This is a genomic window from Clostridiales bacterium FE2011 (assembly GCA_017569305.1).
Classification (GTDB): domain Bacteria; phylum Bacillota; class Clostridia; order Christensenellales; family Aristaeellaceae; genus Aristaeella.
The window spans coordinates 2763173-2878515 of record CP069418.1 but is presented as its reverse complement, the minus strand read 5'-3'; the positions used below and the strand labels follow the sequence as shown (position 1 = coordinate 2878515).

The following is a 115343-nucleotide window of genomic DNA, read 5'->3' as shown; positions in this document are numbered from 1 at the left end:
TCCCATCATGTAGGATGTCTGCAGGTACGCGGAAGCTGTCAGTATGACAAACTTTTCCGTCAGGAACTGATTTCCATGGGGGAACTGTCCGCTTCCGTCGCTTTCCCCGGCTCCACTCAGCGTATCCCCGTCTGTCTCATAAACCGTCAGCCCCGGATCCGCTGCGGCAAAAGCGCTGATAAACAGATCGGACAGATCCGGTGCGTCGCCTTCTTCGTCAGCAGTCCCTTCATCCTCGAAGGACGCTGTGCTCAATGTCTCATTGTCCCATTCCTTGATTGCCGCGCCGGGTCCGCAGGATTCAAGGATCACAATGACCTTTCCCTTTGTGGCGGCAAGCGTTTTTGCCAGTTCCGGCAGTTCCAGCCACGTTTCCTTGTTTTTGCACCACAGGCGTCCGGCCAGCTGTTTGGATGTGGATTTGTAATCCCCGTGGGAGGCGAAGAAGAACATGGACACGTCCCCGTCCCGGGAAGGAGCAACGATGAGCTGATTGATTTTTTGATATACCTCACTGGCGACAAAGTCGTCAAAGGAATACAGCTTGTAGTTTTCGCCATCCGGTCCGGTCACGGATGAAAGCATATTCTTCATCAGCCGGACGTCTCCGCGGTTCCGGCGGATTACGCCGCCGGCAAAGGTGGATTCAGAAAACAGAATCGCGCGGTAGTTGGCTTTGACCATAACATCTGTTTCCTCGAGGATCTTTCCGTCCGGCAGGTATACCTTCAGTCTGGCTTTTCCGGGATAGCAGCCTGTCAGTTCGCCGTCCTGGCTGACCGTGAAGATCTTCGTGTCACTGCTCAGCCATTTCAGTGCGGTTCCCGTCTTTACCAGCTGCGGGCTGACCTGGATCTGCACCTTTGCGCCGTTGTTGACAACAATGCCTGTATCGTCCGGCACGAGGATGTAGCTGTATTCTGGTTCCGCGCCGGCCTCGGAATCAAAGCCCGCAACGATCCCCGCGAACTCCCGGGAATTGGCAAACCCTTCGTTCACCTGTTCCCGTGTCATTTCGCCCTTCAGCTGGCTCTTCCAGAAGCTCAGCCCGGCCGCTTCTGCTTCCCGGCCCAGATACAGCCGGTACAGCATTTTGACAAACGCCTCGTCGCTCAGCTGCTTCCTGTTCATTTCATCAGAGAAAACGAAACCGGCTGCCACTTCCGAGAACGTTTTAGCCTTCTGGGTCAGCTGGTTGCACCAGAATGCCAGGCCGTTTTCATCCGGTTCCCGGTTCAGCGCTTCCTTGTAGCACCTCGTAACAAAAGCGATCAGCCTCTCGCTGTATGCGACAGGCGCGGCCGCCGCTCCATCCGGAAGGGAGCCTCCTTCAATGCCGTAGCTCTCACAGATCTTCGTGAATTCCACGGACTGGCAGAATCCGTTGATCAGTTTGTTCAGGGACTCGCCGCTTGCAATCATCTTACTCCAGCTGTTTCGTCCCGATTCGTCCGACGGCCTGTTCAGCATCGTCCTGTACAGGATTTCAATCAGTTCCTCGGAGGATTTGTGTTTCCGGATGAATTCCTGGCTGCCGAGGAAGCCCTTGATAATTTCAGCGGCTGTAGCGCTCTTGCTTTTCAGTTTGTTGGTCCAGTCTTCCAGTCCGGCCTTGTCCTCTTCCCGTCCCAGAATCAGCCAGTAGCAGCGGATCACAAAGGCCTTCACCTTATCGGTTTCCTCTGCCGCCGCCCGTGACAGGTCTGTGCTTTCCTCCGTGTTCGCTCCGGAAAGCGTCTCTTCCTGTTCCGGAACATTTTCCGGAACCTTTTCAGTGTTTACAGTATCCGGTTCAGCCTGTTCTGCTGCTGCCTGTTCCGCCGCAGGTTCACTTTCTGCCTTTTCGGGAAGATTGTTATCCTGAACCGGTTCCTCCCCGGCGGGTTCATCCTGCTCCGGTTGTTCTTCGGGCGTTTCCTGTGCGGGATTCTCCTCCGCCGGCTCTTCCGCTTCCGTCTCTGCGGCTGTCTCATCCTCTTCGTGCTGTCCGGCGGCTTCTTCCTGTTCTCCGGCATGAAGCTCTTCAATTGCCTCTTCCCCGTTCACTTCTTCTGCCGCTGCAGCTTTTTCCGGCATCCGTACCGCTGTAACCACGTCATACAGGCCGGGTTCTGTCAGGGAAAAAGTGACTGTATTCTGTTCGGTTTTGATGATGGCCGGGATTACCCGCGCCTTGTCCCGCAGGCTCTGCGCAGCTCCGTTATACTGGAGCACATAAACGCTGACCGTTCCGTCAAGATACTGTTCCTGCAAGCCGGTCAGCCCCAGCTTTTCCAGCTTGATTTTGCCGTTTCCGCCCATTTCACGGAGGGTAATGCTCCAGATCATATGGCGGATAAGGGTGCTGTCATTCTGTTCAAGACCCAGCACCGTTTCCGCAGCCAGTGCAAATTCCGCGTTATTGACTTTTGTAACGACGGGCACATCGTCCAGTGCTTCAGCACCGTCCTTTACTGTAACGGTTATCTTCACGCCGTCCACAATTTCCGTCCGTTCAAACGGTTCCCCTGCCAGGTCGGTCGGCGTCGCAGTTCCTTCTTCAGCCAGCGAATGGCAGAAAACAAACACAATGCACAGCAGCATTGCCAGGATCCTTCTGATCCTTTTCCTGTACCCGTTCATCTGTGTCTGTACTCCCCTTCCGCCCTTTTTGTTTCCCTGCTTCTTCGTTCCCGTTTATCCGGGATAGGACAGCCGCCTGCAGGTCGTCAGATCCTCGCGGTATCTCCTGATATAGTATTTCGCCATGTTCAGGTTTTGCTCAGACCAGTTTCCGCATTCTTCAGGCTTGGCTCCGGGTATTTCTCCCTCAAACCCGAGGATAAAGTCGCACATTTCCAGGACCAGCGGATAAACGTCCTCCGCGCTCTGTTTCCCGAAAACCACCAGGTAAAAACCGGTTCTGCATCCCATGGGTCCGAAATAAATCACTTCGTCTTTCCTGCTGCTGTTGCGGAGGAATGATGCTCCAAGATGCTCTATCGTATGAATGGCCGGGATGTCCATCACCGGTTCACGGTTTGGTGCGGTCACCCGCAGGTCAAATGTGGATGCCGTGCATTGTTCCTGGCTGTCCGTCCGGGACAGGTAAAGGCCCGGCAGCAGGTTCAGGTGGTTCACCTGGAAGCTTGCGATTTTATCCATTTTGTTACTCTCCATCTCTGCCGGTGATTCTCTTCCGGAAATATGTCTGCCGGCAGCATACAATTATATATATTTCTCTTTTTCTTCGGTTGATTCCTGTTTAAAAACCTTTCATTTCTGTGAACAGAGAAGGAGGAGAGCGCTTGTCTCTCCTCCCGATGCTTTATGTGTGCAATTATTCAGCTGTCACGGTTTCGGTCTGGGTTTTCGTGATGGTAGTGGTCTTGGGCATCATCTGCTGCATTATCTGCTTGTTCAGCCAGGTTCCAGTCTCTTCAGGCAGGTTCTTGGTCAGTACGGTGATCGCCTTCAGGATGCCGGCTGTCAGGGTAATCTGCAGTTTCCCGCTGGCGGTGCCGTCGGTGTCATTCATCAGCGCTTCAAACGGAAGAACGGTGATGTCCTCTCCCTCGTATACGGAAACAGCTTCTCCGCCCTTGCCGACAGAACCTGTGATGTTCACAAGGGGCTGTTCAGCATTGTTCATAAACACATCCAGGGAATACTTTGTCCGCTCGCCTTCCACAGGTTCTGTTTTCGCAAGGATCTTCGCGACAGCGTCCTTGGAGTTGATATCAAAAGCCATGTCCAGGCTGCCGGCCGCGTCGCAGGTCACGGCAATGTCAGCAACGGATCCGTCTTTTGCGTTTACATGGGCCTTCAGGTCAGCCGCATTGTCCTTCGTAACGTCAGCGGCAATGCTCATTGTTTCCTGGTTCTGTTCAAAACTGAAGCGGATCCTGATCGGATCTTCGCCGCCGCCGATGCCGACATGCATGGTTTCCGGCTTTTCAGTCTCTTCTTTAGCCGCCTTGGTCAGATCGCAGACAAAGTAGCCGCCTTCGTTTTCGTTGGAGTAGAGGGCGAACTGCACTTCCGGCTTTTCCTCTTCGGGCATGCTGTTCAGCTTCTCAATCTCTTTATCGATTTCAGCGATCAGGTCCTTATCCTTGCTGGCAGCCTGTACAACCGGCTGAAGGGATTCCTTGGCCAGCAGTTCTTTCGCGCTGTTCAGGACCAGTTCCATAAACTCTGTATAGGTCATGTTGACGGGCGTCTTTGCCGTAAACTTCAGATCATCCACGGTAAAATCGCCGGTTTCGGTTTCACCTTTCTTTTCTTCAAACGCCTTCATCGCCTTCTCAACGATTTCGGCAAAGTCTTTGGCGATCTGCTCCTTGTCCAGGTTCTCCAGGCCGCCCATTCCGGCGGAAGCCTCGGTCATGGATGCCTGCATCTGCTGCTGGAGAGCCTGTACGGTTTCCGCGGATACAGAGATGACCTGGCTGCCCAGCAGGGATGAAGCGGCAATCAGTCCGCCGTCTTCAGCGTTCTTTACGCCGATGGAGAGCATGACGTCATCGCCGGCCAGCATATCCAGTTCGGCGTTGTCCTTGTCGGCGACGCCCTTCAGGGTCAGGGCTCCAACAATATCCTTCACAATGGTAATGGTCTGTTTTGTTTCTTCCGTCGCTGCGGTTCCGGCAAGGGCCAGGATCCCGTCTGCGTCCACGTTGATCTTTGCGTCAAAGGACACAGGCTCTTTCAGCGCTGCGGTCACGCCGCCGATGGAGCTGAAAGCCATCACGATAACCATAACAATGGACAAAATGGAATTCATGTTTTCTCCCCCTTGTTTTATAATAATGTTTTTAATTTGCTTCCGTGATTTCTTCTCCGTGATACCGGTAAACCCGCATCAGCAGGGCGCCGTCATCATTGGAGGTGCCCACAATCCTGATCGGGAAATCATACCGGTTGGTAAAAATCAGGTTCAGTTCCGGATTGCCCACAGCCGCGTCGCAGTGGATCGGCAGGTAGGCAGCACCGTTGCCGCCGTGAGGCCGGCGGTGATTGATCTCAATGTCCGGCAGCTGAATCAGGGCGTTGTACAGCGTACTGGAAACCTGGCAGGTACCGCCGCCGTAACCCAGCTTGGAGGTTCCTGCGGTCAGCACGCCGGCCTGTTTGTATCCCTTGCCCGGCCGGTAGGGACCCATGGTTTTGTTTGCGTCCAGGCGTTCACCAGGCTGCAGGACCTGGGAAATATACTGGCAGCCGGTTTTAATATTGTGGATCCGGTTCAGGTTTGTTTCGGTCTGTACCATTTTATAATAGCTGGTATAAGCGGCAATCGGGCTGTCCGGGAACAGTTCCTCGTCGGTGGGAGATACAGGAATCAGATCCGTCAGTTCGTTAGGATCGATATAGCCGTATTCCCGCCAGTAGTTCACCATGGCCCAGCCGTTGTAGAACTGCCAGATGCTCAGCTCTGTACCCGGTTTCAGGATGACCCAGTTGTTTCCGTCATCTCCGTCACCCTGGGAAGGCGTCATGCTCTTCCGTACATGGCAGGTAGTAGCAGTCTTGGCAATATAGGCATGCTTCTGCACATTGAAGGGAGGGATATTCTCCGGATCAACGGATTCAATATCGCTCTTGGCAATCTGCTGCCGTCTCACGTAGCCGATCACATTATCCCGGCGCACGATGAACCAGATCAGGCCGACATACAGGATGTCAACCTTTTTGCCCCTTGCGTCCGCCAGTCTCATCTTGGGAGTGATTTCTTCTTCACTCTTCCACTTTTCAGAGTAGATCGTTCCGTTAAAATCCGTACGCATTTTAGCCTTATACAGCGCAGGAGAATTCATGTCAAAATCCTCCCGGGTTTTTTCATGGTAAACCTCACCCTGTACATTGGCTTCAATATAGTTTTCAGCCTGGTCTTCCTCTTCCTGCATTTCCCGCAGTTCCTCATCTGAGAACTGGAAGTCTTCATCTTCTTCCGCAACAGCAAAAGACATCGTTCCAGCCAGAATTCCCAGGGCAAGTATAATGCATAAAATGCGCTTCATTAGCACATCCTCCTTCATCGTATACGAAAAATATTATCCCCTTTTTTCGTATACCTGTCAACCGCGCCGCCTTGAGCGGGGCAATTGAACTCTACTCTTTCAAACGATTATCTGCCCTCCTTTGTTCCCGTATGGTCTGCAGATCAGGACTCCGGTTTTTCCCTCATCCTGGCCGTATTATATTCCCCGCAAAGCACCGAATAAACGACTTATCTGATAAATTGACCCCTCGTATTTTTCCCATTTCGAAGAAAAACTAAACAATAAATCACATTTGCCCGTTTACGGGCAAATATATCATATCGCGAAGCGATATATCATTGATTTTGTAAGCTGTACAGCTTACAAAATCTTGTGTTCCCCTTTCTTTTCAGGCACATTTTATGGTATAATATACTGTCATCATTCGGGCCTTTCGTTGAAAGCCCCAAAGGAGTGAACCCATGGCATCCCAAACCTATAATGCCGGTAATATCCAGGTGCTGGAAGGCCTGGAGGCTGTGCGTATGCGCCCCGGCATGTATATCGGTACTACTTCTTCCCGCGGCCTTCACCATCTCCTGTGGGAGATCGTGGACAACGCCATCGACGAAGCGGCCAACGGCTTCGCTTCCGAAGTGTCCGTCACCCTGCACAAGGACGGCTCCGCCAGCGTCTATGACAACGGGCGCGGCATGCCCGTGGACGACCACCCGACCATGCACAAGCCCGGCGTTGAAGTCATCTTCACCGTGCTTCATGCCGGCGGCAAGTTCAACAGTGAGAACTATGACTATTCCGGCGGTCTCCACGGCGTCGGCGCCAGCGTCGTCAACGCTCTGAGCAAGTGGCTCACCGTCGACGTCTTCCTCAACTGGACCCATTACCGTATGGCCTTTACCAGCGCAATGGATCCCGCCACCGGCAAAGTCCACGCCGGCAAGCCCGAAGGTCCGCTGGAAGTTCTCGGCAACACCCGTAAAAAGGGCACCCTGGTTCGTTTCCTTCCGGACGACGAGATTTTCGAGGACGTCCGTTTCCATACTGAAACTGTCGCCCGCCGCCTGCAGGAGTTGGCATACCTGAACCGCGGCATCCGCATCACCTTCACGGATGAGCGGATTGCCGATGCGGACAGCCGCACCCGTGTCTTCTGCTATGACGGAGGCATTTCCGATTATGTCCGTTATCTGAATGCCGGCAAAAACGCCCTGCAGGAAGATATCATCTATGTTGAAGGCAAGCGTGACTCGATCATCTGCCGTGCTGCCATCCAGTATACCGACGGCTACACCGAAAGCCTCTTCTCTTATGTCAACAACATCAACACACCGGAGGGCGGCACCCACGAGGCCGGTTTTAAAACCGCCTTTACAAAGTGCTTCAACGATTATGCCCGCCGCGTCGGCCTGCTGAAGGAGAAGGATAACAACCTGGCAGGTGAAGATTTCCGCGAAGGCCTCACCTGTGTCCTGACCACCATGGTCAAGAATCCCCAGTTTGAAGGCCAGACCAAAGGCCGCCTCGGCAACAGTGAAGTGCGCCCCGCTGTGGAAGCCATCGTTACCCAGCAGCTGCTGGACTGGCTGGATAACCTGAAAAACCAGGAAGTTGCCAACGCCATCGTCTCCAAGGCGATGCGTGCCGCCCAGGCTCGGGAAGCTGCCCGCAAAACCCGTGACAACATCCGTAAAGCCAGCCAGCTGGAGGCCGCTCCGCTGGTCGGCAAGCTCTCCAGCTGCACCGGACGCCACTGGGAGGATAACGAGCTCTTCATCGTGGAAGGTGATTCTGCAGGCGGCAGCGCCAAGCAGGGCCGGGATCGTCGTTTCCAGGCTATCCTTCCCCTCCGCGGCAAACCCCTGAACGTTGAAAAGAAGCATCTGGACCAGGTCCTCGCCAATGAGGAATTCCGCAGCCTCATTACTGCCCTGGGGACCGGCATTGATGAAGGCTTTACCCTGGACAACCTCAAATACGGCAAAGTCATCATCCTTTCCGATGCTGACCAGGACGGTGCCCATATCCGGGCAATCCTGCTCACCTTCTTCTTCCGTTATATGAAGGACCTGATCACCGGCGGGCATGTATACATCGGTATGCCTCCGCTCTATAAAATCCAGAAGGGCCAGAAAGTCATCTACGCCTACGATGACAAGGAGCTGGCCAAAGCCACCCGTACCGTGGGCAAGGGATACACCCTGCAGCGGTACAAAGGTCTGGGTGAGATGAACCCCGAGCAGCTGTGGGAAACCACCATGGATCCGTCCCAGCGCAAGCTCATGCGCGTGGGCATCGAGGATGCTGCCCTGGCGGACCGGCTCACCACCGTCCTCATGGGAGACAAGGTGGAACCCCGCCGCGATTACATCAGCGAACACGCTGACTTTAACCGTACAGACACGTTCGATGCGGAGCTTGACGGTCACAGCGTGCAGGCGCAGGAAGGAGAGCAGTAAGCCATGGCGAAGCGTAAAGAACCTGAAAAGCCTATCGTCAAGGACGATCCTTCCCGGATTCTTGATATCAATATGGAAGACGTCATGCATAACAGCATGATGCCCTATGCCGAACATGTCATCCTGGAGCGCGCCCTTCCCCGGGTGGAGGACGGACTGAAGCCCGTTCAGCGCCGTATCCTCTATACCATGATGGAACTCGGCACCACGCCGGATAAACCGCACCGCAAGTGCGCCCGTATCGTCGGCGACTGTCTCGGTAAATATCATCCCCACGGTGACTCCTCCGTCTACGGTGCCCTGGTGCATATGGCGCAGGACTTTTCCATGCGCTGCCCCATGGTGGACGGCCACGGCAACTTCGGCTCCATCGACGGTGACGGCGCCGCTGCCATGCGTTATACGGAAGCCCGGATGACGCCCCTGGCCATGGAAATGCTGCGGGATATCGAGAAGGATACCGTACCTTTCCGCCTGAACTTCGATGACACCCTGAAAGAGCCGGACATGCTGCCTGCCCGTTTCCCGAACCTGCTGGTGAACGGTGCCAACGGTATCGCTGTCGGCCTGGCCACCAACATTCCCACCCACAACCTGGGGGAAGCCGTCCGCGCCGTCATCGCCCAGATGGAAAACCCGGATATCACCCTGGATGAACTGATGAAGATCCTCCCCGGTCCGGACTTTCCCACCGGCGGCGTGCTGCTCTGCAATGAGGAGATCCGCCGCGGCTATGAAACCGGCAAGGGTAAGCTGACCCTCCGTGCCCGGGTCAATATCGAAGACGGTCCTTCCGGAAGGAAGCTTCTTGTCATTACAGAGATCCCCTACCAGATTAATAAAGCCGCCATGCTGGAAAAAATCCAGAAACTGAGCGAGGATAAAAAAGTGGCCCTCGGCGGTATCTATGATATCCGTGATGAGAGCGACCGTACCGGTATGCGGGCCGTTATTGAGCTCAAGCGTGACGTGGATCCCCTGCGGACCCTGTCCTATCTGTATAAGTATTCCGACCTGCAGGTCACCTTCGGCGTCAACATGGTCGCCATTGTCGGCGGCAAGCCGAAGCAGCTGAGCCTGAAGGAACTCATCGCCAGCTATATTGATTACCAGAAGCAGGTTGTCACCCGCCGCACGGAGTATGAACTGAAGCAGGCAAAGGCCCGCGCTCATGTCCTGGAAGGCCTGATGATCGCCCTGGACAATCTGGATGAGGTTATTGCCCTGATCCGTGCCAGCAAGAGCCCGAAGGAAGCCCGTATCGGCCTCATGGAGCGGTTCGCGCTGACTGAGATCCAGGCCCAGGCCATCCTTGATATGCGCCTGCAGCGCCTGACCAATCTGGAAGTCGAAGCCCTCCGGAAGGAATATGCGGATATCCTGAAGCTGATTGCCCGTCTCGAAGGCATCCTGAAGAGCGGAAAGAAGCTGAATGAAGTTATCCGCAAGGAAATGGAAGCCATTGCGGAGGAGTTTGCCAATGACCGCCGCACTACGCTGGAAGTTCCTGAGGATGCTCCTGTGGATCTGCCGGACAACACGCCTGAACCGGAAGACGCCGTCATCATCTACACTGAGGGCGGCTACCTCAAGCGTGTCTCTCCCGCCCTGCTGAAGCGTACTCCGCTTCCCACTGCGGAAGAGAACCTCACTGAAAGCGCCCGCTGGCTGCTTCCGACCACTACGGCGGAGAATCTCTATATCTTCACCGATCTGGGCAACTGCTATCCCATCAATGTCGGCAAAATTGCGGAATGCAAGCCGAAGGACCGCGGCCAGCTCCTTTCCGGCGTCCTCATGGGCATCGAGGAGAACGAGCAGCCGCTGCTCATGCTGACCTGCGATTCCGCGAAGATGAAGGATCTCCCGGACTTCCTGTTCATCACAAAGAACGGTATGATCAAGCGCACCGCGGCCGTGGACTATGACGTCCGCAGCCGGAAGTATCCTTGTCTCTCCCTGAAGAAGGGTGACGCGCTCCTGGCCATTCTTCCCGCCGCGCATGAGGGCGATCTGCTGCTTATCACCAGGGGCGGCATGAGCATCCGCTTCCCGCTCTCCACCGTTCCGGTCCAGGGACGGATCGCCACCGGCGTTAAGGGCATGAGTGTGGAAAGCGGAGATGAAGTGCTCTGGGTCAGCCAGCTTGAGGAAACCGATGAAATCGTCATCTTCTCTGAGCGCGGCTGGGCCAAGCGCATTCCCCAGCTTGATTTCGAGCCCCAGAACCGTGCCGGTAAGGGTGTCCGCTGCTTCTACTTTAACAAGAACGGCTCCAACGGCAAGTGTATTGCCGATGTCAGCCGGATCAACCGTGATCTGCCCTTCGATCTCCTGGTCTACCAGGCTCGCAGTCCGGTCAGCAAACTCTCCCGGGACGATATCCTGCTCCAGAACCGGGCTGGCAAGGGAATGCCCTACGTCATGGCCATCCTGGACGACATCGTCACCGGCGTTACGGCTGTTCCCGCTCCCGTTCCCGAAGAGCCCGCTTCTCCGGAATCCACATAATCCTTTCCCCGGTTATTAACCATCAGGCAATTTCCCACACAATCAATAATTCTGAATTCTGAATTCTGAATTATGAATTTTACATTGGAGGTACATCAATTATGGGTAGACAGAATTTCGGCGGCTTCGGTGGAGGCGCCAACATGCAGCAGCTTATGCGTCAGGCTCAGAAAATGCAGCAGCAGATGCAGGAAGCCCAGGAGCGCCTGGACGAAGCTGAATATGAAGCTACCGCCGGCGGCGGAATGGTTTCCGTCAAAGTCAGCGGCAAGCGCGAGCTGACCGCGATCACCATCGATCCCCAGGTTGTGGATCCGGACGATATCGAAATGCTGCAGGACCTGGTGATGGCTGCGGTGAACGAAGCGCTTCGCAAGGGCGAGGAAGCCCGCGAAACCGCGATGAACCGCATGGCTCCCGGAATGGGTGGTCTGTTCTGAGATGAGCAGTCAGTTTGAGCCTATTGCGGCCATGGCCATGGAACTGGCCAAGCTGCCCGGCATCGGGCCTAAAACGGCCCAGCGTCTGGCTTACCATCTGGCCTCGCAGCCGCAGGAAAACGTCCGCGCCCTCTCTGTCGCACTCTGGGAGGGCCGCAAAGCTATACGCTTCTGCGAAACCTGCGGTAATTATTCCACCGGCGACGCCTGCCCCATATGCGCGGATCCCACCCGTCACAACGGCCAGATCTGCGTGGTTCGCGATCCCCGGGATGTGGCGGCCCTTGAACGGATGCATGAGTATCACGGGCTTTACCACGTGCTTCACGGAACCCTTTCTCCCATGGAAGGTGTCGGTCCCGATGACATCCACATCCGGGAGCTTCTTGCGCGTCTCGGCACGGAAGAAGTAAACGAAGTGATTCTCGCAACCAATCCGGATGTGGAGGGCGAAGCAACCGCAACCTATATTGCGCGTCTTCTGAAGCCCATGAATGTCAAATGTACCCGGATCGCCCACGGTGTACCCGTCGGCGGCGACCTGGAGTATACGGATGAAGTCACCCTCTATAAAGCCCTTGAAGGCAGAAGAGACATGTAATCTTGTCAACTCACAAACATGGTAAGAATCTCAACACATCAGCCACAATGAAGGCTATGCCTTCATTGTCATCCCGAGCCTGGTCGAGGGATCCCTTGATAAAATGACTTACGAATTTATAACGCCTCTTTTACTTATTCTTTGCTTGCTTCTCCTGATTATCCTTTTGATCAGGCAGTCTGCGCTTGACCATAAACAGGAACGCGACCGGATGACCCAGGAACACGGCTTGGTCAATCTTGGCAATCGCCTTCTGGATGAGCTTGACGCCCAGCACGATGAGGCAGCAAAATCCCTTTATGAAGCCAATCAGTCGCTCATGACCACCCTGTCCCAGATGGGACAGGGTCAGTCTACATTGCTGGAAAGCATGCAGCGCCAGGTTCTTCTTTCCACCCGGAACCAGGAGGAAAAGATCAATGATCTCCGCCTGGAAAACGAACGGCAGCTTACTGAAATGCGCAAGACCGTGGATGACCGCCTGTCAGAAAGCCTGGATAAGAAGCTGGATCAGTCGTTTGCCCAGGTCAGTGAGCGTCTTGAGTCCGTCTATAAAGGGCTCGGCGAAATGCATACCCTGGCCTCCGGTGTCGGTGATCTGAAAAAGGTCCTCACCAACGTCAAAACCCGGGGCATCTGGGGTGAAATGCAGCTGGGGAATCTGATCCGCCAGACACTGGCTCCCGGCCAGTATGAGGAAAACGTCGCCGTTGTTCCCGGCTCAGCCGAACGGGTCGAGTTTGCGGTCTGCCTGCCGGATCAGAGTGGAAATACGGTGTATCTGCCAGTGGACAGCAAGTTCCCCCAGGAGGACTATATCCGCCTGACAGATGCCGCCCAGCAGGGAGACGCTGCCGGTGCTGAAGCTGCCCGGAAGGCGCTCATCCAGCGCCTGAAGCAGGAAGCGAAAAAGATCTCTGAAAAGTATATCTTCCCGCCTTATACCACGGATTTTGCCATCATGTTCCTGCCTGTGGAAGGGCTGTATTCCGAAGCGCTTCAGACGCCGGAACTGGTCGAAACCCTGCAGCGGGAGCAGCGGATCGTCATTGCTGGACCCGGTACCTTCTCTGCCATGCTCAACGCCCTGCAGATGGGTTTCCGTACCCTGGCCATTGAGAAGCGTTCCGGGGAAGTCTGGCTTCTGCTGGGTGAAATCAAAAAGGACTTTACTCGTTTCGCGGAAACGCTGGAAAACACCCGCCGCCGCCTTGACCAGGCAGGAGAATCCATTGATTCAGCTGTTACAAAATCCCGTTCCATCCAGCGCAAGCTTTCCGCGCTGGAAACGGGTCCTGCTGCTCTTGACAATCCCCCTGAAAGCCTTACAATACAAGAGGATGTTGATCAGTAAAATCGTTTTTCTCCGGCATGTATAAATACATTCTGCTTTTCCATGCCGGTCCATATCATTTCAGACCGTTGCGGAAGCATTTCCCGGAGAAAAAGGTCAATCGAATTAAAACTGGGAGGAATCGTGCTATGTCCATCAAAACGGAAATCTGGGGAAAATCCCCCAAAGGAAAAGATGTCCATAAGTTTACCATGACCAACAGCATGGGCGCTTCTGTCACTGTTATGGAATGGGGCGCTATCGTCACCTCCATTATCGTCCCGGATGCCGGCGGCAATATGGATGATGTTGCCCTTGGTTTTGACTCCCTGGATCGCTATATCGGGCCTCACGGCTGCTTCGGCGATACAGTCGGCCGCTACGGCAACCGCATCGGTGCCGGCAAATTCTCCATTGACGGTGTCCAGTACCAGGTTGCTCTCAATGACAATGGTAAAAACCATCTGCACGGTGGTAACGTCGGCTTCGCCGCTCATTTCTGGACCGGCACTCCCAAAGAGGGAGAACATGAGGATTCCGTATCCTTCCATCGTATTTCCCCCGACGGTGAGGAAAACTACCCCGGCAATCTGGATGTGACCGTAACCTTCACCTGGAATGATATGTGCGATCTGATCATCCGGTATGAAGCCACCACCGACAAGCCCACCCTCTGCAACCTCACCAACCACACCTACTTCAACCTGGGCGGCCATAAACACGGCACTGTTAAGGATCATGAAGTTGCCATCGATGCCGATGTCATCACCAAAGTGGACAGCGGTCTGATCCCCACCGGCGACTATATGCCTGTTGTCGGAACGCCCCTGGATCTCCGCGACGGCCTGTTACTGGAGGAAGGACTTGAAGTTTATGAAACCTGCCCCCAGATGATTCCCGCCGGCGGTTATGATCATAACTTCGTTCTCCGCAAGGGCGAAGCCATGGGCGCTGCGGCCAGCGTATATCATGAAGAATCCGGCCGCTATATGGAAGTGCTGACTGACCAGCCTGCCATTCAGCTTTATACCGCCTGCACACTGGATGTAAAGGGCGGCAAGGAAGGCGCGGATTACGGTCATTATTCCGGTTTCTGCCTGGAAACCCAGCACTGCCCGGATGATCCCAATCATCCCAACTTCCCCGGCACAACGATCCTTCGTCCCGGTGAAAAGTATGACACCACCACCATCTACGCTTTCCGTGCGGATGATGATTAATCCAGACACAATGAAAAATCCCGCTGCTTCATGCAGCGGGATTTTTCATTTGTCTCTGTTATTTTGCGAACTTCTTAACGCAGAACAGGACTGCGCAGGCACCGATCACGGAAACGATGATGTTTCCGACTCCGTTGATGGAATCAAGACCGATCAGGCTGAACAGCAGGTTGCCCACAACACCGCCGACCAGGCCCAGCAGGATGTTGCTGAGCAGTCCGTCAGGTCTTCCCTTCATGATCTTGCTGGCCGCGAAGCCTGCCAGCGCCCACAGTGCAATCTTGATAATCCAGCTGAAAATCATGTCTTTTCCCTCCTGTATAGCTTATCCGGCAATTACATTTTCTCATCAACAAGCTTCTTCAGCTCGTTCATGAATGTGCCCACATCGGTGAACTTCCGGTATACTGCCGCAAAGCGCACATAGGCGACGTCGTTCAGGTTCTTCAGTTCGGACATAACCATATCGCCGATCTTTTCGGAAGCAATTTCTCCGTCCATCGTGGCATAGGCCTTCTGTTCCACCCGGGTCACAATCTCGTCGATCTGCTGCATACTCACAGGCAGCTTATCGCAGGCATGCAGGATACCCGCTTTGATCTTCCGGCTGTCAAAGCTTTCCCTGCGGCCGTCCCGCTTTACCACAAACAGAGGACTGAGTTCAACCTTTTCATAGGTTGTAAACCGTCTGCCGCAGTTTGTGCATTCTCTCCTGCGCCGGATGCTGTTTCCGTCATCCGTCGGCCGGGAGTCAATTACTTTACTGTCCAGGCAGCTGCAATACTGGCATTTCATAGTTTTTCCCTCCACTGCTGTCGCGTGTTCTCGTGGGTTCAATCATTTATTCTTAAGTTTTAAGAATTAATTACTCGATTGTTCCCAGTTCCTTGTACAGTTCCTTGTTGGCTGTGTACAGCTTCTTGAACACTTCATACACTTTCGCGTATTTCGGCACGTTCTCGGCAATCGGATTCTGTGCGGGATTGACCTTGATCATCGCCCTGCAGGCTTCCTGAACACTGCCGTACAGTCCTGCGCCTACGCCTGCCAGGATAGCCACACCCAGGGCGGGGCCTTCTGTATTGATGGTGGTTGCCACGGGGCAGTTCATCACGTCCGCCAGCATCTGACGCCAGAGCGGGCTCTTTCCGCCGCCGCCGCAGGCCAGCATCGTTTCAGGCGCAACGCCCATTCCGGCCAGCACGCCCAGACAGTCATTCAGGCTGTAGGTAACGCCTTCCATAACCGCACGCAGCAGGTCGCGGCGCTGATGCATTGCGCTCAGGCCGAAGAAAATTCCGCGGCAGTCACTGTCCAGGTGCGGGGTCCGCTCGCCCATCAGGTACGGCGCGTAAATCAGCTTGTTGGCGCCGATGGGGCTCTGGGCCGCTTCCTGGTTTGTCAGTTCGTAAGTATCAACGCCCATCGCTTCCGCGGTGATCTTCTCAGCTCCGCAGAAGTTGTCGCGGAACCATTTCAGGCTCAGTCCGGCAGCCTGGGTAACACCCATCACATGCCATGCGCCGGGCACTGCGCAGCAGAAGGTATGTACACGGCCCTTGGGGTCGATCGCCAGCTTATCCGTATGAGCGAACACAACGCCGCTTGTACCGATGGTCGTGAAAGCTTTTCCGTCTTCCACAACGCCGGTACCGACTGCTGCGGCAGCATTGTCTCCGGCACCGCCGACAACCAGGGTCTTCTCACTCAGGCCGGTCAGTTCAGCCGCCTTGGCGGAGATATGGCCGGTCACTTCGCAGCTCTCATAAACTTTGGCCAGCATGCTCTTGTCGATGTCCAGGATGCCCAGCAATTCGTCGCTCCAGCAGCGGTTCGGCACGTCCAGCATCTGCATGCCGCTGGCGTCAGAAACCTCTGTGGCGAAATCACCGGTCAGCATAAACCGGACGTAGTCCTTGGGCAGCAGCACGTGCTTGCACTTTGCGTAGTTTTCCGGCTCATGGTTCCGCACCCAGATCAGCTTGGAAAGGGTGAATCCAGGCAGTGCGGGGTTCGCGGTAATCCGGATCAGGTTGTCATATCCAACCTTGGCGGTAATCTCTTCGCATTCCTTGGCGGTCCGCTGGTCGCACCAGATGATGGAGGGACGGATGACTTCGTCTTTTTCATCCAGCATCACAAGGCCGTGCATCTGGCCGCTGATGCCCATGGAAACCACGTCTTCTTTGTTTACACCGCTCTTCTCAAGCACTGTACGGATCGTGCTGACTGCGGCATTATACCAGTCCTTGGGATCCTGTTCCGCCCAGCCGTTCTGCGGCTGATACATAGGATACTCCACGGTTGCGGAGCAGATACCCTTACCGTTCTGGTCGAACAAAACTGTTTTCGTGCCGGATGTTCCCAGGTCGATCCCAAGAAGGTATTTCATATGCATTTTCCTCTCTATCCACAAAATATAGTGGTTAATCACTAAAAACTATTATATTCTTGTGGTTTTGCCCTGTCAAGCAACATTCCCTGTGTTTTCCTGTTCTCCTTCTGCTTTGAAACAGAAAGCGGGCCGGCTTTTCAGCCGACCCGCAGAACCGTGGTTTTGATTAGTCGAAGCAGTCACCAACGTGGTTGATGATGGATTCAACTCCCAGAGGCGTCTTGTATTCTTCGAAGGTTACGGTTTCGCCGGTGGTCTTCGGCTTCTTGCCTTCCGTCGGCGGTGTCTCAGGACGCTTCCAGAGGGTATTCGTGAAGGTGGTTGTGTTACCTTCCGTTACCACACTGGTCAGGCCGTAGTTCAGCACCTTCTGCTCCGTCCAGGTGTATGTGGCAGGCTGCCCGTTCACTCTGGTCGGCAGATCGCTGATCGTCGCGGTCCAGTTGTTTCCTGCGTTCAGCAGGACTGTCATACCGTTGTTCAGCGTCATCACGATGCTTTCCGGTCTCAGTTTCTGGTCATTGTTGTTGTCGTCCCATTCCTTCCGGACCGTTACGCTGGTAAGTTCGGGCTTGTAGTTGTTCCGGATGTTGAATCCGTGAATCTCTGCCTCGTACCATTCAACCGGATCCTCGGTAATGGTGTACACAATCTTCTGCTTCTCGGCCGTCAGCCTCGGAAGTCCGGTGAACACCGTCTTCCAGCCGTTCGATTCGGCGAGCTGGGTGGTGGCGACTTCAACGCCGTCCGCCAGCAGTCTCACCGTCACGGCACCGGGCCTGTTGCCGTCCTTGTTGTTGTTATCGTTCCAGGTCTTGATAACCGGGATGTCCATTGGGCTGTCATCCGGACCGAAGGGCTCCCAGGGCTCGATTTCAAATTCCTTCTCAATGATCAGCTTGCCTGTCTCGAAGGTATTGGTAATCACATAACCCGTGGAGGCATTTCCGGCGGTCTTGGCGATATAGCCTTCCGGAATTTCGGTTTCAGCAACCGTGTACTTGATTTCCCTGGTCATGCCCGCCTCATTGGCGTTCTTGGCCAGCTTCGTCCAGCTGTAGCTCCAGTTGTTGGAAGCATCCAGCTTGACCGCTGCGCCTGCAGCCTGTCCGTCAGCATACAGCTGCACTGTGATGCTATCGGGCCGCTTGCCTGCCGCGTTATTGGCGTCAACCCAGACCTTGCGTACGTTCACTTCAGTCTCGTCCGGACCGTGAGTGTTCGTCAGCGTGGTCAGGATGCCGTTCTTCTGGCTGCCCGTCAGCGTGTAGCCGAATACTGCGGGCTCCTTCCAGCTGTACTCAATCGCCTTGCCGTTGTTCATCTTCGGCAGGTTGTTGATCATAGCCGTCCAGTTGTTGGAGGAATCCAGCACTGCGAACTTGCCGGTGCCTTCGCCGTCCGCCAGCAGCTCAATGCGCAGGGACAGCGGCCGCAGGCCGTCGCGGTTCTCAGCATCCTTCCAGATCTTCTTCACTGCCGCGGATGTGGGTTCGGGCACATTCTTCACGGAGGTCACCAGGCTGCCAATGCCGGTGTCTTCAGTGAATTCAATCTCGCCCGTAATCACGTTGCCGGTCAGCTTGGTCAGGATGGTATCCCGTGCCTCGCCTTCCCAGACGATCGTGTGATCCGCTGTCACTGTGAATTCGATCGGATCGATGCCCTGGTATCCTTCGGGCTTCTTGGTTTCCGTCAGGATATAGGTGCCGTCATCCAGTCCCTTGAAGGTGAACATGTCGCCGCTGTCAGCCTTGATGCAGTCAATCAGCGTCAGCTTGTCGCCTTCAATCTTCTTCTCCAGCGTGAATTCCGCGCCTGCCAGAGGTGCTCCGGTCTCGCTCAGCTTGTTCACTTCAACCTTGTAGGTGAAGGCGATGACCGAATCTTCCTTGGTTTCTTCGGTTTCTTCGCTGGGTTTGCCGTCCTGGTCAACATTCGGGTTGCAGCTGTATTCCAGCTTGCCGGTGTTGACGTTGCCTTCAGCACCCAGGGCTGCACGCTCATTCAGGGTTGCGGTGAAGAGCACTTCAATGGCCGCCTTGTTCAGGCTGGCATCAGTGATCTTTGTCTCACCGTCACCCCAGTTCATCGTCAGGTCGAAGCCATGTTCGCCGGATTCCAGCGTATAGCTGTCAGCCGTCACTTCTGTTCCGTTCACTGTCACCTTGTCGATTCCGTTGAAGGTCAGGCCTTCATCCATGTAATCGTGGAAGGTGATGTGGTACTTCAGATAGTCGGTCACGTTATCCGCCAGGGTCGCCTGCAGCCTGTACGGTACAGCGTCGCCAATGTCATAGTCGGCGCTGTCCTGCCAGTCGCTGGTCTCACCTGTCGTATCGTTCGTGTCCTTAATCTTCTTCTCGAACTCAGGCTTCTCTGCCAGCTTGTCTTCCAGCAGCAGCACACCGTCTTCGCGTGCCTTCAGTCCGCTGGTCGTAATTCTGCCTTCCTTGTCAACGCTGAAGGTTGCATCAGCCGTGAAGGCGTAATCCTTCGGAACGATGGTCTCAGTCAGGGTGTACTCTTCATCGATCTTCAGGTTTTCCGCTTCATGCGGCTTACCGGTTTCGGAATCCCATTCATCGACCACAGCGCCGGTCTTGTCCAGAATCCTGAGGTGTGCTCCGTTCAGTTCTTCACCGGTGGAGACATCCGTCTTCTGGATCTTCACCACTGTGTTGATGAAGGTAATACCCAGATCTCCGGTTTCCGGATCAGTGGTGATTGTACCTTCCTGATCATCCTTCAGTGTTACCGTGATTTCCTTAACAGCGCCGTCATAGATGACCGTCTTGTCTAGTTCATCGCCTTCGGGCTTCACTTCGCTGATAGTGTAGGTGTACTTCCGTTCGGTCACGATCTGGCCGTCAACCACCATATCCGCTTCGGTGTAGGTGATCGGCTCGAATGCCACCTTGCCTTCAGCATCGCAGGATGCGGTCTGCAGCGTATTGCCGCCTTCATCCTTCAGCGCGAAGGTGTACATGCCTTCTGTCAGGTCACGTCCGATCAGGATCTTCTTCGCGAAGAACTGGATTTCACCGCAGGATTCATACGGATTCTTGATCTCAACGTATGCGTCGTTGGTAACGCTGTCAACATACAGTTTGCCAACTCCGTCATCCTTGATCACAACGGTGAATTCCTTCGGCTCTGTATCGTAGGTAACACCCTTGATATGGCCTTCGGTTTCAGTGATCGTGAACTTGAAGGTTCCGTACTTGTTGAACACGATCTTGTCGAAGGTGACAGTCTTGTTGGTAATATCCGCAGTCTTGACTGTCGTTCCCGGCAGTACCGCGCCTTCCGGATTGTGCTCATCCGCAGCCAGCGTGAATTCGAAGTTGTCCTCTTCGGTCCACATACGGCCCGTCAGGATCTTCGTCGCTTCAAGCGGCAGCTCGGTGGGCTTCACCGTGTACGTGTTCGTCAGCGTCGTGACCGTGCCGTCCTTGGACGTGTCAGTCAGCTCAAAGCCTTCCGGCAGGTCGACTTCAGTCCAGGTGTATTCGATCTCTGTACCGTGATCTCTGTACTTCGGCAGGTGGTCAATCGTCGCGTTCCAGTTGTTCCCGGCGTTCAGTGTAACGCTCTTGCCGGTTTCAACATCATCAGCCAGCAGCTTCACAGTCAGGCTTTCCGGCGGATTCTTTATTTCCTTCTCTTCCAGAATCCAGACCTTCTTGACTGTCGCTTCTGTCTCTTCTGTGGTGTGGTTGTTGGTCAGCGTGTAGGTGAACGTTCCGTCTTCAGCCTTCACGATCTCCGCGGTGTATTCTTCCACCTCGTCCTCAGTGATCGTGTAGTCGATGTCCTGACCGTTGGCCTTCTTGTCCAGCTTGTCCCAGCCTTCGCTCCAGTTGTTGGCAGCGCTCAGCTTGACGGTCTTGCCGGTTGCCTTGCCGTCCGCCAGCAGGTTCACCGTTACGTCTTCCGGACGGTAGCCGTCCTGGTCATCCGCATCTTCCCAGACCTTCAGGACCTTGACTTCGGTCTCCTCAATCTTGTGGGTATTCGTTACCGTGTAGGTGAAGGTTCCGTCCGCGGCCTTGGTGATGTTCGCTGTATACTCAGCCACCGCGTTTTCGGTCACTGTGTAGTCGATGTCATTACCGCCGGCCTTCTTGTCCAGCTTGGTCCAGCTGTAGCTCCAGTTGTTTTCGGCGCTCAGAGTTACCGTCTTGCCGGTCTCCTCACCGTTCGCCAGCAGCTTCACTGTCACGTCATCCGGGCGGTAGCCATCCTGGTTGTCCTTGTCGTCCCAGACCTTCTTCACCTTCACGTCGGTTTCCTCAGTCGTATGACTGTTCGTGATCGTGTAGGTGAAGGTACCGTCGGCTGCCTTGGTGATCTGCGTGGTGTACTTATCCACCGCGTTCTCGGTCACTGTGTAGTCGATGTCGACACCAGCTGCCTTCTTGTCCAGCTTCGTCCAGCTGTAGCTCCACTCGTTCTCTTCGTTCAGCGTGACGGTGTCGATGATCTTGCCGTCAGCCAGCAGGTTCACGGTTACGTCGTCCGGACGGTAGCCATCCTGGTTGTTCTTATCGTTCCAGACCTTCTTCACATCCACGTCAGTCTCTTCAGTGGTGTGGCTGTTGGTCACGGTGTAGCTGAAGCTGTTTGCAGCGGTCTTCTCGATCTTCGTGTTGTACTTGTCCACCGCGTTTTCGGTTACCGTGTAGTTGATATCGACGCCTGCAGCCTTCTTGTCAAGCTTCGTCCAGCTGTAGCTCCACTCGTTCTCTTCGCTCAGCGTGACAGTGTCGATGATCTTGCCGTCAGCCAGCAGGTTGACTGTCACGTCGTCCGGGCGGTAGCCATCCTGGTCGTCTGCGTCGTCCCACACCTTCAGCACATCCACGTCAGTCTCTTCAGTGGTGTGGCTGTTGGTCACGGTGTAGCTGAAGCTGTTCGCATCGGCCTTCTCGATCTTCGTGGTGTACTCAGCCACCGCGTTCTCGGTTACCGTGTAGTCGATTTCGACGCCTGCGGCCTTCTTATCCAGCTTCGTCCAGCTGTAGCTCCACTCGTTCTCCTCGCTCAGCGTGACAGTGTCGATGATCTTGCCCTCAGCCAGCAGGTTGACTGTCACGTCGTCCGGGCGGTAGCCATCCTGGTCGTCTGCGTCGTCCCACACCTTCAGCACATCCACGTCAGTTTCTTCAGTGGTGTGGCTGTTGGTCACGGTGTAGCTGAAGCTGTTCGCATCGGCCTTCTCGATCTTCGTGGTGTACTCAGCCACCGCGTTCTCGGTTACCGTGTAGTCGATGTCAGTGCCATTGGCCTTCTTGTCCAGCTTGGTCCAGCTGTAGCTCCACTCGTTCTCTTCGCTCAGCGTGACGGTGTCGATGATCTTGCCGTCGGCCAGCAGGTTGACTGTTACGTCGTCCGGGCGGTAGCCATCCTGGTTGTCCGCGTCGTTCCAGACCTTCAGGACATCCACGTCAGTTTCTTCAGTGGTGTGGCTGTTGGTCACGGTGTAGCTGAAGCTGTTCGCATCGGCCTTCTCGATCTTCGTGGTGTACTCAGCCACCGCGTCTTCGGTCACCGTGTAGTCGATTTCCTTGCCTTCAGCCTTCTTGGCCAGCTTGGTCCAGCTGTAGCTCCACTCGTTCTCTTCGCTCAGCGTGACGGTATCGATGATCTTGCCGTCAGCCAGCAGGTTCACTGTTACGTCGTCCGGGCGGTAGCCGTCCTGGTTATCCGCGTCGTTCCAGACCTTCAGGACATCCACGTCAGTTTCTTCAGTGGTGTGGCTGTTGGTCACGGTGTAGCTGAAGCTGTTCGCATCGGCCTTCTCGATCTTCGTGGTGTACTCAGCCACCGCGTCTTCGGTCACCGTGTAGTCGATTTCCTTGCCTTCAGCCTTCTTGGCCAGCTTGGTCCAGCTGTAGCTCCACTCGTTCTCTTCGCTCAGCGTGACGGTATCGATGATCTTGCCGTCAGCCAGCAGGTTCACTGTTACGTCGTCCGGGCGGTAGCCGTCCTGGTTATCCGCGTCGTTCCAAACCTTCAGGACATCCACGTCAGTTTCTTCAGTGGTGTGGCTGTTGGTTACTGTGTAGCTGAAGCTGTTTTCACCGGTCTTCTCGATCTTCGTGGTGTACTCAGCCACCGCGTTCTCGGTTACCGTGTAGTCGATGTCAGTGCCATTGGCCTTCTTGTCTAGCTTGGTCCAGCTGTAGCTCCACTCGTTCTCTTCGCTCAGCGTGACGGTATCGATGATCTTGCCGTCAGCCAGCAGGTTCACGGTCACGTCGTCCGGACGGTAGCCATCCTGGTCGTCCGCGTCATTCCAGACCTTCGTGACATTCACTTCTGTCTCTTCGGTCTTGTGGCTGTTGGTCACCGTGTAGGTGAAGGTCTTTTCATCCGTCTTCACGATGCTCGTGGTGTACTTATCCACCGCGTCTTCGGTCACCGTGTAGTCGATGTCCTTGCCCGCTGCCTTCTTGGCCAGTTCCTTCCATTCGTAGCTCCAGTTGTTGGCCTCGTTCAGCTTGACGGTTTCCTTGACTTCACCGTCAGCCAGCAGGTTCACTGTTACTTCGTCCGGACGGTAGCCATCCTGGTTGTCAGCATCATCCCAGACCTTCAGGACCTTCACTTCGGTCTCTTCAGTCTTATGACTGTTGGTCAGCGTTGTGAGTGTGCCATCCTTGCTGGTATTTGTCAGCGTGTAGCCTTCCGGCAGGTTGCTTTCGGACCAGGTGTATTCAATTTCCTTGCCGTCCGCGTACTTCTGCAGGTTCTCAATCTTCGCTGTCCATTCATTGGCAGCCTTCAGCGTTACGCTGTACTCGGTTTCATTACCGTTCGCCAGCAGCTTCACTGTCAGGCTCGTCGGGCGGACGCCATCCTGGTTATGTCCGTCGCTCCAGACCTTCTTCACAGAAGCTTCAGTCTCTTCATAGTCGCGGCTGTTCGTGACGGTGTAGATCCACTCGGTCTCGGACACCTTTGCGATGACAGGTGCTTTGTAACCGGCCACCGGCGTTTCGGTCACGGTGTACTGGATCTCCTCGCCGCCCTTGTACTTCTGCAGCTTGGTCCAGCTGTGCTTCCATTCATTTTCAGCATTCAGTTCAACTGCATCGCCCGCAGCTTTGCCGTCTGCCATCAGCTGTACCGTCACGCTTGCGGGACGGAAGCCTTCCTTATTGCCGCTGTCTTCCCAGACCTTGCTGACCTTGACTTCGGTTTCTTCGGTCGTATGGCTGTTTGTCAGCGTTGTGATTGTGCCAACCTTGTCAGTGTTCGTCAGCGTGTAGCCAAGCGGCAGCGCTTCTTCACTCCAGGTATACACAATTTCATTGCCGTTTGCGTACTTCTGCAGGTTCTCAAGCTTGGCCGTCCAGCCGTTGCCCTCGTTCAGGACAACGTCATAGCCGGAATCCATACCATCCTTCAGCAGTTTCACGCTCAGGCTTGCCGGACGCTTGCCGTCCTGGTTGTCCGCGTCGTCCCAGACCTTGATTACGGAGGCCTCAGTCTCCTCGTAATCACGGCTGTTCGTCACGCTGTACGCCCATTCGGTTTCGGACACCTTTGCGATGACAGGCGTCTTGTAGTTCTTCAGCTGGTCTTCGGAAACCGTGTACTCGATCTCCTTGCTGCCTTCGAACTTCTGCAGGTCTGTCCAGGTGTACTTCCATTCGTTGGCCTTGTCCAGTGTCGCTGTGCCGGCTTCCTTGCCGTTTGCCAGCAGCTTCACTGTCACGCTCTCCGGACGGAAGCCTTCAACGTTCTCGCTGTCTTCCCAGATCTTCTCAACGCTGACCTTGGTCTTTTCAACTGTACGGCTGTTCTTCACTGTGTAGGTGAAGGTGTCGTCATCAGCCTTGGTAATCAGTGTGCTGTACTTCGCGACTGGATTCTCGGTGACCGTGTAGTTGATCGCCTGGCCGCCTTCGTACTTCTGCAGTTCAGTCCAGGTGTAAGTCCATTCGTTGTCCTCATTCAGCGTGATGCTGTCACCGATCTGTTCGGTTCCCTTCATCAGGTTGACAGTGACGCTTTCCGGACGGAAGCCTTCCTTGTTATCGCTGTCGTCCCAGACCTTCAGGACCTTGACTTCGGTTTCTTCGTAGTCACGGCTGTTCGTTACGGTATAAGCCCATGCGGTCTCAGATACCTTCGCGATCACAGGCTTCTTGTAGTTCGCCAGCTGGTCTTCAGAAACCGTATATTCGATCTCCTTGCCGCCTTCGAACTTCTGCAGGTTGGTCCAGGTATGCTTCCAGCTGTTGTCCTTGTTCAGCGTGATTGTGCCGGCTTCCTTGCCGTTCGCCAGCAGCTTCACTGTCACTTCATCCGGACGGAAGCCTTCCCTATTGTTGCTGTCGTTCCAGATCTTCTCAACGCTGACCTCGGTCTTCTCGGTCGTACGGCTGTTCGTCACCGTGTAGGTGAAGATGCCGTCAGCCGCCTTGGTGATCTGCGTGCTGTAGTTCGCGACCGGATCTTCGGTGACCGTGTATTCGATCGCCGCGCCGTTTTCGAACTTCTGCAGTTCGGTCCAGCTGTAGCTCCAGTTGTTGTCCTTGTCCAGCGTGATGCTTTCGCCGATCTTCTCGGTTCCCTTCATCAGGTTGACAGTGACGCTTGCGGGACGGAAACCTTCAGCATTGTTATTGTCGTCCCAGACCTTGGTAACCTTGACTTCGGTTTCCTCGTAGTCACGGCTGTTCGTTACAGTGTAAGCCCATGCGGTCTCAGACACCTTCTCGATCACAGGAACCTTGTAGTTCTCGAGCTGGTCTTCAGCAACCGTGTAAGTGATTTCCTTGCCGCCTTCGTACTTCGGCAGGCCGGTCCAGGTGTACTTCCACTCGTTGCTCTCGCTCAGTTCAGTTGTCTTGATTTCTGTACCGTTCGCCAGCAGCTTCACGGTCACGGTCTCCGGACGGAAGCCTTCCCTGTTGCCACTGTCGCTCCAGATCTTCTCAACGCTTACCTGGGTCTTTTCAGTGTCGCGGCTGTTCGTCAGGGTCGTAATCGTGCCGACCTTTTCAGCGCTGGTCAATGTGTAGCCTTCCGGCAGACCGGTTTCGTCTTCAGTCCAGGTGTATTCAATTTCAACACCGTCTTTATACTTCGGCAGGTTGTCAATGGTTGCTGTCCAGCCGTTCGCTGCGTTCAGCGTGACATCTGTACCGTTGCTCAGCGTGACCTTCAGTTCAGTCGGACGCTTGCCATCCTGGTTATTGGCGTCGTTCCAGACCTTCTTCACGGTCGCTTCGGTCTTTTCGTCCGTGTAGCTGTTCGTCAGCGTTGTGACTGTACCGACCTTATTGCTGCTGGTCAGCGTGTAGCCTTCCGGCAGACCGGCTGCGTCTTCAGTCCAGGTGTATTCAATTTCATCACCGTCTTTGTACTTCGGCAGGTTGTCAATGGTCGCAGTCCAGCCGTTTGCTTCGTTCAGCGTCACTTCATCACCGTTGCTCAGCGTGACTTTCAGCTCAACAGGCCGCTTACGGTCGTTGTTTCCATTGTCTGCCCAGACCTTCTTCACTGTCGCTTCGGTCAGCTCATCCTCATAGCTGTTCGTCAGCGTCGTGATCGTGCCATTCTTATCGGTGCTGGTCAGCGTGTAGCCTTCCGGCAGACCAGCTGCATCTTCAGTCCAGGTGTATTCAATTTCAACGCCGTTCTCGTACTTCGGCAGGTTGTCAATCGTCGCGGTCCAGCTGTTCGCTTCGCTCAGTGTGACATCCATACCGTTGCTCAGCGTGACCTTCAGTTCTTCAGGCCGCTTGCCATCGTTGTTTTCATTGTCATCCCAGACCTTCACGATGGTCGCTTCAGTCAGCTCATCTTCGTAGCTGTTCGTCAGCGTCGTGATCGTGCCCTTCTTGTCGGTGCTGATCAGCGTGTAGCCTTCCGGCAGTCCGGTTTCATCTTCGGTCCAGGTGTATTCAATTTCAACACCGTTCGCGTACTTCGGCAGGCCCTTAACTGTCACCTTCCAGCCGTTTGCGTCGTTCAGCGTCACTACCGTGCCGTTGCTCAGTACAGCCTTCAGTGCGGTCGGCCGCTTGCCGTCGTTGTTTTCATTGTCATCCCAGACCTTCACGATGGTCGCTTCGGTCTTCTCATCTGTGTAGCTGTTTGTCAGCGTTGTAACCGTACCGACCTTGTTGCTGCTGGTCAGCGTGTAGCCTTCCGGCAGGCCTTCTTCGTTTTCAGTCCAGGTGTATTCAATTTCAACACCGTTTGCGTACTTCGGCAGGTTGTTGATGGTTGCTGTCCAGTTGTTCGCTGCGTTCAGCGTCACTTCATCGCCGTTACTCAGCGTGACTTTCAGCTCAACAAGCCGCTTGCCGTCGTTGTTTTCATTGTCTGCCCAGACCTTCTTCACGGTCGCTTCGGTCTCTTCGTAGGTACGGCTGTTTGTCACCGTATAGGTGAAGGTACCGTCCGCAGCCTTCGTGATCTTTGTGCTGTAGTTGGCAACCGGATCTTCGGAGACCGTATAATTGATCTCCTGTCCAGCTTCATACTTCAGCAGATTCTGCCATGTGTAGGTCCAGTTGTTGCTTTCGTTCAACTCGACCGTATCGATCGTTTCAGAATCTTTCTTCAGATTGATAGTAACACTTTCCGGACGGAAACCTTCAACGTTGTTGTTGTCGTTCCAGACCTTCGTTACCTTCACTTCTACCGTTGCCAGGGTGTTGGTAATGGTGGTGCCGGTCACAACCTTATCGAATCCGGCCGGGACTTCTTCGTCCACGGTGTATTCGATCTCGGTCTTGCCGTCTGCTTCGTACTTCGGCAGGTCTCTGGACTCGAACTTCCAGCTCTTGTCCTCACCCGCTGTTACGGTCAGCTCGTCAACTGTCGCTTCGCCGTTCTTAATCAGAACCTTGATGCTCTCGGGCATCAGCTCTTCGCTGTAGCCCTTCATATCCCACTTCTTCTCGCCTTCGATCTTCACAGTCTCCAGCGTGTTCGTGATGCGGGTGCCTTCGATGACCTTTGCGAAGCCGGGCACAGCAACTTCTTCAACTGTGTAGTTGATTTCAGTCTTGCCGTCTGCGCGGTACTTCTGCAGTACCTTGGACGTGAAGCTCCAATCCTTGTTCACTCCGGCCTTTACGGTCAGCGTGTCAACGATGCTCTCGCCGTCCTTGATGTAGACCGTGATGCTCTCCGGCAGCAGGTCTTCGCTGTTACCCTTCAGGTTCCAGACCTTCTGGCCGCTTACGGTCGTTGTACCAGGCTTGTAGGTATTGGTAATGGTGGTGCCGGTCACAACCTTATCGAATCCGGCCGGGACTTCTTCGTCCACGGTGTATTCGATCTCGGTCTTGCCGTCTGCTTCGTACTTCGGCAGGTCTCTGGACTCGAACTTCCAGCTCTTGTCCTCACCCGCTGTTACGGTCAGCTCGTCAACTGTCGCTTCGCCGTTCTTAATCAGAACCTTGATGCTCTCGGGCATCAGCTCTTCGCTGTAGCCCTTCATATCCCACTTCTTCTCGCCGTTGATCTTCACGGTCTCCAGCGTGTTCGTGATGCGGGTGCCTTCGATGACCTTTGCGAAGCCGGGCACAGCAACTTCTTCAACTGTGTAGTTGATTTCAGTCTTGCCGTCTGCGCGGTACTTCGGCAGTACCTTGGACGTGAAGCTCCAATCCTTGTTCACTCCGGCCTTTACGGTCAGCGTGTCAACGATGCTCTCGCCGTCCTTGATGTAGACCGTGATGCTCTCCGGCAGCAGGTCTTCGCTGTTACCCTTCAGGTTCCAGACCTTCTGGCCGCTTACGGTCGTTATACCAGGCTTGTAGGTGTTGGTAATGGTGGTGCCGGTCACAACCTTATCGAATCCGGCCGGGACTTCTTCGTCCACGGTGTATTCGATCTCGGTCTCGCCGTCTGCTTCGTACTTCGGCAGGTCTCTGGACTCGAACTTCCAGCTCTTGTCCTCACCCGCTGTTACGGTCAGCTCGTCAACTGTCGCTTCGCCGTTCTTGATCAGAACCTTGATGCTTTCGGGCATCAGCTCTTCGCTGTAGCCCTTCATATCCCACTTCTTCTCGCCGTTGATCTTCACGGTCTCCAGCGTGTTCGTGATACGGGTGCCTTCGATGACCTTTGCGAAGCCGGGCACAGCAACTTCTTCAACTGTGTAGTTGATTTCAGTTGCCGTCTGCGCGGTACTTCGGCAGTACCTTGGACGTGAAGCTCCAATCCTTGTTCACTCCGGCCTTTACGGTCAGCGTGTCAACGATGCTCTCGCCGTCCTTGATGTAGACCGTGATGCTCTCCGGCAGCAGGTCTTCGTTGTTACCCTTCAGGTTCCAGACCTTCTGGCCGCTTACGGTCGTTGTACCAGGCTTGTAGGTGTTGGTAATGGTGGTGCCGGTCACAACCTTATCGAATCCGGCCGGGACTTCTTCGTCCACGGTGTATTCGATCTCGGTCTTGCCGTCTGCTTCGTACTTCGGCAGGTCTCTGGACTCGAACTTCCAGCTCTTGTCCTCACCCGCTGTTACGGTCAGCTCGTCAACTGTCGCTTCGCCGTTCTTAATCAGAACCTTGATGCTTTCGGGCATCAGCTCTTCGCTGTAGCCCTTCATATCCCACTTCTTCTCGCCGTTGATCTTTACGGTCTCCAGCGTGTTCGTGATGCGGGTGCCTTCGATGACCTTTGCGAAGCCGGGCACAGCAACTTCTTCAACTGTGTAGTTGATTTCAGTCTTGCCGTCTGCGCGGTACTTCGGCAGTACCTTGGACGTGAAGCTCCAATCCTTGTTCACTCCGGCCTTTACGGTCAGCGTGTCAACGATGCTCTCGCCGTCCTTGATGTAGACCGTGATGCTCTCCGGCAGCAGGTCTTCGCTGTTACCCTTCAGGTTCCAGACCTTCTGGCCGCTTACGGTCGTTGTACCAGGCTTGTAGGTATTGGTAATGGTGGTGCCGGTCACAACCTTATCGAATCCGGCCGGGACTTCTTCGTCCACGGTGTATTCGATCTCGGTCTTGCCGTCTGCTTCGTACTTCGGCAGGTCTCTGGACTCGAACTTCCAGCTCTTGTCCTCACCCGCTGTTACGGTCAGCTCGTCAACTGTCGCTTCGCCGTTCTTAATCAGAACCTTGATGCTTTCGGGCATCAGCTCTTCGCTGTAGCCCTTCATATCCCACTTCTTCTCGCCGTTGATCTTTACGGTCTCCAGCGTGTTCGTGATGCGGGTGCCTTCGATGACCTTCGCGAAGCCGGGCACAGCAACTTCTTCAACTGTGTAGTTGATTTCAGTCTTGCCGTCTGCGCGGTACTTCGGCAGTACCTTGGACGTGAAGCTCCAATCCTTGTTCACTCCGGCCTTTACGGTCAGCGTGTCAACGATGCTCTCGCCGTCCTTGATGTAGACCGTGATGCTCTCCGGCAGCAGGTCTTCGCTGTTACCCTTCAGGTTCCAGACCTTCTGGCCGCTTACGGTCGTTGTACCAGGCTTGTAGGTGTTGGTAATGGTGGTGCCGGTCACAACCTTATCGAATCCGGCCGGGACTTCTTCGTCCACGGTGTATTCGATCTCGGTCTCGCCGTCTGCTTCGTACTTCGGCAGGTCTCTGGACTCGAACTTCCAGCTCTTGTCCTCACCCGCTGTTACGGTCAGCTCGTCAACTGTCGCTTCGCCGTTCTTGATCAGAACCTTGATGCTTTCGGGCATCAGCTCTTCGCTGTAGCCCTTCATATCCCACTTCTTCTCGCCGTTGATCTTTACGGTCTCCAGCGTGTTCGTGATGCGGGTGCCTTCGATGACCTTTGCGAAGCCGGGCACAGCAACTTCTTCAACTGTGTAGTTGATTTCAGTCTTGCCGTCTGCGCGGTACTTCGGCAGTACCTTGGACGTGAAGCTCCAATCCTTGTTCACTCCGGCCTTTACGGTCAGCGTGTCAACGATGCTCTCGCCGTCCTTGATGTAGACCGTGATGCTCTCCGGCAGCAGGTCTTCGCTGTTACCCTTCAGGTTCCAGACCTTCTGGCCGCTTACGGTCGTTGTACCAGGCTTGTAGGTGTTGGTAATGGTGGTGCCGGTCACAACCTTATCGAATCCGGCCGGGACTTCTTCGTCCACGGTGTATTCGATCTCGGTCTTGCCGTCTGCTTCGTACTTCGGCAGGTCTCTGGACTCGAACTTCCAGCTCTTGTCCTCACCCGCTGTTACGGTCAGCTCGTCAACTGTCGCTTCGCCGTTCTTAATCAGAACCTTGATGCTTTCGGGCATCAGCTCTTCGCTGTAGCCCTTCATATCCCACTTCTTCTCGCCGTTGATCTTCACGGTCTCCAGCGTGTTCGTGATACGGGTGCCTTCGATGACCTTTGCGAAGCCGGGCACAGCAACTTCTTCAACTGTGTAGTTGATTTCAGTCTTGCCGTCTGCGCGGTACTTCGGCAGTACCTTGGACGTGAAGCTCCAATCCTTGTTCACTCCGGCCTTTACGGTCAGCGTGTCAACGATGCTCTCGCCGTCCTTGATGTAGACCGTGATGCTCTCCGGCAGCAGGTCTTCGCTGTTACCCTTCAGGTTCCAGACCTTCTGGCCGCTTACGGTCGTTGTACCAGGCTTGTAGGTGTTGGTAATGGTGGTGCCGGTCACAACCTTATCGAATCCGGCCGGGACTTCTTCGTCCACGGTGTATTCGATCTCGGTCTTGCCGTCTGCTTCGTACTTCGGCAGGTCTCTGGACTCGAACTTCCAGCTCTTGTCCTCACCCGCTGTTACGGTCAGCTCGTCAACTGTCGCTTCGCCGTTCTTAATCAGAACCTTGATGCTCTCGGGCATCAGCTCTTCGCTGTAGCCCTTCATATCCCACTTCTTCTCGCCGTTGATCTTCACGGTCTCCAGCGTGTTCGTGATGCGGGTGCCTTCGATGACCTTTGCGAAGCCGGGCACAGCAACTTCTTCAACTGTGTAGTTGATTTCAGTCTTGCCGTCTGCGCGGTACTTCGGCAGTACCTTGGACGTGAAGCTCCAATCCTTGTTCACTCCGGCCTTTACGGTCAGCGTGTCAACGATGCTCTCGCCGTCCTTGATGTAGACCGTGATGCTCTCCGGCAGCAGGTCTTCGCTGTTACCCTTCAGGTTCCAGACCTTCTGGCCGCTTACGGTCGTTATACCAGGCTTGTAGGTGTTGGTAATGGTGGTGCCGGTCACAACCTTATCGAATCCGGCCGGGACTTCTTCGTCCACGGTGTATTCGATCTCGGTCTCGCCGTCTGCTTCGTACTTCGGCAGGTCTCTGGACTCGAACTTCCAGCTCTTGTCCTCACCCGCTGTTACGGTCAGCTCGTCAACTGTCGCTTCGCCGTTCTTGATCAGAACCTTGATGCTTTCGGGCATCAGCTCTTCGCTGTAGCCCTTCATATCCCACTTCTTCTCGCCGTTGATCTTCACGGTCTCCAGCGTGTTCGTGATACGGGTGCCTTCGATGACCTTTGCGAAGCCGGGCACAGCAACTTCTTCAACTGTGTAGTTGATTTCAGTCTTGCCGTCTGCGCGGTACTTCGGCAGTACCTTGGACGTGAAGCTCCAATCCTTGCTCACTCCGGCCTTTACGGTCAGCGTGTCAACGATGCTCTCGCCGTCCTTGATGTAGACCGTGATGCTCTCCGGCAGCAGGTCTTCGTTGTTACCCTTCAGGTTCCAGACCTTCTGGCCGCTTACGGTCGTTGTACCAGGCTTGTAGGTGTTGGTAATGGTGGTGCCGGTCACAACCTTATCGAATCCGGCCGGGACTTCTTCGTCCACGGTGTATTCGATCTCGGTCTTGCCGTCTGCTTCGTACTTCGGCAGGTCTCTGGACTCGAACTTCCAGCTCTTGTCCTCACCCGCTGTTACGGTCAGCTCGTCAACTGTCGCTTCGCCGTTCTTAATCAGAACCTTGATGCTTTCGGGCATCAGCTCCTCGCTGTAGCCCTTCATATCCCACTTCTTCTCGCCGTTGATCTTCACGGTCTCCAGCGTGTTCGTGATGCGGGTGCCTTCGATGACCTTTGCGAAGCCGGGCACAGCAACTTCTTCAACTGTATAGTTGATTTCAGTCTTGCCGTCTGCGCGGTACTTCGGCAGTACCTTGGACGTGAAGCTCCAATCCTTGTTCACTCCGGCCTTTACGGTCAGCGTGTCAACGATGCTCTCGCCGTCATGTGTAGACCGTGATGCTCTCCGGCAGCAGGTCTTCGCTGTTACCCTTCAGGTTCCAGACCTTCTGGCCGCTTACGGTCGTTGTACCAGGCTTGTAGGTGTTGGTAATGGTGGTGCCGGTCACAACCTTATCGAATCCGGCCGGGACTTCTTCGTCCACGGTGTATTCGATCTCGGTCTCGCCGTCTGCTTCGTACTTCGGCAGGTCTCTGGACTCGAACTTCCAGCTCTTGTCCTCACCCGCTGTTACGGTCAGCTCGTCAACTGTCGCTTCGCCGTTCTTGATCAGAACCTTGATGCTTTCGGGCATCAGCTCTTCGCTGTAGCCCTTCATATCCCACTTCTTCTCGCCGTTGATCTTCACGGTCTCCAGCGTGTTCGTGATGCGGGTGCCTTCGATGACCTTTGCGAAGCCGGGCACAGCAACTTCTTCAACTGTGTAGTTGATTTCAGTCTTGCCGTCTGCGCGGTACTTCGGCAGTACCTTGGACGTGAAGCTCCAATCCTTGTTCACTCCGGCCTTTACGGTCAGCGTGTCAACGATGCTCTCGCCGTCCTTGATGTAGACCGTGATGCTCTCCGGCAGCAGGTCTTCGCTGTTACCCTTCAGGTTCCAGACCTTCTGGCCGCTTACGGTCGTTGTACCAGGCTTGTAGGTGTTGGTAATGGTGGTGCCGGTCACAACCTTATCGAATCCGGCCGGGACTTCTTCGTCCACGGTGTATTCGATCTCGGTCTTGCCGTCTGCTTCGTACTTCGGCAGGTCTCTGGACTCGAACTTCCAGCTCTTGTCCTCACCCGCTGTTACGGTCAGCTCGTCAACTGTCGCTTCGCCGTTCTTAATCAGAACCTTGATGCTTTCGGGCATCAGCTCTTCGCTGTAGCCCTTCATATCCCACTTCTTCTCGCCGTTGATCTTCACGGTCTCCAGCGTGTTCGTGATTGTGGTGATAGTGCCGTTCTGACTGCTGCCATCGAGCTTATAGCCAGCAGGTACCTGTTCCTCTGTCCAGGTATAACTGATTTCCTTGCCATCAGCATACTTGGGCAGATTCCTGACTGTTTCAGTCCAGTTATTCTTGGCATTCAGCGTGACAACAGTACCATTGCTCAGTTTGACCTTCAGCTCTTCCGGACGGGTGTTATCACGATTTTCAGAATCGTTCCATACCTTCAGTACGGTCGCTTCAGTCTCTTTGTATTCGCGGCTGTTCGTTACGGTGTACTCGAACTCTGTATCGCTTACCTGCGTGATGACAGGCGCGCTGTAGCCCGGCACCTGTGCTTCGGTAACCGTGTAGATAATCTTTTCTCCGTTGTCGAACTTAGCCAGTCCGCTCCAGGCGTGTGTCCAGTGATTCTTTTCATTCAGTTCAGCGCTGTCGATAACTTCGCTGCCCTTCTTCAGCTGGACCGTTACCTTATCAGGACGGAAGCCTTCCTTATTGTTGTTATCGTTCCAGACCTTCGTCACATTGACGTAGGTCTCTTCAGTGGTATGGCTGTTGGTAATCTCAACAACATATCCGGTAATCCGGTTGCCATCCTTGACTTCCTTCAGTTCACCGATGCTCGCAGTATATTCATCAATAGCCGCTTCAGTGACCGCATAGGTAATCTCCTGGCCTTCCGCATTCACGTCCAGCTTCGACCACTTATAGCTCCACTTGCCATCCTTGTCCGCCTTGATGATCTGGGTATTCGTGTAAACTTCCTTCGTTTCACCCTCGGCGGCGCCCGGGATCGTACCGGTCAGCGTTACAACAATCTGCTCAGGCCGTTTGCCGTCCTGGTTGTCTGTGTCGTTCCACTTCTTGGTAACTTCGATCTCGGTTTCCTTGGTAGTATAGCTGTTTGTCAGTGTAGTGATCGTACCTTCCTTATGGCTGTTCGTCAGCGTGTAGCCAGTCGGCAGTCCCGCTTCATCTTCAACCCAGGTGTAGTCAATCACGTTGCCGTTGTCGAACTTCGGCAGGTTCTTGATTGTTGCCTGCCAGCCGTTCTGCTCGTTCAGCGTTACAGTCTTTCCGGTATCCACGTTATTCGCCTGGAGTTTCACAGTCAGGCTTTCAGGACGGATACCATCCTGGTTCTTCTTATCGTTCCATACCTTCTTGACTGTTGCTTCGGTTTCTTCTGTTTCATAGCTGTTGGTCAGTGTTGTAATCGTGCCCTCAACAGCTTCGCCCGTCAGAACATAACCATCCGGCAGTTCTTCTTCAGACCAGGAGTATACGATCTCTGTCTTGTTGGCATACTTTCGCAGATTGTTAATCGTTGCAGTCCAACCATTGGCGTCATTCAGCGTAACGGTCTTATTGGTTTCTTTGCCGTCAGCCATCAGTGTCACCGTCAGGCTCTCCGGCCGCTTGCCGTCCTGGTTACCAGCGTCGTCCCAGACCTTCTTCACAGTTACGGAGGTCAGCATGTCATCTTCTACCAGGATGATAGTCTTACCATTCGCGTCAGTGGTGATGGTGGCACTGCCGGACACCTTGCCGTTAGCGTCAATGCTGAAGGTGGTATCGCTTGTAATCGCATAATCCTTGGGAGCGATTGTTTCGTGCAGCGTATACACTTCTCCGACCAGCAGGCCTTCAACAATATGCGCTTCCTTCGTGGAATCCCACTCGTCAACCACTTTGCCTTCGGAGTTCAGGATCTGGATATGAGCGCCTTCAACTTCAGCACCGCTGACAACATCCGTCTTCTTGACTTCGATATGCGTCGGAGCGTCCTTAATCAGGATATGACCGCCATCAACCTTGGTTCCGTTCGCCGTGACCTTACCGGTCTCGTCGATCGTGAACGTCGTATCTGCTGCAATGGTATATCCCTTCGGTGCGATCGTCTCACGCAGCGTGTACTCGACGCCCGTTTTCAGGCCTTCGATTTCATGTGCTTTGTTCGTGGAGATCCACTCTTCGACGATCACATATTCATTGTTTTCACCATAGAAGTCTGCGTCTTCCGGCTCATTCTCACCGGCAGCACGCAACAGCTTGATTTCCGCTCCGGGCAGTTCTTCATCGCCGGTAATAGCAACCTTGCTGATGCTCACATGGGTCTTACTGTCGTTTACGACCAGGATCTCAACACCGTTCTCATCCTTGCTGATTGTGCCGGTGCTGGTTACCTTGCCGGTTTCAGCGTCGATGGAGAAGACGGTCTCGCTGGTGATGGTATAGCCGTCGGGAGCGATGGTCTCAACCAGCTTGTACTGTACGCCCGTCTTCAGGCCTTCCACATAGTACGGTTCGGTACCGGAGACCCAGGTCTCAACCTCATTGCCTTCAGCGTCCAGAATCTTCAGGGTTGCGCCAGGCAGTTCTTCGTCGCCGTTGGTGATGTCGGTCTTGCTGACCTTCACCTTGGTGATCGTATCCTCGACCAGGATAACCGTGTTGCCATTGGCGTCGGTGGTCTTCTTCCCTGTCGTGGTCACTGTGCCGTCGGTTGCCACAGTGAAGGTGATATCGGTTGTTACGAGATAGCCGTCAGGTGCGACGGTCTCACTCAGCGTGTATTCTACGCCGGTCTTCAGGCCCTTGATCAGGTGGCTGCCGTTATCTTCGGACACCCACTCGTCTACCTTGTTGCCCTCAGCGTCGGTCACGACCAGGTGTGCACCGGCCACTTCCTTGCCGTTGGCGATGTCGGTCTTCTTAACTTCTACGTGGACGGGCTTGTCGTTCACTACCAGGACGGGCTTGCCTTCTTTGTCCGTTGTGGTCGTGCCGCTGCTCGTCACATCGCCGTTCTCGTCAATGCTGAAGATAGTATCGCTGGTAATCGTATATCCGTCGGGAGCCAGCGTCTCACGCAGCGTGTATTCAACGCCCGTCTTCAGGCCTTCAATGACTTCGGGCTTGTCGCCGGACACCCATTCCTTCACGACGTTTTCGTCCTTGTCCAGGATCTGCAGCGTCGCGCCGGGCAGTTCTTCATCACCCTTGGTGATGTCGCGCTTGCTCACAGAGATGTGGGTCTTGCTGTCGTTGACGACCAGGATCTCAACACCCTTATCGTCCTTGCTGACCGTACCGGTGCTGGTTACCTTGCCGGTTTCAGCGTCGATGGAGAAGACGGTCTCACTGGTGATCGTGTAGCCGTCGGGAGCGATGGTCTCAACCAGCTTGTACTGTACGCCCGTCTTCAGGCCTTCCACATAGTACGGTTCGGTACCGGAGACCCAGGTCTCAACCTCATTGCCTTCAGCGTCCAGAATCTTCAGGGTTGCGCCAGGCAGTTCTTCGTCGCCGTTGGTGATGTCGGTCTTGCTGACCTTCACCTTGGTGATCGTATCCTCGACCAGGATAACCGTGTTGCCATTGGCGTCGGTGGTCTTCTTCCCTGTCGTGGTCACTGTGCCGTCGGTTGCCACAGTGAAGGTGATATCGGTTGTTACGAGATAGCCGTCAGGTGCGACGGTCTCACTCAGCGTGTATTCTACGCCGGTCTTCAGGCCCTTGATCAGGTGGCTGCCGTTATCTTCGGACACCCACTCGTCTACCTTGTTGCCCTCAGCGTCGGTCACGACCAGGTGTGCACCGGCCACTTCCTTGCCGTTGGCGATGTCGGTCTTCTTAACTTCTACGTGGACGGGCTTGTCGTTCACTACCAGGACGGGCTTGCCTTCTTTGTCCGTTGTGGTCGTGCCGCTGCTCGTCACATCGCCGTTCTCGTCAATGCTGAAGATAGTATCGCTGGTAATCGTATATCCGTCGGGAGCCAGCGTCTCACGCAGCGTGTATTCAACGCCCGTCTTCAGGCCTTCAATGACTTCGGGCTTGTCGCCGGACACCCATTCCTTCACGACGTTTTCGTCCTTGTCCAGGATCTGCAGCGTCGCGCCGGGCAGTTCTTCATCACCCTTGGTGATGTCGCGCTTGCTTACGGAGATATGGGTCTTGCTGTCGTTCACAACCAGGATCTCAACACCGTTCTCGTCCTTGCTGACTGTGCCGGTGCTGGTTACCTTGCCAGTTTCAGCGTCAATGGAGAAGACGGTCTCGCTGGTGATGGTGTAGCCGTCGGGAGCGATGGTCTCAACCAGCTTGTACTGTACGCCCGTCTTCAGGCCTTCCACATAGTACGGTTCGGTACCGGAGACCCAGGTCTCAACCTCATTGCCTTCAGCGTCCAGAATCTTCAGGGTTGCGCCAGGCAGTTCTTCGTCACCGTTGGTGATGTCGGTCTTGCTGACCTTCACCTTGGTGATCGTATCCTCGACCAGGATAACCGTGTTGCCATTGGCGTCGGTGGTCTTCTTCCCTGTCGTGGTCACTGTGCCGTCGGTTGCCACAGTGAAGGTGATATCGGTTGTTACGAGATAGCCGTCAGGTGCGACGGTCTCACTCAGCGTGTATTCAACGCCGGTCTTCAGACCCTTGATCAGGTGGCTGCCGTTATCTTCGGACACCCACTCGTCTACCTTGTTGCCCTCAGCGTCGGTCACGACCAGGTGTGCACCGGCCACTTCCTTGCCGTTGGCGATGTCGGTCTTCTTAACTTCTACGTGGACGGGCTTGTCGTTCACTACCAGGACGGGCTTGCCTTCTTTGTCCGTTGTGGTCGTGCCGCTGCTCGTCACATCGCCGTTCTCGTCAATGCTGAAGATAGTATCGCTGGTAATCGTATATCCGTCGGGAGCCAGCGTCTCACGCAGCGTGTATTCAACGCCCGTCTTCAGGCCTTCAATGACTTCGGGCTTGTCGCCGGACACCCATTCCTTCACGACGTTTTCGTCCTTGTCCAGGATCTGCAGCGTCGCGCCGGGCAGTTCTTCATCACCCTTGGTGATGTCGCGCTTGCTTACGGAGATATGGGTCTTGCTGTCGTTCACAACCAGGATCTCAACACCGTTCTCGTCCTTGCTGACTGTGCCGGTGCTGGTTACCTTGCCAGTTTCAGCGTCAATGGAGAAGACGGTCTCGCTGGTGATGGTGTAGCCGTCGGGAGCGATGGTCTCAACCAGCTTGTACTGTACGCCCGTCTTCAGGCCTTCCACATAGTACGGTTCGGTACCGGAGACCCAGGTCTCAACCTCATTGCCTTCAGCGTCCAGAATCTTCAGGGTTGCGCCAGGCAGTTCTTCGTCACCGTTGGTGATGTCGGTCTTGCTGACCTTCACCTTGGTGATCGTATCCTCGACCAGGATAACCGTGTTGCCATTGGCGTCGGTGGTCTTCTTCCCTGTCGTGGTCACTGTGCCGTCGGTTGCCACAGTGAAGGTGATATCGGTTGTTACGAGATAGCCGTCAGGTGCGACGGTCTCACTCAGCGTGTATTCAACGCCGGTCTTCAGACCCTTGATCAGGTGGCTGCCGTTGTCCTCGGACACCCACTCGTCAACGATCTTCTCTTCCGCATCCTTAACAACCAGGTGTGCTCCCGCAACTTCCTTGCCGTTGGCGATGTCGGTCTTCTTCACTTCAACATGGACAGGCTTATCGTTCACTACCAGAACGGGCTTGCCTTCTTTGTCCGTTGTGGTCGTGCCGCTGCTCGTCACATTGCCGTTCTCGTCAATGCTGAATGTGGTATCGCTTGTAATCAGGTATCCGTCGGGAGCCAGCGTCTCACGCAGCGTGTATTCAACGCCCGTCTTCAGGCCTTCAATGACTTCAGGCTTTTCGCCGGACACCCATTCCTTCACGACGTTTTCGTCCTTGTCCAGGATCTGCAGCGTCGCGCCGGGCAGTTCTTCATCACCCTTGGTGATGTCGCGCTTGCTTACGGAGATGTGGGTCTTGCTGTCGTTGACGACCAGGATCTCAACACCCTTATCGTCCTTGCTGACCGTACCGGTGCTGGTTACCTTGCCGGTTTCAGCGTCGATGGAGAAGACGGTCTCGCTGGTGATGGTGTAGCCGTCGGGAGCGATGGTCTCAACCAGCTTGTACTGTACGCCCGTCTTCAGGCCTTCCACATAGTACGGTTCGGTACCGGAGACCCAGGTCTCAACCTCATTGCCTTCAGCGTCCAGAATCTTCAGGGTTGCGCCAGGCAGTTCTTCGTCACCGTTGGTGATGTCGGTCTTGCTGACCTTCACCTTGGTGATCGTATCCTCGACCAGGATAACCGTGTTGCCATTGGCGTCGGTGGTCTTCTTCCCTGTCGTGGTCACTGTGCCGTCGGTTGCCACAGTGAAGGTGATATCGGTTGTTACGAGATAGCCGTCAGGTGCGACGGTCTCACTCAGCGTGTATTCAACGCCGGTCTTCAGACCCTTGATCAGGTGGCTGCCGTTGTCCTCGGACACCCACTCGTCAACGATCTTCTCTTCCGCATCCTTAACAACCAGGTGTGCTCCCGCAACTTCCTTGCCGTTGGCGATGTCGGTCTTCTTAACTTCCACGTGGACGGGCTTGTCGTTCACTACCAGGACGGGCTTGCCTTCTTTGTCCGTTGTGGTCGTGCCGCTGCTGGTCACATTGCCGTTCTCGTCAATGCTGAAGATAGTATCGCTGGTAATCGTATATCCGTCGGGAGCCAGCGTCTCACGCAGCGTGTATTCAACGCCCGTCTTCAGGCCTTCAATGACTTCGGGCTTGTCGCCGGACACCCATTCCTTCACGACGTTTTCGTCCTTGTCCAGGATCTGCAGCGTCGCGCCGGGCAGTTCTTCATCACCCTTGGTGATGTCGCGCTTGCTCACAGAGATGTGGGTCTTGCTGTCGTTGACGACCAGGATCTCAACACCCTTATCGTCCTTGCTGACCGTACCGGTGCTGGTTACCTTGCCGGTTTCAGCGTCGATGGAGAAGACGGTCTCACTGGTGATCGTGTAGCCGTCGGGAGCGATGGTCTCAACCAGCTTGTACTGTACGCCCGTCTTCAGGCCTTCCACATAGTACGGTTCGGTACCGGAGACCCAGGTCTCAACCTCATTGCCTTCAGCGTCCAGAATCTTCAGGGTTGCGCCAGGCAGTTCTTCGTCACCGTTGGTGATGTCGGTCTTGCTGACCTTCACCTTGGTAATCGTATCCTCGACCAGGATAACCGTGTTGCCATTGGCGTCGGTGGTCTTCTTCCCTGTCGTGGTCACTGTGCCGTCGGTTGCCACAGTGAAGGTGATATCGGTTGTTACGAGATAGCCGTCAGGTGCGACGGTCTCACTCAGCGTGTATTCAACGCCGGTCTTCAGACCCTTGATCAGGTGGCTGCCGTTGTCCTCGGACACCCACTCGTCAACGATCTTCTCTTCCGCATCCTTAACAACCAGGTGTGCTCCCGCAACTTCCTTGCCGTTGGCGATGTCGGTCTTCTTAACTTCCACGTGGACGGGCTTGTCGTTCACTACCAGGACGGGCTTGCCTTCTTTGTCCGTTGTGGTCGTGCCGCTGCTGGTCACATTGCCGTTCTCGTCAATGCTGAAGATAGTATCGCTGGTAATCGTATATCCGTCGGGAGCCAGCGTCTCACGCAGCGTGTATTCAACGCCCGTCTTCAGGCCTTCAATGACTTCGGGCTTGTCGCCGGACACCCATTCCTTCACGACGTTTTCGTCCTTGTCCAGGATCTGCAGCGTCGCGCCGGGCAGTTCTTCATCACCCTTGGTGATGTCGCGCTTGCTCACAGAGATGTGGGTCTTGCTGTCGTTGACGACCAGGATCTCAACACCCTTATCGTCCTTGCTGACCGTACCGGTGCTGGTTACCTTGCCGGTTTCAGCGTCGATGGAGAAGACGGTCTCACTGGTGATCGTGTAGCCGTCGGGAGCGATGGTCTCAACCAGCTTGTACTGTACGCCCGTCTTCAGGCCTTCCACATAGTACTGTTCGGTACCGGAGACCCAGGTCTCAACCTCATTGCCTTCAGCGTCCAGAATCTTCAGGGTTGCGCCAGGCAGTTCTTCGTCGCCGTTGGTGATGTCGGTCTTGCTGACCTTCACCTTGGTGATCGTATCCTCGACCAGGATAACCGTGTTGCCATTGGCGTCGGTGGTCTTCTTCCCTGTCGTGGTCACTGTGCCGTCGGTTGCCACAGTGAAGGTGATATCGGTTGTTACGAGATAGCCGTCAGGTGCGACGGTCTCACTCAGCGTGTATTCTACGCCGGTCTTCAGGCCCTTGATCAGGTGGCTGCCGTTATCTTCGGACACCCACTCGTCTACCTTGTTGCCCTCAGCGTCGGTCACGACCAGGTGTGCACCGGCCACTTCCTTGCCGTTGGCGATGTCGGTCTTCTTAACTTCTACGTGGACGGGCTTGTCGTTCACTACCAGGACGGGCTTGCCTTCTTTGTCCGTTGTGGTCGTGCCGCTGCTCGTCACATCGCCGTTCTCGTCAATGCTGAATGTGGTATCGCTGGTAATCGTATATCCGTCGGGAGCCAGCGTCTCACGCAGCGTGTATTCAACGCCCGTCTTCAGGCCTTCGATGACTTCGGGCTTGTCGCCGGACACCCATTCCTTCACGACGTTTTCGTCCTTGTCCAGGATCTGCAGCGTCGCGCCGGGCAGTTCTTCATCACCCTTGGTGATGTCGCGCTTGCTCACAGAGATGTGGGTCTTGCTGTCGTTGACGACCAGGATCTCAACACCCTTATCGTCCTTGCTGATTGTGCCGGTGCTGGTTACCTTGCCGGTTTCAGCGTCGATGGAGAAGACGGTCTCGCTGGTGATGGTATAGCCGTCGGGAGCGATGGTCTCAACCAGCTTGTACTGTACGCCCGTCTTCAGGCCTTCCACATAGTACGGTTCGGTACCGGAGACCCAGGTCTCAACCTCATTGCCTTCAGCGTCCAGAATCTTCAGGGTTGCGCCAGGCAGTTCTTCGTCGCCGTTGGTGATGTCGGTCTTGCTGACTTTCACCTTCGTGATTGTATCCTCGACCAGGATGACCGTGTTGCCATTGGCGTCGGTGGTCTTCTTCCCTGTCGTGGTCACTGTGCCGTCGGTTGCCACAGTGAAGGTGATATCGGTTGTTACGAGATAGCCGTCAGGTGCGACGGTCTCACTCAGCGTGTATTCTACGCCGGTCTTCAGGCCCTTGATCACGTGACTGCCCTTGTCTTCGGACACCCACTCGTCAACGGTCTTGCCTTCAGCGTCGGTCACAACCAGGTGTGCACCCTTGACTTCCTTGCCGCTTGCGATATCGGTCTTCTTAACTTCCACGTGCACGGGCTTGTCGTTCACAACCAGAACGGGCCTGCCCTTGTCGTCTGTGCTCGTCGTGCCGGTGCTCGTCACATCGCCGTTCTCGTCAATGCTGAATGTGGTATCGCTTGTAATCAGGTATCCGTCGGGAGCCAGCGTCTCACGCAGTGTGTATTCCACACCCGTCTTCAGGCCTTCGATGACTTCGGGCTTGTCGCCGGACACCCATTCCTTCACGACGTTTTCATCCTTGTCCAGGATCTGCAGCGTCGCGCCGGGCAGTTCTTCATCACCCTTGGTGATGTCGCGCTTGCTTACGGAGATATGCGTCTTGTCGTCTTCAACAACAAGCACTTCGATGCCGTCTTTGTCCTTGCTGTGTGTGCCGCTGCTTGTGACGTTACCCTTTGTATCAATGCTGAAGGTCGTCACGCTTGCGATGGTATATCCATCCGGAGCGATGGTCTCAACCAGCTTATATGTTACGCCGGTCTGCAGACCTTCCACATAATACGGTTCGTTGCCGGAAACCCAGGTCTTGATGACCTTGTCTTCCGCATCCAGGATCTGCATGGTCGCACCAGGCAGTTCCTTTTCATTGGTGATATCGATCTTGCTGACCTTCACCTTGGTGATCGTATCTTCGACCAGGATGACTCCGCCCTCGGTCATAGTGCCGGTAGTCGTTACCTTACCGGTTGTGTCGATCACAAAGGTGGTGTCTGTAGCGATCGTGTAGCCCAGAGGCGCGACGGTCTCCTTCAGGGTGTAGGTCTCGCCGGTATGCAGGCCCTTCACTTCATGGACGTCCTTCGTGGAGTTCCACTCTTCAACGACCTTGCCGTCCTTGTCGATGATCTGGATATGCGCGCCTTCCAGCTCTGCGCCGTTGGCAATATCCACCTTGCTGACCTTCACTTCAGTCAGCGTATCTTCAACCAGGATCACTCCGTCTTCGGTCATAGTGCCGGTAGTCGTTACCTTACCGGTTGCATCGATCACGAAGGTGGTTTCCGTAACGATCGTGTAGCCCAGGGGCGCCACGGTCTCCTTCAGGGTGTAGGTTTCGCCGGTGTGCAGACCGTATACTTCATGGATATCCTTCGTGGATGTCCACTCTTCAACGACCTTGCCATCCTTGTCGATAATCTGGATATGTGCGCCTTCCAGCTCTTTACCGTCAGCAATGTCAACCTTGTTGACCTTCACTTCGGTAATGCTGTTCGTAATGGTGTAAGCCCATTCGTTACCGGACACCTTGGTGATGACAGGAGCCTTATATCCGGGAACCTGAGCTTCGGTTACCGTATACTGGATTTCAGTATTGTTATCAAGCTTGACCAGGTTCGTCCAGGTATACTTCCAGCTATTCTTTGCATTCAGCTCAACAGCATCTCCAAGATCCTTACCGTTTGCCTTCAGCTGGACCATTACCTTTTCAGGCCGGCTGTGGTTCTTGTCGTCATTGTCATCCCAGATCTTCTCAACAGAAACGTCTGTCGTCTTCAGCGTATTCGTAACACGGGTTCCGCTGATAACTTTGTCGAAACCGGGAATTTCTTCTTCTTCAACTGTGTAGTTGATAGCTGTCTTGCCGTCTGCGCGGTATTTCGCCAGATCCTTGGAGGTGAAGCTCCACTTGCCGTCGGTGCCGGCCTTCACCGTCAGGGTGTCGACGGTCTTGTCGCCATCCTTGATGTAGACCGTAATCTCTTCGGGCAGCAGTTCAGTGCTGTTACCCTTCAGGTTCCAGACCTTTTCGCCGCTTACGGTCGTTGTCTTAGGAATGTAGGTGTTTGTAATGTTGTTGCCGGTTACTACCTTGCTGAAGCCTTCGGGTACCTTTTCATCCACCGTGTAGGTGATCTCGTCCTTGGTGCCCTTCTCGTACTTCGGCAGGTCGCTGGAAGAGAACTTCCACTTGTTATCCTCGCCGACCGTGACAGTCAGCGTCTCAACAGTGTCGTTGCCCTTCTTGATGTAGACCGTGATGCTCTCGGGCATGAGGCTTGCGTCGTAGCCCTGCATATCCCAGGTCTTTTCGCCGGTGATCTTCACGGTCTCCAGCGTGTTGGTGATGCGGGTGCCCTCGGTGACCTTCTCGAAGCCCGGGATCGCTTCTTCGTCAGCTGTGTAGACGATCTCGGTCTTACCGTCTGCCCGGTACTTCGGCAGAGTGCCGGAAGTGAATGTCCACTTACCATCTGTGCCGGCCTTCACCGTCAGGGTTTCAACGGTCTTGCTGCCATCCTTGATGTAGACCGTAATCTCTTCGGGCAGCAGTTCAGTGCTGTTACCCTTCAGGTTCCAGACCTTTTCGCCGCTTACGGTCGTTGTCTTAGGAATGTAGGTGTTTGTAATGTTGTTGCCGGTTACTACCTTGCTGAAGCCTTCGGGTACCTTTTCATCCACCGTGTAGGTGATCTCGTCCTTGGTGCCCTTCTCGTACTTCGGCAGGTCGCTGGAAGAGAACTTCCACTTGTTATCCTCGCCGGCCGTGACAGTCAGCGTCTCAACAGTGTCGTTGCCCTTCTTGATGTAGACCGTGATGCTCTCGGGCATGAGGCTTGCGTCGTAGCCCTGCATATCCCAGGTCTTTTCGCCGGTGATCTTCACGGTCTCCAGCGTGTTGGTGATGCGGGTGCCCTCGGTGACCTTCTCGAAGCCCGGGATCGCTTCTTCGTCAGCTGTGTAGACGATCTCGGTCTTACCGTCTGCCCGGTACTTCGGCAGAGTGCCGGAAGTGAATGTCCACTTACCATCTGTGCCGGCCTTCACCGTCAGGGTTTCAACGGTCTTGCTGCCATCCTTGATGTAGACCGTAATCTCTTCGGGCAGCAGTTCAGTGCTGTTACCCTTCAGGTTCCAGACCTTTTCGCCGCTTACGGTCGTTGTCTTAGGAATGTAGGTGTTTGTAATGTTGTTGCCGGTTACTACCTTGCTGAAGCCTTCGGGTACCTTTTCATCCACCGTGTAGGTGATCTCGTCCTTGGTGCCCTTCTCGTACTTCGGCAGGTCGCTGGAAGAGAACTTCCACTTGTTATCCTCGCCGGCCGTGACAGTCAGCGTCTCAACAGTGTCGTTGCCCTTCTTGATGTAGACCGTGATGCTCTCGGGCATGAGGCTTGCGTCGTAGCCCTGCATATCCCAGGTCTTTTCGCCGGTGATCTTCACGGTCTCCAGCGTGTTGGTGATGCGGGTGCCCTCGGTAACCTTCTCGAAGCCCGGGATCGCTTCTTCGTCAGCTGTGTAGACGATCTCGGTCTTACCGTCTGCCCGGTACTTCGGCAGAGTGCCGGAAGTGAATGTCCACTTACCATCTGTGCCGGCCTTCACCGTCAGGGTTTCAACGGTCTTGCTGCCATCCTTGATGTAGACCGTAATCTCTTCGGGCAGCAGTTCAGTGCTGTTACCCTTCAGGTTCCAGACCTTTTCGCCGCTTACGGTCGTTGTCTTAGGAATGTAGGTGTTTGTAATGTTGTTGCCGGTTACTACCTTGCTGAAGCCTTCGGGTACCTTTTCATCCACCGTGTAGGTGATCTCGTCCTTGGTGCCCTTCTCGTACTTCGGCAGGTCGCTGGAAGAGAACTTCCACTTGTTATCCTCGCCGGCCGTGACAGTCAGCGTCTCAACAGTGTCGTTGCCCTTCTTGATGTAGACCGTGATGCTCTCGGGCATGAGGCTTGCGTCGTAGCCCTGCATATCCCAGGTCTTTTCGCCGGTGATCTTCACGGTCTCCAGCGTGTTGGTGATGCGGGTGCCCTCGGTGACCTTCTCGAAGCCCGGGATCGCTTCTTCGTCAGCTGTGTAGACGATCTCGGTCTTACCGTCTGCCCGGTACTTCGGCAGAGTGCCGGAAGTGAATGTCCACTTACCATCTGTGCCGGCCTTCACCGTCAGTTTCAACGGTCTTGCTGCCATCCTTGATGTAGACCGTAATCTCTTCGGGCAGCAGTTCAGTGCTGTTACCCTTCAGGTTCCAGACCTTTTCGCCGCTTACGGTCGTTGTCTTAGGAATGTAGGTGTTTGTAATGTTGTTGCCGGTTACTACCTTGCTGAAGCCTTCGGGTACCTTTTCATCCACCGTGTAGGTGATCTCGTCCTTGGTGCCCTTCTCGTACTTCGGCAGGTCGCTGGAAGAGAACTTCCACTTGTTATCCTCGCCGGCCGTGACAGTCAGCGTCTCAACAGTGTCGTTGCCCTTCTTGATGTAGACCGTGATGCTCTCGGGCATGAGGCTTGCGTCGTAGCCCTGCATATCCCAGGTCTTTTCGCCGGTGATCTTCACGGTCTCCAGCGTGTTGGTGATGCGGGTGCCCTCGGTGACCTTCTCGAAGCCCGGGATCGCTTCTTCGTCAGCTGTGTAGACGATCTCGGTCTTACCGTCTGCCCGGTACTTCGGCAGAGTGCCGGAAGTGAATGTCCACTTACCGTCTTCGCCGGCCTTGACCTTCAGGGTTTCAACGGTCTTGTCGCCATCCTTGATGTAGACCGTAATCTCTTCGGGCAGCAGCTCGTTGCTGTTACCCTTCAGGTTCCAGACCTTTTCGCCGCTTACGGTCGTTGTCTTAGGAATGTAGGTGTTTGTAATGTTGTTGCCGGTTACTACCTTGCTGAAGCCTTCGGGTACCTTTTCATCCACCGTGTAGGTGATCTCGTCCTTGGTGCCCTTCTCGTACTTCGGCAGGTCGCTGGAAGAGAACTTCCACTTGTTATCCTCGCCGGCCGTGACAGTCAGCGTCTCAACAATGTCGTTACCATTCTTGATGTACACCGTGATGTGATCAGGCATGAGGCTTGCGTCATAGCCCTGCATATCCCAGGTCTTTTCGCCGGTGATCTTCACAGTCTCCAGCGTGTTGGTAATCTGCGTCCCGTTAAGAGCCTTCTCAAATCCGGGCACAGGTTCTTCATCGACGGTATAGTTGATCAGTGTCTTACCGTCAGCGCGATACTTCGGCAGATCCTTGGAAGCGAAGCTCCATCTTCCTTCAGAGCCAGGCCTTACCTCAAGGGTTTCAACAGTTTTATCGCCGTCCTTGATATAGACTGTGATCTTTTCAGGTAGCAGTTCTGTGCTGTTGCCCTTCAGCTCCCAGGCCTTCTCGCCCCTGATTTTAGTTGTCTTCAGATTGTTTGTGATGTCATTGCCGTCAACACGTTTTTCGAATCCGTCCGGAATCTGTTCATCGACGGTGTAATTGATCAGTGTTGTGCCGTCAGCCTCATACATCGGGAGTTCTCTGGACGTGTATTCCCAATTGTTATTTTCCCCGGCGATTACATTCAGTGTATCAACAATCTGTGTACCGTTCTTGATATAGACTGTAATGCTTGCAGGGATATAGCTGGCATCAGCGCCTCTCAGGTTCCATGTCTTATGGCCGCTGACAGTGGTCGTCTCCAGGGTATTCTTCACATTGTATGTGAAGCTTCCATCCGCTGCTTTGGTGATTTCGGTCGTGTAGTTCGTAACTGCATCTTCGGTGACCGTGTAATCAATGTCCTTACCACCGGCCTTCTTCGGCAGGCTGTTCCACTCAAATGTCCAGTGATTTTCCTCATTCAGTTCGATGGACGTTGTCTTTGTACCGTCAGCCAGCAGGTTGACAGTCACGCTGGCAGGACGATAACCGTCCCTGTTGTCGCTGTCTTCCCAAACCTTGGTCACTTTGACCTTCGTCTTTTCGGTTGTATGGGTATTTGTGACGGTGTACGTGAAGGTTCCGTCAGCAGCCTTTGTAATCTCCGTCGTGTAGTTGGCTACTGCGTCTTCCGTAACCGTATAGTCAATAGCCGTACCGTTGGCATACTTGTCCAGATCGGTCCAGGTATGTGTCCAGCTGTTGCCTGCATTCAGCTCAACGGAACCAATCTTTGTACCGTCAGCCAGCAGGTTGACCGTAACGCTGGACGGACGATAGCCATCCTGGTTGTTGGCGTCATTCCAGGACTTCGTAACCGTAACCTGGGTCTTCTCCGGTGTATGGCTGTTGTTCAGGGTGGTTATTGTTCCATTCTCATCAGTGTTTGTCAGCGAATAACCAGCGGGCAGGTTCTGTTCACTCCAGGTATAGGTGATCAGCTGTCCATTCTCATACTTCGCAAGATGATCAATTGTCGCAGACCAGTTATTCGACGCGTTCAGCGTAACGGTACCGACCTTGGTCGAACCGTTCATCAGGTCGACTGTCAGGCTGTCAGGACGGATACCATCCTGGTTGTCCGCGTCAGCCCATTCCTTGGCAACAGTAACGGAGGTTTCTTCTTCCGTATTGGTAATCGTTACCTTGCCGGTGCCGTTTCCGCTGTAGGAATTGCTGGCGGCGCCGGTTGCGGTAGTTTCTACTATATAATAGGTAAGAGTATAGATCGATCCGTCTGTGTCATAGAAATGTTTCGGCAGATTCTGCCACTTATACTTCCAGTTGTTGGCCTTACTCAGCGTCTGGGTATCAACAACGGTGTATTCCTTTCCTCCAGTAATCTCAGAAACAGACTTCAGTCCATTCTGCACAGAACTGATGGTTGAAGCAGACTTGAAGTTAACGTCACTTACGCCATTGGCAGCAATATGATAACGAATATCAAACGCTCTGAGTTGTTTCGCCTCTATACCATCTGTTGTGTAAGCGCTTCCGTTTGCAGCAGGTGATAAATGCAATGAATTAGTAACAACATTGCCCCAGTTGCTATTGCCGGTCTGTGTCAATTTAATGGTTTTATTGGAATTCATGGTGATAGTAAACTTGTTACCATTATTTCCAATGGTTCCATTGACATCACCGGTTAATCTTATTCCTTCATACGGATGCCACCATTGATTACCGTTATCAAACCAGAATTGTACAGTTGTACCGCCCTTATATTTATACTCGACTGACAAACTATCGTCAGAGCTTTCAAAACGAAGAGTATATACAGGAACGGGCGTAGGCTTCGGCGTGGGTGTGGGTGTAGGTGTAGCGGTAGGCTTCGTGGTCGAAGTCGTCTGGGAAGTCGGTTGACTCGTGACCTGGGATGTTTCCTGGGGCTGCGTCGTCACAACCGGGCCCTGACCCTGCTTCAGCAGGGACTTGACCGCAATCAGCTTCACTTCAACGCTGTCAGCGGTATGCTCGCCGGTAGAATCAACATAGGTGATCTGTTCACCGTTGTATGCAGCCTTCTGCCACTTCTTCTCGACTTCGACGTCGGTATACTGTTTCTTGTAGTTATTGAAGGTGCCGACGTTACCATCGGTTGCTTGATCAATCCAGTTCTGATGATCTTCAGAGTAAGAGATCTTCAGGTCGATCTGATCCTTATTATATCCATGTGCTTCAAGCTTCACATAGATCTTCTTAGCGTCGGTGACGATCGAATCATCGTCGCTTGCGGCTTCCTGGATGACATAATACTTGTTGATCCTCTGGTCGCCTTCGATCTCGCCGTTGGGTTTGCACCTGAAATCTGTGTTGTAAACATTAAACTTGGGGAATTCAATGTTTTCACCGGCTTTGCCGATCACGGTTGCGTGATAGGCACTGCTGCCGTTCTTGATCTGGAAGGTGTTTTCGTCTACCTCATCCATCCTGAAGGTGAATTCCTTGTTCTTCAGGTTGGCGGGCAGTTCACTGCCGTCCTGGTAAGTAAATGTCTTGGAGACATTTACATTCTTTCCGGCGTCTGCGTGATAATGTCTGGCCTTGAAATAGTAGTGCCATTCAGCGGTGGAATTGAAGTCTTTCTTTGTCACAACCCAGCCGGCACCGGCACCGTTGTTCTGATTCACAGTGGCTTTAGGCGCAAGGAAAATACCCGCGGCAGTATCGATGGACAGGCTGCTGGCATTATAAGCATTGAATACGATATGATTCAGGATGTACTTTTCTACTTTACCGTTATGATCCTTGTTTCCGTCCTTTTCAATTGTCCGGCTCTCCAGGCCGCTGACAACAGTTCCCCCGTTTGCGTCTTTGACCGTAACCTTGAACTTCTTGATGTCATAGTTCCCGGAATCAGGCATGTTGAAGACTATGGTCTGACCTTCATATTTAATGATCTCCCAGCCGTCCTGCGACATGATGTTCTTCATGTTGGAGCAGTCAACGTAGATGGTAGCGTTTTTCGCCTGGCTGAACGCGGGGCCGGTCAGGTCGATCGTTTTTGAATTATTCGGGAATGTAGGTGTATAGGTGGTTTTCTGCGCCATGAGTTCCGACATACGCACCGGATGGTTCAGCAGTGTATCCACATATGTGTTGATCTCGCCCTGTTCCTTCGGATAAACATTTGTCGGAGGCTGCGGTCTGGAATACCGTACGTTGGCATTGGAGTCGGTTGGTCCCTTGCTGGACTGGTTCTTGTTGATGTACACGTCAAACGTAACGTTGGTCGCTTCACCGTTCCAGAAATAGGTGTTGTTATCCAGCTTCCCGATATAGAAGGGAATCGGGTTGCTGCCGCTGCCCATGATTTCGATACTCTGGGAGTTGTTGAGCTCGAAATGCTTGACAGCAAAGTTGGTCTCGGTGTGGCCTTGCTGCTTATACTTGTTCGCGACCACACCATACTCAACCGCAGACCCCAAAATCTGCTGTGGCGTAAGTGCACCTTCCGCAATGGATACAGGCAACCCGTTCTGATACGTCATTTCCGCATCAGCGAACGCACTGATTGGTACTGAATTAAATACCATCAATACCGATGCCAGAATTGAGATTATCCTTTTAATATTCCGTTTCATAACGAAACTCCTCTCGTGGTAGGTATAATCACAGGTTGCCTGTTATGTGTGTTTGATCAGTTCAATTATTCTTCTGTCAAGGTTACAAGTTTCACAATTGCTTTCCAGATATAGTTCTGGTTTTCGGTATCAGCCACATAGGTGAAGGTCAGATCATTGGCATCCGGGATTTCAATGAATTCTTCACCATCTGTGCTGTAGAGCCACTGGACTTCATAGTGATCATCCTCCATGAAGTTGATCAGTTCCAGTTCGTACGGCACTTCGGTTCCGATAAAGATCACATTCATGCCGAATTCTTTAAAGACGTCGTGAATGACGATCTGTCTGGTAGGCAGGTTTTCCATGCCTTCCGGCTTCATCGTGGCAATGATGTCAACCAGGTTGATATACCCGACGCCTTCGAGCTCCACAGGATCAATGATCTCAGCGCGTTCCGCGTTCTCGATAATCCTGACCCAGAGTTCTGTATTGACATCCAGATGATCTGCCGCTTCAAGGTTCTCGCCCAGGCCGTTGTACACGTTCGCGCCGATATCAATGGCAACGTATACCTTCACATAGCCCATTTCCAGCATTTCCTCATCGGTATACGGCTGCTTTTCGGTCTCGGCCAGTAGGATGAACTTCTCAGTTTCATCTTCAGCCGTGTAGATCTGAGCCCAGCCTTCGGCTTCGATATCCTTCACCCAGATTTCAGTATCCGGATCAAGATGCTCGATCACAGCTGCGTCTTCCTTCGCCGCTTCATAAACATCTGTACCGTTGGCATTCATGATCTGGATCTTACGGTAGCCAAGCTCGATCAGTTCTTCCTCGGTGATCTCCTGCTCTTCGATCTCCGCAATCTTGATGAACTTCTCAGCTTCTTCATCTTCAGTGAAGATCTGAGCCCATCCTTCGGCTTCAGCATCCTTGATCCAGATCTCGCTCTCGAATTCGATGGTTCCGGTCACAACCGCATCTTCGTCAGCGGAAGCATATACGTTCGTGCCGTTCTTGTTCTGGATCTGGATCTTCCGATAGCCCATCTCGATCAGGTCATCTTCGGTGATTTCCTGTTTCTCGATCTCAGCGAGCTTAATGAAGTGGTGTGCTTCATCTTCATCGGTATAGATCTGCGCCCAGCCTTCAGCCGCGATATCCATGATCCAGATTTCTGCCTCATAATCGAGATGTCCGATTACGTCAACAGAAGTGGCAGTAACGACATACACGTCAGCGCCGTTCCGGTTCTGGATCCGGACCTTACGGTAGCCCAGTTCGATCAGTTGTTCATCTGTGATAGGTTCGGCTTCTTCTTCAATTTCTTCTTCGACTACTTCAGTCTCTTCTTCAGATTCTTCCTCGTCGTTTTCTTCGTCTTCAGCTTCTTTTTCGGATTCTTCGTCTTCTTCGACGGTTTCTTCTTCGTTTTCTTCCTCTTCGTTCACTTCTTCAGAAGCTTCAGACTCTTCATCCGTAACGGTTTCAGCGTTTTCTTCGTCTTCGTTTTCCTCGTTTTGGACTTCGGTCTCTTCTTCGGATTCTTCTTCTTTTTCCTCTTCCTCAGGTGTTACTTTCTCGGAAGATTCATTTTCAGTTTCTTCCTTATTATATTCTTCTTCCGCAGGCTCTTCCGTCTGTTCTTCAGGAGCCTCGGTTACTGCAGCGGGCTCTTCGGTCTCTTCGACAAGAGCTTCGGTTTCCTCAGCGGGTTCCTCAGTCTCCTCAACGGGAGCAACGGTTTCCGCAGCGGGCTCTATGGTCTCCTCAACGGGAGCTTCGGTTTCCGCAGCGGGCTCTTCGGTCTCTTCGACAGGAGCTTCGGTTTCTACAACGGGTTCCTCAGTCTCTTCAACAGGAGCTTCGGTAACAGGTGCCTCGGTGACCGGAGCTTCAGTCACAGGCGCTTCAGTAATAGGTGCTTCGGTGACGGGTGCTTCAGTAACGGGAGCCTCGGTGACCGGGGCTTCAGTAATAGGTGCTTCGGTGACGGGTGCTTCAGTAACGGGAGCCTCGGTCACAGGAGCTTCCGTAACGGGCGCTTCAGTCACAGGTGCCTCAGTTACGGGCACTTCGGTCGCGGGAGCTTCCGTCTTGACCGCGAAGGAGCTCAGCGTGAAGGACAGGTTCTGTTTTGCAGAGATCGTGATGTTGAACTTGCGGAATGCGATGTTCTTCAGTTCGCAGACATAAGTGCCGTTACCGATGGAAACGAACTGGGCATTGCTTCCGTCAATAGATACATTCACTGCATCCGGGCTGGCAGTCAGTTTCAGCGTTACATTCTCATTCTTGCCGCACTTGATCAGGATCTTGCCCTTCTGGCCGGCAACCAGCGTATCGCTGATCTGGTAGCCCACCTTCAGTGCGTCATAGTTCTTATCAGCAGGCTGTACGGTGGGAGCGGGAGTCACGACAGGAGCTGCCGGTGCTTCAGTTGCTTCTTCGGCAGCGGGTTCTTCTGCAGCCGGTTCCTCAGCAGGAACTTCGGCAGGTGTTTCAGCAGGAACCTCTACGGGTACTTCCGCAGGAACTTCTGCCGGGATCTCTGCAGGAACTTCAGCCTGGGCTTCCTCGGTTACGGGAGCTTCCGCAGGAACTTCAGCAGGCACTTCAGCCGGAGCGGCTGTTTCAGCCTCGTTCACAGTGGGAATGCTCTCATCGGCAGGAATCGGCTGCGGAACAGGAACGATTTCCTCAACAGGAATCGGCTGCGGAGCCGGTACAACTTCCTCGACGGGAATCGGCTGCGGGGCCGGTACAGAAGCTTCAACCGGAATCGGTTGCGGAGCTGCTGCAGTCTGTTCTTCGCTGACAGGTGCGGGAGCGGCTTCATTCTGAGCCGGAGCCGCGTTATCGGTCACGGTCTCTGCAGCAGGTGCCGCTTCCTGGGCAGCCGGAGCTTCGACGACTTCGTTCTGTTTTTCGCTGGCAACCAGTCTGAAGGAAACAGTATCTATAGAAGAAAGAATAATTTCATGTTTACGGCCGGCGGGGTTGGATATTTCATATACATACAGCTTCATGTTCGGGATGTCACTGTCAACAGGGGTAAAGTTGACAGCCTTGCCATCCAGCACTGTACGGATAGATGCGCTATTGGAAGCGTAGAGTTTCAGTTCAACGGGGTTCTTTCCGCAGCCCTTCAGGGCAATGATCAGTTCGTCGTTCAGGCCGATAGTGTCGGACAGGGTCTGTCCCAGGTTCATTTCGATGTTCCGGATACCCTTCAGCTCATCGGTGATGTCCGGTACGTTTTCACTGATAACCTCAGGATCAACGTAACCCCAATCATCATCGAACTCAACCAGACCGTCGTCTTCTTCCACAATAACAGGTGCTTCCGTCGGAGCGGCAGTGGGAGCAGCGGTCGGCTCTTCGATCGGTGCCACAACCGGAGCTTCGGTAGGAGCGGCAGTGGGAGCTTCCGTCGGGGCAGCTGTAGGTGCCTCTGTCGGAGCAGCCGTGGGCGCTTCGGTCGGAGCCGGAGTAGGAGCTTCCGTCGGGGCTTCCGTAGGAGCCGGAGTCGGGGCTTCCGTAGGAGCAGCCGTGGGCGCCTCGGTCGGTGCGGGCGTAGGCACTTCAGTCGGAGCTTCCGTAGGTGCCGGAGTAGGCGCCTCGGTAGGAGCCGGCGTAGGAGCCTCGGTCGGCGCGGGAGTCGGAGCTTCCGTCGGGGCTTCCGTAGGAGCCTCCGTCGGCGCTTCAACCGGAGCGACCGCCACTTCGGTCCCTTCATCTTCTGCATACACCATAGCCGTGCTGGAAATCAGCAAGGCAATAGCGCACAGGATGGAGAAAACCTTTTTGAGCTGCTTCATCATATCTTTACCCCTCCCATATTACTGGGTGATTGATATCTTTTCAGGTCTGCTTCCGATTTTGCGTTACATAAAAGTTACATCGAATCATTTTCGGAAGTGTAATATATGGTCAAAATGGGCATAGTTAACCACACAAATCATACCACACAAGAAAATTGTTTTCAACCCTTTTGTATCCATTTTCTGTAAGTGCTAATAAATATGGACATTCCCGATGATACATCCCTGTATACAATCTGTTTTTGGTTGCATTTTCATAATTACTCGTTTATATTTGCATTCTTGCATAAAGTAACTCATTTTTTGGCGCTTTTTTACCATTTTTATCCATAAAATTACATCATTTTTCTGCAAAAGCTTGATTATCTGGTTCGTACAACGCCCAAATTTTACTTTCCAATGACATGTAATATTGCAATGTAACCCGTGTAATTATGCTGTAAGCCTTGATATCACTGACATGGTATCGGTTTCATGATCGATTTTTGGGTTTTTCCTCTGTAATCCAGGTTGAAATTACACATTTTGTTGCATCCTTATTCATCGAACCGATATCTCAAATATTTGCAAAAGACAAAATTAATGAAGGAACAGACATTTTTTGAAACGCCTGTTCCTTCAATAGGTTCTGCACTTTTTCTGTATCTATTTGTACTGTTTTAAGCGTTCATTTTGGTCTCTTCGAAAGCCTGTTGTGCAAGAAGCAGCGCTCCTGTCGCTCCACTTTTTGTCCCTAAGCCCGGTTCAACGATAAAGTGCTCTATATCTTCCAGAATCTCCTTGGCCTGTACATATCCGTTCAGCAGGGCCAGTGTCTTTTGACGGATCAGCGGGAACAGATGTTTCTGCTGCATAACCCCGCCGCCCAGGATAATCTTCTCCGGAGAGAACGCACAAATCATGTTTACGCACATCTGGGCCAGATAGGCCGCTTCCAGATCCCATGCCGGATGATCTTCCGGAAGCTCATACCCTTTCCTTCCCCACCGCTTCTCAATGGCCGGACCTGCCGCCAGTCCCTCCAGGCATCCAGCGTGATACGGGCAAAACCCGACCGGAGTCGGATCCTGTGGTTCCTGGCGAAGCAGCATATGCCCCAGTTCCGGATGTACAAGCCCGTGAACCAGTTTCCCTTCAATGACCAAGCCCGCGCCGATCCCTGTCCCGACAGTGACGTATACGCAGCTGTTCAGTCCCCTGGCCGCACCAAGCTTCCACTCAGCCAGGGCTGCGGCATTCACATCCGTATCAATAAGTGCCGGAATGCCCAGTTCATCACGCATGGGCGGCAGAAGAGGCTTATCGCTCCAGCCGGGCTTCGGCGTCTTGGTGATCCATCCGTATGTGGGAGATTCCTTCTTCAGGTCAACCGGGCCGAAGGTACCGATTCCCAGGGATACAATTCCTTTTCCCCTGAACCAGTCAATCATCGCCGGAATAGTCTTTTCCGGTGCTTCAGTCGGAATGCTGACCTGTTCCAGAAGTTCATTCTGCTCATTCCCTACAGACAGAACCATTTTGGTTCCGCCGGCTTCCAGTGTTCCAAAGAGCATGTTCTCTTCCTCGCTTTCCATGCTTATTGATTTGTCTGCCTTTATCTTCATTATACCTGATCCAGGTACCTTCTGGCCAGAGCAAACTGTTCATTCAGGTTCCGGATGTTCACTGTGCCTGTCTGGTCGAAGCCCGTAGCTTCAAACGTAAAGTCTCCTCTGTATGCGGTCTGTCTGACAAACCGGAAAAAGTGTTCAAAATCGATATGTCCTTTGCCCATCGGCAGGACTTTCAGGTTGCTCCAGTCCTTATAGCCGCCGCCATAATCATTCACATGGTAGTGCAGGATATGGTTTTCTTTCCAGAGCCAGTCATATTCCGGCTCATACAGCAGCTCCAGCTGGCGGTGAAAATCCGCCATCTTGGTATCAAATACAAATTGGATTTCCGGATAATGCTGATAGAGTTCCACCCAGTGGGTCATCGGATCGGTTCCGTTGCAGATTACGTTCTCAACCAGCAGCATCAATCCATGTTTCTCTGCTCTTTCCTGTAGTTCCGGATAAGCACGAAGATTATTCTCAAAATGGGAATCGGAAATCAGTCCGTTCCATAGATGGAAAACCATCTTTTCCGCTCCCAGTGTCTCCGCAACGCCGCAGTTGATTTCAAACAGCCGGAAGGCCTCGCGCAGTTCCTCGTCTCCGCCTTTTGAAATATGCTCTGAAAGCGATTTTTCGCAGTGCATTACCGGAATATGCAGCTGAATTGACTTCAGAAAGGATGTCAGCGCTTCAATCTGATCATACCAGGTGGTATACAGCATGAACTCGAAGCCGTCGCACTCCAGCTGGGGACAAAACTGTTTCAGCAGGCGGTAATCCCTGCCGTTGGGTCTTCCGATCAGTGCCCCCGTGGAGCAAAGGATCTGGTGCATGGTTGATTTCTCCTGTCAAAAAACCGGGCGCTGTGTACAGCGCCCGGTCTGGATCTTTGGATCACTCGAAGGTTTCGAAATCGCCTTCCGCTTCTGTCGCCGCAGCGGGTGTCTCCATATTTTCCAGCGCGAAGTATGCGGGGAGTATTGCCTGGGACCACGTCACCTGTCCGGTGATGTAGTAGTTCTGGAGATACTGGTTGAAGAAGTCGAAGTAGATGTTCGAATAGATCGGGATGGTGGGCAGTACTTCGTTGTACCGTTCCTGGAAGGTAACCCACTTGGATACGTATTCGAAGACGTCGCCCGGCTCGGTCCGGCGCATTGCCTTGGCGTCATACCAGAGTTCCTCGTCGTCCGAATAGGTGTTGTTCCAGATTTCGTGGTTCTTCGTGGTATCCGTGGAATAGGTGATGGACGGGTCCACGATCACGTGGAAGTTCGTCGCGAGGTAGATCATGTCGGTGGTGCGTTCCTTCTGCCGGTAGTAGGACTTCAGCAGTTCCTCCATCGGTTCGGGTACCAGCTCCAGCTTGATGCCAACAGCAGCAAGATTGTCCACGAAGCTTCCGACACCGGCGTCCGGCTGTACGTCTTCAGGCGCCGCGATAGTGTCTGTACGTACCGCGGTCTGCATGAGTTCCGCCATATGGTTGCCTTCCGGATACATCAGCTTCAGGTCCAGGGCAACCAGGGAGCCGTCGTCCATCTTCTTGCAGCGTACGTCATCCACACCTTCGGTGAAAGCGTCGCCGTTGCGGTTCAGGGTCCAGCCGGCCTTCTCCAGCAGCTTCTTCGCCTTGGACAGATCCACGGTATACTTTACCAGTTTGTCTTTCCATTCATCGGCAAGCGCCTGCCAGGCAGCAATGGCCTTCTCATAGTCTTCCTGGGTTTCCACGTAGCGGTTCTTATACTTCTTGGTCAGGTCTTCTTCCTCGCCGTCCTTTGTCAGGACCTGGGGCAGGGTCACCTGATCCAGGAAATTGACGGGATAACTGATTTCACCCTTCAGCAGTTTGTATTCCCACTGCTCAATGCCGTAATAGCCGTCCACGCGGGTGAAGAAGGACTGACCGCCGTCAGCGCTTCCGCAGTACAGGGAGCCCAGCAGGTCACGGTCCATACACCAGGCGATCGCCTGGCGGACTTCCTTGTCATGGACGGTAGGCCAGTCATAGGTAAAGGTCAGGAAGGAAAGGCCGATCCGGGGATAGGGCTGGCTGCGGATACCGAATTCTCCGCCCTTCTGCAGGCCCTCCAGGATCGTCTGTCCGTAAGTCACCTTGTTGACCAGGTGCAGTTCGCCGTCAGCAAGCTGCTGGATCAGGGTGTCATTGTCAGCCACAACAAACTTGATCTTCTCAATGGTGGGCTTCACCAGCCAGATCTCATCGCCGTTGGCATCCAGTTTGGGCGTCTCATTGTCGATAGCCATGACCTGGATATAGTTTGCCGGACCGGAGTAGTCGGGACCGGGCAGGTTGTTGTGCATCCAGGCGCCCTTGAAGTAGGGGTTGATTTCGTAGTGGCCTTCGCCTGTCGCGGCGTCCCAGGAAACCATCTTGTAGGGGCCGGACACCACGGACGGATGGGAATTATATCCGGTTTCCGGATCCAGGATGGTCTTCTGCAGCAGTTCGGGTGTGAACACAGGCTCGCTGACATACAGGTCTTCGTTTCCGAGATAGATGCCGAAGCCGTCGTCATAAACCTTGCATCCGGGAGCGATTACGCCGATCGGATAAGGCACGGTCAGCAGCAGACCGGTTTCGAAGAAGTAAGGCAGAAATTCGCCGTCCAGGTGGAACCAGATCTCATGGTCGCTGTGGACTTCCACGCCGCTCAGGCTCCGGACGTCATCGTCCGTCAGCTCTTCGCCGGCCATGATCTTTTTCCGGGTGGCAATATAGTCGTCGTAGCCCAGCAGATGCTCGGCACGGTAAATCTTACCGCCGATTGCTTCGATTTCAGGGCTCATCATCAGCAGCAGGGAGAATGCATAGTCCCAGGCTGTGATGGGCGTTCCGTCGGAATAATACAGGTCGTCGCAGAGTATCATCTTGTAGGTGTGGTTGCCCACTTCGTCAACCTCCACCGGTCCGATCGTTTCCACAACGCTGGGATCGAATACATATGTACCCTGGTTCTGGTCCCAGTTCACCAGGTTGTATCCGTGGATCAGGGCACGAACGTCGATATCAGCGGTATCATTGCCGAACAGCTCGGTAAAGAAGTCGCCCTTGGTGATTGTGGGATGTCCGACAATCAGTTCCTCAGGAGCTTCAAACTCGGCCTGTTCTCCTTCTGCCAGTGACAGCAGGGGCGCCTGGGCCATCAGGAGCACGGTCAGAAGCAGGCACAGGATTCGTTGCAGTTTGTTCACGGTGATCAGATCCTTCCTTCTTTAATCGAAACAATCTCCGACGTGGTTGATGATAACTTCCACACCCAGAGGCGTATCATACTCTTCAAAGAAATACCAGGTTTCACCTGTGGTCTTCGGGGTCTTGCCTTCCGTCGGCTTATCCGGTCTCTCCCAGATGGTGTTGGTGAAGGTCATTGCGTTGCCCTCTTCCTTAACACCGCTCAGGGTATATCCGATGACTTCCTGTTCCTTCCAGCCGTACTTGGCAGGCTGGCCGTTCACAACGGTGGGAAGGTCATTGACTGTCGCGGTCCATCCGTTCGTCGCATCCAGGACAACCACCTTGACCACCTTCTGGCCGTCAGAGAGGGTCATCGCAATGCTGCCCGGCCGGATACCGGCAGCGTTATCCTTGTCCACCCAGATCTTGGTGACGGAAATGCTCGTCACTTCAGGGCGATACTGGTTGACGATGTTGTAGCCATTGATCTCCGCGGCATACATGGGCACGGCGTCTTCATTGATCGTATAGACAATTTCGGTCTTGTTGTCTTCCTGGTAACGGGGCTTTTCAACAAAGGTGAAAGCCCAGTTCTCACCGGCGGTCAGGATGTGACTGTCCACTTCCACGCCGTCCGCGAACAGGCGCACCGTAATCGCGTCAGGGCGGTTGCCGTCCTTGTTGTTATTGTCGTTCCAGGTCTTGGTAACCGGAATATCCACAAACTCGGCGTCGGGTTCAGGCGTCGGCGCGGGTACATACTGGTTGAACAGTTTGGCGGTTGCCGTTCCGTCCGGGGTAACCTCCAGCTTCATGCCGGTCACGCTGGCACCGGTCAGGGTGTAGTACTTCACCAGTGTTTCCGCGTTCCGTTCCACCACTGTATAGACACCGGGAACCAGGTCGCCCAGTTCATACTGGCCGTTCGTAAACTGGCTGTATGTGATTGTCATGGGCATCCGGTCATCCGGTCCCAGGATTTCAAAACTCAGGGCGCCGATGTTGGCCATCGGATCATAATCTTCCTCGGCTTCAATCGCTTCGGGAAGCTTATAGGCGTATTTGTATGTCAGGGTTGCGGTTTCTCCGGCCTTGACCATCACGGCGTCGGATACCTTGCTGTTTGCCGTATCCATGGTATAGCCTTCCACCAGTGTGTCGGCGTTGGTACCGCGGACCAGGTAGGCGCCGGGCAGCACATTGCCGAAGCTGAAGGAACCGCCGGAGATCTGCGCCCAGGTAAGCGTCTTGGGCATGGAAGGATCCGGGCCGTCCACTGTCAGGGTCAGTGCCGAAAGATCCGCGCCTTCCGGTGCGCCGGAAACGGCAGCTGTCAGGTTCAGCGCGCCGGTCTGGAGCGTATTGGTGACTTCCAGTCCGGAGGCAGTGGCAGTATATCCGTCGGGCGTCTGAAGCTGTTTCACCGTATATTCAATTCTGGTATCGGCATTGGGTTTGAAGGCCGGAAGATCATTCCAGGTCACTTTCCAGCCGGGGTTCTTCGCGGTCAGCGGTTCACCGTAGGCTTCTCCGTCAGCCAGCAGCATCAGCTGTACGGATTCAGGCCGGATCTTGCCGGCGTTTTCGGAATCATCCCATGCCACTGTACCGGACACAGAAATGGTGGGAGCCACAGGGCGGTTGAAGGTCAGCACGGAAACAGCGTCCTTGCTCAGGGTTGCGGTATACCCGTCAACCTCATCGCAGGTCCAGTCATTACCGGTACCAACGGGTACGGAAACCACTCCGGTCCAGCCGTTCTCTTCGTTCAGCGTTGCCTTCTGTCCGGCCAGGAACGCATCAACAGAAGCAGGACGAATGCCGTCATAATTATCCCCGTCCATCCATTTGGCTGTAATGACACGGTCTTCATACTGCACGTCTTCCGCCAGAGCGTAAACACAGCTCAATACGAGCGCAAGAACACACAGCAAAGACAAGAGGCGCTGAAGGTGCTTTTTCATGAGTGATTCTCCCCTCTGGTTATACCTTCGGTTTTCTGTTTATAAACGATTCATCCAATTATTTCCATGCAAAGTGAACTGAATCCCCTTACATGTACATACTTCTACAGATTTGATTATAGGTCTCTCACATCAAAAAAGCAAGTCGGAAACCGACTTTTTGCACCGGGATGAAAAAAAAGAAACCGGAAAGTCTGCTTATGACTTTATCCGGCTTACATTGTATTTATCTTGTTTTTAAAGAGTGCAAAAAATGGTAACGATTCCAATAAAATCAACGTTTTCAGCGGTTTGCAACTTTTGTCTTTCCGGTCAGGAGTTATTGTCTTCCATGTATTTTCTTTCCTCTTTTTCCCAGGTCCTGGCGGAGATGATATACCGGGGACGGTGTTTGGTCTCCAGATACGTCTTGCCGATATACTGGCCCAGGATTCCGATGCTGATCAGCTGGATACCGCCCAGCAGGCAGATGATACAGATGGTGGAAGCCCAGCCGACGACTGTCTGACCCATGATTGCCCGCACCACGGCCCAGATCATCAGTACCAGGCCTACCAGGCTGAATCCGATCCCGAAAGAAGTGATCAGGCTGATGGGTTTTACAGACAGGCTGGTGATGCCGTTAAAGGCAAGCGCCAGCATTTTCCGCAGCGGATAATGGCTCTTTCCCGCCAGGCGTTCCGCGCGGTCATAGGTAACTGTAGCGCTCTTGAAGCCCACCAGCGGCACCATACCCCGCAGGAAGATATTGACTTCTTCAAAGTCGGCCAGGTGTTGCAGCACCCGGGCGGAAATCAGCCGGTAATCCGCGTGATTGAACACCACCTCGGCTCCCAGGAATTTCATGAACTTATAGAAGCCTTCTGCCGTAAACCGTTTGAAAAAGGAATCCTTGTCCCGTTTTGCGCGTACGCCGTAGACGATCTCCGCGCCGTTCAGGTATTCATCTACCATGCGGTCCATGGCGTTGATATCATCCTGTCCGTCACAATCGATGGAAATGGTGATATCACACCTATCCTTTGCCTCCATCAGTCCGGCAAGCACCGCGTTCTGGTGTCCCCGGTTCCGACTCTGGCAGATACCGATATAGTGTTCATCCTGTGCAGCCAGGTCCCCGATAATTTCCCAGGTTTTATCCGCTGATCCGTCGTTTACAAACAGGATACGGCTGTTTTCGCTGATTTTCCCGGCCTCCGTCAGCTCCTGAATCTTCTTCAGGAACATAGGGGCGGTAATGGGTAATACCTGTTCCTCGTTGTAGCAGGGTATCACAATCCACAGGACCGGTTTCGCCATTGTTTCCTCCTTGGTTGCAGCCTTCATTATTTCTTCTTCAGGCTTTCAAACATTTCATATTTGCCGAGCATTACCATGACCACATCCTCGGGGATGGGGGTGTCAATGTCCGGCGGGATCTTGATCGCGTCTCCTTCGCCCCGGACGGCAATCACGTTCACTCCGTACCGGGTACGCAGCTCCAGCTCCCGGATGGTCTTCCCTACCCATTCGGCAATCGGCTCCATTTCCACAATGCCGAACTCCTGGGACAGCTCAATGTATTCCATAACACCGGCCTGGGTCATCCCCAGCGCCAGTTTGTCCGCTACTTCCCGTTCCGGAATGATTACCTTGTCAGCACCCAGTCTTTCCAGGATTTCCCGGTAAGTATCATCATGCGCCTTGCACAGGATGTAGGGCACGTTCAGGCTCTTCAGGTTCATGGTAATCAGAGCCGAGGACGCCAGGTCGGAACCTACGGCTACCACCGCGTGTTCAAAGTTCTCAACGCCCAGCTTCGTCAGCACGTCCAGGTCGCGCGCATCTGCTGCAACCGCCCGCGTTACCTTGTCGGCAATCTTGTCGATCAGCTGATCGTTTGTATCAATAACCATCACTTCTTCGCCTCGGGCATAAAGACGGGTCGCCAGCTCCGTTCCGAAGCGGCCCAGGCCGATCACAACATAGGATTTCATAGGACGCAACCTCCTGTTATCCGATCAGCAGATCGGTATTCGCATACTTATACTTTTCTCCGGAAGGTTTCTTCTTCAGGAAACCGAAGCTGAGGGTCAGCAGGCCCACCCTTCCGAAGTACATAAACACGATAATCATACATTTGGAGACCGTGCTCAGCCTCGGCGTTGCTCCGGCTGTCAGGCCTACTGTGCCGATCGCTGATACCGTTTCGTACAGGCTGTCTGCAAAGCCCACCGGAGAGGTGGCGCAGATCACCGTCGCGCCGGCAAACGCCAGGAGCACCATCAGCATGAAGATGGTAATGGCGTTGAGCACGTGATCGTCGGAAATGGTCCGGCTGAAGACGCTCACCGTATGACGTCCGCGCATCCGGTTCCACAGGAACATCAGCAGCACCACAAACGTTACCGTCTTCAGACCGCCTGCCGTGGATCCGGAGGAACCGCCGATCAGCATCAGGAAAATTGAAACTGCTTTGCCCGCGGATGTCAGCATTCCCTGGTCCACTCCCGCAAAGCCCGCGGTACGCAGGGTCATTGACTGGAAGAAGGCAGCCAGGATCTTTTTCGGTGCTGAAAGCGGTCCCAGTGTGGAAGGATTACGCCATTCAATCAGGCAGAAAAGCACCATGCCGCTAAGGAGCAGGATGCCGGTGGTAATCATCACCAGTTTGGTGTATACGCTCCACCTTTTCGGACTTCTTTCCCGCAGGATCTCATCCCACACCAGGAAACCAAGTCCGCCGAGGATGACCAGCGTGCTCAGCGTCAGGCAAATCACCGGATCCGTCTGGTAAACAATCAGGCTCGCCCCGGGTTTAATAAAACCCAGTACGTCGAATCCCGCGTTGCAGAATGCCGAAACGGAATGGAATATACCCAGCTTCAGCGCCAGCGGGAAAGAATATTCTGTCAGAAAACGCGCGGTGAGAATCACAGCGCCGATGCCTTCAACCGTAAAGGCACGGATCAGCAGCCGCTTCTGATGCTCCACAACGTCGTTCATGTTCGATCCGATCGCTTCAGCCATCACCAGCTGCTGCTGGATGGAGATCTTCCGTCTCAGGCTGAAATAAGCCAGCGAAGCCGCGGACATGAATCCGAGTCCGCCGACTTCGATCATCATCAGGATGACTACCTGGCCGAAATTGCTCCACTGGGTCCAGGTATCCGCCAGTACCAGGCCTGTAACGCAGGTGGCTGATGTGGCGGTAAACAGCGCGGTCATAATGCCTGCGCTCTGTCCGTCCCGGGATGATACCGGCAGGGTCAGCAGTATTGTGCCGATCAGGATAATCCCCAGAAATGTGAAAGCCATAATCCGGCCGATACTGACGGACTGCCGTTTCTTCTTCGGCCGCCAGGCCGGTTTTCCTCTGGTCATCTGTTTCCCTTCTTTCGGCAAAAAGTATACACCATTCTCCTGCACAGGATCAATATCCTGCCTGTTCCGGCCTTACTCATCCGCGTTTGTAAACTCTATTTTTTTCACGCTGTGGATCTTTCCGCCCCGCAGGATAATCTTGGCCATGGTCACGTCGCTGCCGAAGCGCGCCCTGCCGCAGCTGCCCGGATTCAGCCACAGCCGCCCGTCAGTCCATTCTTCACTGTAGCGGTGGGAATGCCCGTAGATTACAGCGTTCACGCCCTGCAGATCCCGCGGAACGTCCCTGCGGTCATGAACCATGCAGAAAACAACCCCGCCGATCTGAAAGCGGAGAACGCCGGCCAGGTCGCAGACTCCCGGCATCCATATATCGTTATTGCCCCGGACAGCATACAGGTTTCCGTATACTGCCAGCTCGTCCAGGTCACTTTCCCGGATGATATCCCCGGCATGCAGGATGCAGTCGCAGTCCTGCACTTCAGCCGTCACGCATCTGCGCAGCAGTCCGTGTGTATCGGAAATCACCGCGATCCTGATCTCGTCTCCGTTCATCTGTCTTCTCCTATAAAAGAAGGGCTGCCTTCAGGCAGCCCATAAAAACAATTCCGGTAAATCATCGCAGGAGGCTCTGTGCAGGGTCTCCCTTCGCCCGTGCTGATTCCGGATCACAGAAGCGGGATTATTCCTCTTCCGTTTCTCCGTCGGTCTCTTCCTCCGGCAGTTCGGGGAAAAGCTCCTTGCCGCACTGGGGGCAAAGGGCGTCCTCGTCAAAGTCCACTTCGTCCGGATCAATCTCGACAGAAGCACCGCAGTGAGGGCATTCATACTCGATCACGCCCTCAAAAGCCTGATCCTCGTCCTCTTCTGCCAGTTCTTCGTCCTCATCGTCATAAAGATCCGCTTCCAGATCAGCCAGATCCTCGTCGATGCTCTCCACGTAGTCACTCAGTTCTCCGTGGGATTCTGCCAGGGCTTCAAAGGATTCTCCAACTTCACCCAGCACTTCCAGAATGCCGAGAATCAGCTTGTGGGAATCCTTGTCCGGATTCAGCTTCATGCCTTCCGCCAGTCCCTGAAGATAACTGATCCTGTCAGTCAGTCTGCTCATTTCCGTTCCTCCCGGTCCGTATGCGGTCGTCACAGTTCGCCGATCAGGCGCGCTTGAGGTACTCGCCGCTGCGGGTGTCGATCTGGATCTTGTCGCCGGTGTTGATGAACAGCGGCACCTGCAGGCTGAAGCCGGTCTCCAGCGTAGCGGGCTTGTAGGTGTTGGAGGCGGTATCGCCGGCGAAGCCGGGTTCGGTATCGGTTACTTCCAGCACAACAAAGTTCGGCGCTTCCACGGAGAAGGCGCTGCCCTTGAAGAAGCGAACGGTCACATTGGTGCCTTCCTTCACGAAGGGGATCGCGTCTTCGACCTGGTCCTTGCTCAGCGGCAGCTGTTCATAGGTTTCCACGTCCATGAAGTAGTACAGATCGCCGTCATTGTAGACGTACTGCATTTCCTTGGTTTCGATGATGGCCTTGGGCATTTTGTCCGTCGGGTTGAAGCTGCGCTCAACCACAGCGCCGGTCATCACGTTCTTGATCTTGGTGCGGACGAAAGCCGCTCCCTTGCCGGGCTTCACGTGCTGGAAATCAACGATATTCCATACGCCACCGTCCCATTCAATCGTAATGCCCTTTTTGAAATCGCCAGCGGTAATCATTTTTTCATTCCTCCGTTCATTCGTTCTGGGATGGACTCTGTATTTACAGGATGATAAGCTGCTTATCCGCCGTTGTCAGCGGTGCACAGCCGTTTTCCTTCACCAGGCAGGTGTTCTCAATCCTTACGCCGCCCACACCGGGCAGGTAAATGCCGGGTTCCACGGTGATTACGATTCCGGCTTTCAGGATGTCGTTACAGTTCGGACTTAACCGGGGATCCTCATGGATGTCGATGCCAACGGAATGTCCCAATCCGTGTCCGAACCGCCCCGCGTATCCGCGGGCATCGATGTAATCGCGGGCCAGCTTGTCGATATCCGAGCAGGTCTTTCCAGCCATGAGCGCGTCTTCGCACATTGACTGGGCCCTCAACACGGTCTCGTAGACCTTGCGCATCTCGTCTGACGGCTGTCCAAGCGCCACCGTACGGGTCATATCGCTGCAGTAGCCGCCCACCTTCGCGCCGAAGTCCATGGTGATCATATCACCATTCTTCAGCGTCCGGCTTCCCGGGATTGCGTGGCAGAGACTGCCATTCTCCCCGGAGGCGATGATGGTGTCGAAAGCGAATTCGTCCGCTCCCAGACGGAGCATCGTGAAGTCCAGTTCAATCTGAAGTTCCTTTTCGGTCATGCCGGGCTGGATCTTCGGAAGGATCGCGTTAAATGCTTCGGATGTGATATCGCAGGCCTTGCGGATCGCCACGATTTCGGCCGGAGTTTTCACCTGTCTCAGCAGCTGGGGTGCTTTGTTCAGCGGCACACAGGAGACTTCTTCTCCCACCGCGCCGCGCAGCGCCTCAAAGTCGTCAACAGACAGGTAATTCGTTTCCACCCGCAGTTCGGTAATTTCTTCCGCCTTGACCAGTTCCGCAAGGATCTTGTCGTGGTTCCGGCCCTTCCCGATCATTTCCACCCGGAAGTCCGGTGCCTGTCTTTCCGCCTGTTCTGTATAGCGGAAGTCTGTAATGATTACTCTGCTTGCCTCGGAGATATATACCAGGCCTTCGCCCGTATACCCTTCGGTCAGATAAAACATATTGGATGGATCATGCACCGCGACAGCTGTTTTTGCGCTGAGGCGGAGATGATTAATCAGCCGCTCCGATGCGGTCAAAAAGATCACGCCTTTCCGGATATAACCCTTATGTGGGCACATCCACAGGACATTTTATCATATACAAAGCCGTTTGAAAAGAAAAAACTGACAAAAAAGCCTGTATTCATTTTATACAGGCTTTTTTGTCATCCTGAGCACAGTCGAAGGATCCCTTACTAAGAGCCATCCGCGTGATGGCTCCATCAAATCAAAAGAACAGCTTCCATTCGGAAGCTGTTCTCTCCACCATTTTTAAGTTTTAAGTTATTGAGCAGTTGTCCAAATCTTTGATTTGGGTAACAACTGCCATGCTACAGCCGTCCATTTCTGCGAACCATAGGCGATGCAGAAATGGAATACGGCGATCGCAAAGTTTTCATTGAAAAGATGGTGCTGATACTGCACCATTTTTTTAAAGCGTAAACGCTTTAAGCACCGCTTCTCCCATGGCGTCGCGTTCGCACTCTGCCGTATGGCGTACAGGCAGATCCTTCAGCGCTTTCACCTGTGCAGGCATCGGAACGCCTGTCAGCTTTTCCAGCTCTTCGCTGCAGGCAAAGGCGTCCTTGCCTTCCACGGCATCCGCTCCGGCAATTCCGCGCAGCACGTCCGCCGCGAACTTGTAGGGGCTTGCCGTAGACAGGAGCACGGTCGGTGTGGCGTCATTTGTCTTCAGCCGGTACTGGCGGAGCACATGGCCGCCCACAGCCGTATGCGGATCCATCAGGTAATGATCCTCAAGGAACCGCTTTCCGATCTCGATCAGCGTATCCTTGTTGTCCGCGCAGTCTCCCCAGAACACGTCTGCCATCCAGTCCCTGCGCTGCTCGCCAATGGAATAGCTTCCGCTTTCCTTCAGCTGCTCCATCCACCTTCTGATCAGCGTGCCGTCCCGGTCGGCGGCTTCATACAGCAGCCGTTCCAGGTTTGAGGAAACGAGAATGTCCATGCTGGGGCTCAATGTCTTGAAGAACGTACGGTGTGTGGAATAGATGCCGCTGTTGAAGAAGTCCGTCAGCACGTTGTTCCGGTTGCTGGCGCAGATCAGCTTGTTCACCGGCAGTCCCATGTTCCGGGCATAGTAGCCAGCCAGGATGTCGCCGAAGTTTCCGGTCGGAACGCAGAAATTCACGGAATCTCCCGGCGCGATGGCATGTTTGTTGACCAGGTCCGCGTAAGCGGAGAAGTAATACACAATCTGCGGAGCAAGACGTCCAAAGTTAATGGAGTTGGCGGAAGACAGGATCTTGCCCCGCTCTTCCATCTGTTTAACAAACTCAGGAGAGGAGAAAAGTTCCTTCACACCGGTCTGGGCATCGTCGAAGTTGCCCTTGACCGCGATAACATGCGTGTTGTTTCCTCCGGTAGTAACCATCTGCAGCTTCTGTACGTCGCTCACGCCTTCCTGCGGATAGAACACAGTACAGCTTGTACCGGGCACGTCACGGAAACCTTCAAGCGCCGCTTTACCTGTGTCGCCGCTGGTGGCAACCAGAATGCTGATTTCCCGCGTTTCACCGTTCTTCACAGCGGCAAGGCGGGTCAGGTGCGGAAGCAGCTGGAGCGCCATGTCCTTGAATGCCAGCGTCGGTCCGTGGAAAAGTTCCAGCACCCAGGTGGCGTCATCAATCTGTTTCACCGGGGCAATTTCCGGTGTATCAAAGCGTTCCGTGTTATAGGCTGCGCGCACCGCTTCCTCAATTTCCGGAATATTGAAGTCCTCCAGGTACCGCTTCAGGATGGCAACCGCGCGTGCGGCATAATCCATTTCGCAGAAGGAGGAGATTCTGTTCATCGGAACAGACGGGAACATAGCGGGGACGTACAGGCCTCCGTCCGGTGCCAGACCATGCAGGATCGCCTGGCTGGCCGTAACACAGCTTTCACCGCGGGTGGAGAAGAAAGACACGAATGAATCACACTCCGGTTCTTTAATAGGTTTCCGTTCTGGAAAAAAGAGGCGCCGGGAAATGCCGCCGCCTCTTCCGTGTTCGCTTGTGAAATCAGATCAGATACTGTCTGAAGAACACCGGGATATCTTCCGGATCGGCGCTCAGACTCAGCACAAAATCAACATCATGCTTTGCACCCAGTTCAACCAGCACCTTCACAATCGGCTCCGTATCAGCCAGCTCAGTATGGCTCAGCTTCAGGAAAGCGTCAATAAAGATGGTGCCGACGTCGAAGTTGGATGAAAGGATTCCGCACAGAAAGCCGATAAACATATCGGTGCTGTGAATATGATAATCTTCGGCGTTGATGAAACGAACCTTGTGGTCCACGTCGAACATGTAGCGATTGTCATCATCCAGGAAAATGACGTCGTGTACCGCGTCGCGGGCAGTGGTATTGGTCAGGTCAATCAGCCGCTTCGTTTTTCCGGAGCCCTTTTTGCCTGCAATTACCTGTATCATGGGAACCAGCCTCCTTTTATGGGGTTTTCTCTGAGAGCATTATACGCTACTTTTGGGTTTAGCGCAACGTGTTTTTCCCGGCGATATCCTGATAAGTTATCCCGGTGTTCAGCTTGCGTGTTTCCCTGCCGCCGTTGCGGCAGATTGCTTTGTAATCACAGTACCGGCACACCGGGCCAAGGGAATCTTCACCGGGCATTGCGGCGATGTCTCCGTCGCGCATCCGCCCACAGAGTTCTCCCGCTTTTTCAACCGCCGCGTCCATCAGTCCGCTGAGCGTCTTTTCTTCCACAGCCCAGGATGCAGATTTGCTGATGGTTCCATCCTTGTTGAACACCTTGTCCACAGAGAACGGATGCACGTCCCGGTCCATCGCCCGGATCAGGTCTTCCTCCGCCGTAATCAGGCCCTTCATACGGACTTCGCTGATCCTGTCGTTCTCAATCTTTTCCGGATTGTCATCTTCCGTCGATACTTCTTTATCCTCAATGGGGAAGAACATGGCTCCGGCCGGCCGGGTACCCGGCATGCTGTCAGCCGCAGCCTTCAGGTAAATCATCAGCTGCAGCTGTTCTCCGGTTTCCATTTTTGCGGGATCCGGCTTCTTTCCCCTGCTCTTGTTGTCCACCACCCGCAGCCAGACGCCTTCGCCGTTCTCATAGGTGTCAATCCGGTCAATCTGTCCCCGGATCGCCGTTTTGCTTCCGTCCGCCAGCGTGATGATCACCGGCGGAAGGCCCTCACCTTCACCGAAGGGCTGCTCCGTCGCAATCGTCCGGAATTCGCTGTTGGCGGCAAACCGTGTCAGTACCTGCGCCGCCCGGCGGACACGGCGCAGGTAGCCCTCGCCCGTCCACTCTCCCATGGCGTCTTCCCGAAGCGGCGTCTCCTTCCACTCCTCTGTGAGCTCCGTCAGGATAGTGTCCATGACGTTGTCGACCCGTTCCGCCGTGAAATACGGCCAGTCCTTTTCAGCGCCGACCTGCTTCATATACCGGTCCAGCGCCTCGTGAAAGAAAGTTCCCGCGTCGTTGCTCTCGTAGGTGAATTCTTCCTGTTTCACCGGTCGCAGGCCGTAATCGATAAAATGCCTGTACGGACAGGAAGCAAACTGCTCCAACCGGCTGATGGACAGCCTGTCTGTCATGAACAGCTTCCTGGCCGTATCCTTCTCCAGCTTTTGTTCTTCTTCCTGTGGCAGCATTTCCTCCAGGAGCCGGCGCGCCGCCTTTCCGTATGTTCCGTTGTGCAGCAGCTGAACCAGCGCGGTTCTCCATGCCGGCGGTATTTCCGGTATCATGCCGTCCTTCAGTTCTGTCAGCCAGTCCCCCACGCCCTCCAACGCTTCCCGTGGCGTCGCGGGATCTTTCCGGTTCTCCTGGCCCAGCATTCCGCCTTCTTCGTGGATATTCGGATACAGTTCCCTGATCTGGGCAATCAGTCCGTCCGGCTGCAGCGCGCCGCCTTCCTCTGAGCGCAGGCTCCAGCTAATCATCAGCTTTTCCCGCGGCAGCGTCAGGGTACGGTAAAAGTCATATTTCCGGATCAGGCACCCGGCTTCCCGGCTGATACCGATCGTTTTTCCGGTGGCTTCCTCCATCTTTTTCCGTTCGGCATCCGTCAGCCAGCCGCTCTCCGGCGCTGTCAGCATGCCGTCCTGCGCCTGCGGAAGAATCAGTGCCTGGATATCTCCGGCCAGCAGATGTCCTGTCTCGCCGATGATTACACCGTCTTCCTGTTCAGGCAGTGCCGCAAGCGACACCGGATTCAGCGCGCTTTCCAGCATATACCGCAGGTCCCGGATCGCCGCGCGCCGCGCGCCCAGAAGCGTACCAAGCTGATCCAGAAGCTCCATCAGCAGCTTCCAGATCTGCCGGTTGATAATCGCTTCCCTGTACATTTCATGCTGCAGGAGCATTTCTTCCTCTTCCTGCAGCCTGTTCCATACGTTTTCCGCTTCCAGGAACCCGACCAGCGCCTCCGCGGACGCCGCCGCGTTCCTGGCCTCCTTCAGGTTCGTGCGCAGTTCCTCCACAGGCTGCAGCAGCCGCTGCCGGAGCTGTTCTGCTTCCTCCGCGTTCTCCCCGCCTGTAAAGGGCCGCTGCCATCTTCGTCCTTCAATGCCGTGCGCCCGGGCATAATCTTCCAGGCACAGGCCTTCCGCTTCCGTCAGCGTGCAGAAGCCGCTCCGTGCCACTGTAATAACCTTGTCTGTGCGGTAGCCGTCGCTCAGGATGGACAGCGTGCTGAGCAGCATACGGCATACGGGATGGTTCACTGCTTTATCCTTTTGCTGCCATACAAAGGGTATACCGCTGATCTTCAAGTTCGCTCTCAGGATGCCTTCCGAGCCAGCTCCAGGTGGAAGGGCAATCGCCATCCGGTTCCAGGGGATACCTTCCTCATGCCATTCCCGCAATGTAGCCGCGACAGCTTCCGCCTCATCCCACGGAGAGCTTCCGGCATACAATTTCAGCACGCCTTCTGTATTTCCCGTCCAGGTTTCCGGATTCAGTGCAAACAGATTCCGGTCCAGGAACTGCAGGGCCGGTGCGCAGCCTTCCCGTATGCTGTGCGGATAAACTTCCTCGGTAAGGGTCCTGACTTCCTCCAGGGCTTTGATCAGCTGGTCTGTGCTTTCATGCTGCTGTGTAAAGATCCGCCCGTCCGGAGCCTGCTTTTCATCCATGATCAGGTAAACCGACAGGCTGTTCACCTTGTTGCACAGGTGGGCAATCAGCTCCCTCAGGTCCGGCCGGATCGCGTCAAAACCATATACTGCCACGTCTGCGCCGTTCCATAATCCGCTGTTTTCCAGCCGGCTTACAGCATCGGTCCAGATGGCTTTTTCTTCATCAAACTGTTCTGAGATCAGTGTCTCATATCCATCCCAGAGGATTTTCAGGTCATTGAGTTTGGCCCGTTCCGCGCCGGTTCCCGTGCCTGCTGCATAATCTTCCAGTTCCTCCGGCGTAATGTCGCTTTCCCGCAATTCATCCAGCGCCCCGCTGACGCGGCTCACCGCGCCGGACAACTCCGTCATGTTCCGGTAATATGCCAGGTTTTCTTCCTGCTCTGTCATCACCCGGTGAACCGCCATTGCCCGGCCCATTTCATTCAGCGGGCGTCTTGTTCCCGTGCCCGTCTGTTCTTTGACCTGCTGCTTCAGTTTTCGCGGACTGATTACCTGGATGTCCAGCAGTCCCGGCAGTTTCAGTCCGGTAATGATATCCCTCTCCGCCTGCAGGGTATACTGCTCGGGCACATACAGAATCAGCCTTCGTCCGGCTTTTCGGTTTTCCGCCGCGTCACGGAGCACCAGCGGCCAGACTCGCCCGTTTCTGTCTCCGATGATCTTTACCCTGCTCATACCTTTCCTCCGATATTTATAACTCTACACTCTTCAGTTGAGCAGCTGTCCAAATCTTTGATTTGGGTAACAGCTGCCATGCTACAGCCGTCAAAGTACCATCAGTACTTTGGTAACGGCGATCGCAGTTCACTCTTCACTCTAAACTCTAAACTCATTCACTCAACAGCCATCTTGATTATGAATTATGAATTGTGAATTGTGCAAGAGCTTGCGCATTCTTATTTGAATTATATTCTTCACGGAACATATACACAAGCTCTTGCCTGCAGCTGCCTGATATGATAAAGTTGCTTTGTATTTATTTTGTATTTCAGGCAGCCTCAATGGCCCGGAAGGGGTGTTCTCTCATGGTTAAATCTCTGCGTTCCGCTATCAGTAAAAGACCTGCAGCCGCGGAGCGTTTCTTTTCTTATGCACAGATTATTCTTGGTGCGCTGATCGGCGGTGCGGCCTATCCCCTGTTCATGACGCCCAACAAAATCGCTCCCGGCGGCATCACCGGTATCGCCACCATCCTGAATCACCTGTTTCAATGGCCGGTCGGTACCGTAACCTTAATCCTGAACGTTCCGCTCTTCCTGATCAGCTACAAGGCCATGGGCCGGATCTTTGCCTTCCGCAGCCTGGTCGCCACCCTGTTCTTCACGCTGTTCATCGACGTCCTTCCCCTGCAGCCCATGACGACCGATCCGCTGCTTGGCGCGCTTTACGGCGGCGTCATGCTGGGTGCCGGCCTGGGCCTGATCATGCGCGGCGGTGCCACCACCGGCGGATCGGATATGGTAGCCCGGATGGTCAATAAACGCTTCCAGTTTATCTCCACCGGTTCTTTCCTTTTCGCAATAGATTTCGCCGTTGTCGTCTCTGCCGGTTTCCTGATCGGCGCAACGGAAGCGCTTTATTCCCTGATCTGCATTTTCCTGTCCGCAAGGATTATGGATACCATCATCATCGGCTTCTCTTCCAACAAAGCCTGCTTCATCATTTCCTCCCGCTGGCAGGAAATCTCCGACCGGATCATGCGGGATATGGATCGCGGCGTTACCCAGCTGACAGCCCGCGGCGCCTATACCGGTGCCGAGCGTCCCACCCTCCTGTGTGTCATCGGCCGCAGTGAGATCATGGCCCTCAAGCGGATCCTGCGGGAAGAAGACGAGAAAGCCTTTGTCATCATTGTGGAAGCCCACGAGGCCATCGGCGACGGCTTCACTCACCTGACTGACTGATAATGCCTGATTGCAAACAAAGCGGGGAGCCTTCCGGCTCCCCGCTGTTTCTTTGGGGTATATTACTGAGCAGCTTCTGTTCCGCCCATGTTCAGGATCGGCACTGTGGTTCCACCCTGTCCGGCCATATAGGTGGGCAGTTTGCCGTCCCAGCTCTTGATCTCGTTGAAGCGGATCAGGTTTTCCGTCAGGGATTCAGCAATCTTCTTGTTTGCTTCAGCTTCGGCTTCGCTGCGCACCTGCAGGGCATAAGCGTCTGCGTCCGCGTTGATCTTCGCCACATTGGCTTCCGCTTCAGCATTGATGCGTTTCCGCTCTGCCTGCTGCTGGGTTTCCATGGTCATCTGGTTCTGCTCAATTTCAGCCTGCAGCTTCTTCTGGGCAGCCACCTGCTTGGCTTCAACGGCATCGGTAAAGGCGTCGGTGAAGTCCAGGTTCTCGATGCTCACGCTGATCACGTTGATGCCGTATTCATCCAGTTCATTGTCCAGGCCTTCACGGATGGATTCGCTCAGCTTCTGGCGGTTTGCCACCAGGTTCTCGGCGGTGTATTTGCTGAACACGCCCTTGGTAATCTCCAGCATCCGGGGATAAACCAGCTTGTTGAAGTAGTCTGTACCGACTTCCTTGAACAGGTTCATCGCCGTGCTCTTGTTGATCGCATAGTTGATGGATCCGGTAATCTGCACCTGCTGGATGTCACTGGAGAACGCTTCCGTGTTGAAGGTGCTCTTCTGCTCACGGTTATCCATGGGAATAATTCTCTGGAAGGGGCTCTTGAAGTGCAGTCCCGCCTCCAGCGTAACGTCTTCAACCTTGCCGAAGGTCGTCACAATACCGGTATACCCCGTCTGCACCGTCGCGGTGCACGTTGTCGCCACCAGCAGCACCAGCACAATGGCGGCAATCAGAATAATCAGTCCCTTTTTCATCGTTTCTCGTTCCTTTCATGCCCCTCTTCGGGGCTTAATGCCGGTCCTGTTTACCGGCTGAAAAGAGAATAGCAGAAAGAAAGTCCCCGGTAAATATCGTATTTCGCAATTTACCAGGGGTTATTTCTCCATTCAAAAGCAGAATAACTATATTATTTTTAAGTTATTGAGCAGTTGTCCAAATCTTGATTTGGGTAACAACTGCCATGTTACAGCCGTCCATTTCTGCAAGCCATAAGCGCCGCAGGAATGGAATACGGCGATCACAAAGTCTTAAGTTTTCAGTATTCATTAAAACAACCTTCGGAATAATTCCGAAGGTTGTTTGTTATTATCGTTCGCTTCCCATAAAGAACAGTGCCAGGGTTCCGGGACCGGCGTGGGCGCCGATTACAGAACCAATGCTGGTAATCAGCGTCACATCCATGCCGCATTCGTTCTTAATGATATCCTTCAGCATCTCTGCGTCTTCCAGGCAGTCAGCATTGGAAATGAAGATCGGGGAATCCGGCCGGATCGTCTGGCCCAGTTTCTCTGCCAGCGTCTTGATGGACTTTTTCCGTCCGTGCACCTGGGTCATCTTGATCAGGTGGCCTTCATTGTCCACATGCAGCACCGGCTTCACATTCAGTGCCGTACCCAGCAGAGCTGTGGCTGCGCTGACCCGTCCGCCGCGCTTCAGGTATACCAGGTCTTCCACCGTAAACCAGTGGCACACATGGGGAATCTCCTTCCGGAGCGCTTCCGCGTTTTCTTCCAGCGTCATACCTGCGTCCCGGTTCTTCACGGCCAGATACACAAACAGGCCTTCGCCGGCGGAAGCGGACAGAGAATCGATCGCTTCGATTTTCCTGTCAGGATACTTTTTTGCCAGTCTTTCTGCAACCTTCTTGGCATTGTCAGGGGTCACGCTCAGTCCGCCGGACAACCCCAGGTACAGGATATCCTGACCAGCTTCAAGGATCTCAGTGAACGCGTTTTCAAACGCATCTTCATTGACGCAGGAGGTCTTGGCAACCCGTCCCGCGCGCATGGACTTGTAGAACTCGCCGATCGGTTCGTCGTGATCTTTCTGTTCCACGTTTGTATCTGTAAACAGGAACGCCAGCGGAAGCATCTTTACATTCCATTCCGCCAGTTTGTCCGGATGAATATCACAAGCGGAATCTGTAAACAATACATAATTCTCAGCCATTTTTTTCCTCCTGCTATACACTGCCGGCCGGTAGGCCGGCGACAGTGAGAATATATCATTCGTGCCATTTTATGTCAACCAACCCATTGTAAAAACATCAACAATACAAAAGAGCCTGTTGACAACCTTCCCCTTCCGGGCATATAGTCATTGCAACGGTAATGAGATCCGTTTTTCAGAAAGGAGATTTCAGCAATGAAATCATTCGCAGCTATCTTCTTCTTTACCAAGTCAGCGATGGATTAATCAGACGCACAGAGCGCTTTGAATCCACCGCCTTTTGAGATGAAAAAAGGCGGTGGTTTTTTTCTGGAAACTATCTGGCTTTCTTGATAGTTCCGCTCCATCGGTTGAGGATGCGTCTAAATCTCCGATTTGCGTAACGCTTCCCATGCTACAGCCGTCCATTACTGCAAGCCGAAGGCGCCGCAGAAATGGGTAACGGCGATCACAGACCGATACCCATCGCTGACTAATACCTTAAGGCTTAATGCGCTCTACACAGTTTTGCAACATCACAAAGGAGTGAACGCTTATGAAGAGATATTACCAGCCGGAAATTGAAACGGCACCCAGAGAGAAAATCCTGGAAATCCAGAATGAGAAACTTGTCAAACAAATCCACCATGTCTGGGATAATGTTCCATATTACCGTCATCTGATGGAGGAAAAGGGCCTCACACCGGATGACATCAAAACCGTGGACGACATCAAAAAGCTCCCCTTCCTCAGCAAGGCGGACCTGCGGGACACATATCCCTATGGACTGCTGGGCACTGATCTGAAGGACTGTGTCCGCATCCATTCCACCTCCGGTACTACCGGCAAGCGTGTTGTCGCCTTCTACACCCAGCACGATATCGACCTGTGGGAAGACTGCTGTGCCCGGGCGATCGTCGCTGCCGGCGGCACAGAAGAAGACGTGGTACAGGTTTGCTACGGCTACGGCCTCTTCACCGGCGGTTCCGGCCTGCATGGCGGTTCCCATAAGGTAGGCTGCCTGACCCTGCCCATGTCTTCCGGTAACACAGAGCGCCAGATCCAGTTCATGATGGACCTGGAATCCACCATCATCTGCTGCACGCCTTCCTACGCCGCCTACATCGGCGAATCCCTGAAAGAGCAGGGATTCAAGCCTGAAGATAACAAGCTCAAAGCCGGCATCTTCGGTGCGGAGCCCTGGACTGAAGAGATGCGCCATGAAATCGAAAAGAGCCTGGGTATCAAAGCCTACGATATCTACGGTCTCACTGAAACCAGCGGCCCCGGGGTGGCTTTCGAGTGTGAAGAGCAGAAGGGCATGCACATCAATGAAGACCACTTCTACGCTGAAATCATCGATCCCGATACAGGCGAAGTCCTGCCGGAAGGTTCTGTCGGTGAGCTGGTCTTCACCGCGCTGGATAAGGAAGCCTTCCCGCTGCTCCGCTACCGTACCCGTGACCTTTGTGTGCTGAACCGTACGCCCTGCTCCTGCGGCCGTACCCATGTCCGCATGGCCAAGCCCATGGGCCGCAGTGACGATATGCTGATCATCCGCGGCGTCAACGTCTTCCCGAGCCAGATCGAAACCGTCCTACTCAACGAAGGCTATACGCCCAACTATCAGATCGTCCTCGACCGTGAACGGAACACTGATACCTTCGATGTCTATGTTGAAGTCAGTCCGGACCAGTTCTCCGACCTGATGGGCCAGATCCAGAAGATGGAGAAGGGGCTTGAGTCCGCCATGCGCACAATGCTTGGTATCGGACCCAAGATCCACCTGGTTGCCCCCAAGACCATTACCCGCAGCGAAGGTAAAGCCGTCCGCGTCATCGACAAACGCAAACTCCACTGATATAATAAGATATAGCCACATAAACCAATGCTATATTTCTCATTCATCATTCCCAAATGTCATCCTGAGCGAAGCCGTAGGCGGAGTCGAAGAATCTCCTCCCGCGGACACGTTCCTTCAACCTCTTTCTTTTCACTCAGGAATGGGACCATATAATAATTCTGAATTATGAATTATGAATTCTGAATTGGAGGTAATTATGGCTATTACGCAATTATCCGTCTTTCTGATGAACCAGCCCGGCGCTCTGATCGAAGCCATCCAGGCCCTTTCCGATGCGGGCATCAATATCCGTGCCATGAGCATTGCAGAAGCCAATGACTTCGGCATTCTCCGCATCATTGTTTCCGATACCGACACCGCCTGCAAGGTGCTGGGCGACAAGTACCTCTTCTCCAAAACAGAAGTGGTGGCCGCCCTGATGAATGACCGCAGCGGCGCCCTCTATCCCATCCTTACCGCTCTGAATGAGGCGAACATCAATATTGAATATATGTACGCCTTCACCGGTTCTGGTCCTGAAGAAGCCTATGTGGTAATCCGGGTCAATGATGTAAAAACTGCGGAAGAACTGCTGAATGCCAACGGCATCCGCACCCTCTCCGATGAAAACCTGGAAATCTGAAAACCCGGTTTCAAACTTTACAGTTTTTGCACTATTTCGCCCATACAAACTCCCAATTCATGGGAATTTGCCTCTTTTGGTTTTCTTTTGCCACTTGCCGTCCATTGTAGCTGAATTCCTTATGTGATATAGTATCTTTTGGCGGAAGGATCCGCGAAACACATTTTCAGTATCAGGCGCACAGCGCGAAAGGAAGAGGCATATGAAGAAGGTTATCTGCAAGATCGAGTACGATACCGACGCTTCCGAACTGATCCAGAAGAAAGTTTTCGGCGTATTCGGCGATCCCAAGGGCTATGAAGAGTCCCTGTACAAGACCCAGGGCGGCAAGTTCTTCCTGTATGGTTACGGCGGAACTGAGTCCCCCTATCCGGAAGAGACCATCAAGCGTCTCGCCGCTGACAAGGTTAAGGCCTGGCAGAATAGTTAAGTGAAAAGCAGCCGCCCTTCGGGGCGGCTCTTTTACACTTAACTATTAACTCTCAACTCATCACTTGCCTGCCTTCGGCAGGCTTTTTCAATTCAAAAGAACAGCTTCCGCTCCGGAAGCTGTTCTCTCCACCATTTTTAAGTCTTAAATTTTCATTTTTCAGTATTCATTACATAAAAAAGAATGGTGCTTTATGCACCATTCTTTTTTTGTATTAATTAGACAATTCCCTGAGCGTTCATCGCGTCGACAACCTTTTCGAAACCGGCGATGTTCGCGCCGACCACGTAGTTGCCTTCGAAGCCGTACTTCTTGGCAGCATTGTCGATGTTGTGGAAGATGTTCGCCATGATGCCCTGCAGCTTCTGGTCAACTTCTTCGAAGGACCAGCTCAGGCGCTCGCTGTTCTGGGACATTTCCAGAGCGGAGGTGGCCACGCCGCCGGCGTTGGCAGCCTTGCCGGGCAGGAAGACCACGCCGTTTGCCTGCAGGTAATCGGTCGCTTCCTGGGTGGTGGGCATGTTCGCGCCTTCAGCAACAACCTTCACGCCGTTGGCAACCAGGGCCTTGGCATCATCCAGATTCAGTTCGTTCTGGGTCGCGCAGGGCAGAGCAATGTCAGCCTTCACGGACCAGACGCCGCGGCCTTCATGATACTCGGCGTTGGGACGATAGTTCTTGTACTCGCTCAGGCGGGCACGCTTGACTTCCTTGATCTCCTTCAGGGCAGCCAGGTCGATACCTTCGGCATCGTACACCCAGCCGGTGGAGTCAGAGCAGGTCACGGGCTTGCCGCCCAGCTGATAAGCCTTTTCGATGGCGTAGGTCGCCACGTTGCCGGCACCGGACACGATCACGGTCTTGCCCTGCAGGCTGTCACCCTTGCTCTTCAGCATTTCCTGGGTGATGTACAGCAGGCCGTAGCCGGTCGCTTCTTTCCGGGCCAGGGAGCCGCCGTAGCTCAGTCCCTTACCGGTCAGCACACCTTCGTATACGCCGCGGATCCGCTTGTACTGTCCAAACATATAACCGATTTCACGGGCACCGGTTCCGATATCACCGGCGGGTACGTCAGTGTCAGCACCGATGTACTTGCACAGTTCGGTCATGAAGCTCTGGCAGAAAGCCATCACTTCGCGATCGCTCTTACCCTTGGGGTCAAAGTCGCTGCCGCCCTTGCCGCCGCCGATGGGCAGGCCGGTCAGGGAATTCTTGAAAATCTGTTCGAAGCCCAGGAATTTGATGATGCCCAGGTTTACGGACGGATGCAGACGAATGCCTCCCTTGTAGGGTCCGATGGCGCTGCTGTACTGCACACGGTAGCCGGTGTTCACCTGAACCTGTCCCTTGTCATCCACCCACGGCACGCGGAACTTCAGCTGCCGTTCCGGGTTGACCAGACGCTCCAGCAGGGCGTCCTTGCGGAACTTTTCTTCATTGGCATCCACCACGGGGCGCAGGGAGTTCAGCACTTCCTTGGCAGCCTGATGGAATTCGGGCTCGTTAGGATTTTCCCGGACAACGCGTTCAATGACCTCATCAACGTAAGACATGTGAATCGAAACCTCCTTTGGTTTTGCTTATGTTCTGATAGAACAAAGCGCCTTTAACACACACTGTTAAAGACGCCCTTGCCTTTACGGGAGAAAGTGTATGCCTGCCCGGCGCCTTTGTCAATGCGCCGGAAGGCCGTTTTCCGTATTAATCCTGTTTTTTTGTCATTCAGCCTTTTCCGCTGAAGGCATGTACTCCGCATCCATCCAGGCCGTGCGTTCAGCAATCCACTTCTTCAGGTAGGCCACCGCTCTCTCAAAGCTCTCCCCGGACCCGGGGCCTGTCGCGTCCCGGCTGACGCTCCACCTGGTATAGTTCATCTTCACTGAAGCGTCGATCCGCTCCGCGTACTCATCCAGGGAACGGATTCCTCCTGCCGTTTCTGCCTCATTCTCGCCCAGCAGCACCGCAGCCGCGGAGCGGAAGGTCTTCTCCCAGATCTCCCCGACCTTCTGCCTGAAAGCTTCATGGTTGTACAGCAGCCAGTACAGATTGCCGTTTCTCCTGTATGCCGTCAGGTACTTTCCTGTCGGATGGTATCCCCTGTCGTTCATATTGCCGAAGCACAGGTCATAGTCCCAGGAAGGCCCCGCGTAAATCAGCGGATCATTCAGGTCCGAATCCTTGTACAGGAACTGGCTTCCGCCGATAAAGTCGTAGTTCTTGGTCCATTCCTCAATCAGGAACCGCTGGGCAAAAGAGGTCATATCCAGATATTCCTCATAGGACCTGCCTGTTTCGGGTTCAATCCCGTCCTTTGCCAGGAGTGCCTTATGCATTTCTGTAATCCGCGCAAACAGGTATTCCGCCTGCCCCCGGCTGGGATAAGTCGGCTCCTTGATCCGGATGCTCAGCTCTTCCTTTGTCCGGAACCCTGCCAGCACGTAGTCCTTCATCCTGGCCTTTTTTTCGATGGTCAGGATGTATCCGCCGGTAATATCCTCCGGATCCTTTACGTCCGGATAACTCCGGATCAGCGAATACGCGGATGACTTTTCCGTGATGATTGGCCCGGCGTTGAACGGTTCGCTGTTAACCTTTTCCGTCGCTTTTTCCAGGTTGGCAATGTCAATCCTGTCCCCGCCGATCTGGATCTTTTCCGTGATCAGATAAAGCCCCTGGTAGTTTCCGTTGATCCACACGTCTGCCTGGACGCAGTCCACAGCATTCTTCAGGCCGATTTCCCGGCTCATATCCAGCACAATCTGGTTCCTCAGCAGGCTGACGTCCACCCAGTTGGCAAGCAGCACCCAGGTTTTCCCTTTTCCCATACCGCTGAGGGATACCTTTTCACCCAGTTTGATCTGATACGGCTTCTTGTTGTAACGGAATGAGTTGTTTCCCCGGCCCTTCAGCTGTTCCAGCGTACCATCATAGGTGACCGTTCCATCTGCCTCTATATAGGCGGCATGACCTTCTGTGATCACGTTTTCCTTGCTGTTGTTAACTTTTTTGAGTTTTTCTCCGTCAACCCGAAGCAGCAGCGCGGGAATATCCGATCCCTGCATGATGGTCAGCATGCCGCGGTTTTCACCGCCGCCGTCCAGCACCTGGATCTTCTGTCCGTTCAGCCCGGACAGGTCGCTTTCCTGCCCTGCCGGCACCTCTGTTCGATCGTCACCCAGCAGGATGGTTTCCGAGCCTTCCAGTTCCAGCGATATCTTTGTCAGGTCCCAGCATCCCGGCAGGAAAAGCGTCATCTCTCCCCGCTTCCACCGGGCCGTCACCTTTTCACCGCTCACAGACGGACAGCTCGCTGTCAGCGTTCTTTCCCGCACAGCAAAAGCGGTTCCGGTAAAGAGCAGCAGAAACAGGATCCCCGTCGCGGCGATCCTGACAATCTTTCCGATGGTATTCTCCATACCTTCATTCCTTCCTGCTGCTTCCTGCCTGGACATTATATCATTATTCATCCTTCACTAAAAGAAAATACAGAATCATAGATTCTGTATTTTCCTTATAAACTCTTTCACCCGTTCTTCCTCCGGGTTTTCAAAGAATTGTTTTGACGGAGCGGTTTCCACAACCTTCCCGCCTTCCATAAACATGACCTTGTTGGACACATTCCGGGCGAAATCCATTTCGTGGGTGACCACCAGCATCGTCATCCCGTCCTCCGCCAGTTTCCGCATCACAGCCAACACCTCGCCGATCAGTTCAGGATCCAGCGCGCTGGTCGGCTCATCAAAGTAGATGATTTCGGGATTCGTCGCCATTGCACGGGCAATCGCCACCCGCTGCTGCTGTCCGCCGGAAAGCTGGTTGGGATAATTCTGCAGTTTATCCGCCATGCCCACCTTTTCCAGCATTTCCAGGGCAACAGCCTCTGCTTTCTTCTTATCCATTCCCATTCCGGAGGTCAGGCCCAGCGTCACATTCTGCAGCACCGTCTTATTCAGGAACAGATTGTAATTCTGGAAAACAAAGGCCGTTTTCCTTCTCAGCCGGGCTATATCCCTTTTTCCCGTGCTGTGCAGGTCAAACTTTTCCCCGTCAAACGTCATGCTCCCGCTGTCCGCGGTTTCCAGATAATTCAGGCAGCGCAGGAAAGTAGTCTTTCCTGAGCCGCTGGGGCCGAGAATGGCCACCACGTCGCCTTTCTCCACGTCCAGGCTGATACCGTCAAGTACCGTCAGTCCGCCGAAGCTTTTCTTCACATCTCTGATTTCCAGCATCATGCGCGGACACCTCCATAGCTGCCGAGCTTTTTCTCTCCACGGTGCTGCAGCCAGGTCAGGATCGTGCAGAAGATCAGGTAAATCAACGCTGCTTCAATGTAAAGCGCCAGCGGCTCATAAACCCGCCCGTTAATCACCTGTGCCTGACGGAAAAGTTCCATGACCGTGATCGTCGCTGCCATGGATGTTTCCTTCAGCATGGCAATCATAGAGTTGGACAAAGCCGGGAAGGCGGTCCGCATTGCCTGGGGCAGCACCACATGCCACATAATCTTCGGCCAGCTCATTCCCACGCAGTAGCCGGCTTCCAGCTGGCCTGCGCTCACGCTTTCCAGGGTCCCGCGGATCGTTTCAGCCATGTATGCGGCTTCATTCAGTCCCAGGACAATAACCGCCGACGGGAACGCGTCCAGCACAATACCGATCTTGGGCAGTCCGTAGAAAACAATATAAAGCTGCACCAGCAGCGGTGTGCCGCGGGTAATCCAGATGTAAAACCGGCAGAGCTGGCGGATTCCCTTCACCCTGGCATACTGAATCAGGGCCACGCCCAGCGCCACTGTCAGTGCAAGTGCAAAAGACAGGATGGTCAGCGGAATGGTCACCTTGATTCCGTATTCCAGCATTTTCGGAAAGGAATCCGTCAGAATGCCCCAAAGTCTTTCAGTCATTGATTATCACCTGTATCGGCGTATGATTATTCTTCCTTTGTCAGGTCCCGGCCGAAATACTTGTTGCTCAGTTCCGCCAGCTTTCCGTTCTGCCGTGCCTCTTCCAGGATCCGGTTGATCTCCTCCATCAGGGTTTCGGTCCGTTCGCCCTTCTGCATGGGGATCGCCACCGGTTCACCGGCAACGCTCAGCACAACCTTGATCTGTGCTTCCGGATGTTCCGCCAGATAGGCATCCACGGAATCCTTCGCGTTCAGCGTAGCTTCCACGCGGCCCTGCTGCAGCATTTCCATGGTTTCACCCAGGGTGTCCACATAGACCACCTCGGCACCGGCTGCTTCAGAACGCATGGCATAAGTGGAGTTCGGGGAATTTGCAGTCTTCTTTCCTTTCAGATCGTCCAGGGATTTGATATCCTCATTGTCCGCCCTGACTACCAGCACCATTTCTGTATAAACGTAAGGGGTACTGAAGTTATAGCTTTCCGCCCGTTTTTCCGTATAACCCACACCGTTGCAGGCAATGTCAAAGCGTCCGGAATCCACACCGGCCAGAATGCCGTCCCATGCGGTTTCCTTGTAATCCGGGGTTACACCCAGGCCTTCGGCAATCAGGGCGCCGACTTCCACGTCAAAGCCGGTCAGTGCGCCGCTTTCATCGTGGTAGGTCCAGGGTTGCCAGGCACCTTCCATGGCAATCGTCAGGGTTCCCCTTGCCTGGATTTCCTCCAGGGCAGTTTCCGCCATCGCAGCGGAAGCAGTCAGCATGAGCAGTGCCATCAGTACTGCAGCCAGCTTCTTCATTTTCGTTTTCTCCTTCATTATTCTTCTATATTGTCCAGCAGCTTATGCAGCAACCGGTACAGTTCGAATGTCTCTTCCTGTGGAAGAGTGATGCATCCTCCGATTTTTGCAGGAATGTCCTTCACCTGTTCCTGCAGTGCCCAGCCCTTTTCGGTCAATTCCACATACACGCAGCGTTCATCCACCTTGCAGCGACACCGGGTCAGCAGACCGCTCTCTTCCATCTTCTTGAGCATCGGGGTCATCGTACCGCAGTCCAGATACAGGCGGCTGCACAGTTCCCCGACTTTCTCCTTGCCGGTTTCCCACAGTGCCAGCATCACGATGTACTGTGTATAAGTCAGACCCAGCGGTTTAAGCAGCGGGCCGTAAGCGTTGGTCACCTTCCGGGCACAGGCATACAGCGGAAAACAGAGCTGGCTGTCCAGCCTCAGCTGGGGATATTCATCCCCTGGCTGCTTCCTGTTCTGATCGCTCATGGCTGTTTCCTCCATCAAAGATTACCGTCGATCCACGCAGTCAGCTGCGGTTCCGGACGGAAGCCGATGCTCTGGTCAACAAACTCTCCGTTCTTCAGCAGCACGAGGCAGGGTACGGAATTCACCTGGTACTGCATCGCAAGCATCGGACTTTCATCCACGTCCACGCTGTAGAAACTGACCTTGTCGGCATACTTTTCGGAAATGTCTTCCAGTACCGGTGCCAGCATCCGGCAGGGTCCGCACCAGGTTGCGTTGAAATCCACCACAGCCACGGGTGCCTTCATCGCTTCGTTCTGGAACTCTTCAGTATTAACCTTCTTAACCATTGTTTTATCCTCCTTATTCTTTTGCTTTCTTATCGATATAGGCTGCCGCGCTGATGGCGGCAACATTTCCTTCACCCGCCGCCTTCACATACTGGTAAGGCGTTCCGGTCAGGTCTCCGCAGGCAAACAGTCCCGGGAGATTGGTTTCCATCCGCCGGTTTACCTTCACATGCGCTCCGTCTGTTTCCAGTCCGGGCACCAGCTGTGACGGCGCCACTGCCTCCCGCAGCACGAACACCCCGTCGGCGGCGTATTCCCCTTCACTGGTCTTTATCGCCAGGCCTGTCTCCTGTTTCAGGATCTCCTCCGGTGTTTCCCGGATGACCTCCACGCTTTCCGGGAGATTCGTCTCATCCTTGTACATCGGGAAATACGTCACCTTGCTGCATACACCAGCCAGGAAAACAGCTTCCGCTTCTTCCCGGGGACTGTAGCCAATCACGATTGCGGTTCGTCCGCGGTACAGCGGTGCATCGCAGGTAGCACAGTAGCTCACACCCCGACCCAGGTATTGTTCTTCTCCCGGCAGGGTCTTCGCCATCACTACCCCTGTGGCAAGGATCACCGTTCTGGCCTCCAGCATTTCCTCTCCGGCCTGCAGGGCGAAGTAATCACCCATGGCATAAACGGCGCCGATCCTCTGCTCTGTCACAGGGATTTCCATCTGCTCCAGCTGGCTGCGGAAGGCGGCTGCCAGATCCTCTCCTTTTATAAAGGGCAGGCCCGGATAATTCCGGATTTCGTGAGCCTTGGCTACCTTTTCGCTCATCTGCCGGCTGCCCAGCAGCAGAATGCTTTTATTCCGGTTTTTCGCCGTCAGCGCTGCCGAAACCCCTGCGGGCCCGGTACCGATAATGGCGATGTCATAGCGTTCCACGGCGTCCCCTCCTTGAAATCCTTTTTGCATTTATATTTTATCAAATATATTCATCTTGTCAATACATTTGATAAAATATTTATTCAGCAGATAATTATGAATTATGAATTGTGAATTTGTGCTATAATGTCTCCATCCTTTTAAGGAGGAAACATTATGAAGGATACCCTGCTGCTGTTTGATCTCGATGGAACTCTCTGGGATTCTGCCGCGCCTGTTGCCGAAGCCTGGAACGAAGTCTTCCAGCGGGAATGCCCCGGACTGCCCCTGCTTACAAATGACGATATTCACAGCGTCATGGGCATGACCATGAAGGAAATCGGCCAGACGCTTTATGCCGACCGGGAAATTCCCCGCCGGGATGAAATCTTTGATATCTGCTGCGTTTATGAGGTGGAGTATCTCCATTCCCATTGCGGCACCCTCTATCCGGATTTCCGTGCCACCATGGAAGGCCTGAAAGCTGAAGGCTATCAGCTGGCCGTGGTCAGTAACTGCCAGCGGGGTTATATCGATGCTTTCCTCGCTTCTTCCGGTGCCGGCGATCTCTTCCTCGATTATGAGGAATGGGAACGCACCGGCCTCACCAAGGGCGAGAACATCCGTCTCGTCATGGAGCGCAACGGATACAAAAAAGGCATCTATATCGGGGACACCAAAAAAGACCAGGAAGCTTCCATCCAGGCCGGCATCCCCTTCATCCACGCCGCATACGGCTTCGGTAAATCCGAAAACCCCGACGGCATCATCAATGCCTTAACCGAACTCCCCGCTGCTCTCAAAAAACTGCTTAAGTAAACCTTTTTTAGCATTCCTTTAACTGACCATCGTTGTCATTTCGAGCAACGCCGCAGGCGGCGTCGAGAAATCCCTTTCTATGCCCGAAGGGCACATATTATCAAGAAAACTCCTGCGATGTCGCAGGAGTTTTTTCCACCATTGTTCATTCTTCAGTTATTGAGGCGTCATCCGTGCTTCAGCATGGCTAATGACTCCCATGCTACAGCTGTCAAAGGTCTGGAGCGTTTGCGAACAGGGTTTTGGCAGCAGCGATCGCAAAGTCTTAAGTATTCATTATAATTCATTACTCTACGCAGTATAGTATATGCAAGTTCCTGACTTCCCCGTCCTTGATTCCGTCATTGACAGAATACGCATGCTTTTCCAGGTCTCCGCAGGTTGCCTCCGTCAGGCCCTGTTCCTGCAGCAGTTCGATCACCTGGGAGGCGATTCCCTCCATACAGAAATACTTATCCTCCGCAAGGCCTTCCCCGTTATCCGTGGTCAGCAGCCACTCCAGGCTTCTGCCCAGGTCCTCGCCTCCCGGCAGCGCCTTCAGTGCCCGGAAGCTCCATTTGTAATACGGCATATACGCCCTGTTCAGCAGGAATACTGCGGACAGGGTATTTTTCACAAACTCGCCGACTGCCAGCTGTGCCGCTCCGGTTTCCCCGTGCTTCAGGCACCGCTGATAATTATACTGCCCGCTCTGGGCCATCAGCAGCAGCCGTCCGGCCAGCCGCTTCCGGCGAGTATCCTCCGGCATATTCTTCAGGATGTTCCGGCAGTCCGTCAGCAGTCCTGCCTGATCCCGGAACACCTCGCCGTTTACCGCCTCCGCCAGTGCGTATTCCGGCAGCCGGAGCCACTGTTCCGTTGTCAGCTGCTCTGCCGGACATCCGATTTTTTCCGTAAAATATTCATCAATCCGGAATACCCCGTGCCGCTGTCCGCCCACCGGCTGCAGCTTCTGCCGCCGGTATCCTTCGAATTCCGCCGGCAGCTTTGCGTACGCGCGCTCCAACAGGAACGCTGTCCGCCGGTCCACGATCTCCTCTCCGGGAATAAACAGGCAGAAGCCCGGTTCATAATCATGATCCTGGGAAATCTCGTCATCAAACCCGTAACACTCCGAACCGCTTCCGGTCAGTGCCGCGGCAGCGATTTCCTCATATTCCGGAAACTGTTCCCGGATCATCGGCACCCCGTACGTCTCCCAGTAGGCTCGTGAAAGCTCAAGACCTGTCATTGATCTCTTCCGCTCTCCTTCTCAGTTCCGCTTCCGTTGCGAACCAGCCGTAGTGCCCGAATACCGGCGCACATTTCTCACACACAAAGGCATAGTATCCGTTCTGCGGCAGGCTTCGGGTGTTCAGCAGTTCCTCCGCCTTGTCCAGGTATTCCTCCACAGTTGCCTCCGCGTTTTCCGCCCCCAGCTTTGCTTCCGCCGCATCTGCCATGTTCAGCCAGGTAATTGCCTGTTCCAGTTCGCCGTGCTCCTGGGTTTTCATCACGCTGATGGCCTTGCGGAACATCTCCATGGCTTCGTCATACTGTCCGCAGACTGCCAGGGACAGCGCCATGTTGTTGTACAGGCCGCCCAGCCTTCCGTCGTTTGCCGGCAGGTTCTTTTCATAGTTGACCCTGGCCCGTTCAAAGTACGCCAGTCCGCCGGCGGGATCCCCAAAGGCCTCCCGCACTGTGCCCGCGTTCACCCAGGTTGTCCCGGCTGTCACCGTGTCCTGCATGCCCAGCTTTTCCACCAGGGCCGTCGCCTGCTCCGCGTTCCGGAATGCCGGTTCCTGTTTCCCCTGCTTCCGGTAATAGCCCATCAGTTCGTTATGCAGCATCAGCTGGCCCCGTTCGTCCCGGTTTGCCTCCGCTTCCGCCAGCCAGTATTTCAGATGGCGTTCCACGGCAGGCCAGTCATTCCGGTCTTCGTATTCCCGGAGCTTATCCATGATCCTTCCCACAGGCACCGGCTGCACACTTTCCTCTTCGCCCGGTTTTCCGCACAGCACGCATCTCGGATCCACATAATCTTCCCTATTCAGATTCATCCCGATCCACAACCTCCTCTCCTGTATCATCCCGTATGTAAAGAAGTATTAATTCTTAATTCTGAATTCTTAATTCTTAATTTGATCTGATGCTCCGCATCATTCCGGCCACTCCTTCTTCAATCTGCTTCAGCACGCCGCTAAAGTCCCGTGTGTACCAGGGATCGTCAATCTCCTGTCCGGGCTCTCCCGCCCAGTCCAGCAGCATGGACAGCTTTCCTTCCGGGTCTCCGCCGTAGATATGCCGCATATCCCACATGTTCTCATCGTCCATTCCGACGATATAGTCCCACTGTGAATATTCTGCCCGTGTGGTCTGCCTGGCCGCATGCCGTTCACACTGGTATCCGGCCGCAGCCAGGGCTTTTTTCATCGGCGGATAGATGTCGTTTCCAATCTCTTCCCGCGTTGCCGCCGCGGAAGCAATCTGCAGGTCTTTCCTCCCCTGCTCCCGCGCCATTTGCTTCATCACCATCTCCGCCGCGGCGCTTCGACAAATGTTGCCATGGCAGATAAAAAGCACTTTGATCATTCTTTCGAAAAACCTTTCATCACTTGCCGGTGTTTGATATTATGCACCGTTTTATGCCATAAATGCTTCGATCTCATCAGGATCTTTAATGATATCCTTCGAAAGGGCTTCGCACCCGTCCTCAGTAATCAGGAGATCATCCTCGATTCGGATACCGATCGCTTCTTCATCGATGTACAGCCCCGGCTCATTGCTGATCACCCAGCCAGGCGCAAGCACATCTCCGGCCAGGGAGATGTCGTGCACATCGATCCCGATGGGGTGGCTCACGCTGTGCATGTAGTATTTATTCACCTCAGAGACATCCTGGATCATCCCCAGGGCAATCAGACCTTCCCCGAGGGTCCGACTTGCGACATCGTTCAGGTCTTTTATGGTCATACCAGGCTTCGCGGCCGCAGCAACCGCCTCATTCGCTTTAAGGACCAGCTCATAGATCTCGCGCTGTCTCGGGCTGAACTTTCCGTTAGCCGGATAGGTCCTCGTAATATCGCTGCAGTAGTTTTCGTATTTTACGCCCAGGTCTAGCAGGACCAGTGAGCCATCCTTCACTTCACAGTGGTTTGTCTCGTAGTGCATCATGCATCCGTTAATGCCCGAACCGGCGATCGTGGGAAATGCCTGGCGCTTTGCGCCCAGCCGCCTGCATGTATACTCAAAGTCCGCCTGTACCTGATATTCCATCATACCCGGTTTCAGGTTTTTCATCACATATTCCAATCCCTGGCGGGTAATGTCCACCGCTTTGCGGATGCTTTCCACCTCCTGCGCATCCTTCTGTTCCCTGAGCGGCACGCAAGCCGTATGCAGATCCTTCAGGATTACATGTGGATAGGCCTGCCTGAATCGTTCCGCCATTACCAGGTTGTAATCCGGCAGATCGTTCATCTGGCAGCGGTACAGGTCGAAGTACGCCTGTTCCACACGGAACCGCCCCATAAAGCTGCTGATCGCGCCTTCCAGGCTGTCCGTATAGCGTACGTCCTCGATTCCGGAGATTGTCCAGGCTTCCTCCACAGTGGGCATCTTTCCGGTCCACCGTTCAGAAAGCGGATCCGGTTCCTCAATGAACAGGAACTCCCGTGTCTTTTCCGCCGTCTTATAGGCCAGGAACGCTGTGTTCTCCCGCTCCAGCCCTGTCAGGTAGAAGTACTGGCTGTTGACCACGAAATCATGATATTCATCCTCGTTGGTATGGATGGGAACGCCGGCATAGGCAATCACCAGGGTGTTTTCCGGGAGAGACTGATACAGTCTTTCCCTGTGTTCTGCAAATGACATGATGTTTTTATCCTTTCTTTGATTCCGCAAAACTTCACGAGATAATAGTTTGTTATTGCCTGCGAGCATGTCCCGTTATCCCTTCAGTCAGTGCTGACGTGGCGGACAAACAGGATTTTGATCATATGTAAATCATCGCCAGCAGTAAGGCCAAACAGCAGAGCCATCCCAGGACAAACAGGATCAGATGCTTCTTTTCGGCGTGGATCGCAATGTATTCCCGGATCATGGCGTTCGGCCAGTAATAGAAAGTCACATGACTGCCGATGCCGGTACACTTCAGGCAGATCTCACGGCAGTACCGGAGAGCCCTGTACACATGGTAATTGCTGGAGACGAGTGCCGTATACTTTCTTCCGGGAAAACTGTTGATGATTTCCTGGGAATAGCGCAGGTTTTCAAGAGTTGTTGTGGACCGCTCTTCCGGTAGAATGTCCTCCTCCGGGATGCCCTTCGAAAGCAGATACCGTTTCATTGCTTCCGCTTCCGGAATGCTTTCATCAGAGCCCTGTCCGCCGGAAGGAATCAGTTTGGGCGGTGTCGGATCCTGCCTGTATACCTCAATCGCCTTATCCAGGCGATCCTGCAGCAGTTTCGGAACCCTGTCCCCTTCCAGCAGGCCTGAACCGTGGATAATCACATAATCGAAGTCTTTTTTCCGGGGGATGATCTGAAGGAACAGCGTATAAATCATGAAAATCAGGAAAGATACTGATCCGTAAATGACGGTCATGCAGAAAACAGCACCCAGCACCGGCCATATAGTGCGTTGAATCAGAAAAGGCGTTTTGTTTCCGACGTAGGCATAGTATAGTACACCTGCCGCCAGGATGGCTTCACCCGCCAGGATAGCAATTCCGAGGCCCAGGGAAAGCAGCTGGGAAAGATGCCTGCCTTCTTTCCGCATCATCACAAATCCGTTATAAATCAGGAAAAAAGGAACAATCAGAATACTCAGCAGGAAAGCCATTATGATCACAATCATAGGCTCCTGCCAGTTGTTCCCCGAGATACATATAATCAAAGGGAACAAAGAAAGGATAGCAAACGTCAGGACATAACAGTTCCGGTATCTGCTCCGGTCTTTATGGAACAGGTAGAGAAATACTCCCCAGCATACAAGAGAAAACCCGAGTGTTGCAGCTACATTCACGCAAATAACCTTCTTCTCTGAAAGGAATCCTGATCAGCCATATCTGACAAATCCTTCCCGGATCTTTTGTCTTTTCGTAAAGAACAGTTATTCTTTTTCGATAGAGTATGGCATCAATTTCCCGATCATTTTATAGGATATCATATTGAACTCCTCACGGGCAACAAAAAGCCGGCTGAATCATCAGCCGATTTTTTATGGTATATCCTTTTTCCTGTTCCTTTTCAAAAACCAATACTGGATTTCACCGAACCGTTTCCGGAAATTTACTTCTGTCCCAGGTGCGGTACGGTTTTGCGGAATACTTCCAAAGCCATCGGCATGCACAGGGGATTGGCTGAAAGGATAGACGTGGAAAGGTCGTAATCCATTTCTCCGCCTGCCAGCGGCATCTGTACCAGTCCGCCCGCTTCCTGTACGATCAGGCTGCCCGCGGCATAATCCCAGGGTTTCAGCCGCAGTTCAAAGAATATATCATGCCGTCCGCAGGCCAGGTATGCCAGGTCCAGCGCGGCTGAGCCGCTCCTGCGGATATCCGCGCATTGATGGAGATATTCACTTGCCAGCTTCATGCCGATATCTTCCAGTTCCTCATAATAAGGCGCCGTTCCGAAAGCAACCAACGCATTCCGGAAAGGCGTATCAGACACATGGATCGGGCGGTCATTGAGGAATACCCCCGCTCCTTCTTCAGCATAGAACAGTTCCTGCGTAAAGGGCTGCCAGATCACGCCGATCACTGGCTTTTTGTTCCGGCACAACGCAATGGATACTGCTGACATGCGGTAATCATGGATCATATTGGTCGTGCCGTCCAGCGGATCCACAATCCATGTCGGCACGTCCGTCAGGGCCTGGTTTTCTTTCTCCTCCCCGATAAACTCAGAACCGGGCAGCAGCTGCAGAAGCTCTTTCTCCAGAAACTCCTGAACCTTGCAGTCGATGTTTGTCACATAATTTGCGTGGCCTTCCTTGCTGACCACGTCTGTCAGCGCATCCCGCCGGAAAAAGGCACCCGCTTCCTGTGCGATCTGTATCAGCCTGTTCTTCACAATTTCTCCTCCGGTCTTTCCTGATTCTTCCTTATTACCTGCTTGATCAGCATATCACAGATAGGTATCTCGAACAACAATCATTCGACCCGGACGCTTTCCGGTCGGTATAAAAATCGGGGTTCCGCCGAAGCGGAACCCCTTAACCCTGGTTATGAAGAAGATCCTGTCAAAATCACTTTACGGCCTTGGACAGGGCGTCGTTGACAGCTTCCTTGTAGCCGTTCATGGAAACGGTCACGCCGGAAACCACGTCGATGTCCAGGCTCTGCTTTTCAACAGTCTGGGCAGCATACTGCGGGAGCGCAACACCGCCGAGGCCTTCGGTCTCAGCATGCTCAAGGATTTCAACATTGTCGATCTTGCCGTCCTTGATGATGACCTTAACCTTGATCTTGCCGTTGATGCCGTTGCCTTCGCCTTCGTATTCGCCGTCAGCGAAAGTACCGGTAACGTCGGCGGACGCCGCAGCGATAGCACTGGCGGGTCTGGTAGTGCCGGGCGCGTAGATCTCACCAACGAAGGTGGTCACAGGGGTTTCTTCGCTCTTGAATTCGCCCTTGGCGCGCTTGGCGGCGTTGGTACCGGAAATGCGGCCGAAGACCATGGTCTCGCCCAGGTTGCCGGAGCCGTTGTACATGTCGCAGAAGATAGAGCCCATTTCACCGGCTTCGAACAGACCTTCGATCGGCAGTCCGTCAGTGTTGATGACCTGGCCGAACTTGTTCTTGCGGGGACCGCCCTGGGTGTTGAAGTAGGTCGGGCCGATCTTGGTGGCGTAGAAGGGGCCCTTCTTGACGGGCACCATGGTGCTGAAGGGACGGCCGTAGTCGGCGTCCTCACCGGCATCATAACGCTTGTTGTAGGCGTTGACCGCAGCCACGAAACGCTCGGTGCTGAAGTCGGGGGCATCCTTGCCGCCTTCGGACTGCCGGATCGCTTCGGCCAGGTCTTCCAGCGTTTCGCCCATCAGGACTTCACCGGTGGCCAGCTCGTCAACATATCCGTCAGAGAAAGCGCTTACCAGCTTATTGCCGGCTGCCAGCTGGTCAGAATCCTGTACCAGGTAGGCGGGCAGGGGCATGGGAGTGGAGATCCAGCGGCCGCCGATGTAGATACGGCCGTGACGGGTTGCTCCAGATTCATTCATGAAACGGTCGCCGCCCAGGCCGACGTAGATACCGCTGCCGGCGTTGGGGCCGCTGAACAGGCTCCGGTCCTTCGGCAGGGTGCCGCGTTCCGCCTGTTCCAGCAGATCCGGAATATGCTTTGCGCCGGGAATCGTTCCGTAGGACATGGAGATTTCATCCCGGGTATCAATCAGGAGGCGCGTGCCTTCCGGCAGATCTGCCAGCTCCTCCAGGGTAATTTCTGTTCTTTCGGTCATTTCTGGCTGCTGTTATAGTTCTTTTCGGTCCATGGCTTCTTCGGCTTTTCAAAGCACAAGCTCGCCGGCAGCCTCACGGATCCGTTCCGCAAACAGGTCCGCCAGGATTTCGCAGCCTTCATCGGTCGGATGCAGTCCATCGTATGTCATCCACGCTGCTTCCGGCGGATAGGGATATGGATCCTCTCCTGGGGCAAACGGGATCCCGGTATAGTCGGGATAAGGCAGATCCTCCACCCGTTCTCCGCGCCTGACGCGTTTGAACCGTACCGCGTTTTCCGGGGTAAAGCCGGAAAGGTCATGGCAGTTGACCGTTGCAATTCCCTCCAGCCCGCAGCATTTCAGAATGGCTGCCGAAATGCAGGACAGTGTCTGTCCCTGCTCCGGTGCGTAGCTTCCCTGCGCGTTATTTTCCGGATCCCACAGATATACAAAATCCGTGCGTTCCACCGGATTGCCCACAACAATACAGGCTTCCGGCGTCGCTTTCCGGATATGATCCAGCAGGATTCCAAGGTTCCCCAGGATCGTCCCGGCCGTTCTGCCGCTGAAGTCTGCTTCAGATCCCATAGGAATTCCCTGATGCCAGTCGTTGGTTCCCAACAGGACTGTATAGAGATCCGCTTCCGGAATCGGCTGGTCAATCCAGTCCCGGAATGTGGATCCGTTGATCCCGATATTGTTCAGCTTCAGTTCCGGAATCTTCTCCCCGATCCTGGAAAGATAGCCTTTAGTCACCCTGTATCCTGTTTCATCCAGGTGGTCATTCAGGTATGTGAAGGAGTCCCCGATGGCGCACCAGCGAATTTCGTTCATATCTTTCTCCGTCCGGTATCATATTTCCCGCAGCCAGCGGGCCGCCATTTCAATCCACTCCCGGCATTCAGGCCGGATGCTCTCCGCCCCTGCCGGATAAACCTGGTCGCTGGACAGGGATAAACCGTGTTCTCCGTGCTGCCAGATGTGCAGTTCAAAATCAACGCCCTTCCTGCAGATCGCTTCTGCCAGCAGAAGACTGTTCTCCACAGGAACACAGCCATCCTCCCGGGTATGCCACAGGAACACCGGCGGCGTATCCTCCCGCACAAACTTTTCCAGCGATACTTCCTCCTTCAGGTTCTCATACTGATCCCCCAGAAGGTTTTCGATGGATTCCCGGTGGGCATATTCCCCGGAGGTAATGACCGGATAGGAAAGAATCATAGCGTCCGGCCTGCAGTTTTTTCCCTGCGGCATCTAATGCCATTTCAGGCCGATATGCGCCGCGACGTGTCCGCCTGCGGAAAATCCCATCACCGCGATCCTGTGCGGATCACAGAGCCATTCCTCCGCATGGGCCCGGGCATAAGCCACAGCCTCTGCCGCTTCCTCCAGGGCTTTCCGATAACGCGCCGGCGCCACAGAATACCGGACTACCGCCGCCTGGATCCCCAGGGACAGCAGGCGCAGAGCCACCGGCTCCGCTTCCCGGTCGCTGCGCCAGGCATAGGCGCCGCCGGGAAAAATCAGCGCAATCGGCCTTCTTCTTTCCGGTTCCACCGCCCGGTTATCCGTCAGATAGATTTCAAGTTCCGCTCCCGTTCCGGGAAGGATAATAACCTCATGCCGCATATTGCTTCTCGCCTCCGCCTGAAAACTTTCATCTGTGTTTATTCCGTCCCGGCTCAGTGTCCGGGAGAGCTGTATAAAACTGTACAACCGGATTGTTTTATAGCATAGCACACAGCGCTGCCGCGGGCAATAAAAAGCCGGTCATAAAACAGTATGGGGTTCCGCGTCAGCGGAACCCCATACGCTTTGGTGGTTATGAAGAAGATCCTGTCAGATCATTTGACAGCCTTGGAAAGGGCGTCGTTGACAGCTTCCTTGTAGCCGTTCATGGAAACAGTCACACCGGAAACCACATCGATGTCCAGGCTCTGCTTTTCAACGGTCTGCGCCGCGTACTGAGGCAGTGCCACACCGCCGAGGCCTTCAGTTTCAGCATGCTCAAGGATCTCAACGTTGTCGATCTTGCCGTCCTTGATGATCACCTTGACCTTGATCTTGCCGTTGATGCCGTTGCCTTCGCCTTCGTATTCGCCGTCAGCGAAAGTACCGGTAACGTCGGCGGACGCCGCAGCGATAGCACTGGCGGGTCTGGTAGTGCCGGGCGCGTAGATCTCACCAACGAAGGTGGTCACAGGCGTTTCTTCGCTCTTGAATTCGCCCTTGGCGCGCTTGGCGGCGTTGGTACCGGAAATGCGGCCGAAGACCATGGTCTCGCCCAGGTTGCCGGAGCCGTTGTACATGTCGCAGAAGATTGAGCCCATTTCACCGGCTTCGAACAGACCTTCGATCGGCAGTCCGTCAGTGTTGATGACCTGGCCGAACTTGTTCTTGCGGGGACCGCCCTGGGTGTTGAAGTAGGTCGGGCCGATCTTGGTGGCGTAGAAGGGGCCCTTCTTGACGGGCACCATGGTGCTGAAGGGACGGCCGTAGTCGGCGTCCTCACCGGCATCATAACGCTTGTTGTAGGCGTTGACCGCAGCCACGAAACGCTCGGTGCTGAAGTCGGGGGCATCCTTGCCGCCTTCGGACTGCCGGATCGCTTCGGCCAGGTCTTCCAGCGTTTCGCCCATCAGGACTTCACCGGTGGCCAGCTCGTCAACATATCCGTCAGAGAAAGCGCTTACCAGCTTATTGCCGGCTGCCAGCTGGTCAGAATCCTGTACCAGGTAGGCGGGCAGGGGCATGGGAGTGGAGATCCAGCGGCCGCCGATGTAGATACGGCCGTGGCGGGTAGCACCGGATTCATCCATGAAGCGGTCGCCGCCCAGACCGACGTAGATACCGGTCTTGGCGTTGGGGCCGCTGAACAGGCTCACAGCGTCCAAGTGCGGGCGCTTGTGGGTCCAGGTGAAGCCGGCGGAGTTGGACATGTGCCACAGGTCGGCACCGGCGCCCAGCGCCATCTTGATGCCGTCGCCGTCGTTGTACAGACCGCCCTGCTGATGAACATAGGGCATCTGCAGATAGCTGGAAACCATTTCCTGGTTGTGTTCGAAACCGCCGCAGGCCAGAACCACGCCGCCGTTGACCTTGATCTTCATGTCGGTGCCGTCCTTGTTGATGATCACACCGATCACGGCGTCGTCAGCATCGGTAATCAGCTTCTTGCCGGGAGCAGAGAACCACACGTCGATCGGACGGGCTTTCACAGCTTCCTGGCACAGGTTGTAGTAGCCGCGGTCGAAGCGGGAACCGGTAGCGGTCAGGCACAGGCAGTGCTTGCTGGCAGGGATTTCCGGGAACTCTGCCCAGTTGTAGTACCAGTAGTCGGTCCGGCCCAGCTTGTAGGGGTCGGTCAGGTTGCCTTCGCTGCCGTCAGCGAATTTCCAGTCCTTATTGGTGGCTTCCATGCCGGCAGAGGGATGATCGGTAGGAGAAATAATCGCAGCGTCGCCGCCCATGGGGCCGGTCATCCAGGCATAGTTCTCAACGCAGCCTTCGCAGTAAGCGCGGACAGCGTCGGGATCCCAGTTCTGGAACTTGCCCATCAGGGTGGTCAGGTACTCATACAGTCCGTCAGCATCATCGGTAGCCATAACGAACTGACCGGAAACTGCGGTGTTTCCGCCTTCAGCGCCTTCGGGGGCTTTTTCAGCCAGCAGCACTTTCGCGCCCTGCTCAAAAGCAGCAACAGCAGCGTTGGCACCGGCTCCGCCGTAACCCAGCACAACTACGTCATACTCCGCGTCCCACGCGATTTCTTCATCAGCCTTTGCGTCACGCAGGTTCAGTCCGGCGCTGGCAACAGTCAGCCCTGCGGCACCAATGGCAGCGCCCTTCAGGAATGAACGGCGGGAAATGTTTTTTTCCATGGCAAAAGACTCCTTCCTTGTATAGCCACACATCTGGCTTTTATTTGTATCTAAATTATAGTATCTTTGCTCTTGCATTAGAAGAAGATTTCTTGTATAAAGGTGAAAAGGGAAACCTTTTTACTCAGCAAACACCCGAGGCGCATTATGAACACAAAGAACCTGGACACCTTTATTACCCTCACAAAGTACAACAGCATCAACGCAGCCGCAGACGCTTTATTTATTTCATCTCCGGCGCTGCAGCAGCAAATCAACCGTTTGGAATCAGAAATTGGTTTCAAACTTTTTGAAAGAGGAGCCGCCGGCATTCGCCTGACCCCGGCAGGGGAAACCTTTCTGGACGGCGTCATCAAGCTCCGGTCTGACACGGAATCCCTGCTTGCCCGCTGCCGGGAAACCGACTCCCTGAACAAGTCCCTGCGAGTGGGTGCCATTCTTGGCCTTCAGCCCGATCTGTTTCCCCGGGTCAGCGGACCCTTTTACCAGAAATATCCCCATATTGTCCAGAAACCAGTCATGGAGAGTGAAGAACAGCTTTTCAGTGACCTTGACCGAGGTGCACTGGACGTGATTGAATACTTTGACTGTCCCAGGGCCCATGCCGCCGGGCGCAATTTTGAACCGCTGTTCTGGGAAGGCCGCGACTGTATGATGTCCCCAAATCACCCCCTGGCCTCCCATGATATCCTGACCCTGGACGACCTGGCGGGACAGCATATCATTGTCTATCGGTTTGACCGGCTGCCCGGTCTTCGGGAGTATGTGGAAAAATCGTATCCGGACATCCGCATCAGCGAAGATCCCCGCGTGATGGATCTGTACACCGTTGTCCGCTCCTTTGAGGATGGGCATATCGGCCTGGTTCCTCCCCATGTGGGAAGCCAGTTCCATCCGCTCCGGATCATTCCGCTGAAAATGGATATGAGCTGGCCCATCGGGCTGGTTTACCGTGAGCCCCGCTCCGCCGTTGTCAGTCAGTTCATCGAAGTGGCCAAACAGGTTTTCAGCCAGTACACCAAATAAAACCAAACGACCGTCTGCATAACGCAGACGGTCGTTCTTTGTCTCAATGTTTTATTCCCTTTCCCTCGGCTTGGTCAGGCGGCAGGCCTGGATGCCGATCTCATACAGCAGGATCATCGGCAGTCCCAGGGCCAGCTGGGATACCACATCCGGAGGCGTCAGGATGGCGGCTATTACGAAAATGCCAAGCACCACAAACTTCCGTTTGGAAGCCAGCATCTTGTAGTTGGTCCATCCGATCCGGGTGGTCAGGTACAGTGCCACCGGCAGCTGAAACGCCAGTCCGAAGGGAACAATGAAGCCGAACAGGAAGCTGACGTATTTGTCGATGGACAGCATCGGTGTTGCCAGGTTGTCGCCCGCCACCAGGAAGAAATCCACTGCCAGCATGTATACTGCCATGTAGCAGAAGACCACGCCCAGCAGGAACAGGAACAGGGCAATCAGGAACAGGATGCGGAACGCCTTTTTCTCTTTTGGGAAAAGGGCGGGTTTGATAAAGCTCCAGATCTGCCAGATGATCACCGGCGAAGCCAGGATCAACGCCGCGATAATCGCGACCTTGAATTTGGTCACCAGTGCTTCAGACATGGCTGTGTAGATGATTTCAATCCCGCGCTCCGCAATAGGCCCGATAATCCAGGCCATCAGGGTTTCGATCGCGAGATAGAACACCAGGAAAAACGCAACAGCCACTGCCGCAGCGGAGACGATCAGCACACGCCGCAGGGCCTGCAGATGAACCAGCAGCGGTGCACCTCCGCCGTCCGGCGTCTGCTGTTCCACATCTTCCAGTTCCGCGTGATCAGCTTCGTTCCGGAGCTCTTTGCTATTCTTTTTGCTCATACGATCACGGCAGCCTTATTACTTCTTTGCTTTGGTGCTCTTAGCGGGCTTTTCGTCCTCATCCTCGTCGGACTTGGTGTCGTCATCTTCCTTCACTTCATGCTTGAAGTCCTTGATGCTCTTTCCCAGGGCTTTGCCAACGCCGGCCAGTTTGCCGCCGCCGAACAGTACCAGTGCAAGCACCACAATTAAGATGATTTCCGTAGTTCCCAGACGCATGTTTGTATCCTCCTTATGCCTGACGCTGCAGGCTTATTTTTTCATTGTCTCGTCCTTGATCTCTTTTGTCTCTTCCTGAATCTCTTTTCCGGTCTGATGAAGCTCATCCTTCACACTGTTCAGGCTCTTGTTCAGATCAGCGGAGGCACCCTTCAGTTCAGACGTGATATCCAAGTCCTTTTTCAGATCCTTCACGGACTTGTTGAGATCCGTCTTCGTATCGTTGATCTCTTTCTCCAGATCAGCCCAGCCGGTCTCTTTCTTCACTTCGTTGATCATCTGCTTCAGTTTTTTGACCATGCGGCCCAGCCAGCGTGCCACCTTGGGAAGATCCTTCGGGCCGACAACCAGAAAAGCGATCAGCAGCACAATGATCAGTTCAGAAAACCCGATATTGAACACGCTGCCTCACCTCTTCCGCAAACTGTTTTTTGATTATATTCTGTTTGTTCGGTTTTTTCAAGACTTCTCCCGGGCGAATATTTATCGGCTTTCTGAGGCTTGAAATATAAGGCTTGACAAAGTTTTTCAGGCTGTTTTATAATACGCGCAGCAGCGATCCCGACGAGAGCGGGCAATCCTGTGGAGGTGTGTTTGGAGACTGTTCAGTAACAGGGAACATGGCGAATGAAATACAGCGGTTGACATGACCGCTTGTTTGCTGATGCCATGGCGCGGTTCTGACAGTTACCGGGCACTTTTTTGTTTGCCTTCTTGTTGTGTCGCATTCCCTGATCTTCGTTCATGTCAATCAATAAACGGATAAGGGGAACCCAACATGACACAGGATATGCTTACGCTTGGTTTTGACCAGATCATTGAACAACTGAAAGAACAGGCTGTTTCACAGGCCGCGCGACGTCTGCTGGCAGATACTGAACCCATCCTGAACGAAGGGCTTTGCCATGCCCGGATGGAGGAAACCACTGCCGCCCGCCGCGTTATTGAAAACACCGGTACCCCGCCGCTGGCGGAAACCGAAGGCACTGATACAGGTCTGGCAGAAGCCCTGCAGGGCGGCATGCTGCTGCCTGCGCAGCTGACCTCCATCGCCCGCTTCTGTGCGGCAGTTCGCCGCCTGCGCCGTTATCTGCAGAACGCCCAGGTTCACAGTGCCGGCATCGCTTCCTGGTATACGGAACTGCCGGACTTAGGCAGCCTGGAGGATGAGATTGAGCGTTCTGTCCGGGAGGAAAACGTCCTGGATGACGCCTCCCCTGCCCTCCGGAATCTTCGCCGTCAGCGGGAACACACCGAGCAGGGCATCCGGGAGAAGCTGAATCAGATTATCTTTCACCATAAAGCTGAACTGGCGGACAGTTATATCACCCAGCGCGGCGGCACTTTTGTCCTGCCCGTGCTGAAGCGTTTCCAGAGCCAGTTTCCAGGCCGCGTCGTGGATACGTCCGGCAAAGGGAGTACCGTTTTCATGGAGCCTTCCGCTGTGCAGGCAATGCGCCAGGCGCTTGATCAGCTGCAGATCGATATCGATACGGAAGAGCGGCGGATTCTCTGGGAGCTCAGCGACCGGGTAGCCTCCGAAGCGGAGCCGCTTCAGGAAGCCGTCCGCGTCATGACAGATCTGGATGTACTCTTTGCCCGGGCAAAGCTGAGCCTGGAAATGGATGCCCGCCCGGCGGAACTGACAGCAGAGCGAAGAATCCGCCTGGTCAGTGTCCGGCATCCGCTGCTGGATCGTCAGTCTTGTGTGCCCCTCAGCCTGGAGCTGTCCCTTCCGGATTCCGGCATTGCCGTCACCGGTCCGAACACCGGCGGCAAGACCGTATGCCTGAAAACAGTAGGGCTGCTGACCCTCATGGCCCAGTGCGGGCTCCATATTCCCTGTGCGGAGGGCACCGTCATCGGCATGATGGATGCTGTGCTCTGCGATATCGGTGACAGCCAGAGTATCAGCCAGAACCTGTCCACTTTCTCGGGTCACATGACCAATATCATCCGTATCCTGCAACACTGTTCCCGGGACAGCCTGGTCCTGCTGGACGAACTGGGCAGCGGCACGGATCCGGCTGAGGGTTCCGGCCTGGCTGCCGCGATTCTGGAGGAGCTGCTGCGCCGCGGATGCTTCTTCATGGTTACCACCCACGATCCCCAGATCAAGCAATGGGCGGAGCAAACCAATCAGGTCGTTCCGGGACGGATGGCTTTCGACCGGGTGTCCCTGAAGCCGCTGTATCATCTGGAGCTTGGCAAGAGCGGAAAAAGCTGCGCCATTGAAATTGCCCGCCGCCTTGGTATGGATGAAGGGCTCCTGTCCCGTGCGAAACAGGTTGCGGAGCACGGTCCCGATACGGTTCCGGAGCGCAGGCATCATCAGATGCATATTCCCGCCACCCGCCTGCAGCGCCTGATCCGGAAAACAGACGGCGGCTTTGAGCGTTTCTGCATGGGTGACAGCGTGCTGCTCCTGCCGGATAAAAAGAACGCCATTGTATACCGTCCCGCTGATGACGAGGGAAATGTCATCATCCAGCTGCAGGGGCAGAAGCTAAAAGTACGCCATAACCGGCTGCAGCTGCTTGTCCCCGCCTCACAGCTCTATCCGCCGGATTATGATTTCTCAATCATCTTTGACACTGTCGCCAACCGGAAAGCTGCGCATACCATGTCGCGCAAGTTCGATCCTGACGCGGTGATTGTGATCAGAGATGGCAAACAGAATGATGAATGAAAGGAATGACAAACATGAATACATTAAACAAATACAGTCAGTACTTTACAAAGGATTACCTGATGGGACCCAACTCCTTCCGCCTGCTGGAAGAACTGCTCCGCAGGAGTCCGGCGGATGGATGTTATGACCGCACCCTCGACCTGGGCTGCGGCATGGCGCTGACCTCCGTCTTCCTGGCAAACGAAACCCCCGCGAAATCCGTATACGCCTTCGACCTCTGGGTAGACGCGGCGGATAACCTGAAACGGATCCGCTCCCTGGGACTGGAAGATAAAATCATCCCGATCCATGGAGACGCGCTGGACATGCCCTTTGCCCGCGGATACTTTGACACCATTGTCAGCGTGGATTCCTATCACTACTTCGGGTGTAAGGAAGGCGTCTTCGCGGATAAAATCCTGCCTTTTATCCGGCTGGGCGGCACCGTCATGATCGCGGTCCCCGGCCTCCGGGAAGAGCCCCGGGGTGAGCTGCGTGCCCTGTTTGAAACCTGGGCTGAAGGCGACGATGCCCTGTGCTTCAAAACGGTCTCCTGGTGGAAATCCCTGCTGGAAAAGGAGTGCGGCAGCCAGTGTGATATAGAAGTCACCGAAGCTGAATGCTATGATGAAGCCTGGGAAGACTGGTTTAATACCGGCCATGAATACGGCATCCGGGATAAGGAATTCCTCTCTAAAGGCCTGGATCAGATCCTGAATTTCGTCCTCATGTATATCCGCAGGAAACAATAATGTATCAAAAAAGGAAGTACCGGCATAAACTGCCGGTACTTCTTTCTTTGGACGTCCTGTCCGTTTATTTCTTTTTCCGGAATTTGCCCAGTGTCAAGCTGCCGATCCCGATCAGTCCAACCAGGATCAATCCCACCCACACAATCGGGTTATCCGTATCTCCCGTCTTCGGAACCTCCTGCGGCTTGGGGGTATTTGTCGGAGCAGGAGTCGCGGTAGGTCCGGCCTTCGGAGATTCTGTCGGCTTTGTGGTCGGCTCCCCTGTCGGCTTTACAGTCGGTTCGTCTGTAGGGTTCACGGTAGGCCCGTCCACAGGCTTATCGGAAGGCGTCGGTTCCGCCGAAGGCTTCGGCTGCTCCGTTGTCGGTGCCGGCGGCTCTTCCTCGCCCTGATAGTTGTTTTCGAAGGTTGCCTTGCTCTCCTGACCGGCCCTGATGGTTCCTGTGGCTCCTTCCGCACTGCCCTGGCTGAAGCCCTTGGGCATGCTGTCCGTCGGCTGGGAAACCTCATAGGTAGCTCCGTCCGGAAGGCCGGTAATCACAGCGGTACTGCCGCCTTCAATCAGGATGGTTCCCCGGCCGTCGCTGTCCGTCACATTCTGTTCGATGCTTTCCGCCCTGACCAGGACGTCCGATACGGTTGTCATATCTCCCGCTTTTGCGGAGAGTCTCACTTTTCCCTTTGTTCCCGGTAGCGGATAACCCGCCAGTGGTCTTCCCTCACGGTCCTTCAGGAGCACATTCACCTTGAATTTGGGAGGCTCCCAGTTCAGTGCCCACCAGGGTCTTGTATATCCCTTTGTCTTGATTTCAATGGCCAGCGATCCGGCCTTCCGGGTGTTCCGGAAGACGCCGTCACCGGACATCAGTTTCTGTTCCACGGTATGAATGCCGTCCGGGGAACTGATAACAGTCACCTTGTACAGATCTTCGCCGGTATCATATTCCACCGCTGGATTGGTTCCTTCCGCTTCCCGGATCACATAGTAACGATCGCCGGCAGGGACCGGATCCACATATACATTCTCAAACTGGATTTTGCCGTCCGTTCCGTTCTTTGTCCGGGCAATTTCCGTTTCTGTCCTTCTGGTTTCATCTGTCTCCAGCAGCACAAACTCAAAAGGCTCCGCCGCGGGCTGCCCGTCCATCAGCTTTTCTGCCGTGAACCGGATCCCGGTCTTCAGGTGGTTCACTAGGGCCACAGGCTCCGGTTCGCCTTCGATGCGTGGTTCGCCTTTCACCTTTCCGGTGCCGTGGCAGGCTGTGCACTCGCCGTCGCCCTCCGCCAGGTAGAGAATGGCCGCGGTATCCACTATGTCTTGCAGCACATTCAGATCTCCGTTTGCGGCAGTCCACTGTTCTTTCGTGAACATATATGTGAGGAGCCCCCAGTACGATGTCGACGGAAACTCGGAGGCGTCCATCCTTGCCATATAAAGAGCCGTCTCCAGCGGCATAATTTCAAACACCGCCAGGAACACTTTCCCGTCAGGGGTATGAAGCGTTTCAATTCCGTTCTCGGTCTTCAGGGAAATGCCATTCCCGCTGCATGTACCGCACGGGGTGCCTGAATCATTATATCCGGTGCCGCCGCAGTTCTGGCAGATATCCATGTACTCGCTGCTGAAACATGCTGCCAGCCGGATTGATCCGGCGCTTTCCAGTCCGGTGTTTGACTCGTTGAAATGCAGCAGTGCCGCGGTCAGGCCGCCCACCTCGCCGCTGCCGCCGCAGCTCTCGCAGTCCGCCTCCTGGTATGTCAGCGTCTGTCCCGGAAGCGCCGCCAGAACTTCCCCGTCTGCTGCCAGGCCGATCTGCACGACGGCTTCGGCCGGCGTGGTCATATAGGCCACAGTCGGGTCCGTTCCCTGCACCTCGCTGATGAGGAACTTCACTTCCCCGATGCCGGTCTCCGCGGAGATTGCGGCCAGGTCCCGTTCCGTCAGGGTGATCTCCGGCGTGAAGGTGATATTTCCGTCCGCGTCATTCTTGCCCCGGGCGATGGGAGCCGAGTCGGCCGCGGCCCCGCTCCGCTGAACCTCGAAGGAAAATTCGTCCGGCTGCAGCGTCCGTCCCACCAGTTCCTTGTGTGCCGTCAGGGCAATGTTCTTCTGCGGGCGGTAGGTGTTCGTGAACACCAGCGGGGTCGACGTGACCTTCAGGGTGCCGTCCATGTTATCCGTGAGCGTCACCGTCACGTCCTTCCGGGCCGTGTCATAGGTGACGTTCTTGAAAGTCACGCTCCCGTCCCCGTTGACCTGTGCGCCGGTGGGCAGGGCCTCTTCCGCCCTGTAATGCAGGACCTTCTTCCCGCCGTACTCGTTCATCTCATACGTGCTGTAGCCGTCGTACGATGCCCGGAAGGTGAACAGGGCGAGCCCGGTCTTTGTGCCATCGTCCTCGGTCACCGTGCCCCGGCTCTTGCCGGTCTTCACTGTGGCGATGACCTGCCCATAGCTGTCGTTTTCATAGCCGTAGTCGTTAAATTTGTTGTAGTCGCTCAGGTTGAAGGCGAATTCCTTTGCCTTCTGCTCCCGGCCCCGCAGGCGCTTCGTCCCGGTGATCGTGATGGACGATCTGGCGGTATACGTGTTGCGGAAGGAAAACGGTGACGTCCGCCCCGTCCAGATAGTACCGGTCACCTGGTCATGATACTGGTTCGTGGTCCAGCCCGCGCCCGCGGTTTCCGTCACCGTGCAGGACGTGTCGTCGGGAATACCGATGATGACCATGGCCTGGCCCGGAGGCAGCGTGAATGTGTCGCCGTTGCGGACCGTTCCGCTGCCGATCTGCTCTGTGCCTTCCGGCAGGGTGGTGTACCCTGTATACTGCGGCGCCTTGTCGTACAGGACGTATTCGTATTGCCCGCCCACGGTCGCGCCGTCTTTTGTCATGTCCAGCGTAAAGGTGAACGACGGCACCGCCGTGTTCCCGTCCTTTGGCTTGCACTCATCGGTCAGGATGCAGTAGATCATGGCGTAGCCGAAGGCCGGTTTTTTGAAGTTCCGGAAGGTCGTGAGGTCCTCCGGGTCGTACTCCGCCGTCACCGTGACCCCCGCCGGGGCCGCTTCCGTCTGCGCGAACCAGCCGTCCGGCACGCTGTGCTCCTCCAGGACATACTGGTATTCAAATCCGCCCGGCTCATAGCGGTCCAGGTCTTTGAATGTGTAGATCCACCGGCCTGAGCTGTCCGGTGTGACCTGGATCTGGCGCGTACCGTTCTCCGGCCCGGTGCTGGTGATCCGCCGGTACGCGATCCAGATGTTGCTGACCGTCGGTTCCGCCGGCGTTCCGTCCGGGTTCAGCCACAGCTTTTCACCCGTGAGGGTGAAGGTTTCCTTTTTGTGCGTGTTGACGATCTCCCAGGAACGTCCGGCCTCCCTGTACACCCCCGTGGTGTACCCGGGCACTGGGTCCTCCGTCACCGTATAGGTGTACGCGTTCCCGTTGCTGTCTGTGTCCGGTGCGTTCAGGAACACGCCCTTCCAGCCGCCCTCCGCGGTCAGGGTGAGATCCCGGTCGATCTTCGGGGAATCCGGGTCGGAGGTCCGCCCCTTCAGGTGCACCGTCACGCTGTCCGGGCGCAGCCCGTCGCGGTTCTCCATATATTGGCCGTTGACACTTTCCCCGTCGTTCCAGGTCTTCCGCACCGAAACCACGCTGGGCACGATGCCCACCCGGGAATACGCGCTCTCCAGCCGTGCCCTGGGCTGGGCCTGTTCGCTGTTCCCGGACTTGACGAAGGGGATATACACGGTTGTCGCCGCGTTGTAGGCATACATGTTGTTGGCGGGGTCCGCCGCGCCGGTCCAGTCGATATCGTCCGTGGACGCGGCGTTGTCCTTCTTGTGGTCGTAGGCACCCTTCGCGTTCCATGTGCCGTCATTGCCGTTGTCCGTCGGCGCAGCCATATTCAGGTAGACGGAGAGCTTCTCCCCCGGGTCCAGGACATAGGATGCTGCGATGTCCGCCTGGTTATAGCGCTCGGCGTTCACCGCAATGGCGGTCACTTTTCCCTTCAGTGCGTCCGGCACAGTCCAGACACCGTTTTCCAGGCTGCCGGTCACTTCGGTCCAGATATCCGTGTCGGTCAGCCTGTAGGCGCTGCCCCAGGCGCCGCTGTCAAAGTTGACCCATCCCCGCACGTTTGTGTCGATGTTGTTGTCAAACACCAGTCCGGACGTTGTGCTGTAGTACAGTCTTCCCATGCACCTGTCCCCGTACAGTTCGGACAGATCCACGGACTCCAGCGTTCCCTTCCACTGGCCCTTGCCGTTCCAGGCGCCGCTCCAGGCCTTTTTCCCGTTCACGTCGTCCTGGTCGTACCCTTCGTGCGGCACGTATTCCTCGAGGGCGTCGTAGATCAGGATTCCCATGGTCTTGGCGTCCTGCTTCGAGGCGACGGTCAGCCGGTAGGTGTATTTGCCGCCCTCGGTTACGGTGACCTGGTTCTCATCCCGGGTGCCCCTGCCCCAGGAGTCGCCCTGGTCCGCCCGGGCGTCCTTCCGGAATTCCACCTGCTCCGAGAGGTCAGCGTCCCGTATGCTCTCCGAGACGCGCAGGTACACGAACCGTTCCTCATCGCTGTCCGGGTCCAGGTCACTCATCCATCCGCGGATCTGCGAGTCGGAAATGCTGTAGAGGTAGGTGTTGGGGGTACCCGGCCATACGTCCGGATATCCGACGGTCTGGTAATAATTCTGATCCGTCAGGTTCCCCAGCCGGCCCGGGTTGCCCGATTCAAACGCCGCGTGGTAGACCGCGTACCCGTTCCGTACTTTGTTGTAGTCCGACCACGGCACATACATATCCATGGAGATCTGGATTTTGTCCCCCCAGCAGTTGTTGGCCTGCGAATTATAGCTGGACAATTTTTTGGGATCCGGCGTCAGCGTCGCCTTCACCGTCACCAGGGTCCGCCCGCTGTTTCGGAAGTTTTCCGTCACCTTCACGTCGGTGACCCGGTCGCCGCTCCGCATCTGGATCGTCGACGTGTTCGGCACGAAGTGTTCCGGAAGCAGCAGGTACCAGGTCCCGGAGGTCTCCGGAGTGATGGCGCCCATCGCCACCGCTTCGTTGTATTTGGTCCCGTCCGTCACGTTGGCCTGTTCGTACACCGCCGCAAAGAGCGTCACCACGACGCGGCGGTTCGCCGGATCGTTCGAGGTTCTGGTGTACGTGTAATCCCCGGTCGAGGGCATGGATCCGTAGACCTTGTAGCCGGCCTCCGTCAGCGTGGACAGGCTGCTGTCGCTGCTCTCGGTTGTGTAGTCGTCGTTGGCCTCCAGCCACGCGGTCTGCTCCGGCAGCACCTCGTCCTGCCGCTCCGCGCTCTGGTAGAAGGTCGTCACCTGCCGTGCTTCGTTCTTCAAGACGACGTTCGTGTAGCCCTGAAGGCGCTCTTCCGCCAGCTCCATCACATGCGCGGACGGTAGGATCGTCACCTTCGGCCACACCGCCAGCTTGCAGGCGGCCTGGTTGGTCGCGACCACTGTCCGGTAGCCGGTTACGTTCGCGTCCGCCGGGAAGGTGATCTTCTTCGTCCCGCTGCGTACTGCCACCGTCTGGTACAGCTCCCAGCTCCCGCTCTTGTTCTTCTCGATCCAGACCTCCACGTCCGGTTTCGGCAGGCGGTTGTCGGGCCTGTAGCCGAATTCAGAGCCCGGGATCTGGTACGTATCCGACGTCTGGCGCCCGTAGGAGAATATCTCCGGCGCCGCGATGGTGATGCTGTCGAAGTAGTAGTCCCCTGCCCCGAGGTTCCCGCCGTTGCTGATGTTCGCCACGGAAACCGTATCGTCCGTGGTCTCCATCCGGTAGGTCCAGTTCAGGTAATGGGAGGGGTCCTCTTCCCAGCCTTCCGGCAGGTCCGGCACCTCGCTCGTCGGGCCCGCGGTGTACGAATAGCCGTACCCCACGGTAAGCACCTCGAAGTCCAGCGTCACGCTCTTTCCGTTGCGCAGCGCGCCGACGGCCATCTCGTAGGTCTTGTCCTTTTTGTGGCTCTGGGAGCTGGTGCTCCCATCCGGCCGGTCCTTCACCGGGGTGTTGTGCGTATGGCTGGGCTGCGAGCCCGAATACTTGTACACGCCAAACGTTCCCGCAGGATACTCCCATCCCGCGTGCAGATAGTTCGCCGACGCTGTCGCCCCGGCCCGGGAGACTTCCCTCGGGTCGCCGGCCTGCTCCGGGTCGGCTTCCGTCAGCGTCCACTGCGACGCCGCGCGGATCGTATAGGTTTTGTTGTTCTGCATCTGGTCCGTGGGATACGCCGCCCAGATTTCCCGGGCCCGGTAGTCGTTCCATCCCCGGCCGTCATAGTTGTACCGGACCGTCTGCCGGCTATAGTGCTCCCCGGCCTGCTCGCCGGAGGTCTCCGTGCCGACCGTTCCGCCGCTGACGTTGACCTCACCCAGGATGATGCCCGGGATCGAGACCCCGTTTCCTTCCGCCACCCCGGCCCACACGTCCATGTCCAGGCTGAAGTACTGCGTGCCTTCATACAGCGGCCAGGTTTTCCAGCGCACAAACACATACTTATTCGCCGTTTCCGGGCCGCCGGGCAGGTTCTCCTTCGCGCCCGCCGGAACGCTTTCCGGCGTCGAGTACACCTGGGCGGACATGCCCGCGCCGGGATCACTCAGGCATTCCCTCGTGTCGATGACCGCCGTCAGTTCCTGGGTGCTCATGGTGTCCTTCACGCCGCTGCGGGTCGTGACCTCCACCGTGGCCTTCAGGGGATCGCTGGGCCGCATATCCACGATCTTCGAGACCTCAATCCCGGTGATCGTACACTCGAAATTAACATGCGCCGCGGCATCGATAGCCGCGTCGTTGACGATGGCGTACTGCCCGTTCTCAGCTTCCTCCCAGTGCCACAGGGAATTCTCGCTCGGTGCATCCGGAACGGAGAAGTTCATTCCGCCGCATCCCGCCGACATAACCGCACCATCAGCGTAGTATGTGCTCCGCTCATGCCAGATCTGCCGCGGGAACAGGATCCGGACAGAACCCGGCTCATGCGGTTCCTGTCCTGTCAGGACGGCGTTGATCTGGAACTGCATGCTGATTTCCGAATCGTCGCTGTGCTTCCGGATAAACAGCCGGTTCGCCTGCCCGTCCGACGGGCTGTCCGGCGTCACCCACTCGATCTTTGCGCTCACAATCTGCCCGTTCTGTGAAGCGCCTTCCGCGTACCCGACGGACAAAGAGAATGCACCGTTCACCGCAATGAACAGCGCAAGCAGAAAAAGCAGGAGGAACATCGGGCATTTTACGCTTCTGAACATAGTCATCTCTCCGTCGGCTATAATGTAACATTTCTATGGATGCAAATCTTTGGAAAAGGAGGGTAAGAAGCTGTCCGTACTTCTTTCTTACCATTTGATTAATAATAACATATTGTTTACAGGGCTCACAATCCGTATTTACAATCAATTGTTACATTTTTTCAGTATTTTCATTACAATTTGTTGTTTTGACCAAATTTCCGTGTAACCATTCCATTTCCTTTGTCCGGAAGGAAAACACTGTCTCTTCCGGGCATCAGAAAACCCGGCTGTTTCCAGCCGGGTTACATGGTCTGTCAATCTGTTTTTACTCAATGCCTTCGAAGGTGAAATCCTTGGCTTCCACAGCAGCCTTCACCGCCGCTTCGTCCAGTTCTCCGGCCAGGGTAATGACCGCGGTGCCCGCGTCATGGCTTACCGCCGCTTCCGCAATAAAGGGAAGCGCTTCCAGGGCTTTCTTCACGGATGCCTCGCAGTGTCCGCACATCATACCTTTGATTTTTACTGTCTTTGTCATGGTTTTGTTCCTCTCTTTCTTCTGTTCCTCTTTGATTGATTCAGTAATAGTAAGGGGTATATTCGCCGCTTTAAGCGGTTTATCCTTTGCCGGGTCCTTCAGCCTGAACAGGTTCAGCCGCAGGGCGTTCATGCAGACCGTAAAGCTGGAAAGGCTCATGGCCGCCGCCCCGATCATCGGGCTCATCTTCCATCCGAAGAGGCCTGCCGCCAGCGGAATGCAGATCAGGTTATAGAAGAAGGCCCAGAACAGGTTTTCATGGATGTTCCGCAGCGTTGCCCGGCTCAGCCGGATCCCTGCCGCCACATCAGTCAGCGCGGAATTCATCAGCACGATATCCGCGCTGTCGATCGCTACGTCCGTTCCGGCGCCGATGGCAATTCCGGTATCCGCCCTGGTCAGTGCCGGGGCATCGTTGATTCCATCGCCCACCATGGCGACACGGCCGTATTCCTGCAGCTTCCGGACCACCGTCTCCTTGCCTTCCGGCAGGACGCCGGCCACCCATTCATCCACACCGGCCTGGGCCGCGATAGCCTGCGCCGTTCTCTCATTGTCACCTGTCAGCATCACGACCCGCAGGCCCTGGTTCTTCAGCTGCCGGATTCCCTCCCGGGAATCTTCCCGGATCCGGTCCGCCACAGCGATCACGCCCAGCATCTGCCCGTCTTCCTCAAAGAACAGCGGAGTCTTGCCCTGTTCCGCCAGCTTTTCAGCCTGCCGGTTCATCTCCTCCGGTACCTTCACCAGGCTGCCGATGTAGCTGCCGCTGCCGCCGTAGAGGCGTTTCCCGCCTGCTGTACCCTCGAGTCCGTTTCCCGGCAGGGCCCGGAAATCGGATATGCTTTCCGGTTTCAGCTGCTGCTCTTCCGCCGCCTGCAGGATGGCTTTGGCCAGCGGATGTTCGCTCCCCTGCTCCAGGGCGGCTGCCCCGGCCAGCAATTCTGCTTCTGTCCTGCCTTCCGCGGGAATCAGGTCCGTTACGCCCGGTTCTCCGGAAGTAATCGTGCCGGTCTTGTCCAGGGCGATAATCTGTGCTTTCCCCGCCGTTTCCAGCGCTTCACCGGTCTTGAACAGGATGCCGTTCTTCGCTCCCAGGCCGTTGCCCACCATGATAGCCACCGGTGTGGCCAGTCCCAGCGCGCAGGGGCAGGAAATCACTAGCACGGAAATGCCCCTGGCCACAGCGTCCCCGGCGGATGCGCCGGCAATCAGCCAGCCGATAGTTACGATCAGGGCAATCCCGATCACTGCCGGCACGAAGACGCCGGATACCTTGTCTGCAATCCGGGCAATCGGAGCCTTGGTGGCTGCGGCATCTGAAACCATCCGGATAATCTGGCTCAGGGTGGTATCTTCTCCCACCCGTGTCGCCCGGCAGGTCAGGAATCCGGACTGGTTGATCGTGGCTGCGCTGACTTTATCGCCTTCTGCCTTGTCCACGGGAATCGATTCTCCGGTCAGGGCTGATTCATTCACCGCGCCTGTTCCGGAAATCACGATACCGTCCACCGGGATGCTGTCTCCCGGACGGACCACAAAAAGATCGCCTGTCCTGACTTCCGCGATCGGCACCTCGGTTTCTGTGTCGTCCCGGAGGAGCACTGCTGTCTGCGGTGCCAGCTTCATCAGGCTCTTCAGTGCGTTCGTTGTCTTGCCCTTGGACCGGGCTTCCAGCATCTTGCCTACGGTAATCAGGGCCGGGATCATCGCTGCGGATTCAAAGTACAGCTGCTGGTGATACAGGTCCATCAGGTCGCTGTTGGATGCTCCGGCTGTGATCATTCCACACATCCGGTAGAACACAAACAGGCTC

66 protein-coding genes (2 of these 66 running past the window's edge) are annotated in these 115343 nt (G+C 54.7%); 14 read left to right on the top strand and 52 right to left on the bottom strand.

Annotated features, from left to right (window positions below):
* From JRC49_12895 to JRC49_12880, 4 genes are all read right to left on the bottom strand, one after another.
* On the bottom strand, nt 1-2622 hold the 5' portion of the coding sequence (locus JRC49_12895) for a DUF4214 domain-containing protein (protein ID QTE70681.1). 207 nt of this gene lie to the left of the window's left edge; only the first 2622 of its 2829 coding nucleotides appear in the window; the start codon lies at nt 2620-2622; the stop codon falls past the left edge of the window.
* Nucleotides 2623-2676: 54 nt separating this feature from the next.
* The gene (locus JRC49_12890) at nt 2677-3144 is read right to left on the bottom strand and encodes an S-ribosylhomocysteine lyase (protein ID QTE70680.1); all 468 of its coding nucleotides are present in this window, start codon (nt 3142-3144) and stop codon (nt 2677-2679) included.
* Nucleotides 3145-3319: 175 nt separating this feature from the next.
* Nucleotides 3320-4765 carry a hypothetical protein gene (locus JRC49_12885; GenBank protein QTE70679.1) on the bottom strand — a complete coding sequence of 482 codons (1446 nt, stop codon included), beginning with the start codon at nt 4763-4765 and terminating at the stop codon, nt 3320-3322.
* Between the two features lie 31 nt (nt 4766-4796).
* Nucleotides 4797-6002 (bottom strand): VanW family protein, encoded by a 1206-nt coding sequence (locus JRC49_12880; protein ID QTE70678.1) that lies wholly within the window; start codon nt 6000-6002, stop codon nt 4797-4799.
* A 443-nt stretch (nt 6003-6445) separates the two neighbouring features.
* Here JRC49_12880 and JRC49_12875 point away from each other — a divergent pair, with 443 nt between their 5' ends.
* From JRC49_12875 to JRC49_12850, 6 genes are all read left to right on the top strand, one after another.
* Nucleotides 6446-8440 (top strand): type IIA DNA topoisomerase subunit B, encoded by a 1995-nt coding sequence (locus JRC49_12875; GenBank protein QTE70677.1) that lies wholly within the window; start codon nt 6446-6448, stop codon nt 8438-8440.
* A gap of 3 nt (nt 8441-8443) precedes the next feature.
* Nucleotides 8444-10951 carry a DNA topoisomerase 4 subunit A gene (locus tag JRC49_12870; GenBank protein ID QTE70676.1) on the top strand — a complete coding sequence of 836 codons (2508 nt, stop codon included), beginning with the start codon at nt 8444-8446 and terminating at the stop codon, nt 10949-10951.
* Nucleotides 10952-11052: 101 nt separating this feature from the next.
* A complete protein-coding gene (locus tag JRC49_12865) occupies nt 11053-11391 on the top strand; it encodes a YbaB/EbfC family nucleoid-associated protein (GenBank protein QTE70675.1) in 339 nt (112 codons plus the stop codon).
* Between the two features lies 1 nt (nt 11392).
* Nucleotides 11393-11992: a recombination protein RecR gene (recR, locus tag JRC49_12860; GenBank protein ID QTE70674.1), complete on the top strand. Its 600-nt coding sequence runs from the start codon at nt 11393-11395 to the stop codon at nt 11990-11992.
* 103 nt (nt 11993-12095) lie between these two features.
* The gene (gene rmuC / locus JRC49_12855; GenBank protein QTE70673.1) at nt 12096-13346 is read left to right on the top strand and encodes a DNA recombination protein RmuC; all 1251 of its coding nucleotides are present in this window, start codon (nt 12096-12098) and stop codon (nt 13344-13346) included.
* Between the two features lie 128 nt (nt 13347-13474).
* Entirely contained in the window at nt 13475-14545 is a 1071-nt protein-coding gene (locus JRC49_12850; protein QTE70672.1) for a galactose mutarotase, read from the top strand.
* 58 nt (nt 14546-14603) lie between these two features.
* On the opposite strand, the gene JRC49_12845 is transcribed toward JRC49_12850, so the two are convergent.
* From JRC49_12845 to JRC49_12740, 22 genes are all read right to left on the bottom strand, one after another.
* Nucleotides 14604-14849: a GlsB/YeaQ/YmgE family stress response membrane protein gene (locus tag JRC49_12845; GenBank protein QTE70671.1), complete on the bottom strand. Its 246-nt coding sequence runs from the start codon at nt 14847-14849 to the stop codon at nt 14604-14606.
* Between the two features lie 32 nt (nt 14850-14881).
* Nucleotides 14882-15340, bottom strand: a complete 459-nt coding sequence (gene nrdR / locus JRC49_12840; GenBank protein QTE70670.1) for a transcriptional repressor NrdR — start codon at nt 15338-15340, stop codon at nt 14882-14884.
* A gap of 70 nt (nt 15341-15410) precedes the next feature.
* Nucleotides 15411-16937: a xylulokinase gene (gene xylB / locus JRC49_12835; protein ID QTE70669.1), complete on the bottom strand. Its 1527-nt coding sequence runs from the start codon at nt 16935-16937 to the stop codon at nt 15411-15413.
* Between the two features lie 169 nt (nt 16938-17106).
* Nucleotides 17107-29058, bottom strand: a complete 11952-nt coding sequence (locus tag JRC49_12830; GenBank protein ID QTE70668.1) for a Cna B-type domain-containing protein — start codon at nt 29056-29058, stop codon at nt 17107-17109.
* A gap of 28 nt (nt 29059-29086) precedes the next feature.
* The gene (locus JRC49_12825) at nt 29087-33055 is read right to left on the bottom strand and encodes a Cna B-type domain-containing protein (protein ID QTE70667.1); all 3969 of its coding nucleotides are present in this window, start codon (nt 33053-33055) and stop codon (nt 29087-29089) included.
* Nucleotides 33056-33095: 40 nt separating this feature from the next.
* Complete coding sequence (locus tag JRC49_12820) at nt 33096-47123, bottom strand: Cna B-type domain-containing protein (GenBank protein QTE70666.1); 14028 nt, start codon at nt 47121-47123, stop codon at nt 33096-33098.
* Entirely contained in the window at nt 47074-51837 is a 4764-nt protein-coding gene (locus tag JRC49_12815; GenBank protein QTE70665.1) for a Cna B-type domain-containing protein, read from the bottom strand. The genes JRC49_12820 and JRC49_12815 overlap by 50 nt, the downstream gene beginning before the upstream one ends.
* A 158-nt stretch (nt 51838-51995) precedes the next feature.
* Nucleotides 51996-55736 carry a hypothetical protein gene (locus JRC49_12810; GenBank protein QTE70664.1) on the bottom strand — a complete coding sequence of 1247 codons (3741 nt, stop codon included), beginning with the start codon at nt 55734-55736 and terminating at the stop codon, nt 51996-51998.
* Between the two features lie 659 nt (nt 55737-56395).
* Nucleotides 56396-57289, bottom strand: coding sequence for an ROK family protein (locus JRC49_12805; GenBank protein ID QTE72879.1), 894 nt, complete (start codon nt 57287-57289; stop codon nt 56396-56398).
* 50 nt (nt 57290-57339) lie between these two features.
* Nucleotides 57340-58167 carry a sugar phosphate isomerase/epimerase gene (locus JRC49_12800; GenBank protein QTE70663.1) on the bottom strand — a complete coding sequence of 276 codons (828 nt, stop codon included), beginning with the start codon at nt 58165-58167 and terminating at the stop codon, nt 57340-57342.
* 61 nt (nt 58168-58228) lie between these two features.
* A complete protein-coding gene (locus JRC49_12795; protein ID QTE70662.1) occupies nt 58229-60553 on the bottom strand; it encodes a hypothetical protein in 2325 nt (774 codons plus the stop codon).
* Between the two features lie 21 nt (nt 60554-60574).
* Entirely contained in the window at nt 60575-62500 is a 1926-nt protein-coding gene (locus JRC49_12790; protein ID QTE70661.1) for a Cna B-type domain-containing protein, read from the bottom strand.
* Nucleotides 62501-62812: 312 nt separating this feature from the next.
* Entirely contained in the window at nt 62813-63799 is a 987-nt protein-coding gene (locus JRC49_12785; protein QTE70660.1) for a glycosyltransferase family 2 protein, read from the bottom strand.
* A gap of 26 nt (nt 63800-63825) precedes the next feature.
* Nucleotides 63826-64476 carry a TrkA family potassium uptake protein gene (locus JRC49_12780; GenBank protein QTE70659.1) on the bottom strand — a complete coding sequence of 217 codons (651 nt, stop codon included), beginning with the start codon at nt 64474-64476 and terminating at the stop codon, nt 63826-63828.
* Between the two features lie 16 nt (nt 64477-64492).
* Nucleotides 64493-65863 (bottom strand): potassium uptake protein, TrkH family, encoded by a 1371-nt coding sequence (locus tag JRC49_12775; GenBank protein QTE70658.1) that lies wholly within the window; start codon nt 65861-65863, stop codon nt 64493-64495.
* Nucleotides 65864-65935: 72 nt separating this feature from the next.
* Entirely contained in the window at nt 65936-66418 is a 483-nt protein-coding gene (locus tag JRC49_12770) for a YfcE family phosphodiesterase (GenBank protein QTE70657.1), read from the bottom strand.
* A gap of 127 nt (nt 66419-66545) precedes the next feature.
* Complete coding sequence (locus JRC49_12765) at nt 66546-66974, bottom strand: hypothetical protein (GenBank protein QTE70656.1); 429 nt, start codon at nt 66972-66974, stop codon at nt 66546-66548.
* A 43-nt stretch (nt 66975-67017) separates the two neighbouring features.
* Entirely contained in the window at nt 67018-67575 is a 558-nt protein-coding gene (efp, locus tag JRC49_12760; GenBank protein ID QTE70655.1) for an elongation factor P, read from the bottom strand.
* Nucleotides 67576-67618: 43 nt separating this feature from the next.
* On the bottom strand, nt 67619-68701 hold the full coding sequence (locus JRC49_12755) for an aminopeptidase P family protein (GenBank protein QTE70654.1): 1083 nt from the start codon (nt 68699-68701) through the stop codon (nt 67619-67621).
* A 385-nt stretch (nt 68702-69086) separates the two neighbouring features.
* Nucleotides 69087-70583, bottom strand: a complete 1497-nt coding sequence (locus JRC49_12750) for a threonine synthase (GenBank protein ID QTE70653.1) — start codon at nt 70581-70583, stop codon at nt 69087-69089.
* A 94-nt stretch (nt 70584-70677) separates the two neighbouring features.
* The gene (locus tag JRC49_12745) at nt 70678-71088 is read right to left on the bottom strand and encodes a twitching motility protein PilT (protein QTE70652.1); all 411 of its coding nucleotides are present in this window, start codon (nt 71086-71088) and stop codon (nt 70678-70680) included.
* A 58-nt stretch (nt 71089-71146) separates the two neighbouring features.
* Nucleotides 71147-74458 (bottom strand): PD-(D/E)XK nuclease family protein, encoded by a 3312-nt coding sequence (locus tag JRC49_12740; protein QTE70651.1) that lies wholly within the window; start codon nt 74456-74458, stop codon nt 71147-71149.
* A gap of 350 nt (nt 74459-74808) precedes the next feature.
* Between JRC49_12740 and JRC49_12735 the strand changes: the two genes are divergently transcribed.
* Nucleotides 74809-75687, top strand: coding sequence for a YitT family protein (locus JRC49_12735; protein QTE70650.1), 879 nt, complete (start codon nt 74809-74811; stop codon nt 75685-75687).
* A 62-nt stretch (nt 75688-75749) separates the two neighbouring features.
* Here JRC49_12735 and JRC49_12730 read toward each other — a convergent pair whose 3' ends face one another.
* On the bottom strand, nt 75750-76619 hold the full coding sequence (locus tag JRC49_12730) for a prohibitin family protein (GenBank protein QTE70649.1): 870 nt from the start codon (nt 76617-76619) through the stop codon (nt 75750-75752).
* A gap of 331 nt (nt 76620-76950) precedes the next feature.
* Complete coding sequence (locus tag JRC49_12725) at nt 76951-77814, bottom strand: DegV family protein (protein ID QTE70648.1); 864 nt, start codon at nt 77812-77814, stop codon at nt 76951-76953.
* A 535-nt stretch (nt 77815-78349) separates the two neighbouring features.
* Here JRC49_12725 and JRC49_12720 point away from each other — a divergent pair.
* The 3 genes from JRC49_12720 to JRC49_12710 all read left to right on the top strand — a co-directional run bounded on the left by JRC49_12720 (nt 78350) and on the right by JRC49_12710 (nt 80709).
* Nucleotides 78350-79654: a phenylacetate--CoA ligase gene (locus JRC49_12720; protein QTE70647.1), complete on the top strand. Its 1305-nt coding sequence runs from the start codon at nt 78350-78352 to the stop codon at nt 79652-79654.
* A gap of 199 nt (nt 79655-79853) precedes the next feature.
* A complete protein-coding gene (locus JRC49_12715) occupies nt 79854-80279 on the top strand; it encodes an ACT domain-containing protein (protein QTE70646.1) in 426 nt (141 codons plus the stop codon).
* Between the two features lie 202 nt (nt 80280-80481).
* The gene (locus JRC49_12710) at nt 80482-80709 is read left to right on the top strand and encodes a hypothetical protein (protein ID QTE70645.1); all 228 of its coding nucleotides are present in this window, start codon (nt 80482-80484) and stop codon (nt 80707-80709) included.
* Between the two features lie 218 nt (nt 80710-80927).
* On the opposite strand, the gene gdhA is transcribed toward JRC49_12710, so the two are convergent.
* The 8 genes from gdhA to JRC49_12670 all read right to left on the bottom strand — a co-directional run bounded on the left by gdhA (nt 80928) and on the right by JRC49_12670 (nt 88130).
* Nucleotides 80928-82262: an NADP-specific glutamate dehydrogenase gene (gdhA, locus tag JRC49_12705; protein QTE70644.1), complete on the bottom strand. Its 1335-nt coding sequence runs from the start codon at nt 82260-82262 to the stop codon at nt 80928-80930.
* Between the two features lie 165 nt (nt 82263-82427).
* Entirely contained in the window at nt 82428-84125 is a 1698-nt protein-coding gene (locus tag JRC49_12700) for a CotH kinase family protein (protein ID QTE70643.1), read from the bottom strand.
* Between the two features lie 75 nt (nt 84126-84200).
* Nucleotides 84201-84938 carry an amino acid ABC transporter ATP-binding protein gene (locus JRC49_12695; protein QTE72878.1) on the bottom strand — a complete coding sequence of 246 codons (738 nt, stop codon included), beginning with the start codon at nt 84936-84938 and terminating at the stop codon, nt 84201-84203.
* Nucleotides 84938-85612, bottom strand: coding sequence for an amino acid ABC transporter permease (locus tag JRC49_12690; protein ID QTE70642.1), 675 nt, complete (start codon nt 85610-85612; stop codon nt 84938-84940). The genes JRC49_12695 and JRC49_12690 overlap by 1 nt, the downstream gene beginning before the upstream one ends.
* Before the next feature lie 26 nt (nt 85613-85638).
* The gene (locus JRC49_12685; GenBank protein QTE70641.1) at nt 85639-86415 is read right to left on the bottom strand and encodes a transporter substrate-binding domain-containing protein; all 777 of its coding nucleotides are present in this window, start codon (nt 86413-86415) and stop codon (nt 85639-85641) included.
* Between the two features lie 17 nt (nt 86416-86432).
* The gene (locus JRC49_12680) at nt 86433-86894 is read right to left on the bottom strand and encodes a winged helix-turn-helix transcriptional regulator (GenBank protein ID QTE70640.1); all 462 of its coding nucleotides are present in this window, start codon (nt 86892-86894) and stop codon (nt 86433-86435) included.
* Nucleotides 86895-86908: 14 nt separating this feature from the next.
* Nucleotides 86909-87223, bottom strand: coding sequence for a thioredoxin (gene trxA / locus JRC49_12675; GenBank protein ID QTE70639.1), 315 nt, complete (start codon nt 87221-87223; stop codon nt 86909-86911).
* A 13-nt stretch (nt 87224-87236) separates the two neighbouring features.
* Entirely contained in the window at nt 87237-88130 is an 894-nt protein-coding gene (locus JRC49_12670; GenBank protein ID QTE70638.1) for an NAD(P)/FAD-dependent oxidoreductase, read from the bottom strand.
* 126 nt (nt 88131-88256) lie between these two features.
* Here JRC49_12670 and JRC49_12665 point away from each other — a divergent pair, with 126 nt between their 5' ends.
* The gene (locus JRC49_12665) at nt 88257-88898 is read left to right on the top strand and encodes an HAD family hydrolase (GenBank protein ID QTE70637.1); all 642 of its coding nucleotides are present in this window, start codon (nt 88257-88259) and stop codon (nt 88896-88898) included.
* Between the two features lie 286 nt (nt 88899-89184).
* Here JRC49_12665 and JRC49_12660 read toward each other — a convergent pair whose 3' ends face one another.
* The 11 genes from JRC49_12660 to JRC49_12610 form a co-directional block, all read right to left on the bottom strand.
* A complete protein-coding gene (locus JRC49_12660) occupies nt 89185-90129 on the bottom strand; it encodes a DUF4037 domain-containing protein (GenBank protein QTE70636.1) in 945 nt (314 codons plus the stop codon).
* Nucleotides 90116-90940 carry a tetratricopeptide repeat protein gene (locus JRC49_12655; GenBank protein ID QTE70635.1) on the bottom strand — a complete coding sequence of 275 codons (825 nt, stop codon included), beginning with the start codon at nt 90938-90940 and terminating at the stop codon, nt 90116-90118. Before JRC49_12655 ends, JRC49_12660 begins: the two co-directional genes overlap by 14 nt.
* A gap of 76 nt (nt 90941-91016) precedes the next feature.
* Nucleotides 91017-91472, bottom strand: a complete 456-nt coding sequence (locus JRC49_12650) for a low molecular weight phosphotyrosine protein phosphatase (GenBank protein ID QTE70634.1) — start codon at nt 91470-91472, stop codon at nt 91017-91019.
* A gap of 51 nt (nt 91473-91523) precedes the next feature.
* Nucleotides 91524-92753 (bottom strand): aminopeptidase P N-terminal domain-containing protein, encoded by a 1230-nt coding sequence (locus JRC49_12645; GenBank protein ID QTE70633.1) that lies wholly within the window; start codon nt 92751-92753, stop codon nt 91524-91526.
* Nucleotides 92754-92874: 121 nt separating this feature from the next.
* Nucleotides 92875-93738 (bottom strand): YdcF family protein, encoded by an 864-nt coding sequence (locus JRC49_12640; protein QTE70632.1) that lies wholly within the window; start codon nt 93736-93738, stop codon nt 92875-92877.
* Between the two features lie 434 nt (nt 93739-94172).
* A complete protein-coding gene (locus JRC49_12635; GenBank protein ID QTE70631.1) occupies nt 94173-94958 on the bottom strand; it encodes an inositol monophosphatase in 786 nt (261 codons plus the stop codon).
* Between the two features lie 175 nt (nt 94959-95133).
* On the bottom strand, nt 95134-96345 hold the full coding sequence (locus JRC49_12630) for an FMN-binding protein (GenBank protein ID QTE70630.1): 1212 nt from the start codon (nt 96343-96345) through the stop codon (nt 95134-95136).
* A 48-nt stretch (nt 96346-96393) separates the two neighbouring features.
* Nucleotides 96394-97161, bottom strand: a complete 768-nt coding sequence (locus tag JRC49_12625; protein QTE70629.1) for an SGNH/GDSL hydrolase family protein — start codon at nt 97159-97161, stop codon at nt 96394-96396.
* An 18-nt stretch (nt 97162-97179) separates the two neighbouring features.
* A complete protein-coding gene (locus JRC49_12620) occupies nt 97180-97581 on the bottom strand; it encodes a prolyl oligopeptidase family serine peptidase (GenBank protein QTE70628.1) in 402 nt (133 codons plus the stop codon).
* The gene (locus tag JRC49_12615) at nt 97582-97956 is read right to left on the bottom strand and encodes an alpha/beta hydrolase fold domain-containing protein (protein QTE70627.1); all 375 of its coding nucleotides are present in this window, start codon (nt 97954-97956) and stop codon (nt 97582-97584) included.
* A 215-nt stretch (nt 97957-98171) separates the two neighbouring features.
* Entirely contained in the window at nt 98172-100208 is a 2037-nt protein-coding gene (locus JRC49_12610; GenBank protein ID QTE70626.1) for an FAD-binding protein, read from the bottom strand.
* 147 nt (nt 100209-100355) lie between these two features.
* On the opposite strand from JRC49_12610, the gene JRC49_12605 reads away from it, so the two are divergent.
* Complete coding sequence (locus JRC49_12605) at nt 100356-101234, top strand: LysR family transcriptional regulator (protein QTE70625.1); 879 nt, start codon at nt 100356-100358, stop codon at nt 101232-101234.
* Between the two features lie 51 nt (nt 101235-101285).
* Here the strand turns inward: JRC49_12605 and tatC are convergent, their stop codons facing one another.
* Genes tatC through tatB form a run of 3 tightly spaced genes read right to left on the bottom strand, consistent with a single transcriptional unit; the run spans nt 101286 to nt 102701 of the window.
* A complete protein-coding gene (tatC, locus tag JRC49_12600) occupies nt 101286-102080 on the bottom strand; it encodes a twin-arginine translocase subunit TatC (GenBank protein QTE70624.1) in 795 nt (264 codons plus the stop codon).
* An 18-nt stretch (nt 102081-102098) separates the two neighbouring features.
* The gene (locus tag JRC49_12595; protein QTE70623.1) at nt 102099-102299 is read right to left on the bottom strand and encodes a twin-arginine translocase TatA/TatE family subunit; all 201 of its coding nucleotides are present in this window, start codon (nt 102297-102299) and stop codon (nt 102099-102101) included.
* A gap of 33 nt (nt 102300-102332) precedes the next feature.
* Nucleotides 102333-102701: a twin-arginine translocase subunit TatB gene (gene tatB, locus JRC49_12590; protein ID QTE70622.1), complete on the bottom strand. Its 369-nt coding sequence runs from the start codon at nt 102699-102701 to the stop codon at nt 102333-102335.
* Between the two features lie 376 nt (nt 102702-103077).
* Between tatB and JRC49_12585 the strand changes: the two genes are divergently transcribed.
* Together JRC49_12585 and JRC49_12580 are read left to right on the top strand one after the other, a co-directional pair.
* Complete coding sequence (locus tag JRC49_12585) at nt 103078-104988, top strand: DNA mismatch repair protein MutS (GenBank protein QTE70621.1); 1911 nt, start codon at nt 103078-103080, stop codon at nt 104986-104988.
* Between the two features lie 14 nt (nt 104989-105002).
* On the top strand, nt 105003-105722 hold the full coding sequence (locus JRC49_12580) for a methyltransferase domain-containing protein (protein QTE70620.1): 720 nt from the start codon (nt 105003-105005) through the stop codon (nt 105720-105722).
* Nucleotides 105723-105786: 64 nt separating this feature from the next.
* Here JRC49_12580 and JRC49_12575 read toward each other — a convergent pair whose 3' ends face one another.
* Both JRC49_12575 and JRC49_12570 read right to left on the bottom strand, forming a co-directional pair.
* A complete protein-coding gene (locus tag JRC49_12575) occupies nt 105787-113010 on the bottom strand; it encodes a Cna B-type domain-containing protein (GenBank protein QTE70619.1) in 7224 nt (2407 codons plus the stop codon).
* 307 nt (nt 113011-113317) lie between these two features.
* Nucleotides 113318-115343 carry the 3' portion of a heavy metal translocating P-type ATPase gene (locus tag JRC49_12570; protein QTE70618.1) on the bottom strand. 533 nt of this gene lie beyond the right edge of the window, so 2026 of the gene's 2559 nt are visible here — the last part of the coding sequence; its start codon lies off the right edge, out of view; the stop codon is at nt 113318-113320.

Bases quoted from the DNA above. Each gene is read 5' to 3' on its own strand.
- JRC49_12650 (QTE70634.1), bottom strand. From the start codon at position 91,472: ATGATCAAAGTGCTTTTTATCTGCCATGGCAACATTTGTCGAAGCGCC.
- JRC49_12740 (QTE70651.1), bottom strand. From the start codon at position 74,458: ATGAGCAGGGTAAAGATCATCGGAGACAGAAACGGGCGAGTCTGGCCG.
- JRC49_12815 (QTE70665.1), bottom strand. From the start codon at position 51,837: ATGACGTATCAGAACGGGTTGCCTGTATCCATTGCGGAAGGTGCACTT.
- JRC49_12885 (QTE70679.1), bottom strand. From the start codon at position 4,765: ATGAATTCCATTTTGTCCATTGTTATGGTTATCGTGATGGCTTTCAGC.
- JRC49_12655 (QTE70635.1), bottom strand. From the start codon at position 90,940: ATGAATCTGAATAGGGAAGATTATGTGGATCCGAGATGCGTGCTGTGC.
- JRC49_12780 (QTE70659.1), bottom strand. From the start codon at position 64,476: ATGAAATCCTATGTTGTGATCGGCCTGGGCCGCTTCGGAACGGAGCTG.
- JRC49_12890 (QTE70680.1), bottom strand. From the start codon at position 3,144: ATGGATAAAATCGCAAGCTTCCAGGTGAACCACCTGAACCTGCTGCCG.
- JRC49_12585 (QTE70621.1), top strand. From the start codon at position 103,078: ATGACACAGGATATGCTTACGCTTGGTTTTGACCAGATCATTGAACAA.
- JRC49_12690 (QTE70642.1), bottom strand. From the start codon at position 85,612: ATGACTGAAAGACTTTGGGGCATTCTGACGGATTCCTTTCCGAAAATG.
- JRC49_12870 (QTE70676.1), top strand. From the start codon at position 8,444: ATGGCGAAGCGTAAAGAACCTGAAAAGCCTATCGTCAAGGACGATCCT.
- JRC49_12685 (QTE70641.1), bottom strand. From the start codon at position 86,415: ATGAAGAAGCTGGCTGCAGTACTGATGGCACTGCTCATGCTGACTGCT.
- efp (QTE70655.1), bottom strand. From the start codon at position 67,575: ATGATTACCGCTGGCGATTTCAAAAAGGGCATTACGATTGAATGGGAC.
- JRC49_12850 (QTE70672.1), top strand. From the start codon at position 13,475: ATGTCCATCAAAACGGAAATCTGGGGAAAATCCCCCAAAGGAAAAGAT.
- JRC49_12595 (QTE70623.1), bottom strand. From the start codon at position 102,299: ATGCGTCTGGGAACTACGGAAATCATCTTAATTGTGGTGCTTGCACTG.
- JRC49_12765 (QTE70656.1), bottom strand. From the start codon at position 66,974: ATGAGCAGACTGACTGACAGGATCAGTTATCTTCAGGGACTGGCGGAA.
- JRC49_12735 (QTE70650.1), top strand. From the start codon at position 74,809: ATGGTTAAATCTCTGCGTTCCGCTATCAGTAAAAGACCTGCAGCCGCG.
- tatC (QTE70624.1), bottom strand. From the start codon at position 102,080: ATGAGCAAAAAGAATAGCAAAGAGCTCCGGAACGAAGCTGATCACGCG.
- JRC49_12670 (QTE70638.1), bottom strand. From the start codon at position 88,130: ATGCAAAAAGGATTTCAAGGAGGGGACGCCGTGGAACGCTATGACATC.
- JRC49_12645 (QTE70633.1), bottom strand. From the start codon at position 92,753: ATGTCATTTGCAGAACACAGGGAAAGACTGTATCAGTCTCTCCCGGAA.
- JRC49_12695 (QTE72878.1), bottom strand. From the start codon at position 84,938: ATGCTGGAAATCAGAGATGTGAAGAAAAGCTTCGGCGGACTGACGGTA.
- JRC49_12805 (QTE72879.1), bottom strand. From the start codon at position 57,289: ATGCTCTTTGGAACACTGGAAGCCGGCGGAACCAAAATGGTTCTGTCT.
- JRC49_12620 (QTE70628.1), bottom strand. From the start codon at position 97,581: ATGCCGCAGGGAAAAAACTGCAGGCCGGACGCTATGATTCTTTCCTAT.
- JRC49_12630 (QTE70630.1), bottom strand. From the start codon at position 96,345: ATGACCGAAAGAACAGAAATTACCCTGGAGGAGCTGGCAGATCTGCCG.
- gdhA (QTE70644.1), bottom strand. From the start codon at position 82,262: ATGTCTTACGTTGATGAGGTCATTGAACGCGTTGTCCGGGAAAATCCT.
- JRC49_12785 (QTE70660.1), bottom strand. From the start codon at position 63,799: ATGGCGAAACCGGTCCTGTGGATTGTGATACCCTGCTACAACGAGGAA.
- JRC49_12820 (QTE70666.1), bottom strand. From the start codon at position 47,123: ATGGCAGCAAGACCGTTGAAACTGACGGTGAAGGCCGGCACAGATGGT.
- JRC49_12700 (QTE70643.1), bottom strand. From the start codon at position 84,125: ATGGAGAATACCATCGGAAAGATTGTCAGGATCGCCGCGACGGGGATC.
- rmuC (QTE70673.1), top strand. From the start codon at position 12,096: ATGACTTACGAATTTATAACGCCTCTTTTACTTATTCTTTGCTTGCTT.
- JRC49_12665 (QTE70637.1), top strand. From the start codon at position 88,257: ATGAAGGATACCCTGCTGCTGTTTGATCTCGATGGAACTCTCTGGGAT.
- JRC49_12615 (QTE70627.1), bottom strand. From the start codon at position 97,956: ATGCGGCATGAGGTTATTATCCTTCCCGGAACGGGAGCGGAACTTGAA.
- recR (QTE70674.1), top strand. From the start codon at position 11,393: ATGAGCAGTCAGTTTGAGCCTATTGCGGCCATGGCCATGGAACTGGCC.
- JRC49_12680 (QTE70640.1), bottom strand. From the start codon at position 86,894: ATGAGCGATCAGAACAGGAAGCAGCCAGGGGATGAATATCCCCAGCTG.
- JRC49_12775 (QTE70658.1), bottom strand. From the start codon at position 65,863: ATGACCAGAGGAAAACCGGCCTGGCGGCCGAAGAAGAAACGGCAGTCC.
- JRC49_12725 (QTE70648.1), bottom strand. From the start codon at position 77,814: ATGGCTGAGAATTATGTATTGTTTACAGATTCCGCTTGTGATATTCAT.
- JRC49_12625 (QTE70629.1), bottom strand. From the start codon at position 97,161: ATGAACGAAATTCGCTGGTGCGCCATCGGGGACTCCTTCACATACCTG.
- JRC49_12810 (QTE70664.1), bottom strand. From the start codon at position 55,736: ATGATGAAGCAGCTCAAAAAGGTTTTCTCCATCCTGTGCGCTATTGCC.
- nrdR (QTE70670.1), bottom strand. From the start codon at position 15,340: ATGAAATGCCAGTATTGCAGCTGCCTGGACAGTAAAGTAATTGACTCC.
- JRC49_12610 (QTE70626.1), bottom strand. From the start codon at position 100,208: ATGGAAAAAAACATTTCCCGCCGTTCATTCCTGAAGGGCGCTGCCATT.
- JRC49_12880 (QTE70678.1), bottom strand. From the start codon at position 6,002: ATGAAGCGCATTTTATGCATTATACTTGCCCTGGGAATTCTGGCTGGA.
- JRC49_12845 (QTE70671.1), bottom strand. From the start codon at position 14,849: ATGATTTTCAGCTGGATTATCAAGATTGCACTGTGGGCGCTGGCAGGC.
- JRC49_12580 (QTE70620.1), top strand. From the start codon at position 105,003: ATGAATACATTAAACAAATACAGTCAGTACTTTACAAAGGATTACCTG.
- JRC49_12710 (QTE70645.1), top strand. From the start codon at position 80,482: ATGAAGAAGGTTATCTGCAAGATCGAGTACGATACCGACGCTTCCGAA.
- JRC49_12730 (QTE70649.1), bottom strand. From the start codon at position 76,619: ATGAAAAAGGGACTGATTATTCTGATTGCCGCCATTGTGCTGGTGCTG.
- JRC49_12715 (QTE70646.1), top strand. From the start codon at position 79,854: ATGGCTATTACGCAATTATCCGTCTTTCTGATGAACCAGCCCGGCGCT.
- JRC49_12605 (QTE70625.1), top strand. From the start codon at position 100,356: ATGAACACAAAGAACCTGGACACCTTTATTACCCTCACAAAGTACAAC.
- JRC49_12745 (QTE70652.1), bottom strand. From the start codon at position 71,088: ATGATACAGGTAATTGCAGGCAAAAAGGGCTCCGGAAAAACGAAGCGG.
- JRC49_12770 (QTE70657.1), bottom strand. From the start codon at position 66,418: ATGAACGGAGACGAGATCAGGATCGCGGTGATTTCCGATACACACGGA.
- JRC49_12720 (QTE70647.1), top strand. From the start codon at position 78,350: ATGAAGAGATATTACCAGCCGGAAATTGAAACGGCACCCAGAGAGAAA.
- trxA (QTE70639.1), bottom strand. From the start codon at position 87,223: ATGGTTAAGAAGGTTAATACTGAAGAGTTCCAGAACGAAGCGATGAAG.
- JRC49_12575 (QTE70619.1), bottom strand. From the start codon at position 113,010: ATGTTCAGAAGCGTAAAATGCCCGATGTTCCTCCTGCTTTTTCTGCTT.
- JRC49_12790 (QTE70661.1), bottom strand. From the start codon at position 62,500: ATGAAAAAGCACCTTCAGCGCCTCTTGTCTTTGCTGTGTGTTCTTGCG.
- JRC49_12640 (QTE70632.1), bottom strand. From the start codon at position 93,738: ATGATTGTGATCATAATGGCTTTCCTGCTGAGTATTCTGATTGTTCCT.
- JRC49_12800 (QTE70663.1), bottom strand. From the start codon at position 58,167: ATGCACCAGATCCTTTGCTCCACGGGGGCACTGATCGGAAGACCCAAC.
- JRC49_12875 (QTE70677.1), top strand. From the start codon at position 6,446: ATGGCATCCCAAACCTATAATGCCGGTAATATCCAGGTGCTGGAAGGC.
- xylB (QTE70669.1), bottom strand. From the start codon at position 16,937: ATGAAATACCTTCTTGGGATCGACCTGGGAACATCCGGCACGAAAACA.
- JRC49_12660 (QTE70636.1), bottom strand. From the start codon at position 90,129: ATGACAGGTCTTGAGCTTTCACGAGCCTACTGGGAGACGTACGGGGTG.
- JRC49_12865 (QTE70675.1), top strand. From the start codon at position 11,053: ATGGGTAGACAGAATTTCGGCGGCTTCGGTGGAGGCGCCAACATGCAG.